This window comes from Aquimarina sp. AU119, assembly GCF_900312735.1.
Classification (GTDB): Bacteria; Bacteroidota; Bacteroidia; order Flavobacteriales; family Flavobacteriaceae; genus Aquimarina; species Aquimarina algiphila.
Genome location: NZ_OMPF01000001.1, coordinates 461,371 through 576,713, shown reverse-complemented (window position 1 = coordinate 576,713; position 115,343 = coordinate 461,371). Strand labels below are relative to the sequence as shown.

Sequence of the window (115,343 nt, the reverse complement as noted above, 5' to 3'; positions counted from 1 at the left end):
TATTAGCTTACAGGAAGTGTCTGATTTAGCAAATATGACACCTAATGCTTTTTGTCGTTATTTTAAACAACGAACGAATAAGACTTTTTTTCAGTTTTTGACCGAAGTGAGAGTAACACACTCTTGCAGGATCTTATCAAAAGAACCAGATATATCTATTGCACAAGCATCGTATTCTAGCGGATTTAAAAATGTATCAAATTTCAATAGAAAATTTAAAAGGATTAAAGGAATTACACCTTCTCAATTTCGGAAAAATCTATATGATATTCGTGTTTTGAATGATTGAGATTTATCAATTCAAATTTTGTATCCAGTCATAAAGGCGATCATTCCATGTTTGTAAATATCCACGCCCAATAGCTAAAGCAAATCCATGTCCTCCTTTGGGATAGATATGCATTTCTGAGTATACACCAGCATCTTTTAAACCTTGATAAAACAGGAGGCTGTTTTCAACAGGGACTGCTTTGTCATCGGTTGCATGAACAATAAAGGTAGGCGGTGTATTCTGAGTTACATGTAATTCATTTGAATAGAAATCGATTAACTCTTGTTTTGGAGAAGTACCCAAAAGATTATCTCTAGATCCTTGGTGAGTATAAGGAAGTTTCATGGTGATTACTGGATACATTAACACCATAAAATTTGGTCTAGCACTAATTGAATCTATAGCATCTACTTGACTAGTCTTATTGTCAAAGTGAGTTCCCAAAGTCGAAGCAAGATGTCCACCTGCAGAAAACCCCATAATACCAATTTGTTCTGGAGATACATTCCATTTTTTTGCATGATGCCTAACCAATCGAATTGCTCTTTGTGCATCTTGCAGAGGTGCTTCGTTAGCAATGATAATAGATTTGGATTGTGGTAATCGATATTTTAAAACAAATGCAGCAATTCCCTTAGAATTTAACCATTTTGCGATCTCGGTACCTTCCCAATCATATGCCAAAGAGCCATAACCTCCTCCTGGACAAATCACTATACCTTTTCCGGTAGTGTTGTTTTTGGACGGTAAATAAATTTCAAGTGTAGGTTTTTGTACATTTTTAATGCTAACTATGTTTTCATTTTTCCTGATCTCAACTTCATCGGTTTCTTTTTGATTTGGAATTTTTCCTTCCCATAATTCAACAATGTTTTCTTGACCAGAACATATTATTATAGTAGATAAAAAAAGGAGACAGAAGCAAAAACATGTTTTCATAGTTATTATGATTTGTTGTAATTAACTCATTTTTAATTGAAACATTAAACGATCCCCATTTTATTTAGTAAAAAAGAAGCATTCATATTCTGACAAATTCCATCTTTAAATTTATAATCAAAATAAAGTTCATCGTTGACAATTTGTGCATCAAAAAAGCGATTTTTCACTTGAGGTAATTCTGATGCTATTTCACAAAGGCTTAAATCATGAGTAGCAATAATCCCAGTGGCTTTAGCTTTTACTAATTTTTCTACAAATTTACGAGATCCCGCAGCTTTGTCTTTACTATTAGTGCCTTTTAGGATTTCGTCCAAAATGATAAAATACTCATCAGTTTCTAGGGCATCTACGATTTTTTTTAGTTGAGTAAGTTCTGAGAAGAAATATGAGGCATCATCGCTAAGAGAATCTGATGTACGCATACTACTAATAAGTTTAATAGGGCGATACTCGCAAGATGCTGCACAAATTGGTAAGCCTATATTTGACATCACAAGTTGTAATGCAACAGTACGTAAGAAGGTGCTTTTTCCTGCCATATTGGCTCCAGTGATGATAAAGAATTCTTCTTTATGAATGGTTATATCATTATCTATTCTTTTTTGAGTGTTAAGCATAGGGTGTCCCAAATCCTTGGCATCAAGTATAATATTGTCTGAGGTTATTTTTGGGTAAATATACTCTGGATGGTTAAACGCAAAATTCCCAAGAGAGTTATACCCATCAAAAAACGCAATTACTTCAAACCATTGAGAAACTTTATCATGGTTTTTGGCAATCCATTTTTCGATACGATAACTTTGTAAAATATCCCAAAGTATTAATCCATTAGCCAAGACACCAAACATCATATTGTTACGTTGATCAAAAGCATTAAGGATACTTGCAAATTGTTTTAGTGTATGTGAAGCTTTTTCTGTTTCACTAATGACTAGTTGTTTCTTTTCTTGTAATAGAGAAGCTTGAAAATCTGTGTTTTCAATTTTATCGACAAGTTTATAATATTGTTCGAATGTGTCTTTTACTTTATTGGCATCACTATAGAGTTTATTGATTTTTTTGATTTGTGTTCCTGTTATTCCGAGTCCGATAAAAAACCATAATAAAAAGATATTAAAGGTGATTACCTCTGTAAATAGTAATATTAACATGATAACTGAAATCCCCGAAACAATAGCGGGAAGCACCCTCATAAGTTTAGGAACAAAAGAAGTATAGTGCTGAAGCCATTTTTGAATCGAAGAAACGGTAACTGTAACGTTCACTAGAGAAGCAATGGCACTGAATTCTTGCCGCCACTCGGGTAACTTAGATAAATTCTCTATAGCTTCCTGTTTTTGTTCAATATAATCTATCGAATTTGCAGTAAGTATCTTTGCCAATTTACTTTTTCCTGCCAAAGTGGTGGTACGATTGGCATATTGAAAGAAAGATTGTTTCCCAAACAAATCGATATCATGGCTATAAGGGTGGGTCGAATCAATAAAAGATGCTCCGTCATCAAGTAGACTTATATCACCTTCAAAAACATCAAGTTCTAGCTGATTAATATCAATCAACTGTTTTATTTTGTTTTTGGTATATGTAAGATTAGTATGTCTATTGACCAAAAATATAAAAGCAGTAATTCCTATAACAATACTAGCAATAATAATTTGAGTGTTGGGATAACCAAAATATACAGCTGCAACGAGAATCAAAAAAACAAACAATCGTATGGTACTGGAAACAGCTAGTTGTTTTTTTATTTTTTTGAGTGATATGGTATGTAGAGCAATTTGTTCTCTATAAAATTTGTGTGGATTATTCATATATTTTGAGAAGAACGTGAATATAATATAAAAGAAAGTATAGTTTCAAATACACTTCTTATTTATAAGCTTTTTGTTCTCTAGTGCTTTTAATTAAAGTTTTTCTAATTCTTGTTTTACCTTTCTAGTCAAGCCGCTTACTACTAAATCATAGGAGTGATCTATCAACTCTAGTATTATATTAGTAGCTAATCCTTCAGAAAAGTTAACAGTATTCCAATGTTTTTTACTCATATGGTACCCAGGAGTGATTTCAGGATGATATTCACGAAGTTCGATGGCACGTTCTGGGTCACATTTTAGATTAACACTGAACGGAATTCTTTCTAATCCGGTCAAAGCAAACATTTTGCCCATTACTTTAAAAACAAGTGTATTTTCATCAAATGGAAATTCTTCTGTAACTCCTTTTTTTGCAAGACAATATTCTCTGAATGCTTCTATATTCATTTTTAATTATTTACAAGTTTTCCCATAAGTTTAGAAGGGTCCTCAATAGCACTAAAACCAAACTTTTTATACAATGAATGTGCATCATGAGTAGCTAACATCCATCGTTTAATATTTTGTAAATCTGGATGATCCATTATGGCTTTCATCATTAGTTTTGCATATCCACTTCCTCTATGCTCTTCTGTAATAAATACATCCATCAAGTATCCAAAAACAGTATAATCGGTTAAGACTCTTGCAAAACCGATCTGCTTTTTATTAAGGTAAATGCCAAAATTCAAGCAGTTTTTCATGCTTATACTTACTTCTTCTTTGGTTCTACCTTCGGCCCAATATGAATGGGTTAAAAACTGATGAATAAAATCTATATCTAATTTTTCATTATCAGTAGAAATAACTATGCTCATTGTTCTCTATTCTAACTGTTTTGTATTGGGATTATTGTCATCTAGCTGTAAAGCAGAGTAATCTAATGTCCAGCCAATAGATTCGGCCAGAGTTTCCATAAGTGCAATTGCTGTTAACGCTTCTTTTCTTGCAGACTCCATGAGTCCACTTTGTGGAATTTTATCTTTAATAAATTGTTTAGCTTCTTTATTAAGATCAGTAAGATCAGAAGAGGTAAATGGGTTTAACCATCCTTCTTTTTTATCATAGTATTTAAAATCAGTCTCTATAGTCAATAGTTTTGGTTGTGGGAAATGAGTAAGAATTATCTTTTTGTTCTTGGTGTCGCTTTCTAATGAAACCTTTGACAGATCAAATCCAACATAAGCTTTGGCTTCAATAATAATCAATGCTTTTTTAGTTCCGGACAGGAGTTTAAAAAATTTATCTTTAACACTTTCATAATGGTATATTTCTGCAAAATCTCCTTCTACAGTAACAAGTTTACAAACGCTTTTGATTTTTTCCATAAGAACAGTAGATTGTGTTCGTACAGATGATTTTCTTTGTGCAGCACTAAATCGTGCAAAAATAAAATATGCTAAAATAGCACCTCCCAAAAGTCCAACAAATAATAATTCCATTCTAACTCTTTTTCCCTATTTCACCTAAGTGTGTAAATTTAAATCCTTTTTCATATTTTAAACCATAACCTAAAATTCTATCAAAAGCAGAATGAACAAAAAGAATGATTCCTGATAATTGAAGCGTTTCATTTGGGATAGAAATTCCTATACCATATATAATAATTGCTAGCCCTTTATGATGAAATATATTATAGCTCAAAGCACCAAATTTACTATTTATTACGTAACCTATCATCCCTATGTCGGGAACAAGAAATAAAGCTAAAAATAACCACCAGGAATAAGGAAGTAAACTAAATGCATAAATACCTAATCCAAACATTGCAATTTCTTCAAGCTGTATAGTAGTTTTCATTTGGATTTTAATTTTAAAGTATTTTATAAAGGATAGGTTTACTTGGAGAAGCATCGTTTTCGAACGATGCTATCTGAAGATTAAGTATATATAATCCATCAGAAATTATATCATTTACATAAATCATTTCTGTAATTGTAGCATGATAACGAGGAGCAGAGGGGTAGTTCCAAAATGCTTTATGCGCAAGTAATTTCCCATCATCTTTTTCTTTATCAACAGAGGGCAAATCAATAAGTAGATGTTCAATATTTAGTTTTGAAATATAAGCAGCTGCTTCTTTGGTGAGATAAGGCCAATTAGTATTCGAATATTGTCTGTTCTGTTTGTCTTTTACGTTGGGGATTGTTCTTATAATTAAGGCTTCAGAGGTGGATGAAGTAATCATATTTTTAATACAATCTTTTGTTATTACGTAATCCTCTTCTTGTTTTTTTGGGGTAACAGAAATAACTTCTGCTATATAAAAAAAGTGTTGTAGAGCCTGATTTATACTATGAAACTCTGTAGTGATATGGCCAACACATTCTGTATGGGTCCCATGGCTATGAGGGTTAAATGTGATCGTATTAAAATTAGTAGAAGCTCCTTTAGATACTTTTCCAATCCAATCACCATTTGTTACAGGTTCAATCTTTGGTTCATCAATATACCAGGCATTTACGTTTTCTTTAGAAGCTCTTAGTGGTATGGATATATCCAGAGGTTTAGAAAGATCAATTGTATAGGATGTTTTGTTGTGTTCAATTGTCGTAATCATATCATAGATTTCAGGCTATTTTGATATTGTACTGGGTTTCAATACTAGTATATTTTTCTTGGATAACCCCCATGGTTATTTATCCTAAATTTAGTAAGAAAAGATCACTTGCGATGCCGTCACTTAAAAACTTTCCTTTTTTAGTAATCAATAAAGTATCATCATCTATAAATAGTAGGTGTTTGTCAATATGTTTTTGAGCTTGTTTCATAAGATACTCTTTATGTTTTTTACCAAACTCATGTTCTATTTTCTGTAATGACACTCCCCAAATGGTTCTCAAACCTGTCATTATGTATTCGTTATACGTATCAGTTTTACTTAAATCTTCAACTTCTCTGGGGATTTGCTGCTGCTGCAGGGCTTTAATATATTTTATATTGTTATTGATATTCCAGCTTCGTTGTTTTCCATTAAAAGAATGTGCAGATGGCCCAATACCTAAGTAGTTTTTCCCTTTCCAGTATGCGGTGTTATTTTTACTGAAGTACCCGGGTTTTCCAAAATTAGAGAGTTCATAATGCACGAATCCTCGATTTTCTAATGTATCTACGAGAATTTCAAAATGTTCTTGTGCAAGATCATCACTTACAGGTTCTATTTTACCATTTTGAATTAGTTTTTTTAAAGCAGTTCTGGGTTCGACAGTAAGCGCATAACAAGAGATATGAGGTACTTTAAAGTCCATTGCCACTTGAATGTTCTGTTTCCATTGATCAATCGACATATTAGGGATGCCATAAATCAGATCAATCGAAATATTTTCAAAATACCGACTAGCCATTGCGAGGCATTCTTTTGCTTCATTTGCATTATGAGCTCGATTCATGAGCTGTAAATCTTCTTGAAAAAAAGACTGAATACCTATGCTTAAACGGTTTACATCACTACTAGATAGTAATTTTATCTTTTCTTCGGTTAGATCATCCGGGTTTGCTTCTACTGTTATTTCTGGATTTTGGATAACCGAATAATTCTTATAAATGACCTCTATAATGCGTGTGAGTTCTTCTATAGACAATACGGTAGGTGTACCTCCTCCAAAGTAAATAGTTTCGATATTTTCATTAGGATCAATTTCTGATTTCCGCAACCGTATTTCATCACATAGTGCGGTAATCATTTCATCTTTTTTTTTCATAGAAGTAGAAAAATGAAAATCACAATAGTGACAAGCTTGTTTGCAAAAAGGAATATGGATGTAAATACCGCTAATAATGTTGTATTTTTAAATTGATTGGTACGAATTTAAAATTCTCTGAAATCAAAAGTTATGATCTATAATTATTTTTTTACTCTCTTTTCATTTTGCTTCACAAAAGCAGCCCAGCCAGTATAACTTTTTCCCACAATATCTGCTCGCCCCATATTATAGAAATGGCACACAGCAGCAGCTAGTCCGTCAGTAGAATCGAGGTTTTTTGGAAGTGTTTTTAGTTTTAGTAAACTCTGTAGCATTTTAGCTACTTGTTCTTTACTGGCATTTCCATTACCAGTAATAGCCATCTTAATTTTTTTTGGAGAATATTCTGTGATAGGTACTTCTCTGCTAAGCCCAGCTGCCATAGCCACTCCTTGAGCGCGTCCGAGTTTAAGCATAGATTGTACGTTTTTTCCAAAAAAAGGAGCTTCGATAGCAATTTCATCTGGATGATAAGTGTCTATAAGCTCTATTGTACGTTCAAAAATTAGCTTTAGTTTTAAATAATGATCATCATATTTGCCAAGTTGAAGTTCATTAAGTTGTAAAAAAGACATTTTCTTATTTCGTATTTTAATAAGTCCGAAACCCATAATTGTGGTTCCAGGGTCAATGCCTAATATAATTTTTTCGTTTTCCAATGAAATACAGAGTTTTTACAAAACTACGCAATTCAAAATAAGTATACTGCTAATCTATGTGTATTACAATAGGAAGTTTATAACGTGTTGTTACAGGGGTACTTCTCGTGTGTGCGGGTTCAACCTCTGGTAAAGAATCAATGCTTTGTTCTAGCCTGTTTTTAAGGTCTGGAATCTGAGCAATTGTAGTATCTGGTAATGTAAAATCCTCAAGTATGATTTTACCATCTTTGGTAATTAATAAAGGTACCCAAATGGTGTCATTAATTGTTCTTTTTACTGTGATAGGATATTTGGTAAGATAGTCATGTATGTGTTTGGTAATCGTATTTTGAAAACATGAATCTAACTCATCTTCTGCTTTTCCTTTACAAACAGAAAATAGAGGAGGTTGTTCTACTTCATTACGATTTAATTTATCCATTCCTTCTTTTACAATATCTTCTTTGTTCTCTTTTTTAAGAACAAAATTTTTACAAGAAAATAAAGTAAAAACCAATAGAATGATATGCCAATTTTTAGTACTCATTAATCCATAAACTATTTCGGATTGCCAAGCTACATAATTTTTTTAAGAGTAAGAAGTGTTACTTGTTTTTGACTTCCTCTTCTAATTGTGCTATTCTTTTTTCAACAATAGAATTAAAATACTTTCCTTTTTTATCAGAGCCAAACTTTTTTAGATAGATTTTATAATATTTCAACTTGATCTTAGGATCTTTATAGTATGCATCGGCGAACATTGCCAGTTGATACTGAGCTCTATCATAGTTAGGGTTTTCTTTGAGTGATAGTTTGATATAGCGTATCGCTTCTTCCCATTTCTCCTGAAATCGATAAATTAATGCTATAGAAAATAAATCTTCTTCAATAGGAAGATCTTTTAATTCTAATGCTATTTTATAATTTTCTAATGCTTTATCAAATTTTTCTATTTTTTGATATGCATATCCTAATGCAGAATACCAACTAGGAGTATTGTTGTTGTATTTTATTGTTTCCTCAAAATGGATTACAGCTTTTTTGTATTCAGAAGTTTTACTGTAGCAAATTCCTAATTTTGAATGTACAAATTCATTTTTATGATTTAGTTGCAGGAGTTTTTCAAAATAAGGAAGCGCACCATAATAATCTTTTCTTAGTAAAAAGTTTTGCCCCAGAATACTGATAAGTTCTACATTTTCAGGATATGCATGCAAACCTAAATTTGCAGTATCCCAAACCATATCATAATTTCTTTTCTTTAGATAGAATTTAGCAACTTCAAAGCAACTTTTTTGATGTGTACTATCTAATTGAAAAGCTTTTTTAAAATAAGAAATAGCAATTGTATCTTTTAATTTTTTCTTTGCTAACCCTAGTTTATATTGAAAATTAGGGTTTTTGGGATATTTGGAAACAAGATCAGTATATACACTATCTGCAGTAGCAATTTTTCCTGTTGTCATCAATAATTTTGCATACTCAAGTTTTGCAGAAGTTATGGAACTATCTATTTGTATAGCTTGTTCATAATAGTTTAAAGCATCTGTATATGTTCCTTTGGCTTTATTTGCTTTAGCAAGCTGCAAAAATGTATATTGATCTTTAGATACTATTTCTTGGTATTTTTTGATAGCATTAGAATATTCTTCCAAATGATACAAACTGTCTGCTGTTATCAAGGACGAAGATTGTGCTCCAACCTCGATAACTACTCCCAAAATTAATATGGAAAATAACCTAAAAACCTGTTTATTCAGCATTTACATTTATTATATAAATATTTTCATCGTATCTACCACTCATATTACCAAGGAGTGCTTTTTTTGCTTGATCTATTTGATCATGTCTTTCTAAATAGGTATAAAAATAACCATCTTTAGGATTTTTAAAAAAATTAGGCGAAAACCCCTTATCTTTTAGCCTTTTTAATCCCTCTTGAAGGTAGTTTTTATGTTTAAAAATATTTGTAATCAGATAATATCCAGACTTGATATTGTGATTTTTGTATTGTGATAAGTCTTCAGAAAGTATAGTTGTTTCAGAGATATCATTTTTGTATTGTTTTTTCTCAGTATCAGAATTATTAGTTACATTAAAAACAATTGGTAGGGAATATAAAACACTAACTTTTTCACCGTTGTGTTCTCCAGGAATCATTTGCGGCAAAGAAGAAACTACTCTTTTGGCTTCTATTTCAAGCGCTGCAGCTGGCCCCCGAGTTTGAACATCAGTAACTATTCCTGTCTTGTCAATTTTAAAACGAACATAAATACGGTTTATGCCTGGTAAGGCATATTTTTCCATTTCGGTTATGTTAAAATTTGTATTTACAAACGCCTTAATTTCATTAGAAACACATTTTTTTATTTCTGTTTTATCTGTAATATTCTTACAATTTTGCATTACAGGAACCTTATCTATTTTAGCAAAGGGAACTCCCTTTTTTGCGCTATCAATCTTAGTTTGCGTTATTTCTTCTTTAGGTAATTTGATGTCTTTTTTTTCTTCAAGAGACTTGTCTACTATATTAGTCGTTGAATCCACTATCTCTTTTTCTGAAAAAGAAGAAAAAGTAATCATTAATAATAAAATGGGTACGAGGGTTAGATATTTATATTTTGCGCTTGTAGCTGATTTTGATTTTTGTAGCATCATAATTCTTTTTTTGAGTAGTGAATGATTGAAAAATTGATTAATGAAATTAATTTTCTCGGTATTAAAGGCCGTATTTAATAATTGCTCGTAATACTTTCTTTTTCCTAAGACATCCGCACTTTTTGAGTCTGCAATAAATTCATGTAATATATTTACCTTGGATTGATATATATACACCAAAGGGTTAAACCAAAAGATTATTTTAAGTAGTTCAAACCATAGTAAATCTATGGAGTGCTTTTCTTGAAGATGTACCATCTCATGCAAAATGATTTGTTCTCTTTCTTCTTTTTTTATTAGATCTCCTAAATAAATTGTATTCCAGAAAGAAAATGCACTTTTACTATTGTGTAATGTAATTAAGGTAAAATTATCTATTTTATTATGTATGGCGTGTTTTCTTAATCGATAAAGTCTTCTGTTGTTTTTGAAGAAGAATATGAGAGTAATGCCAATACCAATAAAATAGATTAGCAACCAATAGTTTATGTTTTCAATAGGTATTGAAGTTGGTGTAATCGTTTTAATTGATTTATATTGAGTTTCTTGGCCAATAAATACAGCTGGTAAATTAAAGATGTATTCTTGAGGAATAGCTTTTTGTATGCCTTTAATCTTTATAAAAGGTAAGATTAAGGAAAGTATAGAAGTCGAAATAAGATATATTCTGTTTAAAGAAAAAAATGTATCCTTTTTATGAAGTAGGTCATAGATTACTAAAAAAAGCATCTGAAAAATCAGTATTTGGAGTATATAATGGAGCATAGGGATTATTTTTCTTTGTCTAATTCTTTTAAGATCTTCTCAAGATCTTTGACATCCATGTCATTCTTTTTCACAAAAAAAGAAACCATGTTTCTAAAAGATCCATTAAAGTAATTATCCATCAACTTATTGAGTGATTGGTTACTGTATTCCTCCTTTTTAACCCTAGGGAAATATATATACCCTTTGCCTTCTTTGCGATGGGATACGAATTCTTTATTCTCCAGAATTCTAATAATAGTAGAGATTGTATTGTATGCAGGTTTAGGCTCAGGCATTTTATCTATAATAGAAGCCACGTTGGCCTCTTCTAATTGCCATAGCCATTGCATAACTTCTTCTTCGGCTTTTGTAAGTTGTTTCATTGTCTTTTTAACTAAATATTTAGTTGAATGAAACAAATGTAACTAATTTTTTAGTTATAACTAATTTTTTAGTTGAAAAAAATCAAAAAAAATATTCCCAATAAGAGAAGAGTATATCGAATCAGTCGTTACCCGTTAATCTTTTTTGTGGTAAATCAATTTTGGGTCCTTCAGCATTAAAAGTAATGAGTAAGGTGAAAATGTCTTCAAAAATCTGTTCTTTAGAAACTTCTTTTGGTATTGGGATCAAATTTGGGAACGATTGTAATGTTCTTATAGCTTCTAGTTCTAGTTGCATAGCAGATCCTTTTGCCTGAATGTCTATGATTTTACCTTTCTGGTCTACTTTAAATCGAGTATAAATTCTATTAAGACCAGGTTTAGTGTAAGATAATACGCTAGGGATGTCGTAATTAGTATCTACAAATGCTTTGATTTCATTAGTGATACAATTCTTTATGAGACGTTGATTTGTTTCGCTTTTGCATTTTATAGTAGTAAAATTACTTTGCGAAAAAGAAATAGTGGACATCATTAACGCGATGGATAATACTAAAAAAGATTGCATAATTTAGGGGGTAGTTTTATATCAATTAAATGTTGATTATAATTTTCAGAAACAAAATAATTAAATAAAAATGTATTTAAAGCTATATTAGGTAAATTAAAAGCATGAGTGTAGAGTTAAATCATATTAGCGTAACAAATCAGAAACATTATCGTCATATAAGCAAAAGAATATGGATATAGCATTAATCATAATTGGTCTTTTATTTTGTCTTTTAGGGATAATAGGAAGTTTTCTACCTGTGTTACCAGGGCCATTTACTTCATGGATAGGATTGTTGATTATTCATTTTACTGATGTTATTCCACAAAACTGGACATTTTTAGGAATTACTTTGGCCATATCCCTTGTTGTATGGGTGCTGGATTATATTGTTCCTGCTTTAGGTACAAAAAAGTTTGGGGGTACAAAATATGGGATGATTGGCAGCTCTCTGGGGCTTATTGTCGGAATTATATTTATGGGACCATTTGGTATCATTGTAGGTCCTTTTGCAGGAGCTTTTATAGGAGAATTTATACGAGATAGTAGTGAGTCTTCAAAGGCGCTTAAAGCAGCTTTTGGTTCTTTTATTGGTTTTCTGGCAGGTACTTTTCTTAAGTTTATTGTATCTGTTGGTTTTTTGATATTTTATTTTATTAAAGTATGGGAAAATTGGGGAGCACTATTTTAGAGTATATGTTAATTTTGTAGTGATAGAAGCAGTTTTTTCTCTAGACGAAGTGTTTAATGCACCTCCCCAAGAATGATCTTCTCCAGAATGCCTTCCTGTTATTTGAAAAATCCCCATTTTAGCAACCGTTAATTCATCTAGTTCTGATCCTGAGTTCACAGCTATTTTCTCAGCTCTTAATTTAGCGTTTTCTGTTGCTTTTGATATCATTTCAATTTTTAGTTCTGCAAGTTTTGTATAATAGTATCGAGGTTTTTTTGAATAAAACTGCACTCCTTTATTAAGTAGTTCTGTAATTTCTCTTGATATTTTTTCGATCTTTTCTACTTCATTTGAGCTTATCATTATGGTTTGAGAGAGTTCATAACCAATAAAATTTTCTCCTATGTATGTTCCGGTAGCAGAGTAGTTGGATTGTGTTTTACGATCTGTTATCACGGCATTAAAAACCGCTGTAGTAGCGTCGATTCCATGAGTTGCTAAGTAATCCATTACTACTTTCTTATCTTTCTTAAGATCAATATAAGCTTGCTGTAAGTCAGTATTTGATTTAGTAAACTCTCCTTCCCATACAATCAGGTCTGAAGTAAAATTTGTAACTCCATGTCCAGTCACCGCAATTGTTCGTTCTGGTTTATTTCGATTCATGTATGCGTTTCCTAGAACAATGGACGAAATAACAATAGCTGTTGAAAATACGATAGAACTAATATTGGTTTTCATTTCTTTGATTTTATATGAGTCTAAGATATTGATAAAAAACATATTAGAATCCCCTGAATTCTGGGGTATTTGAATTTAAATGATTATTTGCAAGGCTTAATGTGTTTTAGAATTTAACTTAATAGAAGCTATTTTAAATTAAAAAATCCCTCCTGATTTACTATTACTTTTTATTTATGTTCTATATCTAATCAATTATCAAACATAAAAACGTATTTAATACGTTTATTCTTAAAACTAAACTCTTTTAAACCATGAAACACAAAACATTTATTAGTACTATGATCGTATTATTCTGTGTTAACTTAAGTATAGCACAAGTAATTGAATCACACCGACAAGCCGCCAATGCATTATGGGAAGCCTATGGGAGAAATCCAAGTAATCCCTCACAAATGCCCAATGCAGTGCCGCTCAATGTGAACTCTAATATAGATCAAATAGTAATTGATCCTACTTTTGGTAACCTGGAAACAGCGCTAAAAACTCTTCTGGATAATAATGGTGGAATTCTTCGTTTCAATAATACTGCTCCAGCCACTATTAATTTTAACAATGTTATTCATCTTAATCCGTCATACCAAAATAGAGATAAAGTAAGAACAATTGTAATTCAAGGAAAGAATATCACATTTGATGGTCAAAACAATACTAGTCTTTTTTTGATTAGGGGTAGTGTTAATTTAGTAATTCAAGATGCAAAGTTGACAAATGCCAACTTTAAAGGAGTCTCTCAAGCAAATCTTAAGAGTATCTTTCGTTCTGGTGGTGGTGCGATAGAAGTAGCACAAGCCGGATCATTTTTTGCATCTTTAAGAGTAAGAAACTGCCAATTTATTAACAATAAGGTATCACATTTTAAAGGTATAGGTGAAAACCAAAACGGTGCAGCAATTAGAATTAACAACAAAAGTACTGCAGAGGTATTTGGTTGTAGTTTCAAAAACAACCAGGCAGTTACAGGAGGAGCCATAGGAGCAACTTCAATTGAAAGACTTACTATTATCAATAGTTCTTTTGACTCTAATTTATCTAATGGATATAAATCGACTACTGGTTATATGGATGTAGTAGAGGGTGCTGGTGCTTTACGAGTGGATAGAACAACAAAACCTCTTGAAATCTATGGAACTAGTTTTACCAGAAATTCTGCAAATGTAAAAGTATCAGTAATGGAAGTATTTATAGCTCCGGTTTTTGGGTCTTCACCAGGCTATCCTACCAATGAACCAGCTCTAGTTATTGATAATTGTGAGTTTAAAGACAATACATATAATAATTATGCAGGTGTAAGTAACTTTCAAAGAGCTTTTTTTGCAGGATGTGTTGTTTTTCATGGGGATAGTGCTAAAATGAAGTTAACCAATTCTGTATTTGATAATAATGAAGTAGGACAAGCCAATGTTAGATTAATTAATAATTTTGAATTTAGTAACTGTACTTTTGCAAACACTAAATTTCTCAATGTTGTAGATGCACCACAACAAGGAGCTGTTTTTTTACAAAAAATACCAGAATCAGGGTCATTTAATAACTGTACTTTTTATAAAAATGAACCTAGAAATGGAACTTTTGCCAATGATATCATGTTTTGGCAGAGCACAGTGCCTTCAAGAGTTACACTAAACAACTCTATATTTTACCGTACTAATACAAGCGCAAATATTAAGCAGGTAAAAGCTCCTTTAATGGGGAATGGCAATAATCAATTTATCCCAGAAGCTAATATGTCATTATTTGACGAAGTTTCTACTACAGCTTCAAATAAAACTAATCCTAATATTATTGCTAATAACATAGTAGATATGTGTTTGGGAACTAATTCGCTACCTGCTAATATTGGTGGACTTAATGATTGCTCGGGGACACCACCGCCACCGCCACCAACAGGTATCGCAATTCCGGGAGTTATTCAAGTAGAAAATTATGTAGTTAAAAATGGAGATGTAAAAACTGAAAACACTCCTGGAGGAGGACAAAATCTTGGGTTCATAAGAAATAATAATTATACCGAATATGATATCAATGTTGCTGAAACAGGAGCATATAAGCTAGATATTTTTACTTCTTCAAACGGAGTCGGGGGTAATGTTGTGGTTTCAGTCGGAGGAACAAATTTAGTAACACTAGCAGTACCTGTAAATAATGCATGGCATACTTATAATACCCCGGTGACTGCAAATTTAGATTTGGTTGCAGGGGTTCAGAAAATTCGTTTTACGTATACAGGATCAGCGGGGTTCTTGTTTAATTTTGATCGTGCAGAATTTAATATAAATACTACTACACCATCTACATTAGATTGTAGCAATGCACCTACCGGATTAAAAGTAACTAACACAACTACAAGTTCGATTACATTTTCTTTTGATAATTCGAGTACTGATACCAGGAGATTTGAACTAAGAGCATTTCCGCAAGGTGTTTTTGCCGGAAATATAAACTCTGGAGCAGTTAGTTATGCTGCGGCCGAAGCCGGAAACCCTTCTGTTACTATTAAAGGGTTGCAATCAGGAACGAACTATGATTTTGTATTTAGAGCTTTATGTTCTGGGGGCAACCCGGGAGCTAGTTCGGTTGCTCCTATAGTTATGGCTTCTACAAGTGGAGTATCAACTAAGCATGGAAATGAGGAAGAATTAGGGATTACTGTATATACAAACCCTACCAGAGGGAATGATTTAGAGCTACATGGAGATGTTGAAAATGTAATGTATATATTATATAATTTATCAGGTCAAATCGTTAAAAAAGGTGTTTTAACTACTTCGATAATTTCTACCCAAGGTTTTCCAAAGGGAATCTATATACTTGAGTTAAATAAAGGAACAAAAAGAAAAGTTCTTAAAACCTTAATGCAATAATTTTTAAACTGGATCAAGCCTAAAATTGTGCTTATATAATTTTTAGGCTTGATTTAATTAGTCTTTTAGTGTGCATTATAAACTTTGCTTAGGTAGCAATTAAAAAAAGCCTCTCCAAGTTTATATGGAAAAGCTTCTCATCGGTTTACTACGAAACCACTCACGCTTAGCGTGAGACAACACAACATTTTTAATTGCCAAAAAAAGCTTCAATGTTAATTGAAGCTTTTGCAATTTTGCGGTCTGGACGGGACTCGAACCCGCGACCCCCTGCGTGACAGGCAGGTATTCTAACCAACTGAACTACCAGACCAAGGTCTTATTGCGGATGCAAATATACACCTCATTTTAATACCCGCAAATATTTTTTTTGTTTTTTTTGCAATTATATTTTTTTGTTTAAGCAAATTTCTGTCTTTCAACAAAATAGGTGGTTAATATTTTGTCAAAATCTTTAGTGGTATCTGCTTCAACATACTTAATGCCGTACTGAGCACATTTCATTTTCAAATCATAAAAATAAGATGACACTTCTTTTCGATAATTATCTTTGATATTGTCTGCATATAAATTGATGAAATCACCAGTTTCTACATCCACAAAACGGGTAGGTCGATTACTAAAATCAAAGTTTAATTCTTTTTCACTATCAAAAGTATGAAATAGAATAACCTCATGCTTATTGTATTTAAGATGCCTGAGCGCTTCAAATAACTTTTCTGGGTTAGATGAAGCTTGTAACATATCGGTAAATAAAAATAGTAATGATCTCCTATGTATTTTTTCGGCTATTAAATGTAAAAATTTAAAAGTATCTGTGTTTTTATTATTCGATTGATGAAGTATGGTTTTGTTTAACGTGTTAAGTAACATCTGATGATGTCTTTCACTACCTTTTTCTGGAGCATAATAATCATATTCGTCGCTGTAGATACTTAAACCTATAGCATCACGTTGTTTTTTAAGAATATTCATCAAACAAGCCGTAGCAAGAACTGAAAAACTGATTTTATTCAAAGATCCTAAATGATGTTCTTTTACAGCAGGATAATGCATTGAAGAAGAGTTGTCAATGATGATATGACATCTAAGGTTTGTTTCTTCTTCATATCGCTTGGTAAACAGTTTATCAGTTTTGGCAAAAAGTTTCCAATCAATATGTTTTGTGCTTTCACCATTATTATACACTTTGTGTTCTGCAAATTCTGCAGAAAAACCATGAAAGGGACTTTTGTGCATGCCAGAGATAAAGCCTTCTACAACTTGTTTTGCAAGTAGCTCCAGGTTAGTAAACCCACCGGTTTTGTTGATCTCTTTTTGTATATCCATGATGTAATCTTTTGTATGAAAGATGAGGGGCTATGTCAATTGATTGATGTCAACAATATACGTATTACAAAATAGTATTCATAAAAAAAGGTTTGATCATTGACCAAACCTTTTTTTATATCTAATTGAATTCTCTTACAAAAGTGAATCCAGTGCTTCTGCATATACATTTTTAGGAGAAACTCCTACTTGACGACCTACTACTTCTCCATTTTGGAAAACTAAAACAGTTGGAATGTTTCTTACTCCATACTTAGCTGCAAATTCTTGATTAGCATCAACATCAACTTTTCCTACAACGGCCTTACCATCATATTCATCGCTAATTTGTTCAATGATTGGGCCTACCATTCTACAAGGACCACACCATGCTGCCCAAAAATCAACTAATACAGGTTTATCACTTTTAAGTACTACTTCATCAAAAGTAGCATCGGTTATTTCTAGTGCCATAGTTATTTATTGTTTAAAAAATTCTTACTTATTTTTAATGTTCACAAAATTAGTCAATTATTCTGCCAAAGCTTACACACGTAATATTTGTTTTGACTATTGAGCCATTTGATTTTCTGATACCAAAGGTAAAATAAAATTAAAGATTTAAAATACAATTTAGCCTATGCACTTTGAAAAACATGAAAAAGAAGCATATTCTAGTGACAAAAGAAATGTTTTAAAATAAAATTAACATTATATTTGTGAGTATGAGCCAAAGATAATGAGAGAAACCCAACTACCTTATTGTGATCTTTTTTTCAAGGATACTCATGTGATTTTAGTGATGCATGAGGGGTCTGCTATGACCATAGAAATAGCTGCGGAGATCACATCTATTTTAGAAAGTTACTATAAGGGAAAAAACTTTATATTAATTACCCATAGAAAATTTCCTCACGATATTGATCTTAATGTGTATAAAGGCAGAATATTAAAAAATATGATAGGCTTTGCCATAGTTTCTGATGATCCAGAAGAGATGCAAAGAGCTATGGAAGAACAGTCCTTGTGGGATGAAGCTTTTACTTTTTTCACAACTCTGGAAGAAGCAGAAAATTGGGCCACTAGTTTTTTTGATTAATTTAGTTTATAATACACTGCATCATTTTCTAAAGCAGCCAGTAGTTCTGGTGATATATTTACTTTCTGTTTTCTACTAGGCATATGTAGTTTTAGTTTTTCTGCCATTTCGAATATTACAAAATTTAAAGTATGATTACCAGAATGGTCAGTTAACAAATTCTTTAATCCATCGATTCTATGATCAGAAAGGTCATTAATATCAAGTTGTATGGTTAATTTTCTTGCATAGGTCTCCATTACGTCATGTAATAATTGAAAACTATTAAATTGTACTCTCGGATCTCCTTTTTTACCGGTATCACGATTAACCCATCCTTCCTTTATAAATGCTTTTGCATAAACAAATGTACTTTTTACAAGAAATGGTCTATGTTTAAGGTAATCTTCACCAAAAATTCTAAATTCGTGTGCAGTGTTATAATCTTCGATAGAAAAAGTAGCCCATCCTTTTCCGTTTTTTGAGGTACGGTGTTCTACATTTGTGATAACCCCTCCAAAAGAAATTTCTCTGTTGACATTGCTTTCCAGGTCAGCAAAATTAAGAAGGGTACCATTGCAAAAATATTTCATTTCGTATTTAAAATCATCCAGAGGATGTCCAGAAAGATATATTCCTACTACCTCTTTTTCTCGAGCCAGTTTTTCCATTGTACCCCATTCTTCGCAGGGAGGGACTATAGGTTCTGGGATTTGTACGTCACTTGCTTCTCCAAATAAACTTACTTGTGATGAATTCTCACTCTCTTGATATTTGGATCCATAACGCATTGCTTTTTCTAGAAATGTGACGCCATCGCCTTCTTCGTGAAAATATTGTCCTCTATGGGTGTCGGAAAAAGAATCGAACCCTCCTGCAAGAGCTAAACTTTCGAATGCTTTTTTATTTGCTGCGCGAAGATCAATGCGTTTGGCAAGATCAAAAATAGATCTATATGGGCCGTCCTCTTTTCGATTTTCAACGATTGTTGCTACTGCCCCTGTTCCTACTCCTTTTATAGCTCCCATCCCGAAACGTACCGCACCATCTTTGTTAACCGAGAATTTACGATAGGATTCATTTACATCAGGGCCCAAAACGTCTAGTTTCATACGTTTACATTCCTCCATAAAGAATGTAACTTGTTTAATATCATTCATGTTATTAGAAAGTACAGCAGCCATATATTCTGCGGGATAATGTGCTTTAAGGTATGCTGTTTGGTATGCAATCCAGGCATAGCATGTGGAGTGAGATTTGTTAAAAGCATAGGCAGCAAAAGCTTCCCAATCTTTCCATATTTTTTCTAATTTATCCTCGGCATGACCTTTGGCAGATGCTTGAGAGATAAACTTGGGTTTCATCTTATCCAGAACCGCTTTTTGTTTTTTACCCATTGCTTTACGCAATACATCAGCTTCACCTTTTGTAAAATCAGCAAGTTTTTGCGAAAGCAACATCACTTGCTCCTGATATACCGTGATTCCATAAGTTTCTTTCAGGTATTCTTCGCAAGCCTCAAGGTCATAGATAATTTCTTCGGTACCATGTTTTCTATTAATGAAACTAGGGATATATTCTAGAGGCCCAGGGCGATATAAAGCGTTCATTGCAATAAGATCTGCAAAAACAGTAGGCTTTAGTTCCTTCATGTATTTTTGCATCCCAGGGGATTCATATTGGAACACCCCTACAGTTTCTCCTCGCTGGAACAGTGCATATGTCTCCTCATCGTCTAGAGGAAAGTTTTCTGGATCGAGTTCTACTCCATGTTTTGCTTTTACAATTTTAACAGTGTCCTTGATTAGTGTTAATGTCTTTAATCCCAGGAAATCCATTTTTAGTAACCCTGCATTTTCTACTACCGAGTTATCAAACTGGGTGCAATACATATCAGAATCCTTTGCTAAAGCAACGGGAACGAATTTGGTAATATCATCTGGGGTGATAATTACACCACAAGCATGTATTCCTGTGTTTCTAACAGATCCTTCCAGTACACGTGCCTGGTTTAAAGTTTCTGCTTCAAGATCACTACCTTCTGCTATATTTAGGAGTTCATTGACTTTTTCTAACTCATCACTTCTAAATTTTTTCTTTAGTACAGCCTCGTCAACACCAAAAATCTTTCCTAACTTAGACATATTAGGAATAAGTTTGGCAATTCGATCGGCATCACCAAGAGGTAGGTCTAGTACTCGTGCAGTATCTCGTATAGAGGATTTTGCTGCCATTGTACCATAAGTAATGATTTGTGCTACCTGATTAGCACCATATTTTTCAATTACATAATCCATTACCCGACCACGACCTTCATCATCAAAATCGATATCGATATCTGGCATACTTACACGATCCGGATTAAGAAAACGCTCAAAAAGCAGGTCATACTTTATAGGATCTAGATTGGTGATCCATAAGCAGTAAGCTACAGCTGATCCTGCAGCAGACCCACGTCCAGGACCTACAGAAACATCCATGCCTCGTGCCGCTCTGATAAAATCCTCCACAATCAGGAAATATCCAGGATATCCCGTTTTTTCAATTACTTTTAATTCAAAATCCAGGCGTTCATCAATCTCTGGAGTGATCTCTCCATAACGTTTTTTTGCACCTTCATAAGTGATATGTCTCAGGTATTTGTTTTCTCCACGTTTACCTCCGTCAATCTGGTCTTCTTTAAATTGAAACTCTTCGGGGATATCAAAAGCAGGAAGGAGAACGTCTCTGGCAAGTTCAAAAGGCTCAACCTTATCGATGATCTCCTGAATATTTATAATGGCTTCTGGCAAATCTTTGAATAATGCTTTCATCTCTTCCTGAGTTTTGAAGTAATATTCTTGATTTGGTAAACCATATCGATATCCTCTACCGCGACCGATGGGGGTAGCTTGTTTTTCCCCATCTTTTACACATAATAATATATCATGGGCATTAGCATCTTCTTTTTCGCAATAATAGGTGTTGTTAGATGCTACAGTCTTTATATTATGTTTTTTTGCAAATTCAATGAGTACTTGATTTACTCTATTTTCATCTTCTTGGTTATGACGCATAATCTCAATATACAGGTCATCACCAAATTCCTCGTGCCACCACAAAAGTGCTTCTTCAGCTTGTTTTTCGCCAATATTCAAAACTTTACTAGGTACCTCGCCATATAAGTTTCCTGTAAGCACGATAATATCCTCTTTATACTGTTGTATGACTTTTTTATCAATCCTTGGGATATAATAAAATCCATTGACAAAAGCGGTAGAGGACATCTTGGCTAGATTATGATATCCATTTTTGTTTTTGGCTAACAATACGATTTGATATCCATTATCTTTTCTGGATTTGTCGGTGTGATTTTCACAAACAAAAAACTCACATCCTACAATAGGCTTTATTTCTATTCCTTCAGGTTCCTGCCCATTTTCTATAGCTTCTGCATTTGCAGCTTTTACACTTTTATTGTGATTAGCAACGCCTTGAACAAAATGGAATGCTCCCATCATATTTGCATGATCGGTCATGGCAACTGCATTCATCTTGTGTTTTGCTGTAATTTTAATCAGATCAGGAATACTGGTAGTAGATTGAAGTACTGAGAACTGAGTATGGTTATGAAGGTGTGCAAAATTAGCTTCTTCTAGTGCTGCAATATTATTATTAATCTCTTCCTGAGATAGATCAGATGATCCTTGTTTAGTAAGAGCTTCTTGTATTTTTTGCGAAGCCTTTTTGAGATTAATATGCTTTAAACCGATAAGTTGGATCGGTTCTGGGTGTGCTTCATTAAAATTTTGAAAGTAATCTGATTCTACATCAAGTTCTTCCTGTGTGAAAATTTGTTTACGAATTAGCTCAAGAAAACATCGTGTAGTAGCTTCTACATCAGCAGTGGCATTATGGGCTTCTCCAAAAGCAACACCAAAAAGATGTTGATGTAACTCAGTAAGTGTTGGAAGCTTAAATTTACCACCACGACCACCTGGGATCTGACAAAGCGAAGCAGTAGTTTCTGTACAAGTATCAAGAACCGGAAGATTTTGTAAGTCATTTTCTACGCCTAAGCGATAAAACTCGGCCCCCATTATATTTACATCAAAACCAACATTTTGCCCTACAACAAATTTAGTCTTTGATAGGGCTATATTAAATTTTTCAAGAACTTCTTCTAGTGTAATACCATCTTGTTCTGCTAACTCTGTAGAAATACCATGAATTTTTTCGGCATCATATGGAATATTAAACCCATCAGGTTTTACCAGATAATCTTGGTGTTCAATACAATTTCCCATAGCATCATGTAATTGCCATGCAATCTGGATACATCTTGGCCAATTATCTGTGTCACTAATAGGGGCATCCCATCGTTTTGGTAACCCGGTGGTTTCAGTATCAAAAACTAAGTACATAAAAAGAAGTATTTCTAGAAAATCATCCCTTACAAAGGAGTTTCAAAAATAACCAAAATCAAGAATTCATTTTTCAAAAGTTATCCTTAATTATTAACTAATTCTTTTCTAGTTAATTATGAAGGTAAAATATAATCAATAAAAAAGCTTAGGAGAATAATTCTCCTAAGCTTTAGATATATATAAGTTCTTTTAATGCTTAATTATTACGAGGTGATCCAATTTGAGTACCTATTACACTTGCTCCAGGTTGTGTAATTACCGGGCAGTTAATAATTGCTCCTGTTGCAGTTAATAAATCAGATAATGAATTCGCTAAAGGACTTGGATTTGCATTTCCTCTAAAAGGGATTAAAGTACCATCTGCCAAAAGTTGATTGATTTGATCAAAACTTCTTAGTATTGGACGTTCTGATTCAGGAACTGTAAACTCAGTGATATGTGCATCCCACATAGGAGCATATCTCTCATCACTAGGATCAATTGGGAATGTATTTGTAGGATCCTGCACTTGTCGATCACTTAAGGAAGCCGAATTTAAACCTTGCACTCCAAAACCATCAGTATCTGTAGTTCTACCATTTGCCGTTGGGCTAAAAGGTAACATAGAACCTCCTGGGAATAATCCAAATGTTGGTAAGTTAGCCAATCTTGGAGCAAAAACTCCTAATTCTATAGTTGCTGGTCCTGGGTCAGAAGTATCTGTTACAATATGGAAGTAGTAAGGACTACCGTTATGCCATCCATCCAAAAGTTGCATTACAACAGATGCTTGATCTATAGCAAGGTTTGGATTGTTTAAATCATCTTCTTGAGCAGGGCCATTACCATCTGGATGAGGGATTCTATCATGAATACCAGTGCTGTTAGCTACTAACTGAGCATTGATTACCACCCCACTAGGTAAAACAACATAAGAAGACCATGCTCCATCTGCTATCGCACCAGGATTAACTTCTGCTGGCGGGAAACCAAATAATAATCCATCTGCTGATGTTCCTCCGGCGGTCAAAGATCTTTTTGGTGAAAAATCTACAGATCCTTCAAAAACAAGCCTCCCTTTACGAGTGAAATAAGCATTTTGTTCTCCTCCTGATCCAATTGATGCTGCCATTCTAGGTGAGAAAATAACACCTAACTTTTTAGCCATTTTTTTGTCAGATGCTTCAGTTATAACATAATAACCTTTTCTACGACTTCCATCAGGCAAAGTTTCCCAACCTTGAAACATCGGAAACCTTGCTGTTGGACCTGCCGGAACTACTGACCTATCTATTCGATAATCAATACCTAATACACTTGGTAGAAAGACATTTTGTTCTGCAGTAAAAGTAAGTGCAGGGCGAAATACATTATAAGGAGTTCCTCCATCTCGGCGAATACTGTTTAGTAATAGTTTAGCTTCCTTTAAGGCTTTAAAAGATTGAAAGGATTTTGAATCTGCTACAGATTGATCATCTGTTATTACATTGTCATCATTACTACAAGCTGAAAATAGTGTAGCAGCAAATAGGCTTAAAAGTATTATTCTAAAATTTTTCATGTTTTGTTTTTTTAAATTTTTGTGTCTTTAAAAAAACAATTGGCCAATCGTTTTAAGAGTATCAAAATATTCTTTAGGTTTTGATGTTAATTGAGACGACAGCAATATTTCATACTTACAGAGAAAAAAAATAAAAAATATTGAGATTTATAAGTGTTATGTGTTCAATTTGAAGAAAAGCATTGGTTTTATTGGTCTTTTGGAGGAATGTGGCTTAAGCGAAAAACATAATAAATCAATGATTTTTGCAATTAATTAACAGAATTTTTGCACCTTATAAATGAGATAGAAAAGCGCAAATGTTAGATAGCTAACATATTAGTGCAGGTTTTTAATGTCAATAAAAATGAAAATAAACGATTCGATCTGATTTTTTAAAAAGTGGTCGATTTGATTTTAATTAAAAAAGTAAGGTTTTTAGTTTTAATATTGTATTTGAGGTACAAAAAAAGCTTAAGAGAATTAATTCTCCTAAGCTTTAGATATATATATAAGTTCTTTTAATGCTTAATTAATTATTACGAGGAGACCCGATTTGAGTACCTATTACACTTGCTCCCGGTTGTGTAATTACCGGGCAGTTAATAATTGCTCCTGTTGCAGTTAATAAATCAGATAATGAATTCGCTAAAGGACTTGGATTTGCATTTCCTCTAAAAGGGATTAAAGTACCATCTGCCAAAAGTTGATTGATTTGATCAAAACTTCTTAGTATTGGACGTTCTGATTCAGGAACTGTAAACTCAGTGATATGTGCATCCCACATAGGAGCATATCTCTCATCACTAGGATCAATTGGGAATGTATTTGTAGGATCCTGCACTTGTCGATCACTTAAGGAAGCCGAATTTAAACCTTGCACTCCAAAACCATCAGTATCTGTAGTTCTACCATTAGCTGTAGGGCTAAAAGGTAACATAGAACCTCCTGGGAATAATCCAAATGTTGGTAAGTTAGCCAATCTTGGAGCAAAAACTCCTAATTCTATAGTTGCTGGTCCTGGGTCAGAAGTATCTGTTACAATATGGAAGTAGTAAGGACTACCATTATGCCATCCATCCAAAAGTTGCATTACAACAGATGCTTGATCTATAGCAAGATTTGGGTTGTTTAAATCATCTTCTTGAGAAGGGCCATTACCATCTGGATGAGGGATTCTATCATGAATACCAGTGCTGTTAGCTACTAACTGAGCATTGATTACCACCCCACTAGGTAAAACAACATAAGAAGACCATGCTCCATCTGCTATCGCACCAGGATTAACTTCTGCTGGTGGGAAACCAAATAATAATCCATCTGCTGATGTTCCTCCGGCGGTCAAAGATCTTTTTGGTGAAAAATCTACAGATCCTTCAAAAACAAGCCTCCCGTCATCGGTCCAAGTAGCGTTTTGTTCTCCTCCAGAACCTATAGCTTCTGCCATTCTAGGTGAGAAAATAACCCCTAATTCTCTTGACATTTCTCTATCAGATGATTCTGTAATTACATAATAACATTCTCTAGGCCCACTAGGTGTAGTTTCCCAACCTTGAAACATCGGAAATCTGGCTGTTGGACCTGCCGGAACTACTGATCTATCTGTTCTAAAATCAATACCCAATATACTTGGTAGAAAGACATTTTGTTCTGCAGTAAACGTAAGTGCAGGATTGTCTGCATTAAAAGGAATTCCTCCGTCTTGTCTAATACTTTCTAACAATAAACTGGATTCTGATACTACTGGTGGTTCTACTACTATTACTGCATCATCGTCACTACAGGCGGTAAAGATTGAGGCTGTTATTATACTTAAAAATATTAATTTTAACTTTTTCATTTTTGTGTTTTTTAAATGTTTGTGTCTATTAAAAAAAACAATTGGCCAATCGTTTCTATGAATCAAAAACTGATGTTTTAATTTTGATATAAGTTGAGACGACAACAATATTTTGTACTTACAGGATAAAAACTTACAGAATAAGTAAAATTTATGGATATTTTCTTTGCGATAAGTAAAAAGTATCTTATTCTAAAGGGTTTAGGATGGAAAACTGATCAAATATTTTTTTTCAAAAACAAATGTTTTTATTGAAATATTAGTAATTAATTAACAGAATGATAACGTTTTGAAAGAGAGATTGAAGTCCGTAAATGTTAGGTAGCTAACACATTTAGAGGGAGTTCGGGAATTTGTATTTATAGTCAGAACATAAAAATTCTTCTACATCGTTTATGACAACCTTTGAAATTTTTAATTCTTAAAAATTAAAAAGCGCTCATTAATTTATATGAGCGCTTTTCATCAAAGTTGAGTGATATTTAGGGGTAATTATACGTTTAATATCCAAAATCAAAGGAACCTTCTGATACTTCGACACCACTTCTGGTACTAAATTCGAAACTTCCGCTAATACATTTTGATTCAGTATTATGTTCTGTGATTATAAGTTTTCCAGATGAGGCCGATGATTTGTCCTTATCTAGTGCATATGAAGCACTATAATTTCCTGACCCAGATAATGGATATTCTCCTGGAGCTACATCTGCTAAAAATACTACAGTAATTTCCTCGGTTTCATTACTTGCAGTAATTAATATAGAAGCGTCATCAACACCAAATAGTTTGGCGGTATGATTATCGGTAATCATTTCAGAGTCGTTAACCATAGCAGTTAATGATGCATTAAGCAAACAAGGGTTGATTTGTTCGGTAACATTGTCTTCTTCTTCGATCACTCCATTTTCGAGTGGGAGTCTATAAAACCATCCATCACTAAAATTCAAGATGTTACCTTTATCATCTTTAAGGTTTTTAAAAGTAAAATTACCAGAAACCTCATTGTTATAAACTTCTGTTATTGTTACTTGTCCTGTGGTCTCTCCGTTTTTTGAAAGAAATTTTGTTTGGTTTTTCTGAAAACTGGCTTTACTTACCGTTTTTTGCGAAGTTTTATACGTTCCTACTTTGGTTGATGTAGTGGTAAAACTTATAGATTGATCTCCTGCACTTCCAGATATTACTAAAGTTCCATCGTCATAGATAACAGCTTTTTTAAGGGAAGTTCTAAATAGTTCTCCATCAACTTTTGCTTGAAGAGCAGGATCGTTGATTTCGATATCGGTTGAACAAGAAGTAAAAATTAAGCAGACTACTGCCATTAATAGAGTAATTTTTTTAATCATAGTATGGGGCTTTAGTATGATTTTTTTACGGAATTACCGTAATTACATCGTTATGTGTACAAACATAAAGGTAAAATTTCAAGAAAACAATTTTTTGATCGAAAAAAAGCATATTTAATCGATGAAATACACAAAACAGGCTTTAGTGAGAATAAAAAGTAGGTTAAATAGTCGTTTTTTGTTTAAAAATCTACTTTTGAAATGTTCTTTTTTTAGGATCAAAATATAAATATTTGTAGTTCAATGAATAAACTTCACTTCAATGACTCTTTTTAGTTAAAAAAAGTTATCTTTGCGCCCTTAATTATAAATAGGGTCGAGTACCCAAAAATTAATTTTTATGCCTGTTAAAATCAGATTACAAAGACATGGTAAAAAAGGGAAACCTTTTTACTGGATCGTAGCAGCGGATGCTAGATCAAAAAGAGATGGTAGATTTCTTGAAAAATTAGGTACGTATAATCCTAATGTAAACCCGGCAAGTGTTGACTTAGATGTTGATGGAGCTGTAAAATGGTTACAGAATGGTGCACAACCTACTGATACTGCAAGAGCAATTTTATCTTATAAAGGAGCTTTGCTTAAAAACCACCTTGCAGGTGGAGTAAAGAAAGGTGCTTTAACAGAAGAACAAGCTGCAGAAAAATTTGAAGCTTGGTTATCAGAAAAAGAAGGAGCTGTTAATTCTAAGAAAGAAGAATTAGCAAAAGCTGATGCATCTGCAAAAGCAAAAGCACTTGAAGCTGAAAAAGAAGTTAATGCAAAACGTGAAGCTGCTGCAAAAGCTGAAGAGGCAGAAGCAGAAGCAGAAGAAACTGTAGAAGCTGCCGCTGAGGAAGCAGAAGCAACTACCGAAGAAGTAACCAAAGAAGCTAGCAACGAGGAAGAATAGTTGCAATTATTAACGATGAAGAAAGAAGAATGCTTCTATCTAGGAAAAATCGTAAGTAAATTTAGCTTTAAAGGGGAGGTATTAGTAAAACTAGATACCGATGAACCCGAAAGTTATTCAAGAATGGAATCAGTATTTGTTAATTATAACAATAATCTGGTTCCATTTTTTATTGAAAGATGTGCTTTGCACAAAAGCGATTTACTACGTATAAAATTTGAAGATGTAGATACAGAAGAGGATGCGGATGACCTTATGAAGGCTGAGCTGTATCTTCCACTTACATTATTACCTAAACTTGATGGAGATCAGTTTTATTATCATGAAATCATAGGTTTTAAAATTGTTGATGCTTCTTTTGGAGAAGTAGGAATAATTAAAGCTGTAAATGATACAACGGCTCAGGCTTTGTTTGAAATTGATCACAATGGGACTGAGATTCTTATTCCTATGAATGATGAGTTTATTGATAAGATAGATAGAGAGTCCAATGTGATTCATGTCAAAACTCCCGAAGGATTGATAGACCTTTATTTGTAATACAGACCTTTTACTATACTTTATAGGATTAATATTTTCAATATCTTAATTAGGATGATGTCAAAGCCTTTTAAATTTAAAGAATTTACTCTTCATCAGGATCGTTGTGCTATGAAAGTAGGAACAGATGGGGTTTTACTGGGAGCCTGGGTGCCAATTGATGGTGCTGTGGATTCGATTTTGGATATCGGTACAGGAACGGGAGTAATTGCTTTGATGTCAGCCCAACGTTCTAATGCAGAGGTTATAGATGCTCTCGAAATTGATGCAGATGCCTATGAGCAGGCAGTAGAGAATTTTGAAGCTTCATCCTGGGGAGATCGGTTGTTTTGTTATCATGCATCCTTTCAGGAGTTTATGGCAGAGATAGATGATCAGTATGATTTGTTAATTAGCAATCCTCCTTTTTATAGAGAAGATTATAAAACCTCAGATACCAAAAGAGATATGGCCAGGTTTGAAGATGCTCTTCCTTTTGAACATTTGTTAGTAGGAGTATCAAAATTACTATCAGATCAAGGAAAATTTGCAGTAATTGTACCCTATAAAGAAGAAGAGCGTATTATTGACCTTGCTTCACAAGTAACATTATTTCCCCTTAAGATTACAAGAGTAAAAGGAACTCTTACTTCAGAAGTTAAGAGGAGTTTATTGTTATTTGATCGAGAAAAGAAGACTCCCGAAATTGACGAATTGATTATTGAAAATACTCGTCATGAATATACTAAATCCTATATTGATTTGACTAAAGATTTTTATTTGAAAATGTAATACATAAAAAAAGGAGAGTTTGTTAAAACTCCCCCTTTTCCAAAATTCAATCACTCTATGGAATTTAATTTATTGCACTATAAATTAAAGTCTTATTTGTCATCAAAAGATGTTGTTATTTGGTAATCCAATTACCTTCTGCATCACAGAAAACTTCCATCTCTTTTTCTCCTTGTTTTAATACTAATCTAAATTCTGATGCGTCTTCTTTAGCACCTGCTTTTTCGATAGTTGCTCCTGCAAAATCTTTAGCTACTGCATCAATTACAGGTTGAGGTAAATTTTCTATGGCTAAATCGATATATTTATCCTGAACCGGAGCATTTACTTCTGTATCATTAGAAGCTACTTCTTGAGCAATCATATTTTGAGTTCCTACTAATAATCCTAAGGCTAATACTGGTAATACAAATAATTTTTTCATCTTGTTTAAGTTTTAATTTTTTAAATCCTTTATTGTTATACTATATCTATATAGAAGAATTATGCCAGAGCTTTTGAAATGTTAATAAAATGTATTTAAAAATCTAATTACCAGTCGTTTATATTTTTATTTGATAAGCTAAACTTCTTTTTTTATTGCTTTTTTGTGTGGAAAAAAACGTTGATCTGCGGAATTTATACACGGAATTGAACCACTACTGTATAATTAAATATTTCATTCTTTTGAGTTCATGTAGGTTCGTATTCTAAAATAAAAAAAGGAGAGTCGTTAAAACTCTCCTTTTTCCAAAATTCAATCACTCTATGAAGCTTAATTTATTGCACTATAAATTAAAGCTCTTAGTTTGTTATCAACATTTATCCTTTGATGTTTCCTTCTGCATCAAGAACAACTTCTGAGGTCTTTTCTCCTTGCTTTACAGTTACTTTAAATTCTGAAGCGTCTTCTTTGGCTTCTGCTTTTTCAATAGTAACATCTGGCATTTTACTGGCTATAGCATCTAAAACTGGTTGGGGCAAATTTTCAACTGCTATTTCAATAAATTTATCTTGAACCGGAGCATTTACTTCTGTATCATTAGAAGCTACTTCTTGAGCAATCATATTTTGAGTTCCTACTAATAATCCGAAAGCTACTACTGGTAATACAAATAATTTTTTCATCTTGTTTTAGTTTTAACGTTCTTTATGCTATACCTATATAGAAGAATTATGCCATTGGAGAATTGAGGTTTGAAATTAAAGATCAATACATTGTTTTTCAACAAGTTAATGATGTTTTTGCATTGAGTTGATTTTTATTGATCATGTCTTATTTGTGTAGAAAAAAGATGTGATCTGCGGAATTTATACACGGAATATTAAAAAAACATACTTATTCTTACTATGATGGAGTTTAGTGATTTTAGATCTTTATTATCTTTTTACAATAAGATTACTTTGTGAATTACAATTGAAACGTACTACCCTAAATATTTCATAAAATTTATATGCATTAAAATAAACTTCATAAATTTTATTTCTCTTTAAATTGTTGTGCATTAATCAATTTAATAATCATTAGGTAATCCATATGAATTCAATTTATCAAGATAAATATTATGATCACTTTTCAAAAAGAAATGATATAGATCCTCCTCAATTTTCGAGAGATGAAAACTATATGATGCGCTTCAATACGCAATTGCCTAGTTATAAGTTTGATGAAAATAGCTTAACTATCATATATTTTAAAACTGGTGCCGGTAAGTTATATTGGAAAGATAAAAGACTTATTATTAATGATGATAAATTTGTAATTACAAACCCTAGTCAAGGGTGGGAGTATATAAACAATGAAGCAGATTATATTGATGTTCTTAGTTTTGTCGTATCTGACGATTTTCGGACACAATTTAATTTTTATTCAAGAGCACATCAAAAACAATTATTAGATACACCTTTTGAAAAAATTGAAGAAGATTCCTTTTTTCTTGAAAGTCCACTTAACGCGAAGTATTATTATTCAGGAAAATTATTACAAGAAACTCATCGTTTAAGTAACAGAGTAGGGTATGAATTTCTATCACCACAAGAATTAACTATAGAAATTCTCAAATCATTATATATTGATCAGGTACATGGGTATAAAATAGCAGCTAAGATTGAATCAAAAAAGAATTCTACCAAAACAGAAACACTTAAAAGACTATTAGTAGCCCGGGAGTTTATCCATGATAATATAAAAGAACAAATACGTATTGAGGATTTATCTAAGGTATCTTCACTTTCAAAATTTCATTTGTATAGTTCATTTAAGAATGTATTCGGAAAAACCCCTCATCAGTATATCAATAGTTTACGATTAACAAAAGCAAAAGAATTTTTGAGAGATACAAATTTTTCTGTAAGTGAAGTATATTCTATTCTTGGATTCACTGATTTACCATCATTTAGTAAAATGTTTAAAAAGGCTTATGGTATATCTCCATCAAATTATAATAAGTCTAATCAATTTTTACATAAAAAGTGATTTTTTGACAACTACAAGTTTTATAATCTCGATAGTTTTGAATTACTCAAAAAACCAAAACTATTATGAAGAAGATCTGTACAATGCCAATACCTTTGGCTTATAGAGTTGCATGCCAATACTTTACTAAAGGCAAGGAATTCCTTTAAATATCTTTTTTGTTTAGTACTCTTTCATTGGTGATTCCTGAGTTAAAATTTTCATTCATTCATATTAATCAAAAAACAAACATTATGAGAAAGTCAATCTTTTTTTATTCAATGCTGCTATTTACTATTCACTTCGGAATAGCACAAGTTTATAATGGTAATATAGTACTTACCACACAAGCAGAGATAGATGCTTTTAATTATACCGAAATCACAGGGTCTTTAACCATAAGAGAAGTTTCTCCTGGAGCAATTAATAATATTACCAATTTATCTATACTTAAATCAATAGGAAGTATTAGAATTGAAGGTAATTCAGTGTTAAACGATATAGATGGCTTATCCAATTTAACAAGTTTTGGATTTGGATCAGTCAGTATTGTAAATAATGCATCTTTACAAAATATCAATGGTCTTTCTAATGTTCGTTCTGAAGTAGGTTTTATTAGAATTGAGAATAACGAATTATTAGAAAATATTGATGGCCTAGCTGGTTTGTCAAGTTCAGAATTTGATGGAGGTGGATTAATAATTTCTGATAATTCCTCTTTGAGAAATGTAGACGGTTTACTGGGTATAACAACTGTCCTTGATATTTTTACGATTAGTGGAAATCCAGAATTAGAAAATTTAGATGGGTTGTCTAATGCAGCAACTTTTATTTTGGTAGAATTTGGTTTTGTTCTTACAAATAATGTGAATTTACGTGATGCTTGCGGTATTGTACCTTTGTTAAAATCTTATTTAGATGTAGGAGATATGTTTATATTTTCTATAGAGAATAATGGCCCCAATGCTAGTACTACAGAAACGATTCTAAATTTTGATTGTTGTATGAAATTTGAAGGCGACCTTGTGCTAAGCTCTCAGGAAGAAATCGATAATTTTAATTATTGTGAGATTACAGGTAGCCTAATCATCAAAGAATCAGTAACAAATAACATTACTGATCTTAGTAATTTGTCTAAGTTAGAAATACTGGGATTAGACCTGAAAATAGATAGTAACGCTGCTTTAACAACAATCAATGGATTTGAAAATTTAACTTCGATTAGAATTATTGATATTAGAGATAACGCATCACTTGTTAATGTTCAAGGATTTACTAAACTCACCAAGTTAGATAGTTTTGTCGCTTTTAGGAATAATGTATTAGAAAATATAGAAGGGTTATCAAAGATCAAAATACTCAGAGATTTCAAGATAGTAGTTAGTAACGTGTCAAACTTACCAGATTTAAGTAATTTACAATCCATACGAGGAGACTTAAACCTGGATGGAACAAAAATTAACGATTTAAGTGCTTTACAAAGTTTACAAAATATTGGGAATATCTTTTTGTTCCGTAATTCATTATTAGATAATATAGATGGGCTTTCTGGAGCTGCAATTAATAGTATCGTAATACGAATTACACAAAATCAGGCATTACGTAATGTAGATGGTCTTACTGATTTCTCTTCGATACGTGCAGATGTAATTATAGCGCATAATGCTGAACTAGACAATCTAGATGGACTTTCTAATTTAAGATCTGTAGGAGGGAGACTTATTATTGTTAATAACCCTATTTTAAGAAATGCTTGTGGCATTGTTTCACTACTCAATATTCCTGGTTCAGTTACTGGTGAAATTAGAATTGCAGATAACGGAAGTAATACAAGTAGTGTGGATGTAATTATTGAGAATTGTACAAATAAAGTTCAAACTACAAATACAATTCAGTCATCAAAACTATACATATACCCTATCCCATCCAATAGAAATCAGGTCTATATAAAGAATGGAAAAGAAAATACAGAATATCAGATTGTATCATTTTTAGGAGAGGTAGTAGCAGAAGGTACTATTAATAGCAATAATCAACAGGTCATTTTTTCCAGATCGTTACAAGAAGGAGTATATTTTGTTAGAATAACAGACGGACAAAAAGTTGAGAACAGGACTTTAGTAGTAAACTAACGTTGTTTAAATTTTTAGGTTCGATAAAATCCCAGTCTTGTATGGACTGGGATTTTTGGTTAAGACTTTTATTTTTTGGGTTATAAAGCGTTATTTATGTCAAATTTTTTAAAATTCAATAAAATGAGCTACTCTTTTTTTAGTATTTACATTTGTTTCACATTTATATGTGTTAATTTTGATAATACTGCAAAATACATTGTAGAACAAGATAGAATTCACAATATAATACATAGAAACTGATGAAACCTGATCTTTTTGAAGCTCCTGATTACTATAATTTAGATGAACTACTTTCTGATGAACATAAATTGGTTCGTGATGCTGCTCGTAGTTGGGTAAAACGTGAAGTGTCACCTATTATTGAGGACTATGCGCAACGAGCCGAATTTCCAAAACAGATTATCAATGGACTTGCAGAGATAGGAGCATTTGGACCATATATACCAGAAGAATATGGGGGAGCTGGTTTGGATCAGATCAGTTATGGTTTGATTATGCAAGAGATAGAGCGAGGAGATTCTGGGGTACGATCTACATCTTCTGTACAATCCTCTTTGGTGATGTATCCCATCTGGAAATATGGTTCTGAAGAGCAGCGAAAAAAATATTTACCCAAACTGGCTTCAGGAGAATTTATGGGCTGTTTTGGACTCACTGAACCTGATCATGGCTCTAATCCAAGTGGTATGACCACTAATTTTAAAGATAAAGGAGATCATTATTTACTTAATGGCGCTAAGCTATGGATATCTAACGCGCCTTTTGCAGATGTCGCTGTGGTTTGGGCAAAAAATGAAGAAGGGAGGATTCACGGACTTGTTGTAGAACGGGGAATGGAAGGGTTCTCAACACCAGAAACTCATAATAAATGGTCACTTCGTGCTTCTGCAACTGGAGAATTAATCTTTGATAATGTAAAGGTGCCAAAAGAAAATTTACTGCCTGGAAAAAGCGGATTAGGTGCACCGTTAGGCTGTTTGGATTCTGCACGCTATGGTATTGCCTGGGGTGCTATTGGTGCAGCTATGGATTGCTATGATACTGCTTTGCGATATGCTAAGGAACGTATTCAGTTTGATAAGCCTATTGGAGGGACACAATTACAACAAAAGAAACTGGCAGAGATGATCACAGAAATCACCAAAGCACAACTTTTGGCTTGGCGATTAGGGGTTTTGCGAAATGAAGGAAAAGCGACGTCGGCTCAGATTTCTATGGCAAAACGTAATAATGTAGATATGGCGATCAATATTGCCAGAGAAGCCAGACAAATCCTTGGCGGAATGGGAATTACAGGCGAATATAGTATCATGCGTCATATGATGAATCTGGAAAGTGTAATCACTTATGAAGGAACACACGATATTCACTTGTTAATTACAGGGTTGGATATTACCGGTATTTCAGCATTTAAATAAAAGTATTCATCCCACGAATGGATTTAATTCGTGGGAATATGTTTCTTCTGTAAAAAAGCCAAATTTAAAACCAACTTCTTCGGCATATACAAAGCTTTGAATAGAGATGTCATACTCTATGGGTGCATTTAGTTTTTTCATCATATTGATGGTACGGTAGAGTTTGGTTCTGGAGATTCTTAATCTTGCTGCCAATTCTACAGGGTTTCCCGTGGCCTGTAAACGAATTAATTGATCGATTCGCTCCATAAGTTCAATGTGCTTGATAATAACGTTCATAATTATTTCTTTGTTAGTGACTGAATGATTTTGAATAAGCAATATGTATTTGCGGGATTATATAAGTGTATGTTATGGTTTTAGACTTTGTTACCCGATATCATGTTAAAATTTTTCTTAGTGAAACTCGATTTTGAGAAATTACATAGCAATACATTCAAAATAGATAGTTGAACTAATCCTGCTTTTTCAGTTGGATATCTGGTCAGGGGGTATTTATTAGCTGAAAAAAAGCACATGTTCATGGTTCACTCTAAAATGAAATATTTGGATATAGAGGTATATACTTTTGTGTTATATCTAATTGAATAATGAAGAAACTACTATTCTTACAGTCCGAAGTAAAAAATCCATTTGCGTTATATGAAATTATGCTGAAGGAAGGTGCAATCCATTGGGATAAAGAAAATAAAACCTGGGTTTCATATTCTTATGATGCATGTACTACTATTTTAAATAGTGCTGATGTACTTATTCCGCAAATTGATGGGAAGAATGTACACCAATTAAATGAATTCGCATTACATATAAAAAATGGTTTAGTTCGATTAAGTAATGGTATGCAGCACGAAATAACCAGAGAAATTGCAATGTCTTTATTTGATGGGATGAAAAAAATAAGCATTGATCTGACTTTGCAATCTATATTATCAACTACAGCAAAAAATAACAAAGTAGACTGGGTTGATACAATTTGTAAGCAGCTTCCTGCTTTAGTGATTTTGCAAAGTTTTGATTTTGGAGACGAAGAATGTGATCTTATTTTAGGAGAAATAGAGCTACTCAAAATGATAATGTTGCCTCATAAAAATAAAGAACAAGTAGCTAGAATTAATAGCAGTGCTGAGCGAATTTTTAAGATCATAGAAAACCACATATTAGAAGTACAGTCTGGTTTGGTTAGTAGGTTAGTCATGAAGTATAAATTAGAATATAATGACGCTGTTTTTTTGTGCATAAGTAACCTGATAGGTCTTCTTATTCAGAGTTATGATGGATGCAGAGGGATCCTAAGTAATGCAATATTGAGGATACTAAAATCCAAAGAGTTTAGTGAACAAAAATGTATTCATCAAGAATGGGTAGAAAAAATGGTGATAGAGACCTTAAGATTTGATCCCCCGTTTCATCATACAAAAAGAATAGTTGGCAAAGATATGGTAGTTAATAACATTACTATTAAAAAAGGAGCGTCTATAGTTGTAATGCTTGCAGCCGCTAATCGGGATAAAAAGAAATTTAATAACCCTAACAATTTTAGTATCAAGAGGCATAATACTAATGAATCCTTAACCTTTGGTATGGGGAGTCATATGTGTTTAGCAAAACACTTTTCTATACACCTGGCAACAGAAACGATATACCATTTTCTTAAAATGTATAAAACAATCACACTACTCGAAAATGATGTGCAGTATGAGCCTGTAATGCATGCAAGACTTCCTAAGCAAATAACACTATCTTTTTAATACCAATTCAAAATGCAAATGAGATATGATAACCAAAAAAATAAAATATGATCGCAGTAATTTTTGAACTCGTTCCTAATACAGGATGTAAAGAAGAATATCTTCAGATTGCCAAGGAACTAAAACCAAAACTAGAAACTATGGATGGTTTTATCTCTATAGAGAGGTTTCAAAGCCTTTCAGAAAATGAAAAACTATTGTCGCTATCATTTTGGAGAGATGAAAAAAGTATACTTCAATGGCGTACTATAGAATCTCATCGCAGAGCACAATCCAAAGGAAGAACTCATATCTTTAAAGAATATCGTTTACGTATTGCCGATGTGAGCAGAGATTATGGGATGTTTGATAGAGATGAAGCTCCCAATGATAGTAAAGGTTTTCATGATCATTAGAAAATAGAATTTAATTAATCCAAATACTTATTTTCGATATGAAACGTTAATTCAAGATTTCGAATAAAGTTTTATGCGAAGAGAGAATTGACGTTACAAAGCGGAGCTTTGAAAATCTTTTTCACCAGTATAAAATTTGTTTTACGTTAAAAAATCTTGAAGCCTTGGAAAGATTTTAGCAAAACAAATTTGGTTTTTTGCAGAGCAGAAAAATACCTTGAAAAAAGTGCCCTTTCTTTTGTTTCGTTTTCTTTGGGCAAGCAAAGAAAATGAAAAGAGCGTGAACCAGATGTTTTATTTTTAGTGCAGAAAATCACTCCGATTAACGTAAATTTTACAAGATAGAACTTAAGAAAAAAGAGTTAACTAAGTATAGCTACTTCCTTAATTCTTTTAGCAACTTCATCGCTTTGGCTTTATATACACCATTGTAAGCTATAATTTCTTCCAGAATCGGAATGGTTTTTTTAGGCTTATTCAATTTTAAATAAGAAAGAGACAGATACCATTGTCCAATCTCATAATACCGATCTGTTTCACTAATAGCTGTAAATTGGTTAATTGCTTTTTTTTCCTGTCCAAGATTTAAATAACTATTACCCAAATATAATTGCAATCGTTTTTGGGTTTCCAGGTTAGGATAGTTTTCCAGTGCTATAACAACACTATCATAGACACCATTAGTGTACTGTTTTATAACTTTTTGAATCTCATTAGTTGTATTTCCCCGAGTGTTGTCTTCTGCAGGAAAAGCTTGATAATATGAACCATATAGGTTTTGTGTTTTGTTCTGGCTTTTAGAGATGTACCAATACAATGTTCCTGCTCCAAATACAATCACAATAGATGCAGCGACTTTCCAATATAAAGAAAAAGAAGAGGTAGTAACTATTTTTTCTTCTTCTTCTTCTTTGATTGTAGTACTAATACGTGCAAGTTTTTCTTTAAAATCCAAGGTGTCCTGATCTCCAAGAACATTGTGCATCATTCTGTGTTTTTCGACTTCTTCTTGTAATTCCTGGTTAGTTGCTAATGCTTTCTCAAAGGCGATTAGCTCTTCCTGGGGTAAAGTGTTTGTAAGATACCCTTCTATTTTCTCAAATATTTCCGGAGTTCTCTCCATAACGTTATTTTTTTTCAGGAGTTAAATATAGCTCCTGGTATATAGGATCTTTTTCGATCATTTGGATCAAAGATCGTTTACAGTCAAATTTTTTCTTTCTGGTATATCCTTCAGAATACCCTGTAATAGTTGCAATATCTTTCATGCTTTTTCCTTGAAAAAGCAATTGCAGTATTTCACGACAACTATCACTTAACTTTAAGAAATGCTTGCGATACACATGTTCTTGTTCTTTTTGTGCGATATATTCTATAACAGCAGGAGGTATACTCTCTGCATCATCAGGTATTTCTTCTGTGATCACCATTTTTTTATTTTTTCGTAATCGGTTTCTCCATATATTTTTACAAACTCCATAAAAATAAGTTCGCAATGAAGAATGCAATTCCAGAGAGTCTGCTTTTAATTTTTGGTATATCAAAACCAATGCATCTTGAAACACATCTTCTACATCGGATTCATTACCAGAGTTTTGAAGGATGTATTGCCTAACATATTGTAGGTTTTGTTTATAAAATGTGGTTATGATGACTTCATCTCCCGCAACGATACCTTCCAAAATTTTGCGCTCTTCGGTACTACTCATAAGTTCATGTGCTAATACAACAAATTGTTACCCTTTTAGACGAAATAAAATTAAACGTAAAAGTAACAATTTTAGTTTCTTTGCTATTAATAAGAAAGAACATAATTGTAATATCATATCAAGTGCTATGACTTTTGAAGCCAGAAGTACGAAGTGGGAAGTAATGGACTGTCATTCCTGTGCAGACAGGAATCTATAAGCGTAACAAAAATTGAGAATGAATCCCAGCCTATGCTGGGATGACAACGTATGAAGGAATAACATATTGAAACAGCAAAAGTAATGGACTGTCATTCCTGTGCAGACAGGAATCTATAAGAGTAACAAAAATTGAGAATGGATCCCGGCATGGGCTGGGATGACAACGTATGAAGGAATAATATATTGAAACAGCAAAAGTAATGGACTGTCATTCCTGAGTAAACAGGAACCTATAATCAAATCTAATTTTAAAACCAAAGCATCAATATGCAGTATATATATTAACCAATAAAAAGAATGGAACACTTTATATTGGTATGACTAATAACCTTGAAAGAAGAATTTTTGAACATAAACAGAAATGCATTGATGGATTTACTAAAAAATATAACCTTGATATACTAGTATATTTTGAGTTGTATCAATTTGTTGAAGACGCTATACGAAGAGAGAAAAGAATGAAGGCTTGGAAACGACAATGGAAAATTAACTTAATTGAAGAAGATAATAAAGATTGGAATGATCTTGCTTCTGATTGGTATGATTAAGAATTGTCATTCCTGTGCAGACAGGAATCTATAGGAGTAACATAGATTGAGAATGGATCCCAGCCTATGCTGGGATGACAAATAATTAATAATAAAAATGATAAATAGGCGATGACCACCAACATAATACCCATATCACAAACAAACCCCATACTATTATGGACGCTATGTTGTATGCTGTTTTTATCCACGACAGGCCATACCCAAACCACAGTCGATACGATACCCGCATCTCAATATTTTGCAAAAGCCGATACCTTATTAACCCATAGAAAACTAGACAGTGCAATAGTCTATTTTAAAAAAGCACTACCCATCTATAGAAAAGCCAAAAGCTGGGAACGCGTAGCACGATGTTATAATAAAATTTCTGAAAGTCAATGGAAAGATAAAAAATATAAAGAATCACTGGGTAATGCAAAGCAAGCTTTAGCGATTAGTGATCAATATTTGCCAGAAAACAATAGAGAGGAAGCATATGGGTATGATAATATCGCTCAATATTATTATAGTAAAAGGCTAAATTATAAAAAGGCTTTACTGTTTTATCAAAAAGGGTTAAAAATTAAATTAATGGTTTTTTCTGAAAACCATTTGTTTGTTGCTGGTTCTTATCTGAATATTGGGAATGCACTTCTTATGAAGCGAAAATATGATGAAGCATTAGAATATTATAAAAAGTCTATAGTTATTAGAGAAGATAAATTAGAGGTTGATCATATAGATACTGGACTATCTTATTTTAATCTTGGCTTAACTTATGATAGGAAAGAAGAATACAATAAGGCTTTGCCATATTTGAAAAAAGCATTGTCAATAAGAATAAAAAGGCTAGGGGAAAAACATAAAGATGTAGCTATATGTTATCATGTAATCGGTTGGATATATAAAAAGAAGGGAGAATACGATAAAGGACTTTTTTATTTAGAAAAAAACCTATCTACCTTAATGAAAATTGATGTAAAAGATTATTATAATATTTCAAGAGCTCTAAATGTTTTAGGTGTTTTTTATAAGAATAAAGGCATGTATAATGAAGCATTGAAATATTTTGATCAATCCATAGTAGCTGAGAAGAAAATATTAAATTATAAGAAAAATTCATCAAAATGGTATAATAATATAGGAATTGTATACATGTATAAGGGAGAGTACAATAAGGCTTTAAAATACCTTAAAAAAGCACTTCAGAATAATGTTGTTCATAGAGGAGAAAATGACATTCATGTAGCACTAAATTATAACAATATTGCAAATGTATACCGATTAAAAAAGGATTATAATCAATCTCTAAAATATTACAATAAAGCACTAAGAATAAGAACAAAAATTTTGGACCCACATCATTCTGATATAGCAGAATCTCATAATGATATGGGTAAGTTGTTCATTGTTAAGAAAGAATATAATAAAGCTTTTTACTATGTTAGTTCAGCACTAAAAATAAGACAAAATGTGTTTGGAGAACATCATCCTGATGTAGCAGATTCTTATATTAGTCTTGGCAATATTTATGAGAGTAAAAAAGAATACAAATTTGCTTTAACAAACTATCAAAAAGCATTAAGAATACGACGAAAAGTATTTGGAGCATATCATCCCAAAGTTGCAGTATCCAACAACGATATCGCAAATCTATATGCACTACAAAAAGAGTATAAAAATAGTTTGTTGTACTACGAAAAAGCAATTATTGCTAATGTAAAGGAGGATCAATATTTAAACCCAAACATACTATTAACCTCGTTAGCAGGAAGGACCAAAACATATCTTAACCTGTATAAAGAGCATAAGAATATTGATGATCTTAATCAAGCTATTATTGCTTATAAAAAGGCAGATGCCTTAATCAATGATATCAGGCAAACGTTTACGACCTATCAGGACAAAGTAGCCTTTGCTCAAAAAGCAAAAGCGATCTATCAAGGTGCAATACAAACACAATTGTTACGATACACTACCCAAAAAGAGCAAAGTATTTTGGAGCGCGCATTTTATTATGCCGAGAAAAGTAAAGCCAATACGCTTAAAGAATTGCTTAGTGAAGCCAATGCGAAAAATTTTACAGGCTTACCAAATGATATGTTAGTCTTAGAAAAAGAATTACGAATCGATAAAGCATTTTATCAGTCCAAAATCACGGATGTGCGATCTGAGACTACAGTAGATTCTTCAAAGATTACCATATACGAAAACAAACTATTCGAGATCAATAGACGACAAGACTCACTCACTGCTATTTTAGAAAAAAACTATCCCAAGTATTACCAGCTCAAACATGAGAATACTATTGTATCGGTCGCTGATATTCAAAAGAAGTTAAATGAGCGTACCACATTGGTAGAGTTTTTTACTGCTGATAGTAGTGCCTATATATTTACAGTTTCTAAGTATAAGATGGCAGTGCAAGAAGTATCCACTCCAGATCTTACAGGTCAGATAGAACAACTTAGAGAGGCCATTACTTCTCAAGAGTTATCTCGTTATAAAACGATAGCTCATGAATTGTATACTACACTTATTCATCCGATCAAAGATCAATTCATAGGGGATGATGAACTTATTATCGTTCCCGATGGGCCATTATGGCATTGTAATTTTGAGTTATTGCTTACTCAAAAAGATGGGTCTAATAACCCTGCAGCGCTATCATATTTGCTTAAAGACTATGCGATCACCTATGCCAATGCTGCAAATCTGTTATTTGCCAAATCCAGAAGTGAAGAACCTATAGAAAAGAGGCAAGAATGCCTGGCATTTTCGTTTTCAGAAGGAGATCAAGTAACATCAACAAACACCATGAGTATGGCAACGCTTAGAGATGCAGGTGGTGACTTACCGGGCACTCGTGAAGAGATCAAAGCCATCTCAGATATTATCGATGGGCAGTATTATTTTGGATCACAAGCTATAGAAACTAATTTTAAGAAGAATGCAGGACAGTATAATATCCTTCATTTGGCTTTGCATGGAGATGTAGATAATGAACGTCCAGAGAATTCTAAACTTTATTTTACCAAGAGTAAAGATACGATTGAGGATAACCTGCTCTATAGTCATGAACTCTTTGCTTTGGATATTCCGGCAGAACTTACAGTTTTAAGTGCTTGTAATACAGGAACTGGTAAAATTGCCAAAGGCGAAGGGATTATGAGTTTGGGCAGTGCTTTTCAGTATGCAGGGACCAAAAGCCTGCTATTGACCCGTTGGGAGGTATCAGATCAAACTACTCCGCAGGTGATGAAATATTTCTATACCAATCTTAAACAAGGCATGAATAAAGCCAAGGCCTTGCAACAAGCCAAGTTACAATACCTTGCTACGGCCGATATTAATCGTACACAGCCTTTTTATTGGGGAGCATTTTATTTGGTAGGAGATGCAGCACCTATGCATTTTGAGAGTACATCATTATGGTATTGGATACTAGGATTAGGGTGTGTAGGAATGTTGTTATGGATAGGGTTTTGGTATAAAAGGAGAAGGATTTGAATTATAGACCTCACAGGTTTTTTAAAACCTGTGAGGTCTGCTCATATCTAAATATTAAGAGTAGATCCCAGCCTATGCTGGGATGACAAGAAAAAAGAATAATATAGGAAATCGTAAAGAGAGAGACTGTCATTCCAGCGTAGGCTGGAATCCATAATAATATATTCAAAATTGGATTCCAGATCAAATCTGGAATGACAAATAGGATACGATAGGTTTGAGATGTATATTTCTGTATTTTTATACCATGCTTCGGTCATCAGACTTCTGGCATAAAAAAACAAGAACTCATGAAAATATTTGGGCATCGTGGTGCGGCTGGCTTAGTTGCCGAAAATACATTAGAATCTATCAAAGAAGCCTTAAAGCATAAAGTAGATGGTATTGAGATTGATGTACATCGTTGTAAAAGTGGGGAGCTAGTTGTAATACATGATGAAACCTTGCATAGAACCACTACCGGAAAAGGAAACGTATCTGACTATACTTTGCTAGAATTAGAACAATTTACCACCAAAGAAGGGTTTATGATCCCTACACTAAATCAGGTGTTAGATCTGATTGATGGACAATGCACGCTCAATGTAGAGTTAAAAGGAAAAAATACCGGAGTCATAGCGGTTACTTTGTTAGAAGCACATATCAGAACTTCAAAATGGGAATATGACGATTTTATCATTTCGAGTTTTGATCATACACAGTTATTTGAATTGAAAACGGTAACTTCAAAATTTAAACTAGGGGTACTTACCGAAGATACTATAACCAAAGCTTTGCCCGTTGCAAAAAAACTGAAAGCTTTTTCTGTACATCCTCCTATTTATTCACTAACTCAAGATGAGGTAAATATGGCTAAGGCAGAAGGATATATGGTGTATGTGTGGACTGTGAATACTACAGAACTTATCCAGCAATCAAAATCATGGAAAGTTGATGCTATCATCACAGATTTTCCGAATTTTATACATTGAGACGAAAAACTGTCAGATTGAGTTCTAAATATAGATATAATTGACGTTTCAAAGCAGCGCTTTAGGATTCTTTTTCTACCAGTATAAGATTTGTTTTGCGTTAAAAAATCTTGAAACCTTGGAAAGATTTTAGCAAAACAAATCTGGTTTTTAGAGAAGCTGAAAAATACCTTAGAAAAAGCACCCTTTCTTTTGTTTCGTTTTCTTTGGGTGTGCAAAGAAAATGAAAAGAAGGTCGAATCATGGTAATTAATTTTAAAATTGAATAAAAAGAAGTTCAGATTAAAAATCCGAACACTTGAATTGACAGTGCTATTCTACTCATGTAATTAGTATATTCGTTGTTTAAACATAAATGTATTAGAGTGGAATATGATGTAATAATTGTTGGTGGAGGTGCGGCTGGTTTTTTTACAGCGATTAATCTGGCAGAACATACTCCAGAATTAAGAATTGCCATTTTAGAACGAGGCAAAGATGTCCTTTCTAAAGTACGCGTATCTGGTGGAGGGCGATGTAATGTGACCCATTCAGAATTTATTCCTAACGAACTTACCAAAAATTATCCCAGAGGTGAAAAGGAGCTCAAATTAAAAATCCGAACACTTGAATTGACAGTGCTATTCTACTCATGTAATTAGTATATTCGTTGTTTAAACATAAATGTATTAGAGTGGAATATGATGTAATAATTGTTGGTGGAGGTGCGGCTGGTTTTTTTACAGCGATTAATCTGGCAGAACATACTCCAGAATTAAGAATTGCCATTTTAGAACGAGGCAAAGATGTCCTTTCTAAAGTACGCGTATCTGGTGGAGGGCGATGTAATGTGACCCATTCAGAATTTATTCCTAACGAACTTACCAAAAATTATCCCAGAGGTGAAAAGGAGCTCAAAGGGCCTTTTCATACATTTATGACTGGTGATACTATGGATTGGTTTGATCGTCGGGGAGTAGCCCTTAAGATAGAAGAAGATGGTAGGATATTTCCAGTTTCAGATTCTTCAGAGACTATAATTAATTGCTTTTTATCAGAAACAAAACGATTAGGGATAAAAATTTTAACCGGTCATGCCGTTAAGCATTTTGATCAAATAGGAGAAGGGTGGACCATTGAAACGAGTCAGGGAACATTTACTGCTACTAAACTTATGATTGCAACAGGTAGTAATCCCAAAATATGGAAGATACTACAGGATTTAGGACATAAAACAATAGCAGCAGTTCCTTCATTATTTACCTTTAATATCAAAGATTCTAGAATTAAAGCCTTACCAGGAGTAGTGACAAATGCATCAGTGCAGGTTAAGAATTCAAAATTATCCAGTGAGGGGCCTTTACTGATTACTCATTGGGGGATGAGTGGCCCTGCAATTTTAAAACTTTCGGCATGGGGAGCAATCGAACTCAATAAAAATGAGTATAATTTTGAGATTATTGTCAATTGGCTTCAGCATTATACTCAGGAAGAAGTTTTAGAAATGCTTAAGGAATTAAAGAATCAATATCCAAAACAACAACTATATACTTATGCCCAATTTGATCTGCCAAAGAGGTTATGGCAGAGCCTGGTGTTAGCTTCAGGAATACAAAGTGACACTCGTTGGGCAGATGCAAATAAAGTACAGTTTAGAACACTTTCTGAACAATTGACCAGAGGAATTTTTAAAGTAAACGGAAAAAGTACATTTAAAGAAGAATTTGTAACCGCTGGTGGAATTGATCTTAAAGAAGTGAATTTTAAAACCTATGAAAGTAAGAAATATCAGAATTTGTATTTTGCAGGAGAAGTACTCAATATAGATGCGATAACAGGAGGGTTTAATTTTCAGAATGCATGGACTGGAGCTTTTATTGCTGCAAAAGCAATAGCTTCTAAAGAATAATTTCAATATTCTTTTCACTCTGAGGCTCTCGACAGAATCACACATGCTAATGGTTCATTGTTGATAATTAGATATAAACGCATGTCATCCTGAGCCTGTCGAAGGATAGAATTAAATATAAATAAGAACAATGAAAACATATATAGCATTACTTAGAGGAATAAATGTTAGTGGCCAGAAAAAAATTATAATGGCAGATCTTAAAATAATGTTTGAAGAATTAGGATGCACTTCGGTTAGCACCTATATTCAAAGTGGAAATATTGTTTTTCAACATAAAAAAGATATGTTGACATTGACCGATATCATCAAAAAAGAAATTTTAACTCAATTTGGTTTTGATGTCCCAGTATTAGTATTAACTCGGGAAATGTTAACCACTATTTATGATAATAACCCATTTTTGAAGCGACTTGAAGCTAAGGAAATTGAGGATAAAAAAATGTATTTTACTTTGCTTTCCAGAATGCCGGATTATAAAGATATAGAAGATGTAGAATCTACCACTGCACGTTCAGGAAATGAAGAGTTTGTCATAGCAAAAGATGTGGTGTATTTTTATGCGGCTAATGGATATGGAAAAACCAAATTGAACAATAATTTCTTTGAGAAAAAACTGCAATCTACAGCGACTACCAGAAACCTGAAAACAGTAATCAAACTACTGGAATTAAGTAAATTAGATTAAAAAATTAAGTTGTTTTGACTTGCGATTTTCCGTAATTTTTTGTAAATTAATAGGGTTTAACTAACACCTTGTTAACTATGAAAAAAATTACACTTACCCTTACCTTCATATTTTTATTCTGTGGTATTGACCACGGATATGCATTCGGCGAAAAAGATCCTATTAAAAAGCTATTGGTGGATTATATCAATAAGATGAATGCTTTAACGCAGGGAACTCAAAAAGAAGATGTTCTAAATTTATTCGATGATAAATACAGTGGAAATACAGTGTATGTAAATTTATCCGGAGCCTTAGTTAGAAAAAATTATGAAAAAGAAGATATCGCTTCTCAGTTAGATGATATTATTAATGATGATAATTATAGGTTTAAATTAACGGTAGAGAAAATTGTGTTTCAAAGCCAAAAAGAAAGAGCTGGCACTATCTCTGCGGTGATTAATTTTGAATCCTATATCGAAAAAAAAATTGCAGAAAAAGGAACCATGTTAATGGATGTAGTTGGTATACGAGTTAATGGCGGTTGGAAAATTGTTCAAAACAATATGGTTAGAGTTTCTGAAGCAAAAGATATTGGTGAATGTATTTGCTATGTATATGAAAAAGGGACTACAAAATTTGTTACAGAGGTCTATTTTCCATCGGGATTAGAATACAGCCAGGCTCTCGGAGCTTTTCAGGTCACGACCAAAAACAATAAACGGATTATCAAATCGGATAACAAAGAATTTTATTGGAACAAAGACACGGGAAAATTAACACTCAAAGGAGGACAAATTGGAAAAGCAAACAATCCCAGAAAAGCAGTAGAATTTGTGTTAAAAAACTTATACAAAGAATCCTGTGTAAATATTGTATTTAACTAAGTAAAACCTGTTTTGAAAATCCACCTTGGTGGGCTTTCAAAATGATTGAGACAAGGTAATCCCGCTCTTTGGCGGGATTATTATTGTAATAAGACATCATAATTCATTTGTGCCCTTCAACTTGTTTTAGTACGAAACATATGTATCAATAGTACCAAAAAGTAGATATTCATATATTTTTAGCCTTCTAAATAATGGTCTGATCTTTTAGAAAACCTCTCCAGGAAATTTCGATAGCCTGATTAATGTGTTTTTCCTGAAGATTGACCTGCTCATTTTCATGGATTTTTACAAGAGATACAACATTACCAAAGAATAATTCTTCCATGACCAGAGTATTATACGATTTAAAAACCTTACGTTTTATACCCATTTTAAAATAACTTTCTATTTCATTATAATATTGCCTAGCTTTATCCTTCAAGGATTGAGGGATTTCTGGCGAACGTGCGATTTGTTCAGAAAATATAAAAGCAAGTGGATTATTGACAAAATAATAAAACAGATTAAGCCACATTACTGTAAATTGTTTTTTAATGTCATCCTCTGGGATATTTCTCATAACCACTGTGCCAAAATCTTGGGTAAGCATCAAATAAAGTTCTGTAATGATTTCTTCTTTATTCTTAAAATGATGATATACGGTTCCATTAGCCACGCCTGATTCTTTAATAATTTGAGAAAGAGAAGTGGCATTTATGCCTTGTTTAGTTATTAATTCTAGAGTAGTCTGTAGGACTATTGCTTTTTTACTCATAAAATGATATTCCTTATTCCTTAGTTTAATTTAGTTGCCATATGCCGAAATTTAATGCGGTCGCAAAAGCAACCCAAACAACGTAAGGGATAAGTAGGTAAGCGGCGGTAGAGTTTACTACTGTAAACCATTTAATGGTGAACAGCAATAGGATAAATAGGGCTATAATATCCAATAGTGCAATTAATGGGTTTTGTAGTCCAAAGAAAAAAATGGACCATGCAGCATTAAGTAACAATTGAAACCCAAAATGGTATAACGCAATTTTTACCCATTTATGATAAAAACCTTTGCTCCAAACAATTCCTGCTGAAATACCCATCATTATATAGAGTACAATCCACACGGGTCCAAAAATCCAATTTGGAGGAGTGAAAGAAGGTTTGTTTAATGCTGTATACCAAGTGTCAATTGAAGTTTGCGTAGCAATACTACTCAAAAATCCAATAAAAACACACAATAATACAGAAATACCAATACGAAATAACTTTTTTTTCATTGAAATAAGTTAGTGCAGTACTAAAATAGCAATTTATTTTCACTAGCAATACGGTTTAAATATACTATAGCACTTATCTTTGCTAAAATTTATTACATATCATGACAGATTATCCCGAGTTTGCGTCATCCAAAATTTCAGAATTACCAGAAGAAGGAACCATAAGTTGCACCTCACCCAGTAATATTGCTTTGGTAAAATATTGGGGTAAGCGTCCAGTTCAACTACCAGAAAATGCATCCATTAGCTTTACATTGGATCATTGTAAAACAACGACAATCTTAAGATATAAGAAATTAGATAGTGCTTCAGAAGATTTTGATTTTGATTTATTTTTTGAAGGAAAACCAAAACCAGACTTTAAACCTAAAATTCAAAACTTTTTTGATAGAATTCAGAAATACCTTCTTTTTTTGAAAGAATATAAGTTTACGATAGAAACCAGTAATACATTTCCGCATAGTAGTGGTATTGCTTCTTCTGCTAGCGGGATGAGTGCTTTAGCATATTGCCTGATGCAATTAGAAAAAAAAATAAACCCAGATATTTCTGAAGCAGAACTTCTTCAAAAAGCTTCATTCTTGTCTCGTTTAGGTTCTGGTAGTGCTTGTCGAAGCATAGAAGGGCCAGTAACGGTTTGGGGAAAACACAATGATATTGAGGGAAGTAGCGATGCATTTGCAGTCCCTTTTCCTTATACTGTTCATCAAAACTTCGATACATATCAGGATACAATTTTATTAATAGATAAAGGAGAAAAACAAGTAAGTAGTACTGTTGGTCACGATTTGATGCACGGCCACCCCTTTGCTACAAAAAGATTCGAACAAGCTTCGGGTAATATTTCAAAGTTGAAGGAGATATTAATTTCTGGTGATATCGATACTTTTATTGAAGTTGTAGAAAGCGAAGCCCTTACATTACATGCAATGATGATGACTTCTCTGCCTTATTTTATATTAATGAAACCTAATACGTTATCTGTAATTCAGAAAATTTGGGAATATCGAAAAACAACAGGGTCTAAGGTTTGTTTTACATTGGATGCCGGTGCAAATGTGCATGTTTTATATCCAAATTCTGAGAAAAATGAAGTTTTAGATTTCATAACCAGCGAGTTAGTTGCTTATTGTCAGAATGGTCAGTATATTTGTGACAAAATAGGATGGGGAGCAAAAATAGTGTAACTTTATCCTAATAGGGGAGACAAATTTAGATAGAACTCATATACAAATCATCTATTGAGTCAGTATTGTTGAGTAAATCTCAACAAAACGTAGTAATGATAGAATTTATGAGAAATGATAAACAATAAAAAGAACAGATGAAAGGACCATTATTTTATTCTAAAATACTTTTGTTTGGAGAGTATGGTATTATTAAGGATTCCAAAGGTCTTTCTATACCATATAATTTCTTTAAAGGAGCACTAAAAGTATCTGATACACCAGATCAGGAAGCTATCGAATCCAATGCTCATCTTAAAAATTTTGCTACCTATCTTGAAGGAGTTCAAGATCAAGGGGTAGTAAAGTTTGATTTTGAAAAACTATATACAGATATTAATTCTGGGATGTATTTTGATAGCAGTATTCCGCAAGGATACGGTGTGGGAAGTAGTGGAGCATTAGTGGCTGCGATTTATGATAAGTATGCAGAAGATAAAATAACAGTTTTAGAGAATCTTACTCGTGATAAATTATTAAAGCTTAAGGCTGTTTTTGGACTTATGGAGTCTTTCTTTCATGGTAAAAGCTCTGGTTTAGATCCGCTTAATAGTTATTTAAGTTTACCAATCCTTATTCATTCTAAGGATGATATAGAACCAGCAGGAATCCCTTCGCAAAGTACTGTAGATAAAAAGGGAGCGGTTTTCTTGTTAGATAGTGGTATTGTAGGAGAAACAGCTCCTATGGTAAGCATCTTTATGGAGAGTATGAAACAAGAAGGTTTTCGCAATATGCTAAAAACTCAGTTTGTTAAATATACAGATGCTTGTGTAGATGATTTCCTTAAAGGAGATGTTAAGTCTTTATTCTCGAATATAAAAGAACTTTCACATGTGGTTTTGCATAATTTTAAACCAATGATTCCTAAGCAATTCCATAAGTTATGGCAGCATGGGATAGAAACTAATGATTATTACCTCAAATTATGCGGTTCAGGAGGAGGAGGTTACATTTTAGGCTTTACCCAGGATTTTGATAAAGCACAAGCTTCACTTAAGGATTATAAACTAGAGGTAGTTTACAATTTTTAATAAGCATTACCTATGCTTACCAGAAAAAACAAACTCATTCTTCTTAAATTATTGAGTTTATTTTCTATTGTTAGAGGGTACAATATCCTTATCATTGTTCTTGCACAATATCTTACTTCAATTTTTATTCTGGCACCACACATTAGAATTCGGGATGTTATTCTGGATCCAAATCTATTTGTTATTGTTTTAGCTTCTGCAGGAGTAATTGCAGCTGGATATATTATTAATAATTTTTATGATAAAGAAAAAGATCTCATCAATAGACCACAAAAAACGATGTTAGACAGGTTGGTGAGTCAGCGTACAAGACTCACAGGGTATTTTGTACTTAATTTTCTCTCTGTGGTTTGTGCTAGCTATGTTTCGTTTCGAGCTGTAATCTTTTTTTCGTTATATATTTTTGGAATCTGGTTTTACTCTCATAAGCTCAAGAAATTTCCTATCATAGGTAATATTATAGCATCTTTATTGGCGATAACTCCATTTTTTGCAGTATTTATCTATTATAAAAACTTTGATGAAGTTATTTTTGTTCATGCCACGTTTTTATTTCTAATGTTGATCATGAGAGAAATGATCAAAGATCTGGGGAATTTAAGAGGAGATTTTGCGAATAATTATAAAACAATACCCATTGTATATGGAGAATTAATCTCTAAAAGGATATTAAGTGTTTTAATTTTGGCTTCCTGGCTTCCTATTTATTTACTACTCACTCGATATGAAGTTGGATACATGTATCTTTATTTTTATGCATGTATAATACTCCTTTTTGCTTTTCTTTTAGGGCTGTGGAGATCAAAGGGGAGAACACATTATGTTTGGCTACATAATATCTTAAAGCTAATTATTGTCTCGGGAACATTCAGCATTATATTAATTGATGTGAATATAATTTTAGATAAGATTTTATGGTAAAAAAAAGCAGCTGTAATAAATACAACTGCTTTGCATGATCATAAGAGGTTAAATTTATGCTCGGGGCTTTAATATTTTTAAAGAAATTCTAAATATTTTACTACCAATATTTGCAATTTCTGAATCTATTTTTTTGTAATTCAATCTTGATTTTACGTAGTTTTTTACCGTACTTTCTTTTGTATCTACAGATAATACTACGATCTCACCTTCACCATTTAAAGTGAATTCGATTTTAGCGTTAAGTGTATCATTTTCTACAAGAATCTCTGGACTTTCTAAAAGGACAGCGATTTGATTTCTTAACTGTTGCTCAGAGTTGATAGGATTATCATTAGAAGCAAAAATTTGCGTCGACCCTAATACGAATACTGCGAATAAAATTGTTAACTTTTTCATTTTTGTTGTTTTTTAGATTTGAGTATTTAAATATGTTTTTTTCTAATTTTATATGACAAATGTAGTATCGAATATTCATGTGTTTGAGCATTTTACTTTACCATAACGTATTCCAATCATTACGATTAGGTAAAAAAGAGTATGTTTTAACGTAAATTAAACTTTGAGGAATAAATAGTTTTTATATGTTTACTTTTTAGGAATGGATATGAAACTTAAGATTGGATATGACATCCTTAATATTTACAGTAGAATACTATCAATATCTTGTTTTTTGGAGGTGTTCTAATGTTAGGTTAATGTTAAGTTGAGGTTTTGCAGTAATGCTAATGAATTGAATTAACGCGTTGTAAATCAGTTTTTTGCATGTTAAGCATTTGTTAACCTTAGACGAGATTTCCTGAGAAATTTGAAGTAAATAACGTAGAAATATATAGGAATGCTATATAATTCTTGGAAATAATAAATTTTAACTAATGAAACCGACACGATTAAAATAATCTTTAAGAATTACAAAAATGATTATTTTTAATCGTCAAAGATTCCATCTGACCTCTAAAACAATAAAATAAACTGATGAAAGACCAATTATTAACGGTTGCACTTGCTCAAATCTCCCCTGTCTGGTTAGATAAGGGAGCTACAATTAAAAAGATTGAAAACTCAATAGTAGAAGCTGCTTCTAAAAAAGCAGAACTAGTCATTTTTGGTGAATCTTTGCTACCGGGATATCCATTTTGGGTATCACTAACGGATGGAGCGCAATTTAATAGTACAGTTCAAAAAGAAATTCATGCACATTATGCTCAGAATTCTATTGTGATAGAAAATGGAGATTTAGACTCTATTTGTGATCTTGCAGAGGAGCATAATATTGCTATTTATTTAGGAATTATAGAACGACCTTTGGATCGAGGAGGCCATAGTTTGTATGCTTCTTTGGTATATATTGACCAAAAGGGGGAAATTAAATCGGTACATCGCAAATTACAACCGACTTATGAAGAGCGTTTGACCTGGTCTCCGGGCGATGGTAACGGACTTTTGGTACATCCATTAAAGGAATTTACTGTGGGAGGATTAAATTGTTGGGAAAATTGGATGCCCTTACCTAGAGTAGCATTATATGGTCAAGGAGAAAATCTACATATTGCCGTATGGCCAGGTAGTGATTATAATACAAAAGATATTACCCGTTTTATAGCAAGAGAATCACGTTCATATGTGATTTCTGTTTCTAGTCTGATGCGAAAAGAAGATTTCCCATCAACAACACCACATTTGGATGAAATATTAAAGAAAGCTCCCGAAATTTTGGGTAATGGAGGTTCGTGTATAGCTGGACCAGATGGAGAATGGGTGTTAGAACCCGTTATCAATAAGGAAGGTCTTTTGATTGAAACCTTGGATTTTAACAGAGTATTACAGGAGCGTCAGAATTTTGATCCGGTAGGTCATTATTCTAGACCCGATGTTACTCAATTACACGTAAATAGAGAACGACAAAGTACAGTTCGTTTCAACAAGGAATAATTGTTAAACCTATGCTTTAAAGAATTATCTTTGCACAAAATTTTAAGATATGAGTGGCGAAGGTAATTCTCGAGGAAGGAAGAGTAGTGGAAAAAGAGATGGGAAAGCAAGAAAAGATGCAAGTGAACGATCTACATCTAATTTTAAGAATAAATCATTCTCAAAAGGTAAGGCATTTGTAAAGAAAGATAATACAGGGCCTAAAAAGATTAATGATTCTGATGAAATAAGACTGAATAGATTTGTAGCGAATTCTGGTGTTTGTTCTAGAAGAGAAGCTGATTTATACATTCAGACAGGAAGTGTATGGGTTAATGGAAAACCTATTACCGAAATGGGATATAAAGTAAAGCTTACCGATGAGGTTAAGTTTGATGGACGTTTAATTACTCCACACAAGAAAGAATATGTACTACTTAATAAACCCAAAGGTTTTGTAACCAGTACTAATCCAGAAAAAACCAGAACGGTTATGGATTTGGTATCTAATGCGTCTAAGTCTGTATTAAAACCAGTGGGCAGATTAGAAAGAAATACAACAGGGTTACTTTTGTTTACCAATGATGTGGATTTAGAAAAGAAATTAACGCATCATAAAAGCGGTACACGTAAAATATTTCATGTAGAATTAGAACGTAATCTTAAATTTGAAGATCTTCAAAAAATAGAGAAGGGAATTAAATTAGAAGAAGGTTTCATTAATGTAGATGAAATCTCATACATAGAAGGGGCTCCTAAAAATGAAATAGGAATTCAATTACAATCTTCAAAGAACGGAATCATTCATAAACTTTTTGAACACCTTAATTATAGTGTAGTAAAATTGGATAGAGTGATTTTTGCGGGATTAACCAAAAAAGATTTACCTCGAGGTCATTGGAGAATACTTACCGAACAAGAAGTAATTAATTTGAAGATGTCGTAACGTCTAACTTAGGAGATTTAAATCTTTGATAGATTTCCCAAATTAAAACAGAAAATACTAAAAAGTATTCTAGCCCGACCATCCATAGATTTTCTTTAAAATCAGGGTGGATATAAGCAGTATAACTAAAAATAATTGCAAAAGACCAAACTATAGCAAATCGATAGTTGGTAAATACGCAAAGTGATAGTGGAACAGCAATATACCAGGGGTGTACTGTGGTGGATAAAAAATAATAAGAACAAATACCTAGTAGCATTCCTGTGATAAGCTGTGGGGTATTTCTATTGGTTCTAATGAATGTAATTGCTAAAAGAATAATGATAGCTATCAGTGGTAAGATCTTGCCAGCAGTCTCTATGACATTCCACCCTACGATTTGATATCCTATCCAGCGAATGATAAAATAAATACTGGCATTAAATTCGAAATTCTGAAACCATAAACTAATTGTTTTACTAAAATTGGCCAGGAATTCTCCAGATAAGAACGGTGCAAAAGTTAGAAAGACTACGGTAATAACAATACTGTAAAACCCTATCAATTTTGGTAATCCTGATATCAGGCTGAGCTTGTTGAAGCTTTTCTGTTCTCCTAAAACAAATTTCTGAAAAAATACAGGCAAGAAAAGTAGTGGAATTAGTTTTACCGAAACAGATAATGCCAGGATTATTGCAGCCCAATACCAATACCCTTTGTGCAAAAGGTATAAAGACCAGATAATAAAAAAGACCATTACCGCTTCAAAATGAAGATTTCCTGTAAGTTCGATAATGATAAAAGGATTAAGAATATACCAAAAAATCCTTTTTTCAGGGAGATGTAAAGATTGTAGTAGTTTTTTTCCGAAAAAGAATGTACCTATATCTGCTAGAATAATAAGTAGTCTCAATATAATTGCAGAGCCCCAAATACTTTTGCTGGCAAATAAAGCTGCAATAAAATAACAAAACTGACTTACGGGAGGATAGTTTGTATAATGACTGCCATTAAGTTCTCCCATCCCATTATATAGTTCCTGTGCTTGAGCAATAGGAGCATTACCTTGCGCTACCAAGACTTCGGGTAAAGATAAATATGGATTGAATCCTTCTAAAAGCATTCTCCCATCCCAAATGAACCGATAAAAATCCTGTGATAAATTGGGGATAGCTAGGATGAATACAACTCTAAATAACAGTCCTGCAGTAGCCAGTAATTTCCAATTGTTTGGGTTGAGCTGAATAAGTTTATATGAAATGATGAATACTCCTACCCAAAGGCTAATCATTTTGGTAAAATCGGTTCGAATAAGTTGATAAGCAAAACTCCAATAAAAGAGAATGCCAATAAGAATAAGAAGTAAGGAAAATCTATGATATTTCCATTGTTGCAGCATTACAACTTAGAGGTTACAGATTTAAAAAATACAAACCCAAAGCCAAGGAATAACATAATATGAAATAGAAACAATCCAAAATCCTGAAGTTCGAAAGCACTATATAAGGCAAATCCAAAATATCCCATTAATAAGGCTTCTATGATAGTATTTCCTGAAATGTTTTTACTTACATATTTATTTCCTTTCCATGAATCCTTCAAAGTATTGATATTGAATTTTGGAGTACGAACAAATTCACTTTTCTTCCCAAAATGTCCTTCTAAAACAGCCATAGAGTTATGTACTGAGAATCCCATAGCGATGGAGAAAAAAGTGAAGAACATTTTTATGTATTCCATAAAATTCCAGAACCCTTTACCATGTATTTTTTTAAATGTATGCCAATAACAAAAGAAAAATATAACTGTACTTAAGGCAAAAAATGCAATTACATTAAAATACCAGCTAAATAATGGATTATTGTTTTTGATATACATAACTGGTACACTTAGAATAGCAACTAGCAATACTAGTAAAAACATACTACTATTTAACAAGTGAAAGAAACTATGAAATTTTGTTTTAAGAGGTACGGTTTTATCTTTAAGCATTTTCCAGTATAATTTCTGAAAATTTTCTGCGGCACCTTTATTCCATCTAAATTGTTGTGAACGAGCAGCACTTATTACAACGGGTAATTCTGCTGGTGTCTCTACCTCTTCAAGATATTTAAACTTCCATTTTTTTAACTGTGCTCTATAACTTAAATCCAGATCTTCTGTTAGTGTATCTCCTTGCCAGTTTCCGGCATCTTCGATACAAGTTTTTCGCCAAACTCCAGCAGTACCATTAAAATTAATGAAATGATTCTTATAATTACGGCCAACCTGTTCCATTGTGAAATGAAAATCCAATGCAAAAGCCTGAATTTTGGTAAGCATAGAGTAATCTCTATTAATATGTCCCCATCGAGTTTGCACAACACCAATGTTTTGATCTTTAAAATATGGGATGGTTTGTAATAACCATTTTTTTCCAGGAAGAAAATCAGCATCAAAAATGGCAATAAATTCTCCTTTGGCGATCTTAAGTCCTTCTTTCAAAGCCCCGGCTTTAAATCCGGTTCTGTCTTCACGGCATATATGCTTAATGTCTAAGCCAGTCTCTTGTAATTTCTTAATTCTATTTGCGGTAGTAACTACAGACTCATCTGTTGAGTCATCTAAGACTTGTATCTCTAATTTATCTTTAGGATAGTCAAGTTCAGCAATATTGTCCAATAGACGGTCCATAACATATAATTCATTGAATACAGGTAATTGAACAGTAACATTTGGAATCTCCTTATCCTTAGAGAAGTCAAAAGTAGGAGAGTTATCAGATTGCTTTCGGGATTTAAGATAATTAAAAAGCAAATTTAGCTGTGCCAGACTATACATAAATATGATTAGCAAAGCAATTGTGTAGGTTATGATGATAGCAATATCCATTACGCAAAGCTATATTTAAAAATCCAACTTAAAATCTTAACGCCTGCAAATATAGCACCTTTTATGGTTCCAGAAACTTTTGAGACACCAATTCTCTTTTTGTAATGCACAGGCACTTCAGTATAGGTATAACGTTTTTTTAATACTTTTAGTTGCATCTCTACAGTCCATCCATAGGTTTTATCTATCATTTCTAATGCTAGAAGCGTGTCATATTTTATAGCTCTAAATGGACCAAGATCTGTAAATTTTGCTCCAAAAAAAAGTTTCATTAACCCTGTAGCCAGCCAATTTCCAAATATTTGAGGAAATGTCATAGAACCAGATTCCCTAAGTTGTTTTACTCGAGATCCAATAACCATATCAATATCTTGCTCCAAAATTGGAGCAATAATCTTAGTGAGTTCTGCTGGGTAATCACTATAATCACCGTCTAAAAAAACAATGATATCAGGTTTGCTTTCTTTTGATGCGATATATTCCATACCTTTTAAACAGGCATATCCATATCCTTTTTGTTCTTCTTTTACTACAGTAGCGCCAGCATTTTTTGCAACACTTTCTGTACGGTCTGTAGAATTATTACTCACAACAATGACCTCGGATACTACATCGGGAATCTCTTTGATTACATGTCCGATAGAATCTTCTTCATTAAAAGCGGGTATGATAACGTTTATGATGGGAGTCATTTATAGAGAAGCGTTTGGATTGTCCCTTTTAAAACTAAAAATATCGGTCCATTCACCAGTCTTGTTGTTATCGATATAACGCTCAGCTTTAAAAAGTTTGTTGTTTTTATACAATAGACAGTATCCTTCTTTTTTATTATTCTTATATTGGTACTTTCTGGTTATTCCGGCTGCAATATCGTAAATAATCCACCATTTCTCAGCTTTATCATCTACAAAATGCCCTTCTTTAAGTAATTTGTTAGTTTCAGAATAAAAATACCAGTATCCGGTTTTTTTATCGTTTTTATAATGTCCTTCTCTTAGCCTTTTTCCATTTTTTGAGTAAAAATACCAGAATCCTTCTCTTTTGTTTTTCTTAAAATGTCCTTCATGAGAAACTTTTCCGTTAGGGTAATAGAAATACCAAAAATCGACTTTAATATCTCCAGATTTCCACCCTTCAGCTTTTATACTACCATTACTGTAATATTCGTAATGATATTCTTTCTTATTCGTTGTTGCATTTCCTAAAAAGGAAACCAAAAATAAAAGAATGAAAAGCTTTTGAAACATAATTATTGGCTTATTAGATGCTTTAGACGAGAACCAATAGTAATACTAACATTTTTTAAAAACTATTTTTAGTAAAAATGCCATATCCAAAATTTTAGTTTAGATATGGCATTTATCATGAGGTATGATATTCCAATTTTTACCTAATCAAAGGTTTATTTTTTATTTACATAATCCATTAAGTCAACATCATTACCTAATAAGATTTCATTAGAGTTAATACGACCATCAAGTTTGTCATTTTCTAACTTAAGCACTCCTCGAGGGCATACTGCAGAACAAACTCCACAACCTACACAACTGGATCGTACTATGTTTTCACCTTTTTGTGCATAAGAGCGTACATCAATTCCCATTTCACAATAGGTAGAGCAGTTTCCACATGAAATGCACTGTCCACCATTGGTTGTAATTCTAAACTTAGAGAATAATCGTTGTTGAAACCCTAGAATCGCAGCCATCGGACAACCAAATCTACACCATGCTCGGTTGCCTAAAATTGGATAAAATCCTGTACCAATAACTCCAGAGAATATCGAACCAATATATAACCCATATGCAGATCTTAAACCTCCTGCTTTTAAAAAGAAGACTTCAGAAGTTGTTCCTGTATAATGCATACCAATTAAGGCTACAATGACAACAAAGAAACCAATCGCTCCATATTTAGCATCTTTTCCAAGTTCTTTACCCTTGAAAAATAGAACTCCGGCAAAAACAAGAGTTAGAAATCCAGCTACGCTTAACAGGAATACATCTTTTGTTAACCAATATTTGTTTGGATCATATCCTAAATATGTATGTATAACGGCAGTAGTCATTACTACAGAAAATACCAAAACCGCATGAATTAACCAACGCTCAAGTTTCCATGCACTCATCTTTTTACTAGATAATTGTCTAAAAGAATCTCCCGCTGTCTCTGCTAATCCACCACAACCACAAACCCAGGAGCAGTACCACCTTTTTCCAAATTTATAGGTAAGAAAAGGAGAGATTACGAATATAGATACAATCCCAAAAATTAATAAACCTAATCCAATAGTTTCGGCTTTAATAAATGAATCGATTCGATACTGATCAAAATTATAATAGTTTAGCGGCCACATGTTTTTAAGATCATAATAGGGTAAACTAAATGACTCTGAATTTAATCTGGCCATAAATTCTGGAATCAAGAATGCAAATCCTAATTGGAAAAACATTACAGAAACTGTACGAATTTGCTGGTAGCGATTATGTCTATATTTTAAAATGAATTTATATCCGAAGGCAATAATTGCAATAGTATATAGAGTTCCGTAAACAAACCATTGACTAGCAGGATTACCACTTAATATTCTACTTAAAGGATCAAATAAGCCTATTAATCCAGTATTGGCGGCACCATCAGTACCCATTCCTAGAAGGTCGGGGTAAAAATAGAGGACAATATAGAATGCAGTTAATCCAACACCGGTGAGCCAACCAAGCACCCCTCTAGAAGAAATAGATTTAAACCAGACACCATCATTTTTAATTCCTTCTAATTTGGTTAAATAGGCTTCATTAGCAAATAAAATTGTTCCTGCTGTAATTAGTCCAAGTGACAGTGTTAGAAATACTCCCTGATTAGGGAAGTTTGTATTTAAAAGGGCAAGAGCCAAAATTAAAAGCCCTATTAAGCCAATAGCTAAAGCTATTTTTTGTTTTGTGGAAATCCCCTTTGTATCAGGATTTGCAAGCGACATGCTATGATCTAATTTATTACTCATCGTATGTTTTTTTAATCAAACCTCTCAAGTTTTAATATGAGTAAGGTCTATATTTTGTTTTATGCAGTTTGAAGTTGTGATTTTTTATATGCTGAAAGTATCTCTGACTCGTATGTAGAATAGAATTCTGGATCAAAATTAGCCTCAGGAAGATGTTGCATAACATAGTCAACATCTCTTTTTTCTGTTAGCCATTGATCAAAAACTTCATGACGCATTCTAATACCAAATGTATTAATGCCTAAGAATTCTGAGGTTTCTTTATGGTATGATACAGTAATACACTTTGTGTCATCTTCATGTATCCAATGAAATTGTTGTTCATATTCTTTTGGATTACCAAATACCCAACCATAGGTTTGATATTCAATATCTAGAAATTTGGCACTATTAAACCAATGTCCAGGTTTATATTCTGTTTTGTTACCACATATGGTCTGCGCCAGGGTTTCTCCCATCATTCGTCCAGTATACCAAACCGCTTCAATTGGTCTACGATTTCCTATGGCTTCGTGTTGTTCTGCACAATCCCCGATAGCATATATATTAGGGATATTGGTCTCTAGAAATCGATTTACTTTTATACCACGCCCTAATTCAATTCCAGAATCTTTTAAGAAATCTATATTTGGAGATACTCCAGGAGTAAGCCCTACAACATTACAATCAATTACTTCTCCGGTTTCCTGAACAACAACACCTTTTACTTTTCCGTTCTCATCTGCTATAATTTCTTTAAGGTTTGTTCCTAATCTAAGATCTATATGATGATTTTGGATATGTCGATTAATCATCCCACTTTCACCAGCAGGTAGTACTGCATCCCAAAAGCTTTTTTCCCGAACTAAGAAAGTAACGGGAATATTACGAGAATTCAACATTTCTGCTAATTCTATACCTATTAATCCACCTCCAACAATCACAGCTCGTTTACAGACCTGATTATTTGGAGCATGTTTTTCGAGATTTTCAAGGTCTTGTTTGTGATACATACCCATTACACCATCAAGATCCTGACCAGGCCATCCAAATTTGTTAGGCTTGGAACCTACTGCAAGAATAAGCTTATCATACCCAAGGGTTTCTCCATTTGAAAATATAAGTTCGTTTGCCTGATGATCTATCTTAGAAACAAAGCCATTTTTAAGTTCAATCCTGTTTTTTTTCCAAAACCAATTTTCATAAGGTTGTGTATGTTCAAATTTCATATGCCCCATATAAATATACATAAGTGCAGTACGAGAAAAGAAATAATCTGTTTCGGCAGAAACTATAGTGATCCTTTTGTCAGACATTTTACGTATATGTCTTGCAGCAGTAACCCCTGAAATTCCATTTCCGATAATCACAATGTGTTCCATAAAGAATAGTTATTGGTTGTCAATATTTAACTAAGAAGTGAAGACTTCGATCAATCAGTCGAATATAAATATAAGAACTTATGTTGTTGAATTAATTTAGAATCAGTCTAAAAACCACTTTGATTGTAAGGAATTTTTGAATTCAGCGTACGGATTAATTTTTAAAAAATTCAAAAAGAAATAATGAAGAAAATTCTATTTTGTTTGTAAGTTGCTGTTTGACCGTTCGACTGAATGCCCATTACCGAGGTAAATTTTAACATTTTATAATATAATAAATTCAATTTTTTAAATATAAGACTGATAAAAAGGTAAAAGATGAAAAAGATAACAATTCTAATATTCCTTCTCTCTATTCAATTTGGGTTTTCTCAAAGTACAGCAGATTTTTTTGCTAAAGCAGATTCTTTTTTTAAGACTCATGTAACCAATGGGAGAGTGAATTATAAAAATATTAAAAAAGACCCGGCATTACTCAATGAGTTGTTAGATATGGCATCAGGAATTAGTGTTTCTAAAAGCAAACCCAAGACTTATCAAGCCTTTTATATTAACGCTTATAATTTGGCGGTAATAAAAGGAATAGTTGCGAAGTATCCAGTAAAATCACCAACGAGTATCAGAGGATTTTTTGATAAGACTACTTATACTTTAGGAGGGAAGAAAACAACACTTAATGATTTAGAGAATAAGATTTTGCGTAAAAATTTCCCTAATGAAGCACGTTTTCACTTTGTGTTAGTTTGTGCAGGTTTGGGTTGTCCTCCTATTATTTCTTCGGCTTATAAGCCATCAAGTTTAGAATCTCAATTACAACGACAAGCAGTAAAAGCATTGAATAACCCAAGTTTTATTAAAGTTAAAGGAAAAAAAGTACAATTATCTCAAATTTTTGAATGGTATAAAGGAGACTTTACCCGTAATGGATCAGAAATCGATTATGTAAATAAATTCAGAAAAGAAAAAATTCCTTCGGATGCTAAAATATCTTATTACCCATATAACTGGAGTTTAAATCATATTAAATAATCTCAAATTTTATAATAATAATTAACAATCAAAGTAAGAATTTTTATCAAAGTTTTATAACACAAAACAAACTTTGATAGAGGGCTTCTACACGTAAAAATCACAAAAATGAAAACGAAAAAAATAGTATTAACAGCAATTAGTTTTTTTGTTCTGGCCATTGGTTTAGCTCAAGATGAAGAAGAACAACAAGGATCTGTAATCCAAACATTAACGCCTTCTAAATTAATAGGAAAAGGTCAGTTTGATATCAAATGGTTTAATAATTTGTATACACAAACAGAAAGTACTTTTAGTGATGGAGATGAACCCAGACAAACCTTTTTTACTTCTACGATAGAAGCATATACTGGAGTTGGAAATAATAAACGATGGAATGTTGGATTAATACTAGAATTTAGATCAAATGTTGTTGGTGATCGAGATGCTCTTGACGTTTTTAAATTTGATGGAAATAGTAGTACGGCAAGATCAGGGTTTACATCTATCGCACCTTCTGTAAAATTTGTTCCTTTTGAGAATGTAAATAATTTCTCCATACAAAGTTCATTCTTTATTCCATTGGTAGATAACGAAACCGAAAATGGAGTTTTTCTAGATCAAAATGGATTTATTTGGCAGAACAGATTCTTTTATGATTATACATTTCCTGGAAATAAATTTCAAATTTTTGGAGAATTGAATTCTGAATTAAATTTTGGAGAAGAAGAAGATAGTTTTGCAAACAACAGTCTTAGACTAACCCCTGGTGTATTTTTTAGTTATTTCCCAAGTTCTAAATTTACGGTTTTAGCATTGGCACAACATTCAGAACTTATTGATCTTGGTAATGATTTTGATCAAAGTTTTACAGCCTTAGGTGGAGGTGCAAAATATCAGTTGACAAAACAATTAAATATAGAAGCATTATATACTAACTTTGTAGATGGTAGTAATACTGGGTTAGGAGAAACTTTTAATTTAGGATTAAGAGCTGTATTCTAGGCGAGATTATAAATAAATTGTATTTTCAGCAGTAAAAAAAGAATGAGAACTATTTTTTTACTGCTGTTATGTTTTGGTTTCTGTACCTGTTCTGGGCAAAAACCAAAGATTAACGGAGTAAGCTTTGTTGGATCTCCTGATGAGATAACTTCAAAAGCTGTTGATCCCATTATAAAAGTTAATGCAGATTGGGCAGCCGTAATGCCTTTTGGTTTTGTAAAAAGCCTAACAACTCCATCTGTAGTTTTTAATATAGAAAGACAATGGTGGGGAGAACGAAGAGATGGAGCCAAAAGAACAATAGAATTGCTTAATGATCAAGGAATCAAAGTAATGCTAAAACCTCAGATTTGGGTTTGGAGAGGAGAATTTACCGGTAATATCAATATGCAATCTGAAGAAGATTGGAAAGCCTTCGAAAAATCATATGAAAGTTTTATAATGCTTTATGCAGAATTAGCTGAAGAAATGAAAGTGCCTATACTATGCATTGGAACAGAACTACATACATTTGTCCAAAAAAGACCAGGGTTTTGGAATAGATTAATTACTAAAACCAGAACTGTATATCAAGGAGAATTAACGTATGCAGAAAATTGGGATCAATTTGATAAGGCTCCGTTTTGGGATCAAGTTGACTACATAGGGATTGATGCTTATTTTCCAATTTCTAAAAGCCAAACTCCAAATGTAGAAGAATTGAAGCAAGGATGGCAAAAACATAAGAATAATATTACAGCTTTGCAATCCAGGTTTAATAAACCAGTTCTATTCACCGAATATGGATATCGTAGTGTTCATTATACCGGTAAAGAACCTTGGGATTCTAGCAGATCAAATGGAAATGTTGATTTTATAGCCCAGAATAATGCATTAACTGCTTTATATGAAGAGTTTTGGCAAGAACCTTGGTTTGCAGGTGGATTTCTTTGGAAATGGTACCATAACCATGAGGAATCAGGGGGGAAAGATAATAATAGATTCACTATACAAAATAAACCTGCAGAAGATGTGGTAAGATCGTTTTATAAAAAGTGATTAAAAGAATACAACATATCAATATTATAACTGTATTGTTTTTGGGGATTTTGTCTTGTAAAAATGATGATAATTCGGCAATAGCTGATGATTCTCTGGCTTCTTTGATAAAAGATAATACCTTTAATGTGGATAATGTAATTGCATGCGCATCAGGATCTGCTAACGCTACTGAAATTATTGCATATGTTTATCCAAGACCTGGTGCTACAGATATTAGATATTATGAAACAGTAAGTGTTGACGATGATAAAAATGACTACCAAAAATATAGTCAGATATCCATAGAATCTGCTGATTTTTTTAATGGGTATCTTAAGAAATTCACAAGAACTACTGCCGAAGAAAAATGGGTAATTATTACCTTTTTTGAAAATAATGAATTGCATTTATCTAATCCGATTCGACTAAAACACCTCACTAAACCAACTGAATTTTCTAATAATGTTATGGTAAATTCTATGGAAGAAGGAATGCCTGTTTTCACCTGGGGAAATGGTGTTTTTGAAGATAATAAAATTTATTTTCAAATCATTTCAGATATCAGTAACGAATTGCTTTCGGGAACATATACATTCGAAAAACAATTTCAATATTATAAACTAGATAATGTTGTTCTTAATATTACACAAGAACCTCCTCCAGAATTAGACGCAATGAATCAATATGATTTTACTCTTATGGGAGTTAGCGAAGATAACTGGGTAAATCTCTTCATTGAAAAAAGCTTTACACCTTAGTCTTAATAAAATATTAAATTATGTGTAAGAAGAGTTTTGTTTTCTCGTCTACACCAACGTATTGTCTCGTACAACGAAATTGTTATGAAATAGGCTACTATAATAAGGTTTATATTCCAACCAAAAATCAGTATTGTCGATTCTATACTTATGCTTTACAGAGTTGAAGTATCACCATTAAAAACAAAATTATAAACAGATGAAGAACATCCTGCTATCTTTAATTTTTCTGGGGTGTTGTAGTGTGTTTTCGCAAGAATCCAGAATATCAGAATTACAGATTGAAGGGTTAAAAAGAACTAAGGAATCTTTTATACGAAGATTGATAAAAGTAAAGCCTCAATCTATTTATGATTCTTTACGTATAGTAACAGATATTGAGCGCCTTAAACGACTACCTGGTATAGCAAATGCTGAAGCAATTATTACAAATAATACTAATCAAGATTATAATATAACCTATAAAATTGAAGAGAATTTTACAATTATTCCTGGATTTAGCATAGCTACAGATAATAATGATGAATTTGCATATAGAGTTTCACTTTTTGAATTTAACTTGCTAGGTAGGAATCAAATACTAGGTGGATTTTATCAAAGAGATGTTTTTGATTCTTATGGAGGATATTGGGAAGCTCCTTATCTTTTTACTAACAAGTTGGGTTTTGGGATTAATTATAAAAATCTAGTTTCACAAGAGCCAATCTTTTTTGAAGATAATACTGTAAATTATAAATTTGATAGTAAAGCGTTTGAAATCAATTTATTGTACGAATTTAATTTTCATAATAGAGCAGAAATTGGTTTAAATATTGCTAAGGAATCTTACGATTTTATTGATGGAGATTTACCTATAGGAATTCCCTCTAGGCTTGATGCAGATAAATTAATATATAGAGGAGAATATGAGTATAATACGATAGATCTAGAGTATCAGTACGTATCTGGGTTTAGGAGTTTATTAGATGTTAGATTTGTTACGGGAGGTGAAGGACTATTAAATGATTTTTTTATTGGTAGAAATGATTTTGAATACTTTAGAAGAATCGGTAAAAATGGAAATTGGGCAAACCGATTGAGATTTGGATATGCATCTAATGATAGTACTCCTTTTGCTCCTTTTGCGGTGGATAATCAATTAAATATTCGTGGTACTGGAAATACAATAGACAGAGGTACGGCTTCGTTAGTGCTTAATACAGAATATAGACATACCTGGTATGAAAAAGGATGGTTTGTGATCCAGAGTAATGTTTTTGTAGATACTGGAACGTGGAGAAACCCAGGAGGTGATTTAGAAGAATTGGTGGATGGAAGTACATTAAGATTTTATCCTGGTGCTGGAATTAGATTTATCCATAAACGAATTTTTAATGCAGTGTTTAGATTAGATTACGGATATGGAGTAGGAAATGATGCTACTAATGGGATAACCTTTGGGATTGGTCAGTTTTTCTAAAATGATTATGAGAAGGCTGATGCATATAGATTTTGTTGTAATCAGGGTATTTTAGTTTTATAAAAAATAAAAACGTTAATCTGGTACTCAATAAAAATAGGGTCGATTTGGATTTGATTGTTATATATAAAAAGAAATCAAAAAATATTTAACAATGATAAATTCTGTCATAAAATTAACCGTAATTTTGATATTTTAACATAGATGAAACAACTACTTCAAAAAGAGATACTCTCTGTTCTTCTATTACTATTTTTCTTTTATGGGCGTGCTCAGGAAGGAAAAGTTTTAGATATCATAATACAAGGAAATAATAAAACTAAGACTTCAGCAATATTAAAACATATTTATACAGAACAAGGAAATGTATTAGATTCATTAGCATTAGAACGAGATGTTAAAAGACTTAAAAGATTACCAGCCATTGCACATGCTTATTACCAAGTTCATAATAAAGAAGGAGGCTATGAAATCGTTTATGGAGTCGAAGAAAATTTCACCATAATTCCTTCAGCTAACATTTATACTACTAATGATGATGAATTTGCTTTTAGGGTTGGATTGTATGAATTTAATTTATTGGGTCAAAACATAACATTTGGTGGTATATATCAGAATGATATTTATAGCTCTTTCGGAGCAAATCTAAGAGCTCCATATTTATTTGGTAAGCGATTAGGGTTAGCACTTAATTATAGTAACCTGACTACAGAAGAACCTGTGTTTTTAGAAAACGGTATTGCAGATTATAAATATAATAATACATCATATGAGATTTTAGGGTTATACCAGTTTAATTTTCAAAATAGAATCGAATTAGGAGTTAATTATTTTAATGAGGATTATGAATATAAACGAGGTGTTACCGCTGAAGGAATTCCGCAAGATTTTGATGTGAATAAACTGTTGTTTAAGCTTATTTATGAATATGATAATCTAAATTATGATTATCAATATGTTTCTGGTTTTAAAAGTACATTTAACTTGCAATACGTAATTAGCACAGAAAATGTTTTACCCGATTTTGTTATAGGATGGAATGATTTTCTATATTATCATAGAATTGGAAAAAAAGGGAATTGGGCTTCGAGATTACGCATGGGACTAGCAACCAATGATGACTCTCCTTTTGCTCCATTCGCAGTTGACAATAATCTAAATATTCGCGGAGTTGGAAATACAATCGACAGAGGTACCGGAGTTATAGTACTTAATACAGAATACAGACAAACCTTGTATGAAAAAGATTGGTTTGTGTTGCAAAGTAACGTTTTTGTCGATGGAGGAAGTTGGCGTAACCCGGGAGGAGATTTTGATGACTTTGGAGATTCTCAAAATTTCAGGATATACCCAGGTATAGGTTTACGTTTTATGCACAAAAAGATTTTTAATGCTATTTTTCGTATTGACTATGGATATGGTGTCACAGATGATGCGACCAATGGATTTGTTTTCGGAATCGGACAGTATTTTTAGACACGGATTTAAGTTATACGAAGAGATATAGAAATAGGTTTTGCTTAGCTAAGTAGAACCTATTTCTCTTCTCATCTAAAGACTATTTAAACACAAATGCGTGTTTACTGACCCCATACAGCATCCGTTGGGTCGAGGACCACCACCACAAAATAAGCAATCTTCTGGGGGATAGGTTGGGCAATTAGATGTTCTACCCCCATGAATTGATTTTTGTTGGCTTTTACTCAAAGTCTGAGCATTTCTTAAATTCAAAATGTTTTTTAGCATAACTAAAGTTTTAAAAGTATAGTTTGCCCGAACATTTATAGACACTCAGGATTATGTCTTCAAATATCTTGTTTGTTTGTTTGTTTGTTTGATGATTTTAAAAATAAGTAAAACCTTATTTTTAATTGTCTTTCTGTACCCAGTCGTACAAGGTTGTGAAGAATTAATTTGTTAAAGATTAGTTAATTAATTACCGAACGTTTGGTAAAAAACTATAATCAGTTATATTTGTACCATAATAAGATCTCAAAAGTAATAGAGTAGTCATTAATACAAGATCTGATTGATATTTTTTAAAATCAAAATTTACCGAACGTTTGGTAATTAAAATAAATACACAAATAAATTTAAAAATTATGAGAACACTAAAAACCACATTAAGCCTTATATTGCTTACAATGATGATAGGAATAAACTATTCCTTTACAAGAATAACAGAGAAGATAGACGTTCATTCTACAAAATCAGTGTATGGATCAACAACCTATAAAACCATAGAAGTAAATGGATTAGATATATTTTATAGAGAAGCAGGATCAAAAAATAAACCGACTATTTTACTATTACATGGATATCCAACATCGTCACATATGTTTAGAAATCTAATAGTACAATTATCTAATGATTATCATGTTTTAGCTCCAGATTATCCTGGTTATGGAAGATCAGAACAGCCATTGATGTCAGAGTTTGACTATACTTTTGATAATATGGCGATTATTGTTGAAGGCTTTTTGGAAGCACTAAAAGTCGAAAAATTTAGTGTATACCTTATGGATTATGGAGCTCCGGTTGGGTTTAGAATTGCATCAAAATATCCTGATAGAATAGAGTCATTACTTATTCAAAATGGTAATGCGTATGAAGAAGGAATTACTGATTTTTGGAACCCACTTAAAAAATATTGGAATGATTACTCTGTAGAGAACGGAAAAGCTTTGGAAGGGTTTCATAATATTGATGGCTTAAAATGGCAATATACTAATGGAGTTAAAGACGTTAGCAAGATTAGTCCTGATAATTGGCAAATAGATCTACAACACCTAACTCGTAAAGAGAATAACGAGATTCAATTAGCGATGTTTTATGATTATAGGACCAATATACAGTTATATCCAAAATGGCAAAAATATCTAAGAGATCATCAACCTCCTACACTAATTGTTTGGGGTAAAAATGATAATATTTTTCCTGCAGAAGGGGCACATCCTTATAAAAGAGATTTAAAAAACATAGAGTTTCATTTGTTAGATACAGGTCACTTTGCTTTAGAGGACAAAGGAGATGAAATTGCTAACTATATTCTTAACTTTTTGAAAAAGAATAATATAAAATAATACAGGATTTAATTCAACAAAAAACTCTGAGTAGTATATTGCTCAGAGTTTTTTGTTGAATATTTACGTTATTGTTTCATGAAAATTGATGTATCAATATCGGTTTTAAACTTAATATTCGTCCAATTTGTAGTTGTGTATTGTTTTCCAATAATTTCACCATTCCAATTTGCTTCGATATATTTTCTTTTTGTAGCAATCTTGATTCCGTCTATAGTTTCATATTCAAAAGTCATAAGACTAGGTTCTTTTATACCAAAGCCTTCTACTGTAAATAAAAATTGATCTACTAATTTGGTGGCTTTGTTTATATAAAGTACGTATGTATCCTTTACATCTCCTATATTATTTCCAAAGGTCATTTTAATGAGATGATAATCCTGTCCATTTACTTTTTTACTTCCCATCAATTCATGATGTACTCCTTCATCTAAAAGTTTAAAAAACATAGCAAACCAATAGTAGTTGGTTTTACGCAGAAATCTTGCTATATCATTGGCTTTCTCATCAGTGGATAGTATACCATTAATACTGACCCATGCGTTTTGTCCATCAAATCCTTCGATTACTTTACCGGCATCTCCTAAAAGACTATGTTCTGAATATTTGGCATAGGATAACTCTTTATCAAAAACATATGTCTCCTTACTTTTAAGATGAATTTTGGCAGTCTGATTTATGTATTCATAATCATAAGAAACATTTCCTTTTGCATAGAAATTTTGTTTTCCTCCTAAAGTGTTCATCATTTCTGTGATAAGTTGCTTTGCATCCTGACCATAGTTTAAAACAGTAAAGATCAATGCAAAAATTGTTATTACATTTTTTTTCATAGTTTTTAGTTTTTAAGATTTAAATATTGATATACAGCAGTAAAATCGAGATCTCCTAATCCATACTGTTTTGCCTGAGCAAAAATTTCTTTGGTGGTATTGAGACTCGGAGATGCTATGTCGTTTTCATAAGCAGAAATACTGGAAAGGTGCAAATCCTTTAGTATTAATTTTAAAGGGAAATTAGTTTCATAATCTTCATTTTCTAGTTTGGGACGAATAGAAGATATTACTGGAGAAACTACTGGAGTGTTTAACAGGATATTAAAAAGAGTTTCTTTTTCTAACCCCATTGCTTCTCCCATGATCAAAGCTTCTGCAAATGCAACTATAGATTGACCCAAAAGCTGATTGATAAGTATTTTTATGGCAGCTGCTTTACCCACTTCACCCAGATATATTGTCTTTTTGCCCATGATATCAAAAAGAGGAGAACTTTCTTCTATGTCTTTTTTATCGCCACCTACAAGAAATAATAATTCTCCTTTTTCTGCTGGACCAGTTGTGCCTGCTACGGGAGCATCTATATAACGAATCTTATATTTTTTTGATTGTTGGGCCATGTCTTTGGTGAAAGATGGATGTACAGTGCTACAATTAATCCAAATACTGTTTTTTGCCATACCATTAAATAAACCGTTTTTTTCTGTAGCAATTTCTTTTACAACTTCAGGAGTAGAAAGCATAGTGATAACAAAGTGAGATTTTTCTCCTACTTCTTTTGCAGAATTGGCCCAAACTGCTCCATTTTTAATTAAAGTATCAGCTTTTTCTTTTGTTCTATTATAAACGATAAGTTCATAACCTTCTTTTTGTAAGTTAGTCGCCATACGACTTCCCATAATACCTAAGCCGATAAAACCTATTTTTTTCATTTTTGTATATTTTAAATTATATACAAATGTCCTTAGTAATGAATAAAATAAGTTTTCAGAAAAGCAAAAACTAGTGTTTTTCGGTCAAAATATTAGATCAACATATCTTTTCTATGATTGATCTGAAATTGTTTGGGAGAGATATGAAATTCTTTATGGAAAGCTTTGATAAAATGAGAAGTATTTTCGTAGCCCACTTGTAAAGCAATGCTGGTTACAGAATCACTTTTTTCTTTAAGAAGAAAAGAAGCTTTTTTTAACCTTTTTTTGATCAACCATTTCTTAGGTGAGATATCGAATTTAGATTTAAAATCTCTCCTAAATGTTGAAATACTTCTACCTGTAAGATAAGCATAATCTTCTATGTCAAGGGGCTTATCAAAATTCTCTTCCATAAAGAGTTTGATATTTTTTTTACCTCTTTTTTTTAAACACTGTAGTTTGCCTATAAATTGATCCCCTTTCTCAGAAAGACTAATAAGATGTAGTAATTCTAGTAGTTTTGGTTTTGTAAACTGATATAGACTTTTACCTCTATATAAGGTAATCAAAGTGTCAGTAAATAACCTTAAGTTTTGATCATAGTTAAAAATTAGTGTTTTAGGAAGGTTTTCTAACGCATATAAATCAAAACCGGCTAAAAATTCATCGCATATTTCTTTATCAAAAAAGAAGACCACAGCTTCAAAAGATTCGTTTTTTGGGATAATGTCAGAAATCATATATAACCCTTTAGGTAATAAAATGATTTGATTTTTATTAATAATACTAATTTCTCCTTCAGGAGTTTCTATTTGTAGAGCTCCATTAAGAACAATGGTTAATGCGTGAGCAGCAACATAACGTTGGTTCTGTAGATCGCTATGCTCTACTTTTTTAAGTATAACACAAGAAAGTCCATCGACAAGGATGTTTTCTATTTTGGGATGTTGATAAAATGCTTGTGGTACAACTTTCATGATATACAAAAATCAATAAAATAGCTAGGACTAAATATCGTTTTTTGTTAAAAGTAGTGTTTTTCGGTCAAAATATATTGGATTAAAAGAGGTATACATAGCCGCTTTAAAAACCTTTTAGATGTTAACTAACTACTTTTTCTTTATAATAACGATATAGGTCTTCAGAAGAAGCACCCATCCATCGTCTCATATGAATATTCAAGAAATGATATTGTAATCGCCAGACTCCAACTTCACGATATCGTCTGGCTGATGTTACTACATATTTAGGAATAATTACAAATTGATCAATAGCAAAAAGACGATCAACGAGATCGTTATCTTCATAAACAATAAATGACTCATCATACCCTTTAATTTGTTGAAAAAGTAATGCAGTAATGAATTGACTTTGATCCCCTCCTCGACAACGTTTACTCTCAAATTGGGTTAACCAGCCCAAAAAACGTAACCACCAGTGATTAGAATCAAATTTCATACGAAAACATCCGGCTTTGTTTCCTTTTTTGACTTCTTCTATAATGCTATGATCATAATGTTTAGGAGGAAAAGAATCTGCATGAAGAAAATATAAAATTTCACCTTTGGCATTTGCAGCTCCCATATTTAGTTGTCTTGCTCTACCTTTTTTTGATGGAACAAGCTTAACCTTGACTTTTTCACTCTTTGAAATCGTATTAACAATTTCCTGTGACCCATCTGTACTTCCTCCATCAACAACGATAATTTCCTCTATGTTTCCTTTATTTCTAATGGATCTAATGAGATGAGAGACTAAAACCTGAATAGTTTCGGCTTCATTAAGAATGGGAATAACAATAGATATTTTCAACTTTAGCGCTTATTTAATATTTAGTACGTTTTACTAATAATAACATTACACAACTAAAAATTAATAAATTTCTGACAATTCTGTTTTTAAAATAGACTTTTTCTTTGTTTTCGAAGGGTGTGCCTAGTTATTTTTATACAATTAATCTCATTGTAAAATGATTTATTAGTAATAAAAGACATCAATTTAAGAATGCTATTGTACTAATCAACAAAAACTATATCATGATATTTAAACGATACTAATTTTAAACCAAAGGTACGTATAAATGTCAAAAATGTTTAATTACTCATTAAGACTCCAATCATAATCTTTGTACCCCTTTTTAGGTTGTTTTCCTATTTTTACCGAAGCATATCTATTGATAAAATCTTTTACATCACCTCCGTTAACTTTAAAATCCTTTTTGTACCAGGTAAATATTTTTGACACATTAACTTCTTCATCTGTGATAGTATTTCGGGTAGGGTCATTTATAAATTTCTTGGTTTGTTGATCCAAAGCTTCATTAACATTCTCTGCGGTATATGCTCTATTCCAAACAATTGGACAAGAAAAGGAAGCGCAATTAATTGCAAAATGAATTCTGGGGTCTCCAAACTTTCTAAGGATTTTATGTTCTAATTCCCCTAAGCTATACCATTCACCATTAATTTTAAAGAATTTTTTACCCCACGGATTATCCAAATCTTTAATGCTTTTAAGCGGATAGCTATCAATGATAAGTTTTATGGTATACGCATTATAAGCATTAATCCAATAGGCTAACTTTTCTTCTCTAGTCCAATCTTCTTTTGGTGGATTCGCTGATAGCTGCGAAAAATATTGATAAAGTTGAGAGCTATCTCTCATAAAACCATTATAATTTACTTTTCCTTCTTCGCTTACATTTAATAATAATGCTTGGTCCCAGATACTATGATCAAAAGTATTTTGGGCTTGTGTTTGATTTATAAATATTACAGTTAGCAGAGCTAATATAAATTTTGGAGCTTTCATTTTTTTACTTTTTTTGAAGGGTTAATCGATATTCATATGGATTTTTCATTTACGTTCGCGATAACATTTTTATCCATAATATGAAACATTAGTAGAAAATTAAGAAATGAACTTACAGGAAGAATTTAATTTCTTATAATTTTGAAATTATTGAGACAATACAGGAAGTGAAGAATTATGGAGTGTTTTGCAGATCCCAAAATAAATATAAACATTTGATTATTAAGAGCTTGTGTTGTTTTTGTTTGGCCGGAATAGATGAGTGATTTCCTATAGTATTACTTTAGAAAAGAAAAAAATATTGATTTTAAATAGTTAGAATAAGTATACTGTTATTTTAGGATTCGTTCAAATTCCAGTCATAAACTCTATAACTTTTTTTGGCCTTCTCATTGATTTTAGTTTTAGAATAGACATTCAAAAACTGAATCAAAGTTCCCTTTGTTTTAAAATCTTTACCAAACCACAGAAATATTTTCGAAAGTTTAATAGTGTTTGCACTTATTGTATTATGTTTGGTGTCATTAATAAAAGAAGTTGTGAGTTTTTCTAGTTCTTGATCAACATTTTGTGCTGTAAATGATTTATTTGATAAACGAGGACATGATAATGATGCACAATTAATACCAAAATGAATTCTGGGATCTTTCATTTTTCTTAGAATTCTATGTTCTATGTCATTAAGTGTATACCATTTTGCTCCTAGTTTGATGAATCGAAGTTCCCAGGGGTTTTCAATGTCTTTAATACTTTTTAAAGGATAATTATCGATAATTAATTTCACTGTAAATGCATTATAAGCATTTATCCAGTATGCTAATTTATCTGATTTATTCCAGCTCTCCTTAGGCATGTTTTTACTTAATATATTGAGATATGTCCTAAGTTTTGACTTATCTTGTTTAAATCCCTTGTAGTCTACTATTCCCTTGGCAGAAACATGCTTTTGTAGTAAATAATTCCATATTTTATGATCAAAAGCTTCGTTACTTTTTTTTGGTTCTATAGTAACTACGGGTGTTTTTTGTAGAGGTTTTTCAGTTTCTGGAGCTTTTTCTTCTATTGGGGTAATGATTTTTGGAAGATTTACTTTTTTCTCATCTTCTAATATAGAATCGTCTTGTACTACTTTTTCCTCTGGTTCCTGTATTTTGGTTGGAGTTGTATTTTGTGCTATAGTTTTACTTCCACTACAGGAAAAAAATAAACATATTGATAAAGTAAAAAGTATATTCTTCATTCTAGACATAGCTTTTTTGTTTAAACAGTTTCTATTTTATTAGATGAAATCTCTAATAAAAAGTAAATCATCTATGATGTTTAATGTGAAAACAAAATTCACGCCATACTCTTTATCAGAATATAACCTGTGTTCATGTTACTATTGCTCATTTAGTGCCCAATCATATTCTTTATATCCGTTTTTAGGTATTTTTTGAATTTTTACGTCAGAATAAAGGTTGATAAATTCGGTAACATTGCCATTATTAAAGTCATCCTTGTACCACTCAAATATTTGGGATAAACTAACTTGATCTTCTGTAATTATATTTTTTGTAGGATCATTAATAAAATCTTTGGTACATTTTTCTAAGGCTTCATTGATATTTTTGGCAGTGTATGCCATGTTCATTAGTTTGGGAGAAGAACTAGAAGCGCAATTGATTATAAAATGAATTCTGGGTTCATTAAACTTTCTCAAGATCTTATGTTCTATATCATCTAGACTATAACGTTTATCTTTTATTCTAAAGAACTTTTGATTCCATGGATCATGAAGCTCATTGATATTTTTTACAGGATAATTATCTATAATCATTTTTACGGCAATAGAATTATATGCATTAACCCAATAGGCTAGTTTTTCTTCTCTGGTCCATTCTTCTGTTGGAGGATTGTTTGATAATGACCTAAAATATTGATAGAATAGAGGGCTGTCTTTCATAACTCCTTCATAATTTACTTTTCCATCTTCTGAGACATTAAGAATAAGAATTTGATCCCAGACCGAATGGTCTGCCTTGTCTTGAGCTTTAGCTTTAAAACAAAATAGAACAACGACAAGGGCTAGCAGTGTTATACTATGTTTTTTACTTGTTTTCATTTGAAGTTTAAAATTATAAGGTTCTAACAATTAGTTTAAGAGTCTTATTCTCCATAAAAGTACTGAAATAATCGATAAAATGCAATTTTAGGAGTTTTATTGTATTCTTTGAGTTAATTTTGTCTTAAAATATTTACTTGTTTATTTTTAGACATCCATATGACATTTAATTACAGTTTTGATAAAGAGAATACAATTGCGATATTACTTTTTGATTACCAAAAAGCAACTTTAGATTTCTCTTTTGCAGAATTAAAAACTACAACATGATCATTGTAGAGGACTTTTCTATGGAGACTTATAAAATCTAGTATTTGTTGATAATATATAGTACGTAAAACCTCGAATTCGAGGTCTTCAAATTCGAGGCTTTTAAATTTTAAAAAGCTATAAAGTTTAGTTGTTATTTGTACTTGTTATAGGAGTAACTTTATCTTTTTTATTTAAACTCCAGTCATATGTAATATAGCTATCTTTTGATATTTTATTAATTTTTACTGTTGAATATTGATTTATAAAATCAATTACATCGATATTATTATTATCAAAATCTTCTTTATACCATTCAAATACTTGTGAAATTTTAACAGTACTTGAGGTGATTTGATTTCTCTGAGGATCATTAATAAATTCTCTAGTTCGTTCATCAAGAGCTTCACTTATATTAGCACTTGTATAAGCTCTGTTCCATAATCTGGGAGATGACATAGATCCACAGTTAAGTAAAAAATGTATCCTGGGATCACCAAATTTTCTTAAAATATCATGCTCTATATCGTCCAGGCTATATCGGACACCTTCTGATTTAAAAGTTTTCCGTTTCCAAGGGTTTTCAAGGTCATTTATTGATTCTACCGGATAATCGTCGATTATCATTTTCATTGCTGTAGCATTGTAAACATTGAGCCAGTAGGCCAATTTCTCTTGGTTGCTCCAACTTTCTTTTGGAGAAATCTTGCAGAGGTATCTAAAATAGTCATAAAACACAGCAACATCTTTGGTCACTCCATTATAGTCTACCATTCCGTCAGTTTGTACATTAAGAATTAAAATTCGATCCCAGGCAGAATGATCAACTTTTTCTTGAGCATAAATATTATTAAATAGTAAGAGTAATAAAATAAAGTAGGCGGTTTTAAGAGGCTTCATTTTGTTAGTTTTTATTGAGGTTAGTATTTATTTCAGGGGTAGATAACCTGTAAGGTACAAAAAAAATGGATATAATACATGTTTCCAGTGGTTTAAGTAGGAAAATACTTCGTAAAAAAGATGTAATTAGGTTATATTAACCACTATTTGATGGGAATAATAAAGTAGAATGTTTTGCTTAAGGATTTACTGTATTTTATTTGTATTTATGATCGATAATTGTATGAATTCATAAAAACTATTGTTAAGAAACTCTATTGATAAATATTAGATAAGGCTTTTGTAAATAAAGTAACCTCTTCTGTAGTTCCTGTACTAATTCTACACCAATTAAAAAAGGGAGGAAAAGGTCGACCGATTAATACTCCTTTATCCATCATCTCTTTATGTAGTGTTCTTATATCTTTGCCTGTTTTAAAGAAAATGAAGTTTGTATTTGATTTTACATATGGTAACTCAAAAGTATCTAGTGTTTTGTATATCATTTCTTTTGCTTCACGAGTTTTTTGTAAACTAAACTCATAAAACTCCTTGTCATTTAAAGCGGTTTTGGCTGCAGCGATCGCAGGAACATTACTATAAGCAACCATGTTTTTTCTAAGTTTTTGAGTCAGAGCTGGTTTGGCGATAAGATAACCAATGCGCATACCTGCCATGCCATACACTTTTGAGAATGTTCTGGAGACGATTACATTCTTGTCTTTTTTCACTAACTCAACCATCGATGGATAATTAGGTTCGTCTATATAATCATAATAGGCTTCATCGCTAAAAAGAATAGTTTTATTACTTATTGTATCACAAAAATCCATCAGTTTTTGGGATGGAAGAATCGTAGAAGTTGGATTATTGGGATTACATAAAAAAACTAGTTTTGTTTTTGAAGAAATCCTCTTTTCGATTTCACTCATGTCGTACCCTTTATCTTCTCCAACTGGCGCCCAATTAATAGTAGCACCCCATTGTTTTGCATACGTCATCATTGCCAAAAATGTAGGTTTTCCTGCAATAATTTCTCCTCCGTTAGATGCAAAAGTAAGGCCAGTAATTTTTAACCCTTCTGTAGAACCTCCGCATATGATGATATGATCTTTGGTTACTCCTTCTTTTTTAGCAAGAATTTCTGCTAATTCATCGGCATAAGCGTATGGATATCGACAGCTATGATCAAAAGATGATATAATAGCTTCTCTTACTTTTTTTGATGGGCCATATGGATTTTCATTAGAACTTAATCGAATCAGCTTTGAAAATGGTCTTGGGTTAAATTTTATTGTTTCTTCTAATGTTAATGCGTTAGCGATATGCATTCCTCCAAATAATGCTAGGCTACCTCCTAACGAAGTAGATTTCAGCCATTGTCTTCTGTTCATGATATTCTATCTTTAAAATGATTTGCCTTCTAAAGATAGTAATTTATTGATTTTGAAAAGATAAGAGTTAAGTAAATAATGGTTAGAAGATATGTGAAAAGATAAAAAAAGAAGCCGAAAATACATACATTATTTCCGACTTCCACATTATAGTTAGTTAGCCATCGCTTTTAACAGCATCCACCACCATCATAATGATAAGTAGATTCGCTAATAAATATATCATCTCTGCCGAGATCAGCTAAAGCTCCAGCAGTTTTGTCGCATATAGCAATAGGTTGATTTTTTAGGAGTACATGACCTTTCTTGTCATCAAAATAATCTTCATCTCCATAATAAATTGCAGCCTTTCCAGTAAAAATACAAGGTCCATCTTCTGGCATTGGATCTTTAATTGCAGCCACTTCAATTGATTCGATGTAAATTAACTCATCGGTATCATAGTTTTTTGGATCCAGAATCCTATAAGGTTTACGAGCTCTAATTTCTATAGTTCCAAAGCCAACATCTGTTAATGCTTTTACATATTCTGCAATGGGTAAACTTCCGCTCAAACATAAAGCTCTTAACCGCTCATCATTACGAAGATTATCATTCATGGGTTGTTCACAAGTTGGATCACTCATTACTAATCTTCCATGAGGTTTTAATACTCTATACATTTCTTCAATAGCTTTTTTTAAATCATCTGCTTTAAAAATGTTAAACAGACAATTTTGTGCAGCTACGTCTATACTATTGTCTTCAACAGGTAAATTTAATGCATCACCATATCTAAGATCAACAAATTCGCTTTTAAACCAATCGTTTTGGGCTTCAGCTTCTTTAAAATTTTTGCGAGAAGCCTCTAGCATTTCTTCAACAACATCGACACCAATAACACCACTTTTTTGACGAGAAAAATAAGAGAATTGTAATAATTCCATTCCACCACCAACACCTACATATAAGGTTTTTGGATTATTCGTTAAGTCACGTGCATTTACTGTGCTACCACATCCGTAATTCATTTCTTGCATGATTTTCGGAATTTTAAGGCCTGGTAGTTCCCAAATAGGGTTTGTAGTACAACATAAACCTACATCTGGTGTTAATGCCGCTTCTTTATATACATCGTGTGTGGTTTCTAAATAGCTCATAAACTGATTTTTGTTTTCCTTTGAGGTTATCTCAGGTTATAAATAATTTTGTCGAAAAGGATAGATATACCTTTCTGAAATTATAGAATTTTTAATTTATAAAGATTTGATTAATTCTTTGAACAACAGTATCATTTCTGGTTCTGCTTTACCTGCCATTGCAATGATTTCATCTATATTAATGGGTTTAAGATTGTCTGGATCACATTCATCTGTTAAAACAGATACCGCTGCAACCGGAAGATCCAAGTGATTAGCCACAATAACCTCGGGAACAGTGCTCATTCCTACAGCATCCGCACCGATAATTTTTAAGTAACGATATTCTGCTCTGGTTTCTAATTGAGGTCCCATAACAGACACATATACTCCTTTATGGAGATTGATATTGTTATCTTTAGCAATGGTTTCTAATTTTGAATTTATACTAAGGTCGTAAGGAGCACTCATATCTGTAAAGCGACTTCCTAATTGTTCAACTCCTTTAAATGCTAAGGGAGAACCTCCTTGTAAATTAATATGATCATCAATAAGCATTAATTCTCCCTTTTTGAAGTTTAAATTAATTGCTCCAGAAGCGTTAGATACTAATAGTGTTTTTATTCCTAATTTATGCATGACTCTAACGGGGTAGGTTACGTCCTGGAGCGAATAGCCCTCATAGAGATGAAAACGACCTTGCATAACTACAACAGTCTTACCTTCAATTTTTCCATAAATTAATTTTCCTTTATGAAATTCTACAGTAGCTGTAGGAAAATTGGGGATATGATTATAACTTATCTCCTGAATGATTTCTATTTCATTAATCAATTGTCCTAATCCAGTACCTAGTATAATACCTATTTCTGGATTTTCGAAACCCCTTCCTTGAAGGAATTCTGTTGTTTCTTCAATGTATTTTGTCATTAGTCTATAAATTTTTGAAAAGCCGAAATGTCTTTGATATCATCATAATAGTCAATGTCGTTACGAACTTCTAATAGTTTTATATTATTTTCTTTTAAATCTTCTAGTGTATCCTGGAGAACAGTATCTGTACCCCAGTTTTTATTTTTAAAAACCTGTGAATTTAAGGATTTCATTCCAAATAAATAATATCCTCCATCTTCTGCAGGTCCTAGGACATAATCATGTGTTTCTAGTTCCAAAAAAGCAAGTTCCAGATCTTTTTGACTTAAATCATACATATCACTTCCTATGATAACAACACGCTCAAAACCTTCTCCAAAGCATTCTGCAAAAGCATGTTCCATACGAATACCTAAATCGTAACCTGTTTGTTGTTTTTTATTGTAAACCGAATCATCCCAGAGATCATTTTCTCTAACTTTTACAGAATAATGAACTTCTTTGGTAACATCAAGATTTTTGGTGATATTAACCGTATGTTGTAATAAAAAAGTATAAATATCCAGGGCAGCTTGATCGCCAATAGTTGCTGCAAGTCGTGTTTTACATTTACCCAATTCTGGATTTCGGGTAAAAATCAATAATGCGTTTTTTTCTTTCAATTTGAATATATTTTTTCCCCTTTAGTTAACCATTTTCCCCATTCTTCAGAAAAGGCATGCACTTCTTCAGTAGTTTCTTCATTGGAGTTCATAACAGGAAAGTTTTTGTTTTTCCATTCAAAAATTCCTCCATAAAGATTATAAACATTTGTGTATCCTGCTTTTTTTAGTTTTTCTGATATGTCTTCAGAACGCACTCCCAAACTACAATACACTACAATTTTTGTATCTTTTGGAATATCTTGTACTGTGACTGTATTCATTTTAAAATGTGTATAACCTACAAATTTTGCATGTTTGATGTGGCTTACTTCATATTCTTTTTTCTCGCGAGCGTCTAACAATAGTACTTGATCCTGGATATCTTTTAATGCTTCAACAGAGATATACGGGACACTCTCGTTGTTGTATTGATCTAACAATTCTTCTAATGAATTTTGAGCACTCATTTTGGGTAAAAACAAGATCATTAATACCCCTATGATATAAGCAACGTTATGTGCCAGAATATTTTTTTTATTCATTTTTTGTTGGAAATGAGATTTTAGGATGTTTTGAAAAATGATTACAATGATCAATATAATTTTGTATACCATGTCTTACTAATTAAAATGATCCATCACTTAGTGGACTTAATTTTAAATATTTGACATTATATGTTTTTTAATGGATGAAACACAAAAAAACAAACAAAGTAGTTTAAGAGAATAAAGTAGAAGGAGATCCTTTATTAAAAAAACGATAGGTGTATATAGTAGTAATACCTGGTACTATAAAATCTGCTATATCTATTTTATATAGAAGTAAGCTTTGTATAATCTTTTTAAGTTTTCCAGAAAGCTTTTTGAAAAAACGAGATATTGATTTAATATCGTTAATATCATCAATATCTATCAAAACTTCTAGAGTTACCATTTTGATTTTGGTAGTTTCTATAAGTCTAGAGATACATGTGGATAGTTTTTTGGATTGCCAGGGTAGTTTTAAAAATAAATCAACATTAAATTGAGATTTGTGTAATCCCATAAGATAAAATCCTCCATCCAATGATGGTCCTAAAACAAATGTGTTATTTTCAAGTTGTTTGGCACTTTCAATTAAATGATATTTATTAAGGTGTGGAGTATCATTGCCAATAGTAATAACATTGTCATAACCCTTATTATAAACATCTTGTATGGCATTGACAAAACGCTCTCCAAAAGTAACTCCTCGCTGTTCTTTTTCTGTATAGATAAAAAACGGGAGTCCGGTCTGTTTTACAGTAGTAATTGTTTTTCGGGTAAGCTCAGAAAATAAAATTTTACCACCAGTGATATATTTATTTCGCAATTCTTCATGAATCGAATTTGCAAAAATTAATATGGCGGTTTTTTGATTCATTTTGATTTTAGAGTTATGCTACAGTTCCTTGACAACTACTTCCTGCTCCAGCAGTACATCCATAACAGTGTTGTGAGATAATAATATTTCTATTCTGAAGTAATTCCTCGTTGTATTCACTAATATGCTTTACTTTACTCGCTACTTTAAGATCGAGCATCTGATTAAAATCGCAATCATATAACCAACCATCCCAACTTATAGAAATAGTATTAGTACACATCACATTAGCCACAGCCGATGGATTATAGGCTTCTACTAATGCATACATATAATCTTCATAGTTTTCTGAAGCAATCAGATAATCCAAGAATCTACTAATTGGTAAATTAGTAATAGCGAATAAATTATGAAAATGAATACCAAAATCTTCTAATAATGCCTTTTTAAAATCCTTTTCCATGGCTTCTTGATCACCAGGCAAAAACGCTCCAGAAGGATTATATACCAAATCCAATCTTAAACTACTATCAGGCATACCATATCCTCTTTCATTGAGTTCTTGCAAAGCTTTGATAGATTTGTCAAAAACACCATCTCCACGCTGCTTATCAGTTTTTCCTCTGGTCCAATGTGGCATTGAAGAAACTACATGTACATTATGTTTTTTGAAAAAATCAGGAAGATCATAATACTTTTTGTTGGCTCTAATGATGGTGAGATTACTTCTAACAATAAAATCTTTAATTCCAGCTTTACTTGCTTCCTCTACAAACCATCTAAAATTTGGATTCATTTCAGGCGCTCCACCTGTCAAATCCAAAGTGTGGGCTCCTGTCTTTTTAATGACTTCGAGACACTGCTGCATCGTTTCTTTGGTCATGATCTCTTTACGATCAGGTCCTGCGTCTACATGGCAATGTTCACAAACCTGATTGCACATATACCCTACATTGATCTGGAGAATCTCAAGTTTATTAGGACGTAAAGGGAAACGATCAATTTCTGCAATTTTATCTGCAAATTTTGGTAATTCACCATTGGCAAAAATACCGTTATTTAAAATCTCTAGTTGTCTATTAGAATTGGCTAACTGATCATTACGTTTGTGTAGAGATTGTTTTTTTTTGACTTCTGACATCTTCTGTTCTTAAATTATATTTTTAATCGACGAAATCCTTGCCAATATATAGTATAAATGGTTTATGAGCATATAAGGGTAAAACTGATGCTTGTTTTACATAGATAACTTCTCATATTTATTCATCATTTGTACTCCATGTACTAAAGTTGCACCACTTTCTATAGCTGCTCCGGCATGCACTGCTTCCATCATTTCTTCTTTTGTAATTCCTTTCTGCAAGCCATCTTTTGTATAAGCATCAATACAATAAGGGCATTTTACTACATGAGAAACCGCAAGTGCAATAAGAGATTTTTCTCGTGCACTCAAAGCACCTTCTTCAAAAACTTTGCCGTAGTAATCAAAAAATTTAGTACCTAATTCTTCACTCCATTCTGTGATTTTTCCAAATTTTCTTAAGTCAGAAGGATCATAATATGTTTTAGACATGCTGTATTATTTTTTTTAGTTACAGACATAATTTAGTATATGTCGAGGATATAGTATCATTACTTACAATAAAATTTGATAAAATTAAAAAGTAGGTAAGTGTTTAAAAGTTTAGTAAGATAAAAAACACAAATTAATAAACTGACAATTTTTTTACTGAAAATATATAAATAACAATACAAAGTACCGGTCTTATTAATACTACATTAAGAAAAAAGCTTAATTTAGGCTCGAAATCCTTGCTATAAGGACAAAAAATTCCAAAATCGGAGGTCATGAGGAAAAAAGTTACGCTCAAACAACTTGCTAAAGAATTAAATCTGTCTATTTCTACGGTTTCAAAGTCATTGAAAAATGATCCTGAGATTAGTGAAAAAACAATTAACAGAGTGCATGAACTGGCGAACTTTTATAATTATAAACCAAATGCTCTGGCAGTTAGTTTAAAAAGTAATAAGACCAAAACTATAGGAGTTATATTACCAGAGATTCTTAATCATTTTTATGCTAAAGCATTATTTGGAATAGAACAGGCAGCCTCAAAGAATGGGTATAAGATTGTGACTTGTATTACTAATGAATCTCATAAAAAAGAGATAGAATATGTAGAAATGCTAAACTATAGTAGTGTTGATGGGTTTATCGTGGCTTTGAGTCAGGAAACACAAATGGTTAATGAACTTGATCATTTTAAGGTTTTAAAGAGAGATAATGTTCCAATCGTAATGTTTGATAGGGTAAGTGATGAAATAGAATGTGATAAAGTAATTGTAGATGATAAGATTGCTTCTAAAAATGCTATTCAATATCTAATTAATACAGGTTGCACAAAAATTGCTGTAATAACAACAATAAGTAGTGATTTAAGTGTTGCAAAATTAAGATTAGAAGGGGCAAGAGAAATTACAGATAAAAATGATAATGTGTCATTAATAGAGTTACCTGTAAAGGATAATAATAATGTTGAAGATGAAATAGAGAAATTTCTTAAAGATAATAATCTTGATGCTGTTCTTGGTTTAGATGAGACTGCCGCGGCTGTAACTATAAATATGTCGCTAAAATTAGGATATAAAATTCCAAAAGATATTTCGGTAATAGGATTTACTGATGGGTTGTTATCCAGACATTCTTACCCAAAACTTACTACAGTTTCTCAACATGCCGAAGATTTAGGAGCAAAAGCAGCACAGATATTAGTAAATCAATTAGATAATTTTTCTGAAAATTATAAAGTAAAGACAGAAGTTGTAAAAACGTCTTTAATTCTTAGAAATTCTACAAATTAAAGCTATTTAATTATATATGTTTTTTGTTGGAAGCCAACCCTAATTATGGTAAGTTTTTTTCCAAAGTTTTTGTGATAGGATAGCAAATCATTCTAAGGAATAAGCAGATTAAAAATTACAAACCGTTCGTTCTCGATCTGAAGGTTGTTAAAATCTTGAGTAGAATAATGTATAATGATTAAAGCAAACCTATAGTGTTCTCCTATCTTTACCTTTTTATCAAAGGATAATCATTGATCATTTTCAAACACCTTTTAAGTGCTATCCCTTAAAATCAACTCGGTTTTGAGTTTCAATACTTTTTTACGATGATTTACATCATTGGGTTCATTAAATTGGTTAATCAATAATTCTGCAGCTTTTTCTCCCATTTCAAAACTGGGTTGTGCAATACATGTCATAGAAGGCACAAAGATTTCTCCTAGTCCAAGATCTCCAAATCCAATGACAGAGATTTGCTCTGGGATTTTATATCCCATTTTAAGTAATGTCTTCATGGTGAGTAAACCATAGTTATCTGTGCATGTAAAAACAGCATCGGGAATTGCGCTTATGTTATTAAAAAAATCCTGGATTTCAGTGTCTTCATTTTCCCTATCAAGGGATTCACAATGAAGTATTAATTCTTCGTAGATAGGAATGTTGTGCTTGGTCATAGCTTTTTTATAACCATCATAACGATCCTGAAAGACCTTTTTTTCTTTAATCCCTCCAATAAATGCAATTCGTTTCCTTCCTTTTTTAATTAGAAATTCGACCGCAGAAAATGAAGCTTTATCATCTTCTATTAATACATGGTCAGCACCCGAAACCTCTTCCCTTATATTATCAAATAATACAACAGGAATACCTTTATTGATTATACTTTTAATATGCACAAATGTTTCTGTCTCATGAGTTGGTGACAAAATAATTCCATCAACAAGTCCTCTTTCAAATGAAATGAGATTTTCACGCTCAAATTCAAATGAATTTCTAGAAGAGCTAATCAGGATTTTATAATTATGTTTTCTAACATATCGATCAATACCTCTACACACTTCTATAAAAAAAGATTCATCATATCTGGGGATAATAACTCCAATAAGATTGGTCTTACCAGAACTAAGACTTTTTGCAATTTGATTTGGCATATAGCCCATCATTTTTGCAGTTTTAAAAACTTTTTCCCGGGTACTAAGCTTTACTCGAGGGTTTTCATCCAAAGCTCTGGAAACTGTAGCTATAGAAATGTTTAATTTTCTAGCAATATCTTCAAGTTTAACCCTCTTTTTTTTCAAAGTCATCAAAAAATCGTTAAAAAATTATTATTAAAACATCATTTTCACTAGAAATATAATAATACAAACGTTTGCATTTTTTTAAACTAAAAGATTGCTTTACAATTCTGTGAATAGTTCAGTAATTTGTAATAGTCATAAAGGATTTTTGAACATCTAATAAAAAGTTTGTTAAAAAAATCTTACAAAAATGTCCTCCCCAAAAGACATCTCTATTCAAGAGACACAATGACTACGCTAAGTTAGGATAAATAATGTGTACTAAAAATACAAACATTATTTAAAATGCGGTAAGGAGATTAAATAAGTAGAAGATATCAATTTTTTAAAATTTTAAAACCGAATTGCATGGAGCTTTCTTGGTTCAAAAAAGGAACTATTTATCAAATATACCCACGTAGCTTCAACGATAGTAATGATGATGGTATTGGTGATTTGAGAGGGATTATAGACAAACTGGATTATTTACAGAGTCTACATGTAGATATATTATGGTTAAGTCCCATTTTTAGTTCACCAAATGATGATAATGGATATGATATTAGCGATTACTGCTCTATTATGCCAGAATTTGGAAGTATGGAAGATTTTGACGAATTGCTTCAGAAAACCCATGATAAAGGAATGAGGTTAATTCTTGATTTGGTTGCTAATCATTGTTCTGATGAACATAATTGGTTTAAAGAGGCGAAGAAATCAAAGGATAATCCATATAGAGATTATTTTCATTGGAAAAAACCTGAAGATGATGGTGGCCCGCCAAATAATTGGAAATCTTTTTTTGGAGGAAGTGCTTGGGAATATGATACCAAATCAGAGGAATATTATCTACACCTTTTTACTAAGAAACAACCTGATTTGAATTGGGAAAACCCCAAAGTGAGGGAAGAAATTTATAATGCAATGAGGTTTTGGCTAGATAAAGGAGTTGATGGATTTAGAATGGATGTTATTCCTTTGATTTCTAAACGAGAAGGGTATCCTGATGCTCCAGATGTAGGGTTTAGAAAAATCATCGAAGATGTATATGCAAATGGACCTAGATTACATGAGTATCTTAAAGAAATGAATGAGAAAGTAGTTCGTCATTATGATGCATTTTCTTTGGCAGAAGGAGTCGGGATTAATCATGAAAATGCCGGTTTGTATATTGATTATGATCGTAGAGAACTTGATATGCTGTATCACTTTGATATTCTTGAATGTACTATTGTTAATGGTAAATTCGAAGAAACATCACCCTTCGATTTAGTAAACATGAAAAGTATTTTTAAGAAATGGAGAGATGCGGTTCATGAAAAAGGATGGCTCGCTAATGCAATGGGAAATCATGATTTTGCACGAATGACATCAAGATTTGGAGATGACAAGCAATATTGGGCAGAATCAGCAAAAATGTTGTTTATAATGCAATCTACACAAAATGGAACTTTGAATATTTATCAAGGTGATGAGATAGGGATGACAAACATTGTCCTAGAATCTGTAGATGAAGTTAGAGATGTACAATCTTTAAATTTTTATAATGAAAATTCAAAGACTAAGAAATTATCACAAGAGTCAGCATTAGAAATGATTAATAGAGAAGGACGGGATAATGCAAGAACTCCTGTACAATGGAATGATGAAATTAATGGTGGATTTTCTTTGGGAGAACCATGGTTAAAAACGAATCCGAATTATGTAAATATTAATGTTAGAAAACAAAACAATGATCCTGATTCGATCTTAAACTTTTATAGGAACTTATTGCAAATAAGAAAAGAAAATGATGTGTTTGTATATGGTGATTTTAAAGAGTTAGGGTTTAATAACTCGAGTATATATGTATATAAAAAAGTGTTGAAAAAAGAACAGATCATAGTGATTTTAAATTTTGAAGGCACCGAAGGTTATTTCGAGATAAAAGAAAATTTAACAGAAGCCATTGTCTTAATAAATAATTATAACAAGTATAAAATAGAGGGTGATATCATTCATCTCGAACCCTATCAAGGACTGATTTTTAAAATTTAATAAAGTAGTTCGTAAAATTTAAGAAACAAATGTAATTAGAGTAGAAAGCGAAATTAATTTTTGTTTGTTAGCAGAGAAGTTTATGTGATGAAACTTCTCGTAGATGTAACAGATGGGGCATCCATTTTTTTTGTAACTTATTGTGTTTAAAGTAGGAATATTATTTTATATAGTTACAGAATTAGTCAGATATAGTAGAAAAGACTTGGATGTCCCATTGTTACTAAGGTTATAATTACTTTTTATTTATAAGACAAGGGTAAAATTTAAAACAAAGAAACAATTCAAATTTAAATCAAACGCTATATTATGAAAAGTAGGATACTTAAAAAACTCATTTTCCTTCTGGTATTTTTATCAGGGAGTATGATGTTTGCACAAATCACAGTTTCAGGTGTGATTTCAGACACTGGGGGACCGATTCCCGGAGTGAATGTTCTTGTACGAGGAACAACTAACGGGGCAGTTTCTGATTTTGATGGAAACTATACGTTGGATAACGTTGCAGAGGACGCTATATTAGTCTTTAGCTTTGTTGGGTTTAAATCCCAGGAAATTAATGTCAACGGACAGTCAACAATAAATATTACAATGGAGGAAGATGCTGCCGAATTAGAACAGGTAGTTGTTGTAGGGTATGGTACGGTAAGAAAGAAAGATTTAACAGGAGCAGTAGCCACAGTAAAACCTGAAGATTTTAATCAAGGGGTACAGACTTCTCCTGATCAATTAATTCAGGGTAGAGTTGCGGGTGTACAAGTTACTGCAGCGAGTGGTGAGCCAGGAGCTAGTAATAATATTCGTATTCGAGGTACATCTTCTATTAGAGGAGGTAATAACCCTTTGATTGTTGTTGACGGAGTTCCTTTAGATGGTGGTGATACTAGTGCAGGATCTGATGTAGGGGCTGGTAGATCGTCTGCCAGAAATCCTTTAAACTTTATCAATCCAAACGATATTGCAAGTATTGATGTGCTAAAAGATGCTTCTGCCACTGCGATTTATGGATCGAGAGGATCTAATGGGGTAGTTATTATCACTACCAAAAAAGGAAAATCAGGGAAACCTCAATTAGATTTTTCATCATCAGTTAGTATTTCCAGTATTGCTAATGAATATGATTTATTAGGTGCTTCAGAATTTGCAAGTGCAGCCAATGCGATAGGGAATCCAGGACTAGATTTTGGACAAAATGTAGATGCTTTAGATGAGATACTAAGAACAGCAATAACTCAAAACTATAATGTGAGTTATGGTGGTGGATCTGATACGGGGCGTTATAGGTTTTCTTTATCATTGCAGGACCAGGAAGGGATTATAAAAAATACAGGTCAGGAAAAATATACAGGAACCCTTAACTTAACAGAAAAGTTTTTTAACGAAAAGCTACAGATAGATACCAAATTAATTACATCTTTCATAAAAGATGAGGCAACGGCATTATCAGATAACGTTGGTGCCGAAGGAGATTTGATTATTTCAGCTTTACGTTGGAACCCTACAAGATCTTTATTTAATGACGACGGAACTTTTCTTCAGTTTAATGACAATCCGCGTAATCCATTGGCTTTCCTGGAGTATTATACTGATTTGGCAGAAACCACTAATGTTTTAGGGAATCTTTCTGCAACATATAGTTTTACAGATGAATTAAAATATAAATTCAATTTTGGTGTTGGGCGCACAGAATCTACAAGAAGAGTAGGAGTTTCGAGACTAATGCAAGCTAATTTTGTAAATAATGGGATAGCAGATATTCAAAGTATTTTTACATCTAATCTATTATTCGAACATACCCTTAGCTACAATAAACAATTGAGTGATGCTGTATATTTAAGTGCAGTAGGAGGATATTCATATCAACAATTCGAAAGAAAAGGAGATAATATTAGGGTACAGAATTTTTCGATAGATGACCAAAATTTATACATTAATAATATTAATTTTGGATCAGATAGACCTGCACCTACACTTAATCCAGATAATACACTTACCGGGGGTAATACATCATTTTTTAACCCTACTACAGAGTTACAGTCTTATTTTGGAAGAGCTAATGTAACGTTGTATGATAAATATCTAATCACAGCAACTTTAAGAGCAGATGGTTCTAGTCGTTTTGGAGAAGATAATCAGTTTGGATATTTCCCTTCAGCGGCGTTGGCATGGAGATTATCTGAAGAAGATTTTGTGCCTGAAACCTTTAGCGATCTTAAATTAAGACTTGGATATGGTATCACTGGTAATCAGGAATTTCCTTCTGGTTCTTCTCAAACTCAATTTACACCTGATGGTTCTGGGGGTATTGTACAATCAACAGTCGGAAATCCTGAACTACAATGGGAAAGTACTAAGCAAATTAATGCAGGTATAGATTTTGGATTTTTTGACAATCGTTTGTCTGGATCTATAGATTACTATAATAGAAAGACAGAAGATCTTTTATTTAGAACTCGTGTAGCACAACAAGCACCAAACATATTTGTATGGAGAAATTTGGATGGGGTTGAAGTAGAAAACTCGGGAGTTGATATCGCTATAAATGGAGTTATCATTCAAAATGAAGACATGACTTGGGAAGTTGGTGTTAATGCTAGTTTCTTAAATAATGAGATCAATAATGTATCAAGTATTTTCCCAGCAGGTATTCTAACGGGAGATTTAAATGGTCAGGGATTAACTGGACAACGAGGACAGTTATTATTTGACGGACAACCTATAAATGCATTTTACTTACCAGTTTGGGAAGGTTTTGATGAAAATGGAGTTTCTCAATATGCAGATTTAGATGGAGATGGCGTAGATACTTCGAGTGGTATAACTGCTCCGGGACAAGGAGATAGAACATTTGTTGGAGATCCAAATCCTGATTTTACTGTTGGGATTTCGTCATCATTTAGATATAAAAAATTAGATGTGAGTGTGTTCCTTAATGGAGCGTATGGACATCAAATTTATGATAATACTTCGAATGCTATTTTTACAGCATCAGCTCTTAATTCTGGGGGTAATGTGACTCAAGAAGTGATTTCCTCTGGAGAAGCAATTCAAACACCAAAACCATCTACTCAATATTTAAAAAGTGGAGATTTTTTAAGACTTAATAATTTGACTGTTGGGTATACTATAGACGAAGGTAAAATAGGGAATTGGATTGAATCATTACGATTCTATGTAACTGGACAAAATTTATTTGTAATTACACCATATGATGGCTTTGATCCAGAGGTGAATACAAACAAACAAGTTGATGGAGTACCTTCTTTTGGGATAGATTATTCTGCTTATCCAAGAGCAAGAACATTTTCTGTAGGATTTAATGCTAGATTTTAAAAAAATTAAAATGAAAAAAATGAAAAAAATAATCATTGGTTTGATCGGAGCATTCCTTGTTTTTGGATGTACTGATCTGGATGAAGAGTTAAATGATAGTATTAACTCATCTGATTCGAGCGTTAGCGCATCAGATCTGTTAGTTGGAGCATACTCTTCTTTACGTGAACTTCAACACGAGCAGGATTTATTACCTGCTTACGTGCATTCTTCAGATGAATTAATACCACCTACTAGAGGTGGAGATTGGGATGATGCGGGATTATGGAGAGATCACCATTTACACGGTTGGACAAATACCCATGCCCATATTGATAAAACCTGGAGGGACCTCAATAGTAGAGCTTTTAATGCGCAACAAGTACTTTGTAATGGAGATGGCAGTGCAAGTGAAATTGCACAAGCTACTTTCCTACGAACATTTCTGGACTTTTTTACAATGGATCTGTTTGGTGTAGTACCAAGAAGAGCTTGCGAGGAAGATTTATTGTTACCACCTACAGAGCAATTACAAAGAATAGAAGCAGTGGATGTATTTATTGCAGAACTAGAGGCTGTTTTTAATGATTTACCTTCTTCTGGAACTCCTGATATAGCTACTCAAAATGCTGCAAGGATGCTTTTGGCTAAATTGTATTTAAATAGAGCAGTATATAAGGCTACCGGAGCAGATGGAGGTGCATTAGAAGGACCTTATTCTTTTGAAGCAGCAGATATGACCGCTGTGATAAATAATGTTAATGACTTATCCGGGTATACCCTAGAGGATGAATATTTTAGTAGTTTTATTTCTGCAAATAGTGAGACATCATCAGAAATCATATTTGTATCACAAAATGAGCTTGGTGGAGCAACAGGTAGAATAAATAATAGATGGCATATGAGCATGCATTATAACCAACAACCAAGTGGGTGGAATGGTTTTGTAGCTACGGTAGAATTATATAACCTTTTTGAAGATAGTGATGTAAGAAAAAGTAGTGCAGTTCCAGGTATTTCTGACCAGTTTGGATATAATGCAGGGTTTTTGATTGGACAACAAAGCGGTCCGGTCGATGGAACCCTAGTATTTGAGGATCTAAAAGATAGACAACAAGGGCCTTTGATTTTTAGTGAAGATGTAAACTTGTTTAATTCTAATGAAACGAGAGGGATCAGAGTAGTGAAATATACACCCAACCCAACGTTTACAGTAGAAAATAATTCTTTACAATTTGCAAATGATAATGCTCCGGGTAATGATTATGTGTTTTTTAGGTATGCAGATGCTCGCTTAATGAAAGCCGAAGCAATTCTAAGAGGAGGAACGGATACAGGAGGAGAAACTGCATTAGATATTGTTAATGAATTAAGAATGATGAGAAATGCTACGGCATTGCCTGCGGTTACCGAATCAGATATCTTAGACGAAAGATCTCGAGAATTGTATTGGGAAGGCTGGAGAAGAAATGACCAAATTCGTTTTGGTACTTTTTTAGGAACCTGGCAAGAAAAAGGAAGTGCTTCTACAGCGAAGTCCTTGTTAATGCCTATTCCGGCAGAAGCTATTTCTACTAATCCTAATTTAACTCAAAATCCAGGATATTAATAAAAATTGTGAGTATTTGGATAATAAATGCAAAGTCCTTCTTCCTTTCGAAGGGCTTTGCTACTTTAGTAAAACATATTTAGAAACTCAATTTTTAGTGGTTTTAAAATGAGGTTAAGTAATTTTTAAAAGATACTTGATTTTTAACCATGAGTTTAATCATTGATCATTTACAAACCAGAATCATGATACGCAAAACTTTTTTGCATTTGTTTATAATAGGATTGTTAATTTCTTGTAATCAGAAAAGTGAACAACCTGTAAGCAATATAAATCAAATACAACCATCCACATTATTTACTAAACTAGAGTCAGAAAAAACAGGGATTGATTTTATAAATCAAGTTACCAATCAAAAAGATTTTAACATCTTTAAATATAGAAACTTCTATAACGGTGGAGGTGTTGCTATAGGAGATATCAATAATGATGGCCTTTCTGATATATATCTGACTTCTAATATGGGTAAAAACAAATTGTATCTCAATAAAGGTAATTTTGTCTTCGAAGATATTTCAGAATCTTCTGGAGTTAGTGGAAATAGATCTTGGTCAACAGGAGTGGTTTTGGTAGATATAAATGCAGATGGTTTACTGGATATTTATGTATGTAATGCAGGAAATGTAAAAGGCGATGATCAAAAGAATGAACTTTTTATTAATAATGGTCTTTCGACAAGCTCAGGAACCATAACTTTTACAGAAAAGGCTTCAGAATACAATCTTGCCGATAGTGGATTTACCACACATACCGCTTTTTTTGATTATGATTTAGATGGTGATTTGGATGCATATATACTTAATAACAGTTTTATTCCTGTAAATAGTTTGGGGTATTCTGATAAAAGAGAAGTACGGAGTGAGGATTGGAATCTTCCAGAGATGTTTAAAGGGGGTGGAGATAAACTGTTACGTAATGATGATGGAAAATTTATCGATGTAAGTGCAAGTGCAGGAATTTATGGAAGTTTAATAGGTTTTGGTTTAGGAGTTACCGTAGGAGACATTAATGAAGACCTATTTCCTGATATCTATGTCTCAAATGATTTCTACGAACGCGATTATTTATATATTAATAATGGGGACGGTACGTTTACAGAAGATATAAAAAATAAAATGCCTCATATAAGTTTGGCATCCATGGGCGCTGATATGGCTGACCTTAATAATGATGGTAAACCAGAGGTTTTTATTACAGATATGCTTCCAGAAGACGATGAGAGACTTAAAAACACCAGTGATTTTGAACGGTACGATGTATACAAACTAAAACAACGTAAAGATTTCTATCATCAATATATGCAAAATACGTTGCAGCTTAATAACGGAGATGATACGTTTTCTGAAGTTGCGTTTTACAGTGGAGTGGGTAATACAGATTGGTCATGGGGAGCATTATTATTTGATATGGATAATGATGGTTATCGAGATATTTATGTATGTAATGGAATCTATCACGATCTGACAAATCAAGATTTTATGGACTTTTTTGCAGCAGAGATTTATCAAAAAATGGCAATTTCTGGAAAGCAAACCTCTCAGGATTCTATTATCAATAATATGCCAAGTGTTCCTATTCTTAATTATGCATTCAGGAATAATCAAGATCTTACCTTTTCTAACGCCACAAAGGATTTTGGATTTACTGAGCCTAGTTTTTCTAATGGAGCAGCATATGGTGACTTAGATAACGATGGTGATTTAGATTTGGTAGTAAATAATGTAAACATGCCATTATTTGTGTATCAAAATAATTCAGAAAATAATTATTTGAAAGTTGAGTTAAAAGGGGCGGATAAAAATACCTTTGGTATCGGGAGTATTGTAGAACTATATAGAGATGATGAAATATTAAGACAAGAATTGGTTCCGTCAAGAGGATTTCAATCGTCAATAGATTATAAAATGACTTTTGGTTTGGGTAAAGCCGAAAAAGTAGATTCTATAAGAGTAGTTTGGCCAGATGGGAAAACTCAAAAACTTAATACAATCAATGCAAATCAAACTATTCAATTGGATATCGTTGATGCTTCTAAAAGCATCAAAAAAACAACGAATACAGAAAATGGTTATTTTTCTGAAATAAAAACCAATATGCTTCGGCATAAAGAAGACCCATATGTAGATTTTGATTATGAAGGTTTAATTCCAAAAATGTTATCTAAAGAGGGGCCAGCAATTGCAGTGGGAGATGTGAACGGAGATAAAAGAGATGATGTTTATGTTGGTGGAGCGGCAAATCAACCAGGGAATTTATATATTCAAACAAAAGATAATCAATTCTTTAAGTCTGCACAGAAAACAGTTCCATGGAAAGACAAAGAAGAAATCTCATATGAAGATACAGCGGCTTATTTTATAGACATTGACAATGATCAGGATTTAGATTTGGTTATTGGATCCGGAGGAAATTTTGCGCAAGCCAAAACTACTCAATTTAGTACAAGAATATACCTTAATGATGGTAAAGGAAATTTTTCTAAAGGACAAACGATTTTTAACGATACCAACACTTCGGTTATTGCTCCTCATGATTTTGATGGAGATGGGGATGTTGATATTTTTATTGGAAGTATTAGCGTACCCGGGATTTATGGAATAAACCCTAAAAATCAACTTTTAGAAAATGATGGTAAAGGAAACTTTAAAAATAGTATTGAATCAAAGGCTTTTAAGGCACAAGATATTGGTATGATTACCGATGCTACCTGGGAGGATGTTGATGGAGATAATAAAAAAGATTTGATTCTGGTTGGTGAATGGATGTCTCCAAAGATTTTTAAGAATAATGGTCGAAGATTAACTCTTTTACATAGTAATCTTGATAGTGTTTCGGGATGGTTTAATACAGTTAAGGCTACAGACCTTGATGAAGATGGAGATATTGATCTGATATTAGGAAACCGTGGATTAAATGCAATGTATAAAGCAAATAATCAACAACCAGCCAAAGTGTATATCAATGATTTTGACAATAACGGCACCATAGAACAGGTGTTTACTCAAACAATTAATGGAAAAGATGTTCCGATACATCTAAAGAAAGAAATAACAGGTCAAATCAATGTGCTTAAAAAACAAAATCTGAAATTCTCAGAATACGCAACTAAATCTATTGATGAGTTGTTTTCTGCAAAAGTATTACAAAATGCAATAGTTAAAAACGTAAATAATTTTGCAAGTCTGGTAGCATATAATGATGGTAATGGCAATTTTGAAATCAAAGCCTTACCTCGAGAAGCACAATTATCATGTGTTAATGCTATAGAAACTGTAGATCTTAATAATGATGGCCATTTGGATTTAATTCTGGGAGGGAACAATTATAATTTTAAACCACAATTTTCTAGGTTAGATGCTAGTAGGGGTGTTGTTTTGTTTAGTGATGGTAAAGGGAAATATATTCATGAAGAATCTTCAGGATTTTTTGTAGAAGGAGAAGTAAAAGAAATACATTGGATAAAAAACAATGAAGATAGAAAATATTTAATTTCAGGAATAAATAACCAGCCTCCAAAGATTTTTGAATTGAAAGAATAAGATTTTGATAACGGACCTCACAGGTTTCAAAAACCTGTGAGGTCTAAACGCTAGTAACTTTTAGAAATAATAATGATCAAAAAAATAATCATAACAATTTTTGGAATACTGTTTTTTTGTTGCTGTAATAAGCGAGAATCACAATATGGAGAATTATTTGATAAAGTAGATGTAGAAACTACAAAAGTGACTTTTCAAAATAATATAAAGTCAACAGAAGATTTAAATATTTTGGATTACTTGTATTTTTATAATGGAGCTGGTGTTGCAGTTGGAGACATTAATAATGATGGCTTGGTTGATGTTTTTTTTACTTCAAATCAGGATAAGAATGCATTATACCTTAATAAAGGAAATTTTGAATTTGAAGATATTACTGAGAGAGCTGGTGTTGCTGGTAGTTCTGACTGGAATACGGGTACTGTGATGGCAGATGTAAATGGGGACGGTTATTTGGATATCTATGTTTGTGCTGTAGCAGGAATTCAGGGTTTAGATGGAGTTAATGAGTTGTTTATTAATAATGGTGATGCTACGTTTACAGAGCAGGCATCGCAATACGGATTGGATTTTGATAATTACTCTTCTACAGTTGCATTCTTTGACTACGATAATGATGGAGATTTAGACATGTATCTTCTTAATCATGCTATTCATACACAGCATTCTTTTGGCAAAGCTTCTATACGTAATAAAAGAAGCTACGAAAGTGGGGATAAATTACTTCGTAATGATGGTGCAATCTTTACCGATGTAAGTGAAGAAGCTGGAATTTTTGGAGGAGCTAATGGCTATGGATTAGGTATATCAACAGCAGATTTTAATAACGATGGATTCACTGATATTTATATAAGTAATGATTTTCATGAGGATGATTATTATTATATCAATAATAGAAATGGGACATTTAGTGAACGATTAAAAGAAAATTTTGGACATACGAGTCGTTTTTCAATGGGGAGTGATGCGACTGATATTAATCATGATGGTTTTGTTGATATTTTGACACTAGATATGACTCCCGAAGATGAAAAAGTACTAAAAGCATCTATAGGAGATGAGACGCTGGATATGCTGGATATGAGGATTCATAAATTAGGATATCATTACCAGTATACTCGTAATATGCTACAAATTAATAAGGCCGGAAAATTCTTTTCTGAAACAGCTTTACTTAGTGGTGTTGCTCAAAGTGATTGGAGTTGGTCGGCATTGTTTGCAGATTATGATCAAGATGGAGAACAAGATGTTTTTATAGCCAACGGGATACCAAAACGTCCAAATAATCTGGACTACATAAAATATATCTCTAATGAAAAAATTAAAGATAAGCTAACCAAAACCAAGTTGGTAGATAATGAAGCGTTAAGTATCATGCCATCGGGAGCAGTGCAAAATTATGTGTTTCAAGGGTCTGGCGAGGTTAGATTCACAGATCGATCAAAATCCTGGTTACCAAAGGATTCAATTATATCTACAGGAAGTGCATATGCAGATTTTGATAATGATGGAGATATTGATATTGTAACTAATAATATGAATACTCCTGTTACTTTTTATAGAAATAAAACAAACGGGAGATCGAATTATTTAAAGTTAAAATTTAAATATAAAAAACCAAATGTATTTGGAATCGGAACCAAAGTAATATCGTACCATAATGGTATAGCACAATATAAACAGTTGTTTACTGCAAAAGGATTTCAATCTTCTTCAGAAGCAATGATTCATTTTGGATATGGAAAAACAAAAATAATAGATTCTCTTAAGATTATTTGGCCTGATAATACTATTCAAGTTGCTGAGCATGTAGAAGCAAATCAAACATTAACCATTAAAGTTTTGAATAAACGAAATAGGGCTAATTATGATAAAATATTTACTGGAAAAAAAGAGTGGTTTAACAAAATAAATAGCCTACCAGGGTTACATTATGTTCATAAAGAGAATACATATATAGATTTTAATAGACAAAAACTGATTCCGTATAAGATTTCTGATCGAGGACCAGCAACTGTTGTGGGGGATATCAACGGAGATGGAAAAGACGATATTTTCTTTGGAAGTTCAAAAAATGAAACTTCTCAAATAGTATTTCAGACCGCAACAGGTTTTGAAAATCAACAAATTGACGTTTTAGAAGATGATAAACGAAAAGAAGATGTAACTGCAATACTTGAAGATCTTAATGGAGATGGTAAAAAAGATCTTTTGGTAGCTTCGTCAGGAGGAGAATATTATGGAGCATCAAAAGAATTGGTAGATCGATTATATCTGAATTCAGATGTAGGTTTATTTAAGGCTGATTTTCCTGAAATTTTTGAACATGAATCTGTCATTAAACCCTATGATATAGATGTTGATGGAGATCTGGATCTTTTTATAGGAGCATACGCGGTATCTAATGATTTTGGGAATATTCCGAACTCTTATATGTTGATAAATGATAATGGTAGTTTTAGAAAAAAAGAGAATATAGCTTTACAAAAAGTAGGGATGGTTACTGATGCTATTTGGAATGATTTTGACGGGGATGGACTTCATGATTTAATCGTAGTTGGAGAATGGATGTCACCACATTTTTTCAAGAATAATAACGGAACTCTATTAGATGTAACTTCTTCTATTTTAAAGGATAAGATGAATGGCCTATGGCAATCTATAATAGCATTTGATATGGATAATGATGGTGATCAAGATTATATACTTGGAAATTTTGGACTCAATTCTAAATTTAAAGCATCAATAGATTTTCCTTTACGATTATATTATTCTGATTTTGATGATAACAAAAAGACAGAAACTATTGTTGCTATTCCAAAAAATGGGAATTATTATACTGCACTTGGACTTGATGAGTTATCGAGTCAGTTAAATTTTCTAAGAAAAAAATTTACCTCCTATTCGGCCTTTGCAGGAAAAACAGTCGAAGAAATTTTCGGCACTAAATTATTGGATCAAGCAACTTTACTTGAAGCACATCAATTGGCATCAGGATATTTAAAAAATGATAACGGAAAATTTACTTTCGTTCCTTTTAAAGATGCTCTACAAGTTTCACCTATTACAAGGATGCTAAAGTATGATTTTAATAGTGACGGTGAAGAAGAAGTTCTAATGGCGGGTAATTATTTTGGAGTAATACCATATCATGGTAGATTTGATAGTTTTGCTGGAGCGATACTTCAAAAAAATGGAGATGTAATCGAAGGAAGTGAATTGAATATTAACCTCACTCAAAAATCAGTACGAGGGCTAAATATCATTAATTTTGCTTCTCGTACTTATTTACTAATTACCATTAATAATGCAGAATCAGAGATTTATGAGTTTTCTAAATAAAAAACGGAATTCGCTAACACTTACGAAAATGTTCAAAGAGCAAAAAAGATTTTTATATCTTTTGCTATTCCTGGTAGCATTAAGTTCTTGTCAAAAAGAAGCTGTTCAAATAGAAATTACACAAGATACTTACCATACTACGGTAGATAAAATTACCGAGGTGATGGTTCATGATATATTTTCTCCCCCCGTAGCGAGCAGAATATATAATTATCCTAATATTGCTGCGTACGAGGTTATCCGTCAGGAAAATAAGAAGTATAGAACTTTATCGGGTAAATTACATGGACTGACTGCAATTCCTGAGGCAGATACAACGCTAAATATTAATTATAAAATTGCTGCACTGGTGGCCTATCTGGATGTAGGTAAGGAACTTGTTTTTTCAGAAGATAAAATAGAAATTTATAGGGATAGCTTGTACAATTCATGGGAAGGAATTAATGAAACAAATTTTAAGACTTCTAAGGCATACGGGCTGCAAGTAGCACAGCATATAAAAGATTGGTTGTCAAAAGATAACTATGCACAAACGCGAACGATGCCAAAATTTACGGTTAATACAGAAGATCCTGCTCGATGGCAACCTACACCACCCGATTATATGGATGGGATCGAACCACATTGGAGGGAGATCAGGGCTTCTATTATTGATTCTGCATCACAGTTTACACCCACAAAACATCCTGATTTTTCTTTAGAAAAAGATTCTCCCTTTTATAAAGAAGTATTGGAGACTTATGAAGTTGGAAAAGAAATAAAAGCAGAAGGAGAAACTTCAGAAAAAATACAAATAGCCCAATTTTGGGACTGCAATCCATATGTGTCAACACATAAAGGGCATCTTATGTTTGCTACAAAAAAGATTACTCCGGGAGCACATTGGATTGGAATTTGTAAAATTGCCTGTAGGAAAACAGATGCAGATTTTGCAAAAACGGTATATGCGTATACAAAAACATCTATAGCCATCTCTGATGCATTTATAAGCTGCTGGGATGAGAAGTATAGAAGTAATTTGATACGTCCAGAAACGCTAATAAATCAACATATTGATGAGAATTGGGAACCGGTTTTACAAACACCACCTTTTCCAGAATATACCAGTGGGCATTCTGTAGTTTCTGGTGCTGCCTCGACAGTGCTAACCGATATTTTTGGAGATAATTTTGCTTTCAACGATGATACCGAAGTACAGTACGGACTTCCTATTCGCTCTTTTAATTCTTTTAGCTTAGCCGCAGATGAAGCTGCAATTAGCAGATTGTACGGTGGGATTCACTATCGCGCTGCTATAGATTTAGGCTTGGAACAAGGACGAAGATTGGGAGAATTCGTAGTCAAAAAACTTCAGATGATAGATGGGGACAATGTTAAAACAGATAGCAACAAATAGGGTTACAAGTGATGAAAAAAGTAGTAATTGTTATAGTGACCTTGCTTTTTGGATTGACCATATGGTATTTATATATTAAAAAATATGACTACGAGATTAGCTTCAAAGCAAATGCAGCTCCTGGAAGTATATATGATCAAGTTAAAAACCTTAGATCAATTGCAAAAACTAATGATATAAGAGAAATTTATCCTTATGAATCGTTACAACAGAAAATAATTATTGATAAGGTGCCGGTTATATTAGAATGGAATTTTAAAAGTATGGCAGATACCATTACCAAAGTTGAAGTGGGTATTGTCTCCCAAGATCATTCTCTTGAAAACCGACTGAAGGTGCTTATTGGATCTTCGAAGGTTATAGATTCTGTAAAAAGTAATCTTATTGATCTTAGAAAAAAAATAATGAACTATACAGATAGTTTTATGGTAGTTGTTGATGGAGAATCAGAATCCCCTGAGATGGAGTATATTTCAGTTTCTTCTAAAACCAAACGATATAGAAAAGCTAATGAGATGATGAGGTCTAATGCATTTCTGTATCCTAAATTGACCAAAAATGATATTCAAAAAGATGGTTTTCCTTTTGTAAATATTAAAAACTGGGATACTGAAGCAGATTCTATTTATCTTGATTTTGGATTTCCAATAAAGTACCGGGATTCATTACCGGTTGGTTCAGGAATCAACGTCGGAAAAATAAAGTCTAAAAAGGCTCTAAAAGCTACATATCATGGAAATTATAGAAATAGTGATGAAGCATGGTTTGTATTATTAACCTATGCAAAGAAAAATAATATTTTGGTAGAAAAGACACCGTTAGAAATCTTTTACAATAACCCGATGCAAGGAGGAGATGAACTAGAATGGAAAGCAGAAATATTTCTGCCAATCAAAGATGAATTAGCGGAGAATGAATAGTGTTTAAAAAATAAAATTTATATAATAGCATAGAATAGCATAGAAAATTATTATTTTTATCAAAAGAATAATTTTTTATTGAAGAAATATTGTTAAAGTATATAAGTAATTACCTCTTTTTTAAGAATTTCTTTTAAGATTTTGCTTAAAAAACAAGTTGTATTGCATTTAAACATTAGGATATGACCAAAAAACACATCATCGCATTTGATCAGGGGACCACAAGTACTAGGGCTATTATTTTTAACAATCTAGGAGAGATATGTGGTGTTGCCCAAAAAGAATTAACACAACATTATCCTAAATCAGGATGGGTTGAACATGATCCGCTTGAAATTTTTATGCATCAGCAAGAAGTTCTTGAAGAAGTATTGAAGACATCTGGATTACGTATCGAAGAAGTTGCTGCTATAGGAATCACTAATCAAAGAGAAACGACAGTTGTTTGGGATAAAACTACAGGAAAACCTATTTATAATGCGATAGTTTGGTTGGATAAAAGAACTACCAAGATTTGTGAACACCTCAAATCAAAAGGATTAGATGAATATGTATCTAAGCATACGGGGTTGGTGATTGATTCTTATTTTTCTGGAACAAAATTAAAATGGATATTGGATCATGTCGAAGGTGCCAGAGAAAAAGCAATAAATGGAGATCTTTTATTCGGAACAATAGATACTTGGTTAATCTGGAAATTTACTAATGGAGCTAAGCATGTTACAGATCATTCTAATGCATCGAGAACGATGCTTTATAATATCATTGATTTAGACTGGGATGACACATTATTAAAGGCAATGGATATTCCTAAATCGGTACTGCCTCAAGTACAATATTCTTCTTCAGATTTTGGGAATATTAATTACCAGGGGTATGATATTCCTATTTATGGAGTAGCAGGAGATCAACAAGCCTCATTATTTGGACAAGGAGGATATACCTCTGGAATTGCTAAAAATACGTACGGGACAGGGTGTTTTATGTTACTTAATACAGGTAAAAAACCATATAAATCCAAAAATGGTTTACTAACTACATTATGTTGTAGCTTACCAGAAGATAATATTAAATATGCGCTAGAAGGGAGTATTTTTGTGGGAGGAGCATCTGTACAGTGGTTACGAGATAAACTTCAAATTATTGATAACGTATCAGAAACAGAAGCTATTTGTAAATCTACTCCTACTTCTGATGAATTATATGTTGTACCGGCATTTGCAGGATTAGGAGCTCCATATTGGGATATGGAAGCCAAAGGAGCGATTTATGGACTTACATTGGATTCTGGTAAAAATGAAATAATCAAAGCCACAATAGAGGCATTGGCTTACCAAACGCGAGATGTACTGGAAGCTATGGTAGAAGATAGCGGCAAACAGATGAAAGAACTTAAGGTAGATGGCGGTGCATCAGCAAATAATTATTTAATGCAATTTCAGTCAGATATTCTTAATGTAGCAGTAGATCGTCCAAAAATGTTAGAAGTTACTGCTATGGGTGCGGCATTTTTAGCAGGAATTAAGGCTGGAATATGGACAAAAAAAGATATTTCAAAAATTAGGACCATAGACACAATATTTACTCCAGAAATTACGGCACATGAACGCAGTCGTAAGTATACTGGATGGCAACAAGCAGTGGCTCGTACCAAGACAGTGAATAAAAACATGTTAGCTGTGAAAGAGGACGGACCTATTCGTTTTTCTGTTTTAGATAGAGAGATGCAATTGCGGAGTGCAAAAAACGAAAAATATGACCTTGTTGTCATAGGAGGTGGAGTAACCGGAGCTGGAATAGCATTGGATGCGGCATCCAGAGGGTTAAAAGTGTGTTTGGTAGAAAAAAATGACTTTGCTTCAGGAACCAGTAATAAATCAACAAAGCTTATCCATGGTGGCCTTAGATATCTTAAACAGATGGAAATAGGCTTGGTGAAAGAATCGGGTAGTGAACGTGCAACAGTGCATAAACTTGCTCCCCATCTAGTGGTCCCCGAAAAAATGCTATTGCCTCTTATCGAAGGAGGTACGTATGGAAAATTTATGGCATCTGTAGGGTTAAAAGTTTATGATTTTCTTGCCAATGTAGAAGGGGATGACAAAAGAAAAATGTTAAGTGCGCAGGAAACATTAGAAAAGGAACCATTACTTAGTAAAGATGGACTTACAGGAGGAGGATACTATGCAGAATATAGAACAGATGATGCAAGACTTACTGTAGAATTACTTAAAAAGGCGGCTTCTTTTGGAGCAAATAGTATAAACTATTGCGAAATGACTTCTTTTAATTATGATGAAGAAGGTAAGATTAAAAGTCTAAAATGTATTGATCACAATACGAAGAAAAGTTTCACAATACGTTCTAGAAATTTTGTTTCTGCGGCGGGTCCATGGGTAGATCTTTTACGAGAAAAAGATCATTCTATGAATAATAAGCACCTGCATCTTACCAAAGGAGTTCATCTTGTTTTCTCTAGAGAGCGTTTTCCGCTTACTCAGTCTATTTATTTTGATGTTCCCGATGGAAGGATGATTTTTGCAATTCCGAGAGGAAGAGCTACCTATGTGGGGACTACAGATACAAACTATAGTGCAAACCTTAATCGTGTCGTAGCAACCACTATGGATGCTCAGTATCTTTTGGATGCTATTAATAATATGTTTCCTACAGTACACTTAAGTCAGGAAGATATAGAATCAAATTGGGCAGGACTTAGACCATTGATTCATGAGGATGGAAAAGATCCATCAGAACTATCCAGAAAAGATGAGATTTTTGTGTCAAAAACGGGGTTGATCTCTATTGCAGGAGGAAAACTTACTGGATATAGAAAGATGGCACAACGGGTTATTGATACAGTGCTTAAGACAATGAGTACTAAAAGAAGAGACAAATTTTCTAAGTCTCATACAGAACAAATTCCTCTTACAAGCACACCACTTGAAAATACTGCAGCCGTAAATGTATATCTGGATCATATTACATTACGACTTAAAGAATTAAAAAATGATGACCCCTATTATGGATGGTATTTGGCTACTACTTATGGCAAACAAGCAGATATTATTATAGATAAGGTAAATTACTTTTTAAACGATTCTGTTGAAGAAAAATTAATACGAGCAGAGTTATGGTATAGTGTACATCATGAAATGACCAATGGTTTGGCAGATTTTTTTGTAAGAAGAACAGGGAGGCTCTATTTTGATATTCAGAGCGTACATCAGTACAGATCCTTAATTCAGGAAGATCTGATACGATATTTAAGATGGGATGAAATTCGTCTTAAAGCAGAAAACAAATATTTAGATCTTTTATTACAAGATGCAGCTACTTATTATGAAAAAGAATTTGAATAGAAAAGAAAAAACTATTTTAGAGTTAAAATTGCCCTACTATTCCTATTTGCCCTGCTCCTAGTTTAAGGTTCCAACGTATCTTATTTTCTTTATTGTTGTAAGCATAGCGTTCTGTCCTTTTTAAGTATTTATCGATACCATCAACGATAACGATACTTAAAGCTGTACTCAAAACAACATCTGTAAGCCAATGCGCCCCTTCCCATAAACGAGATATTGGTGATAACATTCCAATGGCATAAATACCTCCTTTTATATATGGGTTTTTAAACTGTTTTCCTATAGCATAAGCGGTCGTAACTGAAAGAATAGCATGCCCTGAAGGAAAAGAATGAAACCCGGCATCACCTCCAGAATAAAACCGAAAACTTAGATTTCCTTCTCCTGTAAGTGGTCGTGCTCGCCCTATTAAGGTCTTACTTACCGTCTGGAGCAATCCTCCAGCTGTTGCAGAAGCAATTAGTAATACTCCAGTTTTTCTTATTTTTTCATTTTTTGTAATTAACCCTAATGCATATACGCTACTTGTTAAACCATAATTTAATAAAGGTTTCCCAAAACGAAAACTTACTTCCCTTATCCCGCTGGGGATATCTTCTCCTTGTTTTGTAAAATACTCATTGGCAGGTTCATCAAGGGCTAGTAAAGTTGCTGTTCCTGCTACTATTCCGCCAAAGGTGGCCCAATCTTTTCCTTTCCATCTAAAGGGTTGAGTATAGGTGTGTTTTACTCCTTTATAAATTGAAGCTCCATCATATTTGATCATCTGCCAGGTCGTCATTTCTCCTTCAGAATCTTGAGAATGAATTGAGGTTGTAATGAAAACTAACAGAGTATAAGTAAGTAGGGTCTTGAAATAATTCATAGTAAAAATTTACGAAGCAAAAATAGTAACTTCTTAATAATAACGAATATATCTATTCATATAAAAAAACAAAACCCAAATATAAATTTGAGCCTCTGATGAAATCATAAATATAATGATTTAACCTTTATGTACTTAACAGACGAAGAAATTATACCTTCTTTAGATACATTTTTTGAAACTGAGAAGGGGATATACCACTTTTTTGTTTAAATAATTTTGAGAAATGAGAATAATCATCATATCCAAGATCCCAGGCAATTTCTGCAAGATTATTTTCAGAATATAAGATTTGTCTTTTGGCTTCTAAAATGACTCTTTCCAGAATAAGGTCTGTAGTTGTTTTTCCAATAGTCTCTTTACAGATTCGATTTAAATGTTTAACACTAATATTCATGATTTCGGCATAGGCGAGAGCAGATTTTAATGTTTTATACTTCTCTTCTATCAATTGTTCGAACTTATATAACTTCATGGTAAAGTTTTTAGAATTTACCAGGTCTTCAAGGCTATCCTTTAATACAAGTCGAGATAATTCTATATAGATTAGATCAATGAGGTTGACTAATTTTTGCTTTTTTAATAGTGCAGAAGAACGTGTTTCATTTAGAATAGAGATAAAAAGTGGTTCGATAGAGGACATAGTCTCTTTGTTGAGGTAAATCGATGGAGAATTTTGGTTTGAAAAGAAGAAAGGAAATATATTAAGGTTTTTATTTTGACAAATAGCTTCATAAAATTCTTTAGAATGAAAAAAGATATACCCTTTTCCTGGTTTTGTAAATTTCCAAGAATGGGTTTGTCCTGGTCTTAAAAGGAAAATAGATCCAGGTTTGATTGAATAAGATTCAAAATCGATCTCATGAATTCCTTCCCCTTCTATAAATAGAACCGAAAGGTAAAAATTATGCTTGTGAGGATGAGATATTATATCCCGATTATTACGTAGATGGGATTCAAAATCATTAGCATAAAAACTCTCAATATCACCGGTATCGTGAAATTGAGTAATATCTAAAATAGGAAGTTTCATGATATATTAGAGTCAATGTCTTAATTGTACAAATAAAGGTGTTAATAATAAAACAGGCAAATGTCTATCAATGTATATCTTGCAATAAAGAAAAGTTGGTTTATAAGAACTTAGAGAATATCTTATGAAGAAAATATTCAAAGTATAGATGTAGGGATGTTTTTATGATAAATCGATGTATTTCTTTGTGATGATGTTGGATTTATGCAATACTATGAAGTACAGTTAACAATTAAGGCAAAATTTTGGCAATACTAAAAGCCAAATGTAAATATGATTTTTTTAGGAAATATAAAGGAATATCTTCAGCTAGAAACGATTAATAGTCAAAACAATGATGTATTAAAAAAAACTATCGAAAGTAGCTTAACTATTTTATGGTTTGAATCTGATTTGAATGAATTAATAATAGATGGAAAGAGCCATATATTTTTTAAAAATCAAATTGTGTTTTTAACCGAGTTTCATCGCGTTATTATAAAAGATGTAAAACAGATTAGATTTCTTCGATTTAATAGACCTTTCTATTGTATTCTTGATCATGACACAGAAGTGGGATGTAAAGGTATTTTGTTTTTTGGAGCATCACAGTTACCTGTTATTCAGATTCCCGAAGAAGAAGTAGATAAGTTCGAAACCTTATGGAAAATGTTTACTATAGAAATGCAATCTGATGATAGTTTGCAAATAGAGATGTTGCAAATGATGTTAAAACGCTATCTTATTCTATGTGCCAGAATTTATAAGTCTCAGGAAAACTATCCTAGCAAAAAAGAAGATTCTGATATGGTAAGAGAATTTAATTTTTTGGTAGAACAGCATTTTAAAACAAAACATAGTGTTTCAGAATATGCGGGTTTATTGCATAAATCCCCAAAAACATTGTCTAATATTTTTTCTAAGATAGGATCAAAAACACCTTTACAATACATACAAGATCGAAAAATGTTAGAAGCAAGAAGGCTTTTACATTATACGAATAAGCAAATAAAAGAAATAGCCTATGAAATCGGTTATGATGATATTCAAACCTTTAGTCGTTTTTTCAAAAAACAAGAAGGTATTTCCCCTTCAGAGTTTAAAGAAAAAATAAGTGAGGAAAAATTGCCAACACTTCGGGAATAGTTACCTAACAACTGCTCTGTTTTCTGAGCCATCTTTGCATTGTCAAATTGAGTATTAACCTTAAAAAAAAGAGACAATGAAAAATGTAATAGTAACCATAGTTTTATTAATATCAGGATTAACAAGTGTATATGCACAGCTTCCTGATCCGGGATTTACTGTAGATGAGAATACAGCCATAGTAATTACAGATCCACAAAATGATTTTTTAAGCCCTGATGGCGTAACTTGGGGAGTTGTGGGAGAAAGTGTAACCGCTAATAATACGGTAGATAATATCGAAGCATTATTTAAGGTTGCAAAAGAAAAAAACATACCAGTTTTTGTTTCTCCACACTACTATTACCCTCATGATCATACATGGAAGATAGAAGGAGCTTTAGAAGCTTTGATGCATAAAATCAATATGTTTGATAGAAAAGATGCTTTGTCGCTAGACGGTTTTGAAGGATCAGGAGCAGATTGGCTGGATACCTATAAAAAATACATCAAAGGAGATAATGTTATTGTGACAAGCCCTCATAAAGTGTATGGGCCAGAATCTAACGATTTGGCGTTACAATTGCGTAAACACGGCTATGGTAAAGTAATATTGGCAGGAATGTCTGCTAATTTATGTACAGAATCTCATATGAGAGATCTTGTAGAATCAGGTTTTGATGTAGCGGTAGTAAAAGATGCAACTGCAGGAGCAATTTTACCAGGTATGAATGCTTATGAAGCTGCTGTGGTAAATTTTCAAATGATTGCGAGTCATGTGTATACTACCAAAGAAATAGTAAAAGAAATAAAGAGTACGAAAAAATAAACGACATTAATAATATCAGAAGTAGTGATTTTGATTAATTCGTGATTAATACCAGTTATAGTTTGGGTATACTGTAAAAGAAAAAAAACATTTTATTGCAGTAAACTCAAATTGTAAACGGTATGAGCAAACCCTTGACAGATTTTTCTGTACAAGGGTTTACTTTTTGAGAAATGTTGTATTTATATTGTAAGAAAACATAATAGTGTTACGTCTTATTGGTGTTACGCAATACAATCGAAACGGGTTTTTCTTATCGAAAATTAAATATATTTGAACAAAAAAGAGAACTATTTATGATGGACATATTTGAATACTTAACGGGCAGAGGAGGTTTGTTGATATTAGGTTTGTTTGCTGTTATTGTTTTATTGTATAATAAAATAAAAGCCAGAATGTATTTTAAAAGACCTACTAAAAAGAAGAAATAAACAACTAATATTATTCTGTTATGGGAATCAAACAGATTAAAAAATTAATAAATACATAAAAAAAACCTGAACATTTGTTCAGGTTTTTAATTTAAACACTTTGATAATTATACCAAATCGATTATAAAATGAGATATGGATAATTTGAATTAGTTTTTGTTAGTTCAAGGCATAAAATTTCAGAATAGCCATAGCTATTGTTAAATTTTAAAACTAAGAAATTGTAAAAAATAAACGAATTATATATCATGTTTTATGGTTGAATTGGTATTAATAGCTGATGCGCATTACCCCCAACAAATCAGTTTTATATTATCAAATAGTTTTAAACTATTAGTTTTTATATATCCAAAATTAGCTCAAAACATATGTGAAATACAAAACAATGTTCTTGGTATTTATAAATTTAAACCACAAATTTATAAATACCACAGGGTTTTAATTTTATGATCAAAAGGTCGGTTATATTTAGATAATATTAACTTTTGTAATCAAATTAATTATCTTGGTACTCATAAAATCTATTTGGTTAGAATTTAATGAGGTGACTTCATACATGTAATACAATTTATGATGTGTAAATCATTGGTTTTTAATTGTTTATTTAAAGGGTATGGTTTTTGGTTTCCATGGAGCAGATAAATGAAATTTTGTAAAAAATTATGCTTATGATTAAAAAGTATACATTTTTAGGTTACCTGTTGATACTGTTTGTTTATGCGAATCAGGTATATGGGCAAAATGAAAAAGAAGATAAGAATCAGAATGATCTGGGTTATAATCAACTCAAAGCCTTAATTGCAAATCAAAAAACAGATAGTCTTAAGGTTAAAACACTACAGTCGTATTTATCTGAGTCCAAATCCCGTGCTGATACTCTAGGTATGGCAAATGCATATTTCTTTTTAGAACTCTTAGTAACAGAGGTTAAATTACAATATGCAGATAGCTTGATTGAGATCACAAAAGATAAAAAGTATATGAATTACCCTGCTAAAGGGTATTTGTTACAGGGTAATAGACAATATGAATTGGGGAATTATAAAGAAGCTCTTGAGCTCTATTTAATAGCTTCAGAAGCTGCAAAAAAAAATGGGAACCAATATTTATACCGATCTATAAAATTTAATATAGGACTATTAAAAAACAATGCAGGAGAAAGAGAAGAAGCCCAAACTATATTCTTGGAACACTTAAACTTTTTAGATCAGAATCCTAAATTTAAAAGCCCATCCGATTATAATAGAGTGCTTTTTGCTTTAACCGATTCATATGTTTACAGTAATCAATTTAGTAAGGCTAAAAGTTATATTGACCAGGGAATTCGTCAAACATTAAAAGTGAACGATACATCTATATATTCTCATTTTGTAATGTACTCAGGGATGTATGAGTATTTTTCTAAAAACTATAAAACAGCAATTGATAGTTTAGAAAAAGGAAAAGATATCATTAAAGATTTTGATGAGGTAAACACAAGAATGGCTATTTGTGATTACTATATAGCTAGATCATATAGGGCCTTGGGAAACAATGAAAGCAGTATATCATATTTTAAGAATGTAGATCATATTCTTAAGAAAACTGAAGATGTTATTCCAGAATTAATAGATACATATGATTATCTAATAGCAGATTCCAAATCAAAAAATGATCTCGAGAAACAAATTGAATATATCAATACGTTGTTAAGATTGGATAGTATTCGGCATGCAAATCAGATTTATTTGACCAAAAATATTAATGAACGATATGACACGGCAGAATTAATTGCTGAAAAAGAAAAATTAATTAATGAACTGCAGGAAGAAACATTTTTAAAAGAAGAAACAATAGCAGTACTCATTCTATTTTTAATTACATTAGTTATTCTCGTAGTGTACTTTTTTTATAGAAGTTATGCTAATAAAAGGCGTTTTTTGAATTTGCTCGAAGAACAAAAAAATAAAGATCAAGGTCAGCCAGAATTCAATACTATTAGCAATACTATTTCAAAAAAAGAAGAGATTGATATTCCAGAAGAAGTTATAGCAACAGTATTAAAGAAGCTTCATGGCTTTGAGGAATCAGTTAGATTTTCTAAAAAACAGTACACACTTAATTCATTGGCCAAAGAATTACAAACCAATAGCGCATATTTATCCAAAATTATCAATGTACATAAGAACATGAATTTTGCAAATTACCTTAATAATTTACGAGTTGATTTTGCTGTTGGTGAGCTTACTACTGATAAAGCATTGCGTTCCTACACTATTAAGGCCATTGCAGAAGAAGTCGGATTTAAAAACGCACAGTCATTTTCTTCTGCTTTTCATAAGAGAACAGGGATTTATCCATCCTATTTTATTAAACAATTAAATAACGGATAATAAGTTATATATACATTTTGGAATACTATTTGAATACTCTTCAAATAAATAATAAAATTTAATCTATAAATTGACTATTATGAAAACAAACAAAAGGAAAAGGGTTCTCAGTTTAGATAAAATCCAAATTAATAAATTAGAGAATATACATGTAATTAGCGGTAAAGGAGACGGTAACCCTGTACCTATTACAAGGGATGATTTTGGATGTACAGTTATAACAAAAACAAGTCCGCTGGGGACCATATAGATCTAAAAAAATACTATTAATTTTTATAAAAAATGTTATGAAAACAAGTAAGAATAAAAGGGTTCTCAGTTTAGACAAGATTCAAATCAGTAAATTAGAGAATATACATGTAATTAATGGTAAGGGGTGTGGTAATCCTCCTCTTACAAGGGATGCTCCAGGATGTGTAGATACAACAAAAACAAATCCGATTCAAGGGACAGGAAATGGAGGTTAATTAGTATTTTAGATACCTGCTTAAAAACTAGGGTTTTAATGGTATGAATCACAAAAATTATAATCACATGAAAACAAAGAAAAGTAAAAGGATACTAAGTTTAGACAAGATTAAAATTACTAAGCTAGAAAGCCCTCAACGTGTTAGAGGGGGATCTATTACATCTCCTGAAAGTACTGATATTTGGAAATGCGGTCCGATAATTAAAACGCTTCCAATTCAGGCGACAGGAAACGGCGGTTAGCCAATGTTTTATATATTTATTTAAGGAACAGGGGTTTAACAGTATGAGTCATAAAAATTATAATCACATGAAAACAAGTAAAAATAAAAGAATACTGAGCTTAGAGAAGATTAAAATTACTAAGCTAGAAAACGCTCAAAATGTTATGGGGGGATCTAT

Annotated in this window: 101 protein-coding genes, 1 tRNA gene and 1 pseudogene (2 of these 103 only partly in view); 48 read left to right on the top strand and 55 right to left on the bottom strand. The window is 32.4% G+C overall.

Annotated features, from left to right (window positions below; translation table 11 throughout):
- On the top strand, positions 1-289 hold the final stretch of the coding sequence (locus tag DK442_RS02395) for an AraC family transcriptional regulator (RefSeq protein ID WP_109434235.1). It extends 581 nt beyond the left edge of the window; 289 of the gene's 870 nt are visible here — the last part of the coding sequence; the start codon falls outside the window, past its left edge; its stop codon occupies positions 287-289.
- Between the two features lie 6 nt (positions 290-295).
- Here DK442_RS02395 and DK442_RS02390 read toward each other — a convergent pair whose 3' ends face one another.
- The 14 genes from DK442_RS02390 to DK442_RS02325 form a co-directional block, all read right to left on the bottom strand.
- Positions 296-1,210 (bottom strand): alpha/beta hydrolase, encoded by a 915-nt coding sequence (locus tag DK442_RS02390; protein WP_109434234.1) that lies wholly within the window; start codon positions 1,208-1,210, stop codon positions 296-298.
- 44 nt (positions 1,211-1,254) lie between these two features.
- Complete coding sequence (locus DK442_RS02385; RefSeq protein WP_109434233.1) at positions 1,255-3,024, bottom strand: DNA mismatch repair protein MutS; 1,770 nt, start codon at positions 3,022-3,024, stop codon at positions 1,255-1,257.
- 93 nt (positions 3,025-3,117) lie between these two features.
- Positions 3,118-3,474, bottom strand: a complete 357-nt coding sequence (locus DK442_RS02380; RefSeq protein WP_109434232.1) for an MmcQ/YjbR family DNA-binding protein — start codon at positions 3,472-3,474, stop codon at positions 3,118-3,120.
- A 2-nt stretch (positions 3,475-3,476) separates the two neighbouring features.
- Positions 3,477-3,884, bottom strand: coding sequence for a GNAT family N-acetyltransferase (locus DK442_RS02375; RefSeq protein ID WP_109434231.1), 408 nt, complete (start codon positions 3,882-3,884; stop codon positions 3,477-3,479).
- Between the two features lie 6 nt (positions 3,885-3,890).
- Positions 3,891-4,508: a DUF4230 domain-containing protein gene (locus DK442_RS02370; protein ID WP_109434230.1), complete on the bottom strand. Its 618-nt coding sequence runs from the start codon at positions 4,506-4,508 to the stop codon at positions 3,891-3,893.
- Position 4,509: 1 nt separating this feature from the next.
- Entirely contained in the window at positions 4,510-4,866 is a 357-nt protein-coding gene (locus DK442_RS02365; protein WP_109434229.1) for a DUF4260 domain-containing protein, read from the bottom strand.
- A 13-nt stretch (positions 4,867-4,879) separates the two neighbouring features.
- The gene (locus DK442_RS02360) at positions 4,880-5,626 is read right to left on the bottom strand and encodes a cyclase family protein (protein ID WP_109434228.1); all 747 of its coding nucleotides are present in this window, start codon (positions 5,624-5,626) and stop codon (positions 4,880-4,882) included.
- A 79-nt stretch (positions 5,627-5,705) separates the two neighbouring features.
- Positions 5,706-6,842, bottom strand: a complete 1,137-nt coding sequence (hemW, locus tag DK442_RS02355) for a radical SAM family heme chaperone HemW (protein ID WP_109434227.1) — start codon at positions 6,840-6,842, stop codon at positions 5,706-5,708.
- A gap of 68 nt (positions 6,843-6,910) precedes the next feature.
- Positions 6,911-7,468 (bottom strand): crossover junction endodeoxyribonuclease RuvC, encoded by a 558-nt coding sequence (gene ruvC / locus DK442_RS02350; protein WP_109434226.1) that lies wholly within the window; start codon positions 7,466-7,468, stop codon positions 6,911-6,913.
- A gap of 49 nt (positions 7,469-7,517) precedes the next feature.
- Positions 7,518-7,997 (bottom strand): hypothetical protein, encoded by a 480-nt coding sequence (locus DK442_RS02345; RefSeq protein WP_109434225.1) that lies wholly within the window; start codon positions 7,995-7,997, stop codon positions 7,518-7,520.
- Between the two features lie 58 nt (positions 7,998-8,055).
- Positions 8,056-9,213: a lipopolysaccharide assembly protein LapB gene (locus DK442_RS02340; protein ID WP_109434224.1), complete on the bottom strand. Its 1,158-nt coding sequence runs from the start codon at positions 9,211-9,213 to the stop codon at positions 8,056-8,058.
- Positions 9,203-10,837, bottom strand: coding sequence for a M56 family metallopeptidase (locus tag DK442_RS02335; protein WP_160114019.1), 1,635 nt, complete (start codon positions 10,835-10,837; stop codon positions 9,203-9,205). The genes DK442_RS02340 and DK442_RS02335 overlap by 11 nt, the downstream gene beginning before the upstream one ends.
- Before the next feature lie 41 nt (positions 10,838-10,878).
- Positions 10,879-11,238 (bottom strand): BlaI/MecI/CopY family transcriptional regulator, encoded by a 360-nt coding sequence (locus DK442_RS02330; protein WP_109434222.1) that lies wholly within the window; start codon positions 11,236-11,238, stop codon positions 10,879-10,881.
- 121 nt (positions 11,239-11,359) lie between these two features.
- Positions 11,360-11,806, bottom strand: a complete 447-nt coding sequence (locus DK442_RS02325) for a hypothetical protein (protein WP_143918353.1) — start codon at positions 11,804-11,806, stop codon at positions 11,360-11,362.
- Between the two features lie 172 nt (positions 11,807-11,978).
- Between DK442_RS02325 and DK442_RS02320 the strand changes: the two genes are divergently transcribed.
- A complete protein-coding gene (locus DK442_RS02320) occupies positions 11,979-12,479 on the top strand; it encodes a DUF456 domain-containing protein (RefSeq protein WP_109434220.1) in 501 nt (166 codons plus the stop codon).
- Here DK442_RS02320 and DK442_RS02315 read toward each other — a convergent pair.
- Positions 12,471-13,202, bottom strand: a complete 732-nt coding sequence (locus DK442_RS02315) for an SIMPL domain-containing protein (protein WP_109434465.1) — start codon at positions 13,200-13,202, stop codon at positions 12,471-12,473. The genes DK442_RS02320 and DK442_RS02315 overlap by 9 nt on opposite strands.
- 254 nt (positions 13,203-13,456) lie before the next feature.
- On the opposite strand from DK442_RS02315, the gene DK442_RS02310 reads away from it, so the two are divergent.
- Positions 13,457-16,066 carry a carbohydrate-binding protein gene (locus DK442_RS02310; RefSeq protein ID WP_109434219.1) on the top strand — a complete coding sequence of 870 codons (2,610 nt, stop codon included), beginning with the start codon at positions 13,457-13,459 and terminating at the stop codon, positions 16,064-16,066.
- A gap of 239 nt (positions 16,067-16,305) precedes the next feature.
- On the opposite strand, the gene DK442_RS02305 is transcribed toward DK442_RS02310, so the two are convergent.
- The 3 genes from DK442_RS02305 to trxA all read right to left on the bottom strand — a co-directional run bounded on the left by DK442_RS02305 (position 16,306) and on the right by trxA (position 17,848).
- A tRNA-Asp gene (locus DK442_RS02305) sits at positions 16,306-16,379 on the bottom strand.
- Positions 16,380-16,465: 86 nt separating this feature from the next.
- Positions 16,466-17,395: a DUF58 domain-containing protein gene (locus DK442_RS02300; protein ID WP_109434218.1), complete on the bottom strand. Its 930-nt coding sequence runs from the start codon at positions 17,393-17,395 to the stop codon at positions 16,466-16,468.
- Positions 17,396-17,530: 135 nt separating this feature from the next.
- The gene (gene trxA, locus DK442_RS02295; protein WP_103865399.1) at positions 17,531-17,848 is read right to left on the bottom strand and encodes a thioredoxin; all 318 of its coding nucleotides are present in this window, start codon (positions 17,846-17,848) and stop codon (positions 17,531-17,533) included.
- Between the two features lie 265 nt (positions 17,849-18,113).
- Between trxA and DK442_RS02290 the strand changes: the two genes are divergently transcribed.
- Positions 18,114-18,473, top strand: coding sequence for a hypothetical protein (locus DK442_RS02290; protein WP_109434217.1), 360 nt, complete (start codon positions 18,114-18,116; stop codon positions 18,471-18,473).
- On the opposite strand, the gene dnaE is transcribed toward DK442_RS02290, so the two are convergent.
- The 4 genes from dnaE to DK442_RS02270 all read right to left on the bottom strand — a co-directional run bounded on the left by dnaE (position 18,470) and on the right by DK442_RS02270 (position 27,563).
- Positions 18,470-22,855, bottom strand: a complete 4,386-nt coding sequence (gene dnaE, locus DK442_RS02285; protein WP_109434216.1) for a DNA polymerase III subunit alpha — start codon at positions 22,853-22,855, stop codon at positions 18,470-18,472. The genes DK442_RS02290 and dnaE overlap by 4 nt on opposite strands.
- Positions 22,856-23,054: 199 nt before the next feature.
- Complete coding sequence (locus DK442_RS02280) at positions 23,055-24,398, bottom strand: hypothetical protein (protein ID WP_235010889.1); 1,344 nt, start codon at positions 24,396-24,398, stop codon at positions 23,055-23,057.
- Between the two features lie 511 nt (positions 24,399-24,909).
- Entirely contained in the window at positions 24,910-26,217 is a 1,308-nt protein-coding gene (locus DK442_RS02275; RefSeq protein ID WP_235010888.1) for a hypothetical protein, read from the bottom strand.
- Between the two features lie 500 nt (positions 26,218-26,717).
- The gene (locus DK442_RS02270) at positions 26,718-27,563 is read right to left on the bottom strand and encodes a DUF6252 family protein (RefSeq protein ID WP_143919141.1); all 846 of its coding nucleotides are present in this window, start codon (positions 27,561-27,563) and stop codon (positions 26,718-26,720) included.
- A gap of 340 nt (positions 27,564-27,903) precedes the next feature.
- On the opposite strand from DK442_RS02270, the gene DK442_RS02265 reads away from it, so the two are divergent.
- From DK442_RS02265 to DK442_RS02255, 3 genes are read left to right on the top strand one after another with little or no spacing between them, the layout of a single operon-like run.
- Positions 27,904-28,455 carry a 30S ribosomal protein S16 gene (locus DK442_RS02265; RefSeq protein ID WP_109434214.1) on the top strand — a complete coding sequence of 184 codons (552 nt, stop codon included), beginning with the start codon at positions 27,904-27,906 and terminating at the stop codon, positions 28,453-28,455.
- 15 nt (positions 28,456-28,470) lie between these two features.
- A complete protein-coding gene (gene rimM, locus DK442_RS02260; protein ID WP_109434213.1) occupies positions 28,471-28,995 on the top strand; it encodes a ribosome maturation factor RimM in 525 nt (174 codons plus the stop codon).
- A gap of 57 nt (positions 28,996-29,052) precedes the next feature.
- Entirely contained in the window at positions 29,053-29,766 is a 714-nt protein-coding gene (locus DK442_RS02255; RefSeq protein ID WP_109434212.1) for a tRNA1(Val) (adenine(37)-N6)-methyltransferase, read from the top strand.
- A gap of 115 nt (positions 29,767-29,881) precedes the next feature.
- Here DK442_RS02255 and DK442_RS02250 read toward each other — a convergent pair whose 3' ends face one another.
- Positions 29,882-30,190, bottom strand: a complete 309-nt coding sequence (locus DK442_RS02250; protein ID WP_109434211.1) for a hypothetical protein — start codon at positions 30,188-30,190, stop codon at positions 29,882-29,884.
- Between the two features lie 377 nt (positions 30,191-30,567).
- Positions 30,568-30,873: a hypothetical protein gene (locus tag DK442_RS02245; protein ID WP_109434210.1), complete on the bottom strand. Its 306-nt coding sequence runs from the start codon at positions 30,871-30,873 to the stop codon at positions 30,568-30,570.
- A 409-nt stretch (positions 30,874-31,282) separates the two neighbouring features.
- Between DK442_RS02245 and DK442_RS02240 the strand changes: the two genes are divergently transcribed.
- The 3 genes from DK442_RS02240 to DK442_RS02230 all read left to right on the top strand — a co-directional run bounded on the left by DK442_RS02240 (position 31,283) and on the right by DK442_RS02230 (position 35,753).
- On the top strand, positions 31,283-32,221 hold the full coding sequence (locus DK442_RS02240) for an AraC family transcriptional regulator (RefSeq protein ID WP_109434209.1): 939 nt from the start codon (positions 31,283-31,285) through the stop codon (positions 32,219-32,221).
- Positions 32,222-32,454: 233 nt separating this feature from the next.
- Complete coding sequence (locus tag DK442_RS02235) at positions 32,455-34,332, top strand: T9SS type A sorting domain-containing protein (RefSeq protein WP_109434208.1); 1,878 nt, start codon at positions 32,455-32,457, stop codon at positions 34,330-34,332.
- A 242-nt stretch (positions 34,333-34,574) separates the two neighbouring features.
- Positions 34,575-35,753: an acyl-CoA dehydrogenase family protein gene (locus DK442_RS02230; RefSeq protein ID WP_109434207.1), complete on the top strand. Its 1,179-nt coding sequence runs from the start codon at positions 34,575-34,577 to the stop codon at positions 35,751-35,753.
- A gap of 6 nt (positions 35,754-35,759) precedes the next feature.
- Here the strand turns inward: DK442_RS02230 and DK442_RS02225 are convergent, their stop codons facing one another.
- The gene (locus DK442_RS02225; protein ID WP_143919052.1) at positions 35,760-36,032 is read right to left on the bottom strand and encodes a DNA-binding protein; all 273 of its coding nucleotides are present in this window, start codon (positions 36,030-36,032) and stop codon (positions 35,760-35,762) included.
- Positions 36,033-36,343: 311 nt separating this feature from the next.
- On the opposite strand from DK442_RS02225, the gene DK442_RS02220 reads away from it, so the two are divergent.
- Both DK442_RS02220 and DK442_RS02215 read left to right on the top strand, forming a co-directional pair.
- The gene (locus DK442_RS02220; protein WP_109434205.1) at positions 36,344-37,501 is read left to right on the top strand and encodes a cytochrome P450; all 1,158 of its coding nucleotides are present in this window, start codon (positions 36,344-36,346) and stop codon (positions 37,499-37,501) included.
- Between the two features lie 47 nt (positions 37,502-37,548).
- The gene (locus DK442_RS02215) at positions 37,549-37,896 is read left to right on the top strand and encodes an antibiotic biosynthesis monooxygenase (RefSeq protein ID WP_109434204.1); all 348 of its coding nucleotides are present in this window, start codon (positions 37,549-37,551) and stop codon (positions 37,894-37,896) included.
- A 376-nt stretch (positions 37,897-38,272) separates the two neighbouring features.
- Here the strand turns inward: DK442_RS02215 and DK442_RS02210 are convergent, their stop codons facing one another.
- Together DK442_RS02210 and DK442_RS02205 are read right to left on the bottom strand one after the other, a co-directional pair.
- Positions 38,273-39,019, bottom strand: a complete 747-nt coding sequence (locus DK442_RS02210; RefSeq protein WP_109434203.1) for a tol-pal system YbgF family protein — start codon at positions 39,017-39,019, stop codon at positions 38,273-38,275.
- A gap of 4 nt (positions 39,020-39,023) precedes the next feature.
- On the bottom strand, positions 39,024-39,605 hold the full coding sequence (locus DK442_RS02205; RefSeq protein WP_109434202.1) for an RNA polymerase sigma factor: 582 nt from the start codon (positions 39,603-39,605) through the stop codon (positions 39,024-39,026).
- Positions 39,606-40,051: 446 nt separating this feature from the next.
- Between DK442_RS02205 and DK442_RS02200 the strand changes: the two genes are divergently transcribed.
- From DK442_RS02200 to DK442_RS02170, 7 genes and pseudogenes are all read left to right on the top strand, one after another.
- Positions 40,052-40,354, top strand: a complete 303-nt coding sequence (locus DK442_RS02200; protein ID WP_109434201.1) for a GIY-YIG nuclease family protein — start codon at positions 40,052-40,054, stop codon at positions 40,352-40,354.
- A gap of 111 nt (positions 40,355-40,465) precedes the next feature.
- The gene (locus DK442_RS02195; protein WP_109434200.1) at positions 40,466-43,846 is read left to right on the top strand and encodes a tetratricopeptide repeat protein; all 3,381 of its coding nucleotides are present in this window, start codon (positions 40,466-40,468) and stop codon (positions 43,844-43,846) included.
- Positions 43,847-44,136: 290 nt separating this feature from the next.
- The gene (locus DK442_RS02190; protein ID WP_109434199.1) at positions 44,137-44,817 is read left to right on the top strand and encodes a glycerophosphodiester phosphodiesterase family protein; all 681 of its coding nucleotides are present in this window, start codon (positions 44,137-44,139) and stop codon (positions 44,815-44,817) included.
- 365 nt (positions 44,818-45,182) lie between these two features.
- Positions 45,183-45,395: pseudogene (locus DK442_RS02185) on the top strand (NAD(P)/FAD-dependent oxidoreductase); the annotation flags it as partial.
- A gap of 89 nt (positions 45,396-45,484) precedes the next feature.
- A complete protein-coding gene (locus DK442_RS02180; RefSeq protein WP_109434464.1) occupies positions 45,485-46,705 on the top strand; it encodes an NAD(P)/FAD-dependent oxidoreductase in 1,221 nt (406 codons plus the stop codon).
- Between the two features lie 130 nt (positions 46,706-46,835).
- Positions 46,836-47,393, top strand: coding sequence for a DUF1697 domain-containing protein (locus DK442_RS02175; RefSeq protein WP_109434198.1), 558 nt, complete (start codon positions 46,836-46,838; stop codon positions 47,391-47,393).
- Between the two features lie 77 nt (positions 47,394-47,470).
- Positions 47,471-48,259, top strand: coding sequence for a hypothetical protein (locus tag DK442_RS02170; RefSeq protein ID WP_109434197.1), 789 nt, complete (start codon positions 47,471-47,473; stop codon positions 48,257-48,259).
- 187 nt (positions 48,260-48,446) lie between these two features.
- On the opposite strand, the gene DK442_RS02165 is transcribed toward DK442_RS02170, so the two are convergent.
- Together DK442_RS02165 and DK442_RS02160 are read right to left on the bottom strand one after the other, a co-directional pair.
- Entirely contained in the window at positions 48,447-49,016 is a 570-nt protein-coding gene (locus DK442_RS02165) for a TetR/AcrR family transcriptional regulator (protein ID WP_109434196.1), read from the bottom strand.
- A gap of 25 nt (positions 49,017-49,041) precedes the next feature.
- Positions 49,042-49,515, bottom strand: coding sequence for a TspO/MBR family protein (locus DK442_RS02160; RefSeq protein WP_109434195.1), 474 nt, complete (start codon positions 49,513-49,515; stop codon positions 49,042-49,044).
- A gap of 101 nt (positions 49,516-49,616) precedes the next feature.
- Between DK442_RS02160 and mvaD the strand changes: the two genes are divergently transcribed.
- From mvaD to DK442_RS02145, 3 genes are all read left to right on the top strand, one after another.
- Positions 49,617-50,702 (top strand): diphosphomevalonate decarboxylase, encoded by a 1,086-nt coding sequence (gene mvaD, locus DK442_RS02155; protein ID WP_109434194.1) that lies wholly within the window; start codon positions 49,617-49,619, stop codon positions 50,700-50,702.
- A gap of 137 nt (positions 50,703-50,839) precedes the next feature.
- Entirely contained in the window at positions 50,840-51,775 is a 936-nt protein-coding gene (locus tag DK442_RS02150; RefSeq protein WP_109434193.1) for a mevalonate kinase, read from the top strand.
- A 12-nt stretch (positions 51,776-51,787) separates the two neighbouring features.
- A complete protein-coding gene (locus tag DK442_RS02145) occupies positions 51,788-52,696 on the top strand; it encodes a geranylgeranylglycerol-phosphate geranylgeranyltransferase (RefSeq protein WP_109434192.1) in 909 nt (302 codons plus the stop codon).
- A gap of 54 nt (positions 52,697-52,750) precedes the next feature.
- Here the strand turns inward: DK442_RS02145 and DK442_RS02140 are convergent, their stop codons facing one another.
- Positions 52,751-53,095, bottom strand: coding sequence for a hypothetical protein (locus DK442_RS02140; RefSeq protein WP_109434191.1), 345 nt, complete (start codon positions 53,093-53,095; stop codon positions 52,751-52,753).
- A 576-nt stretch (positions 53,096-53,671) separates the two neighbouring features.
- On the opposite strand from DK442_RS02140, the gene DK442_RS02135 reads away from it, so the two are divergent.
- Together DK442_RS02135 and DK442_RS02130 are read left to right on the top strand one after the other, a co-directional pair.
- Positions 53,672-54,628, top strand: a complete 957-nt coding sequence (locus tag DK442_RS02135) for a carbon-nitrogen hydrolase family protein (RefSeq protein ID WP_109434190.1) — start codon at positions 53,672-53,674, stop codon at positions 54,626-54,628.
- A gap of 49 nt (positions 54,629-54,677) precedes the next feature.
- Complete coding sequence (locus tag DK442_RS02130) at positions 54,678-55,553, top strand: pseudouridine synthase (RefSeq protein WP_109434189.1); 876 nt, start codon at positions 54,678-54,680, stop codon at positions 55,551-55,553.
- Here DK442_RS02130 and DK442_RS02125 read toward each other — a convergent pair.
- The 6 genes from DK442_RS02125 to DK442_RS02100 all read right to left on the bottom strand — a co-directional run bounded on the left by DK442_RS02125 (position 55,534) and on the right by DK442_RS02100 (position 62,765).
- Positions 55,534-56,931, bottom strand: coding sequence for a mannosyltransferase (locus DK442_RS02125; protein ID WP_109434188.1), 1,398 nt, complete (start codon positions 56,929-56,931; stop codon positions 55,534-55,536). The two genes, DK442_RS02130 and DK442_RS02125, sit on opposite strands and share 20 nt — an antisense overlap.
- Positions 56,931-58,403 (bottom strand): cellulose synthase family protein, encoded by a 1,473-nt coding sequence (locus DK442_RS02120; protein ID WP_109434187.1) that lies wholly within the window; start codon positions 58,401-58,403, stop codon positions 56,931-56,933. The genes DK442_RS02125 and DK442_RS02120 overlap by 1 nt, the downstream gene beginning before the upstream one ends.
- The gene (locus tag DK442_RS02115) at positions 58,403-59,095 is read right to left on the bottom strand and encodes a glycosyltransferase family 2 protein (RefSeq protein WP_109434186.1); all 693 of its coding nucleotides are present in this window, start codon (positions 59,093-59,095) and stop codon (positions 58,403-58,405) included. Before DK442_RS02115 ends, DK442_RS02120 begins: the two co-directional genes overlap by 1 nt.
- Positions 59,096-59,650, bottom strand: a complete 555-nt coding sequence (locus DK442_RS02110) for a toxin-antitoxin system YwqK family antitoxin (RefSeq protein WP_109434185.1) — start codon at positions 59,648-59,650, stop codon at positions 59,096-59,098.
- 155 nt (positions 59,651-59,805) lie between these two features.
- Complete coding sequence (locus tag DK442_RS02105) at positions 59,806-61,404, bottom strand: 4Fe-4S dicluster domain-containing protein (protein WP_109434184.1); 1,599 nt, start codon at positions 61,402-61,404, stop codon at positions 59,806-59,808.
- A 59-nt stretch (positions 61,405-61,463) separates the two neighbouring features.
- Complete coding sequence (locus DK442_RS02100) at positions 61,464-62,765, bottom strand: NAD(P)/FAD-dependent oxidoreductase (protein WP_109434183.1); 1,302 nt, start codon at positions 62,763-62,765, stop codon at positions 61,464-61,466.
- Positions 62,766-63,083: 318 nt separating this feature from the next.
- On the opposite strand from DK442_RS02100, the gene DK442_RS02095 reads away from it, so the two are divergent.
- From DK442_RS02095 to DK442_RS02065, 7 genes are all read left to right on the top strand, one after another.
- Complete coding sequence (locus tag DK442_RS02095) at positions 63,084-63,794, top strand: DUF547 domain-containing protein (protein ID WP_109434182.1); 711 nt, start codon at positions 63,084-63,086, stop codon at positions 63,792-63,794.
- A 108-nt stretch (positions 63,795-63,902) separates the two neighbouring features.
- On the top strand, positions 63,903-64,778 hold the full coding sequence (locus DK442_RS02090) for a hypothetical protein (RefSeq protein ID WP_109434181.1): 876 nt from the start codon (positions 63,903-63,905) through the stop codon (positions 64,776-64,778).
- Between the two features lie 42 nt (positions 64,779-64,820).
- A complete protein-coding gene (locus tag DK442_RS02085) occupies positions 64,821-65,816 on the top strand; it encodes a glycoside hydrolase (protein ID WP_109434180.1) in 996 nt (331 codons plus the stop codon).
- Positions 65,813-66,556, top strand: a complete 744-nt coding sequence (locus DK442_RS02080) for a hypothetical protein (RefSeq protein ID WP_109434179.1) — start codon at positions 65,813-65,815, stop codon at positions 66,554-66,556. Before DK442_RS02085 ends, DK442_RS02080 begins: the two co-directional genes overlap by 4 nt.
- A 199-nt stretch (positions 66,557-66,755) precedes the next feature.
- Positions 66,756-68,015 carry a POTRA domain-containing protein gene (locus tag DK442_RS02075; protein WP_109434178.1) on the top strand — a complete coding sequence of 420 codons (1,260 nt, stop codon included), beginning with the start codon at positions 66,756-66,758 and terminating at the stop codon, positions 68,013-68,015.
- A gap of 204 nt (positions 68,016-68,219) precedes the next feature.
- Positions 68,220-69,491: a POTRA domain-containing protein gene (locus DK442_RS02070; RefSeq protein WP_109434177.1), complete on the top strand. Its 1,272-nt coding sequence runs from the start codon at positions 68,220-68,222 to the stop codon at positions 69,489-69,491.
- 626 nt (positions 69,492-70,117) lie between these two features.
- Positions 70,118-71,098, top strand: a complete 981-nt coding sequence (locus tag DK442_RS02065) for an alpha/beta fold hydrolase (protein WP_235010887.1) — start codon at positions 70,118-70,120, stop codon at positions 71,096-71,098.
- 68 nt (positions 71,099-71,166) lie between these two features.
- On the opposite strand, the gene DK442_RS02060 is transcribed toward DK442_RS02065, so the two are convergent.
- The 16 genes from DK442_RS02060 to DK442_RS01985 all read right to left on the bottom strand — a co-directional run bounded on the left by DK442_RS02060 (position 71,167) and on the right by DK442_RS01985 (position 85,774).
- Positions 71,167-71,931: a DUF6503 family protein gene (locus DK442_RS02060; protein WP_109434176.1), complete on the bottom strand. Its 765-nt coding sequence runs from the start codon at positions 71,929-71,931 to the stop codon at positions 71,167-71,169.
- A gap of 5 nt (positions 71,932-71,936) precedes the next feature.
- Positions 71,937-72,806: an NAD(P)-dependent oxidoreductase gene (locus DK442_RS02055; RefSeq protein ID WP_109434175.1), complete on the bottom strand. Its 870-nt coding sequence runs from the start codon at positions 72,804-72,806 to the stop codon at positions 71,937-71,939.
- Positions 72,807-72,898: 92 nt separating this feature from the next.
- Positions 72,899-73,765, bottom strand: a complete 867-nt coding sequence (locus tag DK442_RS02050) for an AraC family transcriptional regulator (protein WP_109434174.1) — start codon at positions 73,763-73,765, stop codon at positions 72,899-72,901.
- A 124-nt stretch (positions 73,766-73,889) separates the two neighbouring features.
- Positions 73,890-74,600: a TIGR04283 family arsenosugar biosynthesis glycosyltransferase gene (locus tag DK442_RS02045; protein WP_109434173.1), complete on the bottom strand. Its 711-nt coding sequence runs from the start codon at positions 74,598-74,600 to the stop codon at positions 73,890-73,892.
- Between the two features lie 285 nt (positions 74,601-74,885).
- Positions 74,886-75,599, bottom strand: coding sequence for a DUF547 domain-containing protein (locus DK442_RS02040; RefSeq protein WP_109434172.1), 714 nt, complete (start codon positions 75,597-75,599; stop codon positions 74,886-74,888).
- A 337-nt stretch (positions 75,600-75,936) separates the two neighbouring features.
- Positions 75,937-76,839 (bottom strand): DUF547 domain-containing protein, encoded by a 903-nt coding sequence (locus DK442_RS02035; RefSeq protein ID WP_109434171.1) that lies wholly within the window; start codon positions 76,837-76,839, stop codon positions 75,937-75,939.
- A 141-nt stretch (positions 76,840-76,980) separates the two neighbouring features.
- Positions 76,981-77,703 (bottom strand): DUF547 domain-containing protein, encoded by a 723-nt coding sequence (locus tag DK442_RS02030; protein WP_109434462.1) that lies wholly within the window; start codon positions 77,701-77,703, stop codon positions 76,981-76,983.
- A gap of 396 nt (positions 77,704-78,099) precedes the next feature.
- Positions 78,100-78,852, bottom strand: coding sequence for a DUF547 domain-containing protein (locus tag DK442_RS02025; protein WP_109434170.1), 753 nt, complete (start codon positions 78,850-78,852; stop codon positions 78,100-78,102).
- A gap of 254 nt (positions 78,853-79,106) precedes the next feature.
- Positions 79,107-80,225, bottom strand: a complete 1,119-nt coding sequence (locus DK442_RS02020; RefSeq protein ID WP_109434169.1) for a histidinol-phosphate transaminase — start codon at positions 80,223-80,225, stop codon at positions 79,107-79,109.
- 170 nt (positions 80,226-80,395) lie between these two features.
- Positions 80,396-81,364 carry an arsenosugar biosynthesis arsenite methyltransferase ArsM gene (gene arsM / locus DK442_RS02015; protein ID WP_109434168.1) on the bottom strand — a complete coding sequence of 323 codons (969 nt, stop codon included), beginning with the start codon at positions 81,362-81,364 and terminating at the stop codon, positions 80,396-80,398.
- A gap of 96 nt (positions 81,365-81,460) precedes the next feature.
- Positions 81,461-82,273, bottom strand: coding sequence for a purine-nucleoside phosphorylase (locus DK442_RS02010; protein ID WP_109434167.1), 813 nt, complete (start codon positions 82,271-82,273; stop codon positions 81,461-81,463).
- Positions 82,273-82,878 (bottom strand): TIGR04282 family arsenosugar biosynthesis glycosyltransferase, encoded by a 606-nt coding sequence (locus DK442_RS02005; RefSeq protein ID WP_333968230.1) that lies wholly within the window; start codon positions 82,876-82,878, stop codon positions 82,273-82,275. The genes DK442_RS02010 and DK442_RS02005 overlap by 1 nt, the downstream gene beginning before the upstream one ends.
- The gene (locus DK442_RS02000) at positions 82,875-83,402 is read right to left on the bottom strand and encodes a rhodanese-like domain-containing protein (RefSeq protein WP_235010886.1); all 528 of its coding nucleotides are present in this window, start codon (positions 83,400-83,402) and stop codon (positions 82,875-82,877) included. Before DK442_RS02000 ends, DK442_RS02005 begins: the two co-directional genes overlap by 4 nt.
- Positions 83,403-83,577: 175 nt before the next feature.
- On the bottom strand, positions 83,578-84,261 hold the full coding sequence (locus DK442_RS01995) for a DUF2064 domain-containing protein (RefSeq protein WP_109434165.1): 684 nt from the start codon (positions 84,259-84,261) through the stop codon (positions 83,578-83,580).
- Between the two features lie 13 nt (positions 84,262-84,274).
- Positions 84,275-85,342, bottom strand: coding sequence for an arsenosugar biosynthesis radical SAM (seleno)protein ArsS (arsS, locus tag DK442_RS01990; protein WP_109434164.1), 1,068 nt, complete (start codon positions 85,340-85,342; stop codon positions 84,275-84,277).
- Positions 85,343-85,438: 96 nt separating this feature from the next.
- On the bottom strand, positions 85,439-85,774 hold the full coding sequence (locus DK442_RS01985; RefSeq protein WP_109434163.1) for an arsenosugar biosynthesis-associated peroxidase-like protein: 336 nt from the start codon (positions 85,772-85,774) through the stop codon (positions 85,439-85,441).
- A 275-nt stretch (positions 85,775-86,049) separates the two neighbouring features.
- Between DK442_RS01985 and DK442_RS01980 the strand changes: the two genes are divergently transcribed.
- Positions 86,050-87,063, top strand: coding sequence for a LacI family DNA-binding transcriptional regulator (locus tag DK442_RS01980; RefSeq protein ID WP_109434162.1), 1,014 nt, complete (start codon positions 86,050-86,052; stop codon positions 87,061-87,063).
- Between the two features lie 254 nt (positions 87,064-87,317).
- On the opposite strand, the gene DK442_RS01975 is transcribed toward DK442_RS01980, so the two are convergent.
- Positions 87,318-88,349 carry a LacI family DNA-binding transcriptional regulator gene (locus tag DK442_RS01975; RefSeq protein ID WP_109434161.1) on the bottom strand — a complete coding sequence of 344 codons (1,032 nt, stop codon included), beginning with the start codon at positions 88,347-88,349 and terminating at the stop codon, positions 87,318-87,320.
- Between the two features lie 342 nt (positions 88,350-88,691).
- On the opposite strand from DK442_RS01975, the gene DK442_RS01970 reads away from it, so the two are divergent.
- The 8 genes from DK442_RS01970 (at position 88,692) to glpK (ending at position 107,839) form a co-directional block, all read left to right on the top strand.
- Complete coding sequence (locus DK442_RS01970; protein WP_109434160.1) at positions 88,692-90,359, top strand: alpha-glucosidase; 1,668 nt, start codon at positions 88,692-88,694, stop codon at positions 90,357-90,359.
- Between the two features lie 309 nt (positions 90,360-90,668).
- On the top strand, positions 90,669-93,692 hold the full coding sequence (locus DK442_RS01965) for a TonB-dependent receptor (protein WP_109434159.1): 3,024 nt from the start codon (positions 90,669-90,671) through the stop codon (positions 93,690-93,692).
- Between the two features lie 19 nt (positions 93,693-93,711).
- A complete protein-coding gene (locus DK442_RS01960; RefSeq protein ID WP_160114018.1) occupies positions 93,712-95,280 on the top strand; it encodes a RagB/SusD family nutrient uptake outer membrane protein in 1,569 nt (522 codons plus the stop codon).
- Positions 95,281-95,429: 149 nt separating this feature from the next.
- A complete protein-coding gene (locus DK442_RS01955) occupies positions 95,430-98,819 on the top strand; it encodes a VCBS repeat-containing protein (RefSeq protein WP_235010885.1) in 3,390 nt (1,129 codons plus the stop codon).
- A gap of 72 nt (positions 98,820-98,891) precedes the next feature.
- Positions 98,892-102,161, top strand: a complete 3,270-nt coding sequence (locus tag DK442_RS01950; RefSeq protein WP_109434157.1) for a VCBS repeat-containing protein — start codon at positions 98,892-98,894, stop codon at positions 102,159-102,161.
- A 28-nt stretch (positions 102,162-102,189) separates the two neighbouring features.
- Entirely contained in the window at positions 102,190-103,557 is a 1,368-nt protein-coding gene (locus tag DK442_RS01945) for a vanadium-dependent haloperoxidase (RefSeq protein ID WP_109434459.1), read from the top strand.
- Positions 103,558-103,568: 11 nt separating this feature from the next.
- A complete protein-coding gene (locus DK442_RS01940) occupies positions 103,569-104,477 on the top strand; it encodes a GyrI-like domain-containing protein (protein WP_109434156.1) in 909 nt (302 codons plus the stop codon).
- A 182-nt stretch (positions 104,478-104,659) separates the two neighbouring features.
- Positions 104,660-107,839 (top strand): glycerol kinase GlpK, encoded by a 3,180-nt coding sequence (gene glpK / locus DK442_RS01935; RefSeq protein WP_109434155.1) that lies wholly within the window; start codon positions 104,660-104,662, stop codon positions 107,837-107,839.
- A gap of 22 nt (positions 107,840-107,861) precedes the next feature.
- Here glpK and DK442_RS01930 read toward each other — a convergent pair whose 3' ends face one another.
- Both DK442_RS01930 and DK442_RS01925 read right to left on the bottom strand, forming a co-directional pair.
- The gene (locus DK442_RS01930) at positions 107,862-108,704 is read right to left on the bottom strand and encodes a phosphatase PAP2 family protein (protein WP_109434154.1); all 843 of its coding nucleotides are present in this window, start codon (positions 108,702-108,704) and stop codon (positions 107,862-107,864) included.
- A 151-nt stretch (positions 108,705-108,855) separates the two neighbouring features.
- Entirely contained in the window at positions 108,856-109,737 is an 882-nt protein-coding gene (locus tag DK442_RS01925) for a helix-turn-helix domain-containing protein (protein WP_109434153.1), read from the bottom strand.
- Between the two features lie 273 nt (positions 109,738-110,010).
- On the opposite strand from DK442_RS01925, the gene DK442_RS01920 reads away from it, so the two are divergent.
- The 8 genes from DK442_RS01920 to DK442_RS01885 all read left to right on the top strand — a co-directional run.
- Complete coding sequence (locus tag DK442_RS01920) at positions 110,011-110,862, top strand: AraC family transcriptional regulator (RefSeq protein ID WP_109434152.1); 852 nt, start codon at positions 110,011-110,013, stop codon at positions 110,860-110,862.
- 76 nt (positions 110,863-110,938) lie between these two features.
- Positions 110,939-111,670 (top strand): cysteine hydrolase, encoded by a 732-nt coding sequence (locus DK442_RS01915; RefSeq protein WP_109434151.1) that lies wholly within the window; start codon positions 110,939-110,941, stop codon positions 111,668-111,670.
- 296 nt (positions 111,671-111,966) lie between these two features.
- Complete coding sequence (locus tag DK442_RS28750) at positions 111,967-112,101, top strand: hypothetical protein (protein ID WP_255412203.1); 135 nt, start codon at positions 111,967-111,969, stop codon at positions 112,099-112,101.
- A gap of 668 nt (positions 112,102-112,769) precedes the next feature.
- The gene (locus DK442_RS01900; RefSeq protein ID WP_160114017.1) at positions 112,770-114,473 is read left to right on the top strand and encodes a response regulator transcription factor; all 1,704 of its coding nucleotides are present in this window, start codon (positions 112,770-112,772) and stop codon (positions 114,471-114,473) included.
- Positions 114,474-114,552: 79 nt separating this feature from the next.
- Entirely contained in the window at positions 114,553-114,723 is a 171-nt protein-coding gene (locus tag DK442_RS28045) for a hypothetical protein (protein ID WP_160114016.1), read from the top strand.
- Positions 114,724-114,760: 37 nt separating this feature from the next.
- Entirely contained in the window at positions 114,761-114,940 is a 180-nt protein-coding gene (locus tag DK442_RS01895) for a hypothetical protein (protein WP_109434147.1), read from the top strand.
- 67 nt (positions 114,941-115,007) lie between these two features.
- Positions 115,008-115,184 (top strand): hypothetical protein, encoded by a 177-nt coding sequence (locus DK442_RS01890; RefSeq protein ID WP_160114015.1) that lies wholly within the window; start codon positions 115,008-115,010, stop codon positions 115,182-115,184.
- Positions 115,185-115,251: 67 nt separating this feature from the next.
- Positions 115,252-115,343 carry the 5' portion of a hypothetical protein gene (locus DK442_RS01885; protein WP_160114014.1) on the top strand. Its footprint extends 73 nt past the window's final position, so 92 of the gene's 165 nt are visible here — the first part of the coding sequence; the start codon lies at positions 115,252-115,254; the stop codon falls past the right edge of the window.

Coding starts and splice junctions, on each gene's coding strand:
- DK442_RS02390 (WP_109434234.1), bottom strand. CDS start 1,210: ATGAAAACATGTTTTTGCTTCTGTCTCCTTTTTTTATCTACTATAATA.
- DK442_RS02385 (WP_109434233.1), bottom strand. CDS start 3,024: ATGAATAATCCACACAAATTTTATAGAGAACAAATTGCTCTACATACC.
- DK442_RS02380 (WP_109434232.1), bottom strand. CDS start 3,474: ATGAATATAGAAGCATTCAGAGAATATTGTCTTGCAAAAAAAGGAGTT.
- DK442_RS02375 (WP_109434231.1), bottom strand. CDS start 3,884: ATGAGCATAGTTATTTCTACTGATAATGAAAAATTAGATATAGATTTT.
- DK442_RS02370 (WP_109434230.1), bottom strand. CDS start 4,508: ATGGAATTATTATTTGTTGGACTTTTGGGAGGTGCTATTTTAGCATAT.
- DK442_RS02365 (WP_109434229.1), bottom strand. CDS start 4,866: ATGAAAACTACTATACAGCTTGAAGAAATTGCAATGTTTGGATTAGGT.
- DK442_RS02360 (WP_109434228.1), bottom strand. CDS start 5,626: ATGATTACGACAATTGAACACAACAAAACATCCTATACAATTGATCTT.
- DK442_RS02345 (WP_109434225.1), bottom strand. CDS start 7,997: ATGAGTACTAAAAATTGGCATATCATTCTATTGGTTTTTACTTTATTT.
- DK442_RS02340 (WP_109434224.1), bottom strand. CDS start 9,213: ATGCTGAATAAACAGGTTTTTAGGTTATTTTCCATATTAATTTTGGGA.
- DK442_RS02335 (WP_160114019.1), bottom strand. CDS start 10,837: ATGCTTTTTTTAGTAATCTATGACCTACTTCATAAAAAGGATACATTT.
- DK442_RS02330 (WP_109434222.1), bottom strand. CDS start 11,238: ATGAAACAACTTACAAAAGCCGAAGAAGAAGTTATGCAATGGCTATGG.
- DK442_RS02325 (WP_143918353.1), bottom strand. CDS start 11,806: ATGCAATCTTTTTTAGTATTATCCATCGCGTTAATGATGTCCACTATT.
- DK442_RS02320 (WP_109434220.1), top strand. CDS start 11,979: ATGGATATAGCATTAATCATAATTGGTCTTTTATTTTGTCTTTTAGGG.
- DK442_RS02315 (WP_109434465.1), bottom strand. CDS start 13,202: ATGAAAACCAATATTAGTTCTATCGTATTTTCAACAGCTATTGTTATT.
- DK442_RS02310 (WP_109434219.1), top strand. CDS start 13,457: ATGAAACACAAAACATTTATTAGTACTATGATCGTATTATTCTGTGTT.
- DK442_RS02300 (WP_109434218.1), bottom strand. CDS start 17,395: ATGGATATACAAAAAGAGATCAACAAAACCGGTGGGTTTACTAACCTG.
- trxA (WP_103865399.1), bottom strand. CDS start 17,848: ATGGCACTAGAAATAACCGATGCTACTTTTGATGAAGTAGTACTTAAA.
- DK442_RS02290 (WP_109434217.1), top strand. CDS start 18,114: ATGAGAGAAACCCAACTACCTTATTGTGATCTTTTTTTCAAGGATACT.
- dnaE (WP_109434216.1), bottom strand. CDS start 22,855: ATGTACTTAGTTTTTGATACTGAAACCACCGGGTTACCAAAACGATGG.
- DK442_RS02280 (WP_235010889.1), bottom strand. CDS start 24,398: ATGAAAAATTTTAGAATAATACTTTTAAGCCTATTTGCTGCTACACTA.
- DK442_RS02275 (WP_235010888.1), bottom strand. CDS start 26,217: ATGAAAAAGTTAAAATTAATATTTTTAAGTATAATAACAGCCTCAATC.
- DK442_RS02270 (WP_143919141.1), bottom strand. CDS start 27,563: ATGATTAAAAAAATTACTCTATTAATGGCAGTAGTCTGCTTAATTTTT.
- DK442_RS02265 (WP_109434214.1), top strand. CDS start 27,904: ATGCCTGTTAAAATCAGATTACAAAGACATGGTAAAAAAGGGAAACCT.
- rimM (WP_109434213.1), top strand. CDS start 28,471: ATGAAGAAAGAAGAATGCTTCTATCTAGGAAAAATCGTAAGTAAATTT.
- DK442_RS02255 (WP_109434212.1), top strand. CDS start 29,053: ATGTCAAAGCCTTTTAAATTTAAAGAATTTACTCTTCATCAGGATCGT.
- DK442_RS02250 (WP_109434211.1), bottom strand. CDS start 30,190: ATGAAAAAATTATTTGTATTACCAGTATTAGCCTTAGGATTATTAGTA.
- DK442_RS02245 (WP_109434210.1), bottom strand. CDS start 30,873: ATGAAAAAATTATTTGTATTACCAGTAGTAGCTTTCGGATTATTAGTA.
- DK442_RS02240 (WP_109434209.1), top strand. CDS start 31,283: ATGAATTCAATTTATCAAGATAAATATTATGATCACTTTTCAAAAAGA.
- DK442_RS02235 (WP_109434208.1), top strand. CDS start 32,455: ATGAGAAAGTCAATCTTTTTTTATTCAATGCTGCTATTTACTATTCAC.
- DK442_RS02230 (WP_109434207.1), top strand. CDS start 34,575: ATGAAACCTGATCTTTTTGAAGCTCCTGATTACTATAATTTAGATGAA.
- DK442_RS02225 (WP_143919052.1), bottom strand. CDS start 36,032: ATGAACGTTATTATCAAGCACATTGAACTTATGGAGCGAATCGATCAA.
- DK442_RS02220 (WP_109434205.1), top strand. CDS start 36,344: ATGAAGAAACTACTATTCTTACAGTCCGAAGTAAAAAATCCATTTGCG.
- DK442_RS02215 (WP_109434204.1), top strand. CDS start 37,549: ATGATCGCAGTAATTTTTGAACTCGTTCCTAATACAGGATGTAAAGAA.
- DK442_RS02210 (WP_109434203.1), bottom strand. CDS start 39,019: ATGGAGAGAACTCCGGAAATATTTGAGAAAATAGAAGGGTATCTTACA.
- DK442_RS02205 (WP_109434202.1), bottom strand. CDS start 39,605: ATGAGTAGTACCGAAGAGCGCAAAATTTTGGAAGGTATCGTTGCGGGA.
- DK442_RS02195 (WP_109434200.1), top strand. CDS start 40,466: ATGACCACCAACATAATACCCATATCACAAACAAACCCCATACTATTA.
- DK442_RS02190 (WP_109434199.1), top strand. CDS start 44,137: ATGAAAATATTTGGGCATCGTGGTGCGGCTGGCTTAGTTGCCGAAAAT.
- DK442_RS02175 (WP_109434198.1), top strand. CDS start 46,836: ATGAAAACATATATAGCATTACTTAGAGGAATAAATGTTAGTGGCCAG.
- DK442_RS02170 (WP_109434197.1), top strand. CDS start 47,471: ATGAAAAAAATTACACTTACCCTTACCTTCATATTTTTATTCTGTGGT.
- DK442_RS02165 (WP_109434196.1), bottom strand. CDS start 49,016: ATGAGTAAAAAAGCAATAGTCCTACAGACTACTCTAGAATTAATAACT.
- DK442_RS02160 (WP_109434195.1), bottom strand. CDS start 49,515: ATGAAAAAAAAGTTATTTCGTATTGGTATTTCTGTATTATTGTGTGTT.
- mvaD (WP_109434194.1), top strand. CDS start 49,617: ATGACAGATTATCCCGAGTTTGCGTCATCCAAAATTTCAGAATTACCA.
- DK442_RS02150 (WP_109434193.1), top strand. CDS start 50,840: ATGAAAGGACCATTATTTTATTCTAAAATACTTTTGTTTGGAGAGTAT.
- DK442_RS02145 (WP_109434192.1), top strand. CDS start 51,788: ATGCTTACCAGAAAAAACAAACTCATTCTTCTTAAATTATTGAGTTTA.
- DK442_RS02140 (WP_109434191.1), bottom strand. CDS start 53,095: ATGAAAAAGTTAACAATTTTATTCGCAGTATTCGTATTAGGGTCGACG.
- DK442_RS02135 (WP_109434190.1), top strand. CDS start 53,672: ATGAAAGACCAATTATTAACGGTTGCACTTGCTCAAATCTCCCCTGTC.
- DK442_RS02130 (WP_109434189.1), top strand. CDS start 54,678: ATGAGTGGCGAAGGTAATTCTCGAGGAAGGAAGAGTAGTGGAAAAAGA.
- DK442_RS02125 (WP_109434188.1), bottom strand. CDS start 56,931: ATGCTGCAACAATGGAAATATCATAGATTTTCCTTACTTCTTATTCTT.
- DK442_RS02120 (WP_109434187.1), bottom strand. CDS start 58,403: ATGGATATTGCTATCATCATAACCTACACAATTGCTTTGCTAATCATA.
- DK442_RS02115 (WP_109434186.1), bottom strand. CDS start 59,095: ATGACTCCCATCATAAACGTTATCATACCCGCTTTTAATGAAGAAGAT.
- DK442_RS02110 (WP_109434185.1), bottom strand. CDS start 59,650: ATGTTTCAAAAGCTTTTCATTCTTTTATTTTTGGTTTCCTTTTTAGGA.
- DK442_RS02105 (WP_109434184.1), bottom strand. CDS start 61,404: ATGAGTAATAAATTAGATCATAGCATGTCGCTTGCAAATCCTGATACA.
- DK442_RS02100 (WP_109434183.1), bottom strand. CDS start 62,765: ATGGAACACATTGTGATTATCGGAAATGGAATTTCAGGGGTTACTGCT.
- DK442_RS02095 (WP_109434182.1), top strand. CDS start 63,084: ATGAAAAAGATAACAATTCTAATATTCCTTCTCTCTATTCAATTTGGG.
- DK442_RS02090 (WP_109434181.1), top strand. CDS start 63,903: ATGAAAACGAAAAAAATAGTATTAACAGCAATTAGTTTTTTTGTTCTG.
- DK442_RS02085 (WP_109434180.1), top strand. CDS start 64,821: ATGAGAACTATTTTTTTACTGCTGTTATGTTTTGGTTTCTGTACCTGT.
- DK442_RS02075 (WP_109434178.1), top strand. CDS start 66,756: ATGAAGAACATCCTGCTATCTTTAATTTTTCTGGGGTGTTGTAGTGTG.
- DK442_RS02070 (WP_109434177.1), top strand. CDS start 68,220: ATGAAACAACTACTTCAAAAAGAGATACTCTCTGTTCTTCTATTACTA.
- DK442_RS02065 (WP_235010887.1), top strand. CDS start 70,118: ATGAGAACACTAAAAACCACATTAAGCCTTATATTGCTTACAATGATG.
- DK442_RS02060 (WP_109434176.1), bottom strand. CDS start 71,931: ATGAAAAAAAATGTAATAACAATTTTTGCATTGATCTTTACTGTTTTA.
- DK442_RS02055 (WP_109434175.1), bottom strand. CDS start 72,806: ATGAAAAAAATAGGTTTTATCGGCTTAGGTATTATGGGAAGTCGTATG.
- DK442_RS02050 (WP_109434174.1), bottom strand. CDS start 73,765: ATGAAAGTTGTACCACAAGCATTTTATCAACATCCCAAAATAGAAAAC.
- DK442_RS02040 (WP_109434172.1), bottom strand. CDS start 75,599: ATGAAAGCTCCAAAATTTATATTAGCTCTGCTAACTGTAATATTTATA.
- DK442_RS02035 (WP_109434171.1), bottom strand. CDS start 76,839: ATGAAGAATATACTTTTTACTTTATCAATATGTTTATTTTTTTCCTGT.
- DK442_RS02030 (WP_109434462.1), bottom strand. CDS start 77,703: ATGAAAACAAGTAAAAAACATAGTATAACACTGCTAGCCCTTGTCGTT.
- DK442_RS02025 (WP_109434170.1), bottom strand. CDS start 78,852: ATGAAGCCTCTTAAAACCGCCTACTTTATTTTATTACTCTTACTATTT.
- DK442_RS02020 (WP_109434169.1), bottom strand. CDS start 80,225: ATGAACAGAAGACAATGGCTGAAATCTACTTCGTTAGGAGGTAGCCTA.
- arsM (WP_109434168.1), bottom strand. CDS start 81,364: ATGAGCTATTTAGAAACCACACACGATGTATATAAAGAAGCGGCATTA.
- DK442_RS02010 (WP_109434167.1), bottom strand. CDS start 82,273: ATGACAAAATACATTGAAGAAACAACAGAATTCCTTCAAGGAAGGGGT.
- DK442_RS02000 (WP_235010886.1), bottom strand. CDS start 83,402: ATGAATAAAAAAAATATTCTGGCACATAACGTTGCTTATATCATAGGG.
- DK442_RS01995 (WP_109434165.1), bottom strand. CDS start 84,261: ATGAATCAAAAAACCGCCATATTAATTTTTGCAAATTCGATTCATGAA.
- arsS (WP_109434164.1), bottom strand. CDS start 85,342: ATGTCAGAAGTCAAAAAAAAACAATCTCTACACAAACGTAATGATCAG.
- DK442_RS01985 (WP_109434163.1), bottom strand. CDS start 85,774: ATGTCTAAAACATATTATGATCCTTCTGACTTAAGAAAATTTGGAAAA.
- DK442_RS01980 (WP_109434162.1), top strand. CDS start 86,050: ATGAGGAAAAAAGTTACGCTCAAACAACTTGCTAAAGAATTAAATCTG.
- DK442_RS01975 (WP_109434161.1), bottom strand. CDS start 88,349: ATGACTTTGAAAAAAAAGAGGGTTAAACTTGAAGATATTGCTAGAAAA.
- DK442_RS01970 (WP_109434160.1), top strand. CDS start 88,692: ATGGAGCTTTCTTGGTTCAAAAAAGGAACTATTTATCAAATATACCCA.
- DK442_RS01965 (WP_109434159.1), top strand. CDS start 90,669: ATGAAAAGTAGGATACTTAAAAAACTCATTTTCCTTCTGGTATTTTTA.
- DK442_RS01960 (WP_160114018.1), top strand. CDS start 93,712: ATGAAAAAAATAATCATTGGTTTGATCGGAGCATTCCTTGTTTTTGGA.
- DK442_RS01955 (WP_235010885.1), top strand. CDS start 95,430: ATGAGTTTAATCATTGATCATTTACAAACCAGAATCATGATACGCAAA.
- DK442_RS01950 (WP_109434157.1), top strand. CDS start 98,892: ATGATCAAAAAAATAATCATAACAATTTTTGGAATACTGTTTTTTTGT.
- DK442_RS01945 (WP_109434459.1), top strand. CDS start 102,190: ATGTTCAAAGAGCAAAAAAGATTTTTATATCTTTTGCTATTCCTGGTA.
- DK442_RS01940 (WP_109434156.1), top strand. CDS start 103,569: ATGAAAAAAGTAGTAATTGTTATAGTGACCTTGCTTTTTGGATTGACC.
- glpK (WP_109434155.1), top strand. CDS start 104,660: ATGACCAAAAAACACATCATCGCATTTGATCAGGGGACCACAAGTACT.
- DK442_RS01930 (WP_109434154.1), bottom strand. CDS start 108,704: ATGAATTATTTCAAGACCCTACTTACTTATACTCTGTTAGTTTTCATT.
- DK442_RS01925 (WP_109434153.1), bottom strand. CDS start 109,737: ATGAAACTTCCTATTTTAGATATTACTCAATTTCACGATACCGGTGAT.
- DK442_RS01920 (WP_109434152.1), top strand. CDS start 110,011: ATGATTTTTTTAGGAAATATAAAGGAATATCTTCAGCTAGAAACGATT.
- DK442_RS01915 (WP_109434151.1), top strand. CDS start 110,939: ATGAAAAATGTAATAGTAACCATAGTTTTATTAATATCAGGATTAACA.
- DK442_RS28750 (WP_255412203.1), top strand. CDS start 111,967: ATGATGGACATATTTGAATACTTAACGGGCAGAGGAGGTTTGTTGATA.
- DK442_RS01900 (WP_160114017.1), top strand. CDS start 112,770: ATGATTAAAAAGTATACATTTTTAGGTTACCTGTTGATACTGTTTGTT.
- DK442_RS28045 (WP_160114016.1), top strand. CDS start 114,553: ATGAAAACAAACAAAAGGAAAAGGGTTCTCAGTTTAGATAAAATCCAA.
- DK442_RS01895 (WP_109434147.1), top strand. CDS start 114,761: ATGAAAACAAGTAAGAATAAAAGGGTTCTCAGTTTAGACAAGATTCAA.
- DK442_RS01890 (WP_160114015.1), top strand. CDS start 115,008: ATGAAAACAAAGAAAAGTAAAAGGATACTAAGTTTAGACAAGATTAAA.